The 111224-nt window shown below is 61.1% G+C and carries 106 protein-coding genes, 6 pseudogenes and 1 riboswitch; of the genes and pseudogenes, 58 read left to right on the top strand and 54 right to left on the bottom strand.

The window, feature by feature from the left end; genetic code table 11:
* Nucleotides 1-611 precede the first annotated feature (611 nt).
* Nucleotides 612-1103: pseudogene (locus ACYCCG_RS13145) on the bottom strand (TonB-dependent receptor plug domain-containing protein); the annotation flags it as partial.
* A gap of 161 nt (nt 1104-1264) precedes the next feature.
* Here ACYCCG_RS13145 and ACYCCG_RS13150 point away from each other — a divergent pair.
* Nucleotides 1265-1984, top strand: coding sequence for a DUF4198 domain-containing protein (locus ACYCCG_RS13150; protein ID WP_459670707.1), 720 nt, complete (start codon nt 1265-1267; stop codon nt 1982-1984).
* A gap of 104 nt (nt 1985-2088) precedes the next feature.
* Here the strand turns inward: ACYCCG_RS13150 and ykgO are convergent, their stop codons facing one another.
* Nucleotides 2089-2229: a type B 50S ribosomal protein L36 gene (ykgO, locus tag ACYCCG_RS13155; protein WP_167057379.1), complete on the bottom strand. Its 141-nt coding sequence runs from the start codon at nt 2227-2229 to the stop codon at nt 2089-2091.
* A gap of 405 nt (nt 2230-2634) precedes the next feature.
* Between ykgO and ACYCCG_RS13160 the strand changes: the two genes are divergently transcribed.
* Nucleotides 2635-3387 (top strand): SDR family NAD(P)-dependent oxidoreductase, encoded by a 753-nt coding sequence (locus ACYCCG_RS13160; protein WP_459670708.1) that lies wholly within the window; start codon nt 2635-2637, stop codon nt 3385-3387.
* Nucleotides 3388-3426: 39 nt separating this feature from the next.
* Here the strand turns inward: ACYCCG_RS13160 and ACYCCG_RS13165 are convergent, their stop codons facing one another.
* Entirely contained in the window at nt 3427-4182 is a 756-nt protein-coding gene (locus ACYCCG_RS13165; protein ID WP_339444268.1) for an IclR family transcriptional regulator, read from the bottom strand.
* 119 nt (nt 4183-4301) lie between these two features.
* Between ACYCCG_RS13165 and ACYCCG_RS13170 the strand changes: the two genes are divergently transcribed.
* Nucleotides 4302-4784: a YbaK/prolyl-tRNA synthetase associated domain-containing protein gene (locus ACYCCG_RS13170; RefSeq protein WP_339444266.1), complete on the top strand. Its 483-nt coding sequence runs from the start codon at nt 4302-4304 to the stop codon at nt 4782-4784.
* 122 nt (nt 4785-4906) lie between these two features.
* Here the strand turns inward: ACYCCG_RS13170 and ACYCCG_RS13175 are convergent, their stop codons facing one another.
* Entirely contained in the window at nt 4907-6043 is a 1137-nt protein-coding gene (locus ACYCCG_RS13175) for a DSD1 family PLP-dependent enzyme (protein ID WP_252461115.1), read from the bottom strand.
* Between the two features lie 94 nt (nt 6044-6137).
* Between ACYCCG_RS13175 and ACYCCG_RS13180 the strand changes: the two genes are divergently transcribed.
* Nucleotides 6138-7040 carry a LysR family transcriptional regulator gene (locus tag ACYCCG_RS13180; protein WP_209965758.1) on the top strand — a complete coding sequence of 301 codons (903 nt, stop codon included), beginning with the start codon at nt 6138-6140 and terminating at the stop codon, nt 7038-7040.
* A 56-nt stretch (nt 7041-7096) separates the two neighbouring features.
* Nucleotides 7097-7723, top strand: a complete 627-nt coding sequence (locus tag ACYCCG_RS13185) for a helix-turn-helix transcriptional regulator (RefSeq protein WP_209965756.1) — start codon at nt 7097-7099, stop codon at nt 7721-7723.
* Between the two features lie 21 nt (nt 7724-7744).
* Here the strand turns inward: ACYCCG_RS13185 and ACYCCG_RS13190 are convergent, their stop codons facing one another.
* The 6 genes from ACYCCG_RS13190 to ACYCCG_RS13215 form a co-directional block, all read right to left on the bottom strand.
* The gene (locus ACYCCG_RS13190) at nt 7745-8440 is read right to left on the bottom strand and encodes an RraA family protein (RefSeq protein WP_209965754.1); all 696 of its coding nucleotides are present in this window, start codon (nt 8438-8440) and stop codon (nt 7745-7747) included.
* A 45-nt stretch (nt 8441-8485) separates the two neighbouring features.
* Nucleotides 8486-8872, bottom strand: coding sequence for a RidA family protein (locus ACYCCG_RS13195; protein ID WP_209965751.1), 387 nt, complete (start codon nt 8870-8872; stop codon nt 8486-8488).
* A gap of 61 nt (nt 8873-8933) precedes the next feature.
* Complete coding sequence (locus tag ACYCCG_RS13200; protein ID WP_245355164.1) at nt 8934-10064, bottom strand: asparaginase; 1131 nt, start codon at nt 10062-10064, stop codon at nt 8934-8936.
* Between the two features lie 38 nt (nt 10065-10102).
* Nucleotides 10103-11377: a dicarboxylate/amino acid:cation symporter gene (locus tag ACYCCG_RS13205; protein WP_209965749.1), complete on the bottom strand. Its 1275-nt coding sequence runs from the start codon at nt 11375-11377 to the stop codon at nt 10103-10105.
* Between the two features lie 143 nt (nt 11378-11520).
* Entirely contained in the window at nt 11521-12483 is a 963-nt protein-coding gene (locus ACYCCG_RS13210) for a threo-3-hydroxy-L-aspartate ammonia-lyase (RefSeq protein ID WP_245355166.1), read from the bottom strand.
* A gap of 19 nt (nt 12484-12502) precedes the next feature.
* On the bottom strand, nt 12503-13474 hold the full coding sequence (locus tag ACYCCG_RS13215; RefSeq protein ID WP_209965747.1) for an ornithine cyclodeaminase family protein: 972 nt from the start codon (nt 13472-13474) through the stop codon (nt 12503-12505).
* Between the two features lie 310 nt (nt 13475-13784).
* On the opposite strand from ACYCCG_RS13215, the gene ACYCCG_RS13220 reads away from it, so the two are divergent.
* Nucleotides 13785-14477 carry an HAD family hydrolase gene (locus ACYCCG_RS13220; protein ID WP_209965745.1) on the top strand — a complete coding sequence of 231 codons (693 nt, stop codon included), beginning with the start codon at nt 13785-13787 and terminating at the stop codon, nt 14475-14477.
* Between the two features lie 245 nt (nt 14478-14722).
* Here the strand turns inward: ACYCCG_RS13220 and dksA (ACYCCG_RS13225) are convergent, their stop codons facing one another.
* The 7 genes and pseudogenes from dksA (ACYCCG_RS13225) to ACYCCG_RS13255 all read right to left on the bottom strand — a co-directional run bounded on the left by dksA (ACYCCG_RS13225) (nt 14723) and on the right by ACYCCG_RS13255 (nt 18751).
* A complete protein-coding gene (gene dksA, locus ACYCCG_RS13225) occupies nt 14723-15127 on the bottom strand; it encodes an RNA polymerase-binding protein DksA (RefSeq protein ID WP_209965743.1) in 405 nt (134 codons plus the stop codon).
* A 32-nt stretch (nt 15128-15159) separates the two neighbouring features.
* Nucleotides 15160-15624: pseudogene (locus tag ACYCCG_RS13230) on the bottom strand (dihydroorotase); the annotation flags it as partial.
* Nucleotides 15605-15919: a hypothetical protein gene (locus tag ACYCCG_RS13235; RefSeq protein WP_459670714.1), complete on the bottom strand. Its 315-nt coding sequence runs from the start codon at nt 15917-15919 to the stop codon at nt 15605-15607. The pseudogene ACYCCG_RS13230 and the gene ACYCCG_RS13235, both read right to left, overlap by 20 nt.
* Nucleotides 15920-15934: 15 nt before the next feature.
* Complete coding sequence (locus tag ACYCCG_RS13240) at nt 15935-16411, bottom strand: Atu1372/SO_1960 family protein (RefSeq protein WP_218115492.1); 477 nt, start codon at nt 16409-16411, stop codon at nt 15935-15937.
* Between the two features lie 119 nt (nt 16412-16530).
* The gene (locus tag ACYCCG_RS13245; RefSeq protein ID WP_176684196.1) at nt 16531-17007 is read right to left on the bottom strand and encodes a VOC family protein; all 477 of its coding nucleotides are present in this window, start codon (nt 17005-17007) and stop codon (nt 16531-16533) included.
* Between the two features lie 213 nt (nt 17008-17220).
* Entirely contained in the window at nt 17221-18318 is a 1098-nt protein-coding gene (locus ACYCCG_RS13250) for an alkene reductase (RefSeq protein ID WP_459670716.1), read from the bottom strand.
* Nucleotides 18319-18331: 13 nt separating this feature from the next.
* Nucleotides 18332-18751 carry a hypothetical protein gene (locus ACYCCG_RS13255; RefSeq protein ID WP_459670718.1) on the bottom strand — a complete coding sequence of 140 codons (420 nt, stop codon included), beginning with the start codon at nt 18749-18751 and terminating at the stop codon, nt 18332-18334.
* 102 nt (nt 18752-18853) lie between these two features.
* Between ACYCCG_RS13255 and ACYCCG_RS13260 the strand changes: the two genes are divergently transcribed.
* Together ACYCCG_RS13260 and ACYCCG_RS13265 are read left to right on the top strand one after the other, a co-directional pair.
* Complete coding sequence (locus ACYCCG_RS13260; RefSeq protein WP_459670719.1) at nt 18854-19774, top strand: LysR family transcriptional regulator; 921 nt, start codon at nt 18854-18856, stop codon at nt 19772-19774.
* Between the two features lie 12 nt (nt 19775-19786).
* Nucleotides 19787-19993 (top strand): hypothetical protein, encoded by a 207-nt coding sequence (locus tag ACYCCG_RS13265; protein WP_176684162.1) that lies wholly within the window; start codon nt 19787-19789, stop codon nt 19991-19993.
* Nucleotides 19994-20104: 111 nt separating this feature from the next.
* Here ACYCCG_RS13265 and ACYCCG_RS13270 read toward each other — a convergent pair whose 3' ends face one another.
* On the bottom strand, nt 20105-21088 hold the full coding sequence (locus ACYCCG_RS13270; RefSeq protein ID WP_392460689.1) for a TerC family protein: 984 nt from the start codon (nt 21086-21088) through the stop codon (nt 20105-20107).
* 560 nt (nt 21089-21648) lie between these two features.
* Here ACYCCG_RS13270 and ACYCCG_RS13275 point away from each other — a divergent pair.
* A complete protein-coding gene (locus ACYCCG_RS13275) occupies nt 21649-22029 on the top strand; it encodes a termination factor Rho (RefSeq protein ID WP_339533469.1) in 381 nt (126 codons plus the stop codon).
* 2 nt (nt 22030-22031) lie between these two features.
* A pseudogene (locus ACYCCG_RS13280) lies at nt 22032-22139 on the top strand (hypothetical protein); the annotation flags it as partial.
* A 103-nt stretch (nt 22140-22242) separates the two neighbouring features.
* Here the strand turns inward: ACYCCG_RS13280 and dksA (ACYCCG_RS13285) are convergent.
* Genes dksA (ACYCCG_RS13285) through hisI form a run of 3 tightly spaced genes read right to left on the bottom strand, consistent with a single transcriptional unit; the run spans nt 22243 to nt 24440 of the window.
* Nucleotides 22243-22647 (bottom strand): RNA polymerase-binding protein DksA, encoded by a 405-nt coding sequence (gene dksA / locus ACYCCG_RS13285; protein WP_064493495.1) that lies wholly within the window; start codon nt 22645-22647, stop codon nt 22243-22245.
* A gap of 36 nt (nt 22648-22683) precedes the next feature.
* Complete coding sequence (locus tag ACYCCG_RS13290; protein ID WP_339533470.1) at nt 22684-24030, bottom strand: dihydroorotase; 1347 nt, start codon at nt 24028-24030, stop codon at nt 22684-22686.
* A complete protein-coding gene (gene hisI / locus ACYCCG_RS13295; RefSeq protein WP_339444262.1) occupies nt 24027-24440 on the bottom strand; it encodes a phosphoribosyl-AMP cyclohydrolase in 414 nt (137 codons plus the stop codon). The genes ACYCCG_RS13290 and hisI overlap by 4 nt, the downstream gene beginning before the upstream one ends.
* 97 nt (nt 24441-24537) lie before the next feature.
* Here hisI and ACYCCG_RS13300 point away from each other — a divergent pair, with 97 nt between their 5' ends.
* Together ACYCCG_RS13300 and hemB are read left to right on the top strand one after the other, a co-directional pair.
* A complete protein-coding gene (locus ACYCCG_RS13300) occupies nt 24538-24972 on the top strand; it encodes a DUF4440 domain-containing protein (RefSeq protein ID WP_459670724.1) in 435 nt (144 codons plus the stop codon).
* Between the two features lie 5 nt (nt 24973-24977).
* Nucleotides 24978-25988 carry a porphobilinogen synthase gene (gene hemB / locus ACYCCG_RS13305; RefSeq protein ID WP_459670725.1) on the top strand — a complete coding sequence of 337 codons (1011 nt, stop codon included), beginning with the start codon at nt 24978-24980 and terminating at the stop codon, nt 25986-25988.
* A gap of 58 nt (nt 25989-26046) precedes the next feature.
* Here the strand turns inward: hemB and ACYCCG_RS13310 are convergent, their stop codons facing one another.
* A complete protein-coding gene (locus ACYCCG_RS13310; RefSeq protein ID WP_176684187.1) occupies nt 26047-27264 on the bottom strand; it encodes an S-(hydroxymethyl)glutathione dehydrogenase/class III alcohol dehydrogenase in 1218 nt (405 codons plus the stop codon).
* Between the two features lie 131 nt (nt 27265-27395).
* Here ACYCCG_RS13310 and ACYCCG_RS13315 point away from each other — a divergent pair, with 131 nt between their 5' ends.
* The gene (locus ACYCCG_RS13315) at nt 27396-28382 is read left to right on the top strand and encodes a GlxA family transcriptional regulator (RefSeq protein WP_176684186.1); all 987 of its coding nucleotides are present in this window, start codon (nt 27396-27398) and stop codon (nt 28380-28382) included.
* Nucleotides 28383-28413: 31 nt separating this feature from the next.
* On the opposite strand, the gene ACYCCG_RS13320 is transcribed toward ACYCCG_RS13315, so the two are convergent.
* Complete coding sequence (locus ACYCCG_RS13320) at nt 28414-29580, bottom strand: N-acetylmuramoyl-L-alanine amidase (RefSeq protein WP_459670729.1); 1167 nt, start codon at nt 29578-29580, stop codon at nt 28414-28416.
* 129 nt (nt 29581-29709) lie between these two features.
* Here ACYCCG_RS13320 and ACYCCG_RS13325 point away from each other — a divergent pair, with 129 nt between their 5' ends.
* The 4 genes and pseudogenes from ACYCCG_RS13325 to folE2 all read left to right on the top strand — a co-directional run bounded on the left by ACYCCG_RS13325 (nt 29710) and on the right by folE2 (nt 31546).
* Nucleotides 29710-30111, top strand: coding sequence for a Fur family transcriptional regulator (locus ACYCCG_RS13325; protein ID WP_020190656.1), 402 nt, complete (start codon nt 29710-29712; stop codon nt 30109-30111).
* Between the two features lie 46 nt (nt 30112-30157).
* A pseudogene (locus ACYCCG_RS13330) lies at nt 30158-30430 on the top strand (GTP-binding protein); the annotation flags it as partial.
* A complete protein-coding gene (locus tag ACYCCG_RS13335) occupies nt 30393-30590 on the top strand; it encodes a GTP-binding protein (RefSeq protein WP_256122356.1) in 198 nt (65 codons plus the stop codon). The pseudogene ACYCCG_RS13330 and the gene ACYCCG_RS13335, both read left to right, overlap by 38 nt.
* 50 nt (nt 30591-30640) lie before the next feature.
* Nucleotides 30641-31546 (top strand): GTP cyclohydrolase FolE2, encoded by a 906-nt coding sequence (gene folE2 / locus ACYCCG_RS13340; RefSeq protein ID WP_176684183.1) that lies wholly within the window; start codon nt 30641-30643, stop codon nt 31544-31546.
* On the opposite strand, the gene ACYCCG_RS13345 is transcribed toward folE2, so the two are convergent.
* On the bottom strand, nt 31543-32865 hold the full coding sequence (locus ACYCCG_RS13345) for a cation:dicarboxylate symporter family transporter (protein WP_459670732.1): 1323 nt from the start codon (nt 32863-32865) through the stop codon (nt 31543-31545). The genes folE2 and ACYCCG_RS13345 overlap by 4 nt on opposite strands.
* Before the next feature lie 158 nt (nt 32866-33023).
* Nucleotides 33024-33437, bottom strand: a complete 414-nt coding sequence (locus ACYCCG_RS13350) for a VOC family protein (RefSeq protein WP_021784645.1) — start codon at nt 33435-33437, stop codon at nt 33024-33026.
* A gap of 101 nt (nt 33438-33538) precedes the next feature.
* Here ACYCCG_RS13350 and ACYCCG_RS13355 point away from each other — a divergent pair, with 101 nt between their 5' ends.
* From ACYCCG_RS13355 to ACYCCG_RS13395, 9 genes are all read left to right on the top strand, one after another.
* Nucleotides 33539-34411, top strand: a complete 873-nt coding sequence (locus ACYCCG_RS13355) for a LysR family transcriptional regulator (protein WP_176684181.1) — start codon at nt 33539-33541, stop codon at nt 34409-34411.
* 31 nt (nt 34412-34442) lie between these two features.
* Complete coding sequence (locus ACYCCG_RS13360) at nt 34443-35726, top strand: DUF2254 domain-containing protein (protein WP_459670735.1); 1284 nt, start codon at nt 34443-34445, stop codon at nt 35724-35726.
* A 128-nt stretch (nt 35727-35854) separates the two neighbouring features.
* Nucleotides 35855-36244 carry a DUF2946 family protein gene (locus tag ACYCCG_RS13365; RefSeq protein ID WP_209965719.1) on the top strand — a complete coding sequence of 130 codons (390 nt, stop codon included), beginning with the start codon at nt 35855-35857 and terminating at the stop codon, nt 36242-36244.
* Nucleotides 36245-36315: 71 nt separating this feature from the next.
* Nucleotides 36316-38469, top strand: coding sequence for a TonB-dependent receptor (locus ACYCCG_RS13370; protein ID WP_129932988.1), 2154 nt, complete (start codon nt 36316-36318; stop codon nt 38467-38469).
* 5 nt (nt 38470-38474) lie between these two features.
* A complete protein-coding gene (locus tag ACYCCG_RS13375; RefSeq protein WP_339533541.1) occupies nt 38475-39950 on the top strand; it encodes a PepSY domain-containing protein in 1476 nt (491 codons plus the stop codon).
* Nucleotides 39951-40256: 306 nt separating this feature from the next.
* Nucleotides 40257-40547, top strand: a complete 291-nt coding sequence (locus ACYCCG_RS13380; RefSeq protein ID WP_010954210.1) for a c-type cytochrome — start codon at nt 40257-40259, stop codon at nt 40545-40547.
* A gap of 127 nt (nt 40548-40674) precedes the next feature.
* Nucleotides 40675-41055, top strand: coding sequence for a DUF2946 family protein (locus tag ACYCCG_RS13385; protein WP_209965716.1), 381 nt, complete (start codon nt 40675-40677; stop codon nt 41053-41055).
* A gap of 46 nt (nt 41056-41101) precedes the next feature.
* A complete protein-coding gene (locus ACYCCG_RS13390; protein ID WP_459670739.1) occupies nt 41102-42178 on the top strand; it encodes a TonB-dependent receptor domain-containing protein in 1077 nt (358 codons plus the stop codon).
* A gap of 54 nt (nt 42179-42232) precedes the next feature.
* Nucleotides 42233-42664 carry a copper uptake system-associated protein gene (locus ACYCCG_RS13395; protein ID WP_339444235.1) on the top strand — a complete coding sequence of 144 codons (432 nt, stop codon included), beginning with the start codon at nt 42233-42235 and terminating at the stop codon, nt 42662-42664.
* A 223-nt stretch (nt 42665-42887) separates the two neighbouring features.
* Here the strand turns inward: ACYCCG_RS13395 and cydB (ACYCCG_RS13400) are convergent, their stop codons facing one another.
* Nucleotides 42888-43997 (bottom strand): cytochrome d ubiquinol oxidase subunit II, encoded by a 1110-nt coding sequence (cydB, locus tag ACYCCG_RS13400; protein WP_459670741.1) that lies wholly within the window; start codon nt 43995-43997, stop codon nt 42888-42890.
* Here cydB (ACYCCG_RS13400) and ACYCCG_RS13405 point away from each other — a divergent pair.
* Nucleotides 43996-44208 carry a hypothetical protein gene (locus ACYCCG_RS13405; protein WP_209965709.1) on the top strand — a complete coding sequence of 71 codons (213 nt, stop codon included), beginning with the start codon at nt 43996-43998 and terminating at the stop codon, nt 44206-44208. The genes cydB (ACYCCG_RS13400) and ACYCCG_RS13405 overlap by 2 nt on opposite strands.
* Before the next feature lie 92 nt (nt 44209-44300).
* Here ACYCCG_RS13405 and ACYCCG_RS13410 read toward each other — a convergent pair.
* From ACYCCG_RS13410 to ACYCCG_RS13425, 4 genes and pseudogenes are all read right to left on the bottom strand, one after another.
* Nucleotides 44301-44546 (bottom strand): annotated as a pseudogene (locus ACYCCG_RS13410) (LysR family transcriptional regulator); the annotation flags it as partial.
* A 74-nt stretch (nt 44547-44620) separates the two neighbouring features.
* A complete protein-coding gene (locus tag ACYCCG_RS13415; protein WP_209965705.1) occupies nt 44621-45196 on the bottom strand; it encodes a putative natural product biosynthesis protein in 576 nt (191 codons plus the stop codon).
* A gap of 79 nt (nt 45197-45275) precedes the next feature.
* Entirely contained in the window at nt 45276-45665 is a 390-nt protein-coding gene (locus ACYCCG_RS13420; RefSeq protein ID WP_209965703.1) for a DUF2946 family protein, read from the bottom strand.
* A gap of 176 nt (nt 45666-45841) precedes the next feature.
* Nucleotides 45842-46219, bottom strand: a complete 378-nt coding sequence (locus ACYCCG_RS13425; RefSeq protein ID WP_209965700.1) for a DUF2946 family protein — start codon at nt 46217-46219, stop codon at nt 45842-45844.
* Between the two features lie 290 nt (nt 46220-46509).
* Here ACYCCG_RS13425 and ACYCCG_RS13430 point away from each other — a divergent pair, with 290 nt between their 5' ends.
* The 6 genes from ACYCCG_RS13430 to ACYCCG_RS13455 all read left to right on the top strand — a co-directional run bounded on the left by ACYCCG_RS13430 (nt 46510) and on the right by ACYCCG_RS13455 (nt 53251).
* A complete protein-coding gene (locus ACYCCG_RS13430; protein WP_339444231.1) occupies nt 46510-47925 on the top strand; it encodes a cytochrome ubiquinol oxidase subunit I in 1416 nt (471 codons plus the stop codon).
* A 1-nt stretch (nt 47926) separates the two neighbouring features.
* The gene (gene cydB / locus ACYCCG_RS13435) at nt 47927-48934 is read left to right on the top strand and encodes a cytochrome d ubiquinol oxidase subunit II (RefSeq protein WP_401098599.1); all 1008 of its coding nucleotides are present in this window, start codon (nt 47927-47929) and stop codon (nt 48932-48934) included.
* Between the two features lie 12 nt (nt 48935-48946).
* Nucleotides 48947-49087 carry a DUF2474 domain-containing protein gene (locus tag ACYCCG_RS13440; protein WP_209969795.1) on the top strand — a complete coding sequence of 47 codons (141 nt, stop codon included), beginning with the start codon at nt 48947-48949 and terminating at the stop codon, nt 49085-49087.
* Nucleotides 49088-49188: 101 nt separating this feature from the next.
* A complete protein-coding gene (locus ACYCCG_RS13445) occupies nt 49189-49596 on the top strand; it encodes a DUF2946 family protein (protein ID WP_209965694.1) in 408 nt (135 codons plus the stop codon).
* Nucleotides 49597-49674: 78 nt separating this feature from the next.
* Nucleotides 49675-51726, top strand: coding sequence for a TonB-dependent receptor (locus tag ACYCCG_RS13450; protein WP_339444229.1), 2052 nt, complete (start codon nt 49675-49677; stop codon nt 51724-51726).
* Nucleotides 51727-52192: 466 nt separating this feature from the next.
* Nucleotides 52193-53251 carry a GGDEF domain-containing protein gene (locus ACYCCG_RS13455; RefSeq protein ID WP_459670810.1) on the top strand — a complete coding sequence of 353 codons (1059 nt, stop codon included), beginning with the start codon at nt 52193-52195 and terminating at the stop codon, nt 53249-53251.
* 16 nt (nt 53252-53267) lie between these two features.
* On the opposite strand, the gene mhpT is transcribed toward ACYCCG_RS13455, so the two are convergent.
* Together mhpT and ACYCCG_RS13465 are read right to left on the bottom strand one after the other, a co-directional pair.
* Nucleotides 53268-54509, bottom strand: coding sequence for a 3-(3-hydroxy-phenyl)propionate transporter MhpT (gene mhpT, locus ACYCCG_RS13460; RefSeq protein ID WP_459670747.1), 1242 nt, complete (start codon nt 54507-54509; stop codon nt 53268-53270).
* A gap of 34 nt (nt 54510-54543) precedes the next feature.
* A complete protein-coding gene (locus tag ACYCCG_RS13465) occupies nt 54544-55935 on the bottom strand; it encodes an alginate export family protein (protein ID WP_459670748.1) in 1392 nt (463 codons plus the stop codon).
* A 260-nt stretch (nt 55936-56195) separates the two neighbouring features.
* Here ACYCCG_RS13465 and ACYCCG_RS13470 point away from each other — a divergent pair, with 260 nt between their 5' ends.
* Together ACYCCG_RS13470 and ACYCCG_RS13475 are read left to right on the top strand one after the other, a co-directional pair.
* Nucleotides 56196-57860 carry an arylsulfatase gene (locus ACYCCG_RS13470; RefSeq protein WP_339533481.1) on the top strand — a complete coding sequence of 555 codons (1665 nt, stop codon included), beginning with the start codon at nt 56196-56198 and terminating at the stop codon, nt 57858-57860.
* On the top strand, nt 57857-58879 hold the full coding sequence (locus ACYCCG_RS13475) for a formylglycine-generating enzyme family protein (protein WP_459670751.1): 1023 nt from the start codon (nt 57857-57859) through the stop codon (nt 58877-58879). The genes ACYCCG_RS13470 and ACYCCG_RS13475 overlap by 4 nt, the downstream gene beginning before the upstream one ends.
* On the opposite strand, the gene ACYCCG_RS13480 is transcribed toward ACYCCG_RS13475, so the two are convergent.
* From ACYCCG_RS13480 to ACYCCG_RS13500, 5 genes are all read right to left on the bottom strand, one after another.
* Nucleotides 58860-60605 carry an acyl-CoA dehydrogenase family protein gene (locus ACYCCG_RS13480; protein ID WP_459670753.1) on the bottom strand — a complete coding sequence of 582 codons (1746 nt, stop codon included), beginning with the start codon at nt 60603-60605 and terminating at the stop codon, nt 58860-58862. The genes ACYCCG_RS13475 and ACYCCG_RS13480 overlap by 20 nt on opposite strands.
* Before the next feature lie 14 nt (nt 60606-60619).
* Entirely contained in the window at nt 60620-61861 is a 1242-nt protein-coding gene (locus ACYCCG_RS13485) for a thiolase family protein (protein ID WP_459670754.1), read from the bottom strand.
* Nucleotides 61858-63741, bottom strand: a complete 1884-nt coding sequence (locus ACYCCG_RS13490; RefSeq protein WP_459670756.1) for a feruloyl-CoA synthase — start codon at nt 63739-63741, stop codon at nt 61858-61860. Before ACYCCG_RS13490 ends, ACYCCG_RS13485 begins: the two co-directional genes overlap by 4 nt.
* 90 nt (nt 63742-63831) lie before the next feature.
* The gene (locus ACYCCG_RS13495) at nt 63832-65280 is read right to left on the bottom strand and encodes an aldehyde dehydrogenase (RefSeq protein WP_459670757.1); all 1449 of its coding nucleotides are present in this window, start codon (nt 65278-65280) and stop codon (nt 63832-63834) included.
* Nucleotides 65281-65355: 75 nt separating this feature from the next.
* A complete protein-coding gene (locus ACYCCG_RS13500) occupies nt 65356-66186 on the bottom strand; it encodes a p-hydroxycinnamoyl CoA hydratase/lyase (protein WP_209965673.1) in 831 nt (276 codons plus the stop codon).
* Nucleotides 66187-66383: 197 nt separating this feature from the next.
* Between ACYCCG_RS13500 and ACYCCG_RS13505 the strand changes: the two genes are divergently transcribed.
* Entirely contained in the window at nt 66384-66854 is a 471-nt protein-coding gene (locus ACYCCG_RS13505; RefSeq protein ID WP_103444434.1) for a MarR family winged helix-turn-helix transcriptional regulator, read from the top strand.
* 98 nt (nt 66855-66952) lie between these two features.
* Nucleotides 66953-68077: a mechanosensitive ion channel family protein gene (locus ACYCCG_RS13510; protein WP_176684167.1), complete on the top strand. Its 1125-nt coding sequence runs from the start codon at nt 66953-66955 to the stop codon at nt 68075-68077.
* A gap of 77 nt (nt 68078-68154) precedes the next feature.
* Here ACYCCG_RS13510 and ACYCCG_RS13515 read toward each other — a convergent pair whose 3' ends face one another.
* Nucleotides 68155-71202 (bottom strand): aminotransferase class III-fold pyridoxal phosphate-dependent enzyme, encoded by a 3048-nt coding sequence (locus ACYCCG_RS13515; protein ID WP_459670758.1) that lies wholly within the window; start codon nt 71200-71202, stop codon nt 68155-68157.
* A gap of 144 nt (nt 71203-71346) precedes the next feature.
* Between ACYCCG_RS13515 and ACYCCG_RS13520 the strand changes: the two genes are divergently transcribed.
* Nucleotides 71347-71787: an Lrp/AsnC family transcriptional regulator gene (locus tag ACYCCG_RS13520; protein WP_021784634.1), complete on the top strand. Its 441-nt coding sequence runs from the start codon at nt 71347-71349 to the stop codon at nt 71785-71787.
* Between the two features lie 29 nt (nt 71788-71816).
* Here the strand turns inward: ACYCCG_RS13520 and ACYCCG_RS13525 are convergent, their stop codons facing one another.
* On the bottom strand, nt 71817-72434 hold the full coding sequence (locus ACYCCG_RS13525) for a dTMP kinase (protein WP_339444212.1): 618 nt from the start codon (nt 72432-72434) through the stop codon (nt 71817-71819).
* A 225-nt stretch (nt 72435-72659) separates the two neighbouring features.
* Between ACYCCG_RS13525 and ACYCCG_RS13530 the strand changes: the two genes are divergently transcribed.
* On the top strand, nt 72660-75203 hold the full coding sequence (locus ACYCCG_RS13530) for an HWE histidine kinase domain-containing protein (protein WP_459670761.1): 2544 nt from the start codon (nt 72660-72662) through the stop codon (nt 75201-75203).
* A 125-nt stretch (nt 75204-75328) separates the two neighbouring features.
* Here ACYCCG_RS13530 and ACYCCG_RS13535 read toward each other — a convergent pair whose 3' ends face one another.
* Nucleotides 75329-76972: an acetolactate synthase large subunit gene (locus ACYCCG_RS13535; protein WP_004576806.1), complete on the bottom strand. Its 1644-nt coding sequence runs from the start codon at nt 76970-76972 to the stop codon at nt 75329-75331.
* A 185-nt stretch (nt 76973-77157) separates the two neighbouring features.
* Between ACYCCG_RS13535 and ACYCCG_RS13540 the strand changes: the two genes are divergently transcribed.
* From ACYCCG_RS13540 to ACYCCG_RS13560, 5 genes are all read left to right on the top strand, one after another.
* Nucleotides 77158-78039 (top strand): LysR family transcriptional regulator, encoded by an 882-nt coding sequence (locus ACYCCG_RS13540; protein WP_021783794.1) that lies wholly within the window; start codon nt 77158-77160, stop codon nt 78037-78039.
* 92 nt (nt 78040-78131) lie between these two features.
* Nucleotides 78132-79316 carry an MFS transporter gene (locus ACYCCG_RS13545; protein WP_209965662.1) on the top strand — a complete coding sequence of 395 codons (1185 nt, stop codon included), beginning with the start codon at nt 78132-78134 and terminating at the stop codon, nt 79314-79316.
* 62 nt (nt 79317-79378) lie between these two features.
* Nucleotides 79379-80230, top strand: a complete 852-nt coding sequence (locus ACYCCG_RS13550; RefSeq protein ID WP_209965660.1) for a LysR family transcriptional regulator — start codon at nt 79379-79381, stop codon at nt 80228-80230.
* A gap of 96 nt (nt 80231-80326) precedes the next feature.
* Nucleotides 80327-81322, top strand: coding sequence for an aldo/keto reductase (locus ACYCCG_RS13555; protein WP_209965658.1), 996 nt, complete (start codon nt 80327-80329; stop codon nt 81320-81322).
* Between the two features lie 93 nt (nt 81323-81415).
* The gene (locus tag ACYCCG_RS13560; protein ID WP_209965656.1) at nt 81416-82381 is read left to right on the top strand and encodes an endonuclease; all 966 of its coding nucleotides are present in this window, start codon (nt 81416-81418) and stop codon (nt 82379-82381) included.
* A 42-nt stretch (nt 82382-82423) separates the two neighbouring features.
* Here ACYCCG_RS13560 and ACYCCG_RS13565 read toward each other — a convergent pair whose 3' ends face one another.
* The 8 genes from ACYCCG_RS13565 to ACYCCG_RS13600 all read right to left on the bottom strand — a co-directional run bounded on the left by ACYCCG_RS13565 (nt 82424) and on the right by ACYCCG_RS13600 (nt 91615).
* Nucleotides 82424-83386, bottom strand: coding sequence for a 2-hydroxyacid dehydrogenase (locus ACYCCG_RS13565; protein WP_459670764.1), 963 nt, complete (start codon nt 83384-83386; stop codon nt 82424-82426).
* Nucleotides 83387-83396: 10 nt separating this feature from the next.
* Nucleotides 83397-84689 (bottom strand): MFS transporter, encoded by a 1293-nt coding sequence (locus ACYCCG_RS13570; protein WP_459670765.1) that lies wholly within the window; start codon nt 84687-84689, stop codon nt 83397-83399.
* 55 nt (nt 84690-84744) lie between these two features.
* Complete coding sequence (locus ACYCCG_RS13575; RefSeq protein ID WP_459670766.1) at nt 84745-85695, bottom strand: sugar kinase; 951 nt, start codon at nt 85693-85695, stop codon at nt 84745-84747.
* Nucleotides 85688-86467 (bottom strand): sugar phosphate isomerase/epimerase family protein, encoded by a 780-nt coding sequence (locus ACYCCG_RS13580; protein WP_339443975.1) that lies wholly within the window; start codon nt 86465-86467, stop codon nt 85688-85690. The genes ACYCCG_RS13575 and ACYCCG_RS13580 overlap by 8 nt, the downstream gene beginning before the upstream one ends.
* A 67-nt stretch (nt 86468-86534) precedes the next feature.
* The gene (ptxS, locus tag ACYCCG_RS13585; RefSeq protein ID WP_161775336.1) at nt 86535-87554 is read right to left on the bottom strand and encodes a transcriptional regulator PtxS; all 1020 of its coding nucleotides are present in this window, start codon (nt 87552-87554) and stop codon (nt 86535-86537) included.
* 266 nt (nt 87555-87820) lie between these two features.
* Entirely contained in the window at nt 87821-89068 is a 1248-nt protein-coding gene (locus ACYCCG_RS13590; RefSeq protein ID WP_339443974.1) for a cytochrome c, read from the bottom strand.
* Between the two features lie 12 nt (nt 89069-89080).
* Nucleotides 89081-90865, bottom strand: a complete 1785-nt coding sequence (locus ACYCCG_RS13595; RefSeq protein ID WP_459670769.1) for a GMC family oxidoreductase — start codon at nt 90863-90865, stop codon at nt 89081-89083.
* Between the two features lie 3 nt (nt 90866-90868).
* A complete protein-coding gene (locus ACYCCG_RS13600) occupies nt 90869-91615 on the bottom strand; it encodes a gluconate 2-dehydrogenase subunit 3 family protein (RefSeq protein WP_459670770.1) in 747 nt (248 codons plus the stop codon).
* Nucleotides 91616-92068: 453 nt separating this feature from the next.
* Between ACYCCG_RS13600 and ACYCCG_RS13605 the strand changes: the two genes are divergently transcribed.
* The 6 genes from ACYCCG_RS13605 (at nt 92069) to ACYCCG_RS13630 (ending at nt 98875) form a co-directional block, all read left to right on the top strand.
* Nucleotides 92069-93397 (top strand): hypothetical protein, encoded by a 1329-nt coding sequence (locus ACYCCG_RS13605; RefSeq protein ID WP_209965638.1) that lies wholly within the window; start codon nt 92069-92071, stop codon nt 93395-93397.
* Nucleotides 93398-93429: 32 nt separating this feature from the next.
* Nucleotides 93430-95661 (top strand): Ig-like domain-containing protein, encoded by a 2232-nt coding sequence (locus ACYCCG_RS13610; protein WP_459670773.1) that lies wholly within the window; start codon nt 93430-93432, stop codon nt 95659-95661.
* Between the two features lie 15 nt (nt 95662-95676).
* Nucleotides 95677-96150, top strand: coding sequence for a curlin (locus tag ACYCCG_RS13615; protein ID WP_176683451.1), 474 nt, complete (start codon nt 95677-95679; stop codon nt 96148-96150).
* Nucleotides 96151-96166: 16 nt separating this feature from the next.
* On the top strand, nt 96167-97612 hold the full coding sequence (locus ACYCCG_RS13620) for a curlin (RefSeq protein WP_176683450.1): 1446 nt from the start codon (nt 96167-96169) through the stop codon (nt 97610-97612).
* A gap of 159 nt (nt 97613-97771) precedes the next feature.
* Nucleotides 97772-98419 (top strand): DNA oxidative demethylase AlkB, encoded by a 648-nt coding sequence (alkB, locus tag ACYCCG_RS13625; RefSeq protein ID WP_209965633.1) that lies wholly within the window; start codon nt 97772-97774, stop codon nt 98417-98419.
* Nucleotides 98420-98587: 168 nt separating this feature from the next.
* Nucleotides 98588-98875 (top strand): hypothetical protein, encoded by a 288-nt coding sequence (locus ACYCCG_RS13630; RefSeq protein WP_176683473.1) that lies wholly within the window; start codon nt 98588-98590, stop codon nt 98873-98875.
* Between the two features lie 123 nt (nt 98876-98998).
* Here the strand turns inward: ACYCCG_RS13630 and ACYCCG_RS13635 are convergent, their stop codons facing one another.
* The 4 genes from ACYCCG_RS13635 to ACYCCG_RS13650 all read right to left on the bottom strand — a co-directional run bounded on the left by ACYCCG_RS13635 (nt 98999) and on the right by ACYCCG_RS13650 (nt 101999).
* Complete coding sequence (locus tag ACYCCG_RS13635) at nt 98999-99259, bottom strand: DUF1652 domain-containing protein (protein WP_176683448.1); 261 nt, start codon at nt 99257-99259, stop codon at nt 98999-99001.
* A 232-nt stretch (nt 99260-99491) separates the two neighbouring features.
* Complete coding sequence (locus ACYCCG_RS13640) at nt 99492-100379, bottom strand: pirin family protein (RefSeq protein WP_339533489.1); 888 nt, start codon at nt 100377-100379, stop codon at nt 99492-99494.
* A 96-nt stretch (nt 100380-100475) separates the two neighbouring features.
* Entirely contained in the window at nt 100476-101348 is an 873-nt protein-coding gene (locus ACYCCG_RS13645) for an alpha/beta fold hydrolase (protein ID WP_459670776.1), read from the bottom strand.
* A gap of 21 nt (nt 101349-101369) precedes the next feature.
* The gene (locus ACYCCG_RS13650) at nt 101370-101999 is read right to left on the bottom strand and encodes a LysE family translocator (RefSeq protein ID WP_176683445.1); all 630 of its coding nucleotides are present in this window, start codon (nt 101997-101999) and stop codon (nt 101370-101372) included.
* A gap of 124 nt (nt 102000-102123) precedes the next feature.
* Between ACYCCG_RS13650 and ACYCCG_RS13655 the strand changes: the two genes are divergently transcribed.
* The 8 genes from ACYCCG_RS13655 to ACYCCG_RS13690 all read left to right on the top strand — a co-directional run bounded on the left by ACYCCG_RS13655 (nt 102124) and on the right by ACYCCG_RS13690 (nt 109528).
* Nucleotides 102124-102603 carry a GNAT family N-acetyltransferase gene (locus ACYCCG_RS13655; protein WP_339533491.1) on the top strand — a complete coding sequence of 160 codons (480 nt, stop codon included), beginning with the start codon at nt 102124-102126 and terminating at the stop codon, nt 102601-102603.
* A 119-nt stretch (nt 102604-102722) separates the two neighbouring features.
* Nucleotides 102723-102945, top strand: a riboswitch (cobalamin riboswitch).
* A 94-nt stretch (nt 102946-103039) separates the two neighbouring features.
* A complete protein-coding gene (locus tag ACYCCG_RS13660; protein WP_176683443.1) occupies nt 103040-103228 on the top strand; it encodes a CbtB domain-containing protein in 189 nt (62 codons plus the stop codon).
* Between the two features lie 9 nt (nt 103229-103237).
* Nucleotides 103238-103924, top strand: coding sequence for a CbtA family protein (locus ACYCCG_RS13665; RefSeq protein WP_339443968.1), 687 nt, complete (start codon nt 103238-103240; stop codon nt 103922-103924).
* Complete coding sequence (locus ACYCCG_RS13670; protein ID WP_176683441.1) at nt 103924-104310, top strand: cobalamin biosynthesis protein; 387 nt, start codon at nt 103924-103926, stop codon at nt 104308-104310. The genes ACYCCG_RS13665 and ACYCCG_RS13670 overlap by 1 nt, the downstream gene beginning before the upstream one ends.
* Before the next feature lie 34 nt (nt 104311-104344).
* Nucleotides 104345-105097 (top strand): precorrin-4 C(11)-methyltransferase, encoded by a 753-nt coding sequence (gene cobM / locus ACYCCG_RS13675; RefSeq protein ID WP_176683440.1) that lies wholly within the window; start codon nt 104345-104347, stop codon nt 105095-105097.
* A 66-nt stretch (nt 105098-105163) separates the two neighbouring features.
* Entirely contained in the window at nt 105164-105406 is a 243-nt protein-coding gene (locus ACYCCG_RS13680; protein WP_176683439.1) for a DUF1272 domain-containing protein, read from the top strand.
* Between the two features lie 221 nt (nt 105407-105627).
* Nucleotides 105628-106242: a response regulator transcription factor gene (locus ACYCCG_RS13685; protein ID WP_176683438.1), complete on the top strand. Its 615-nt coding sequence runs from the start codon at nt 105628-105630 to the stop codon at nt 106240-106242.
* A gap of 13 nt (nt 106243-106255) precedes the next feature.
* The gene (locus ACYCCG_RS13690; protein ID WP_459670781.1) at nt 106256-109528 is read left to right on the top strand and encodes a transporter substrate-binding domain-containing protein; all 3273 of its coding nucleotides are present in this window, start codon (nt 106256-106258) and stop codon (nt 109526-109528) included.
* On the opposite strand, the gene ACYCCG_RS13695 is transcribed toward ACYCCG_RS13690, so the two are convergent.
* Nucleotides 109503-109997, bottom strand: a complete 495-nt coding sequence (locus tag ACYCCG_RS13695; RefSeq protein ID WP_373604740.1) for a methyl-accepting chemotaxis protein — start codon at nt 109995-109997, stop codon at nt 109503-109505. The two genes, ACYCCG_RS13690 and ACYCCG_RS13695, sit on opposite strands and share 26 nt — an antisense overlap.
* 42 nt (nt 109998-110039) lie before the next feature.
* A pseudogene (locus ACYCCG_RS13700) lies at nt 110040-110924 on the bottom strand (PAS domain-containing protein); the annotation flags it as partial.
* Nucleotides 110925-111224 lie beyond the last annotated feature (300 nt).

Consider the following 111224-nt stretch of genomic DNA (forward strand, 5'->3'; position numbering starts at 1 on the left):
TCAGGACAGGCAAATCCTTGCCCTGCGCCACGAACTCTATGAGCGCGCTCGAAGCAAGAATCCGGAGCGATGGTCAGGACGCACTCGCAACTGGGAGCCGATTGGTACCGTGCTGCTGAACCCTGATAGAGAACAACAGCACGTGAAGCAAGCCGCATAGTTGGATGGTTGACGCGACAACTACCTTGAAAAACGCCGGCGTTGCCAAAGCCATAGAGATTGTCAGTGTCCCGCCGACTGATGGTACCTGCGCGCAGGGCGGGCAGGTTCAGATAGCCATCATTCTTGAAATCCGACTCGTAATGGCTGAACCGGGCCGAGTACTTTGCATCATCGAAGACCTTGGAAAGCTTCCAGAAATAGTTGTCGCGGTTGGTTTCTGCAGCTTTCCGATACCCATTGGTCTTGTAGACGTCGGCAACGAACAGGGACTCGAAGCCTTCGTGCTCTCCCGCAAGAACCAGGTTAGCTCGGCGACCGTCATAGCTCGCGATATCCAGGCCAATACTCGAAGCAACATCGCTGCCATCCAGTGTCTCGATGTTTACTGCCCCTGCTCGGTTTTGATCGCCAAACAACGCCGACACAGGCCCCTTGATGACATCGACCCGCTTGATCATCTGCGGCGTAAGCCACTCCATGAACACAGGGCCATGACCAGCACCACCTTGGCTGGATGGAATGTTTTGAGGTACGCCGTCCACATACACAGCCACGTCCGCACCGTGAGTACCGTTCGTGGCGAAGCCACGCATGCGGAAGCCATTGCCGGTGTCCCCCTGATCGATGTTGTTTGCAACCACGCCTGGCACACGACGGTAAATGTTGGAGATGTCCCGATCCACGTTGAGCGTGCGAATTTCTTCCTGAGTGATAGTCGACACTGCCGCCGGCAAGCTCTCTGGTGCGTTGCTAACCTTGTTGCGTTCCAATGGCTCTATCCGAGTAGTGCTTCCTCCCTCCCCCGTGACCTCGATTGCTTCAAGCTCGGTAACCTCTGCGGCTTCCACTTCAACCGCGCCCACCGGCTCAAATGCACTCAACCCTGTCAGCGCCGCACCAGTAAGAACCCACACTCTGCTGCGCTTCGCACATCCATACATAAAGACAACCTTATCGTTATGTTATAACGTTTGTTTTGCACGATACAGGATTGCATAGACAAGCGCTATGGATCGGTATGGGTGCTCATGTGGGGGGCGCACTCGACGCAGGCGTACCCTTCACCCCAATGGATACGGCATTCTCGAGGTTAGGAAGACATATGAAGCTCGTGCTTTCGCTGGCCGCGGTTATCAGCGCTGTTGGCGCTCAAACCGCAAGTGCACATGGCATTTGGACAGAACAGCGTTACGGTCACCTTGAGGTCGTTTACGGTCATGGTGCGGAGGATGAGGCTTATCAGGCTAAGAAGATCAAGGGTGTCTGGGCATATGACCAAGCCGGTCATTTGGTACCAGTCACAGTAGAACGCCTGGATGACCATGCTCGCCTACACCCAACGTCATCCCCTGCCGTCGTCACAGTCGCACTGGACAACGGAATATGGAGCAAAGGAAAAGATGGTAAGGCCATCAATGCGCCCAAGTCTGATGTCCCTGACGCAATCAGCACCAGTCATAGCTACAAATACAGCCTGGCCATTTTGAAGCCACACGCTCACGTGCCTGATCGCCTCAAGCTTGCGATGATCATTCGTCCACTCAAAGACCCGCTTGAAGTGGGTGTTGGGAAGCCCTTACCGGTGGAGGTAACGATTGACGGTAAACCTGCAGCGAATATCCCTTTGTTCGAAGATTATCGAGGTTTGCCGGAAGGCAATAGCGTCACGACCGACCCACAAGGGCGGGCGACCGTAATTGTTCGAAACAGAGGTCTCAACATCATTGCAGCGCAAGCCAGGGTTGCCATGGACGGCGATCCGAACTCGGAGAGGAGTTTGTTCACCTCGTTGAGCTTTGTCGGCGAGCCCCACCAGCACTGACGGAGCACTCCAGGGCTCGGGCTTGGTGCCAAAGCTTATGGAGTACCCCGCAGCATGATTTACCAAACCGCCCTCAGCATTGATCGCTGCAGCGCGGACACTGCTTACTTCTTCTTCACACCCCCCTGCCTGGCTTTGAACCGGGGGTTCGATTTGCATATCACGTAAAGCCTGCCGCGGCGCTTAACGACCTGGCAGTCCCGGTGACGATGTTTAGCTTGCTTGAGCGAAGATAGTACCTGCATAGCCCACCTACTGTTATGTGATAACGTAACGATAACGACTATCATTCTCGACTGCAAGCAGCAGATTGGCCATTGCTTCCAGGTATCGTCTTGCTCCTGACCATGATGCGCGGGTTGACCACGGTCGAAGCACATGACAGACGGAGGTTCGATTTCCTCCGGAAGCCCACAGCTCGTAGGTTCGCTTGGCAAGACCTCTGACTCGCAACCGTATTTATTACCAGCGATCTGCGACTCAAGTGCGGGGCATTTCTTCTCTTATCGCAAGCCACGAAAAACCGTCTCGCTCAATATCACTCCAAAAATTTCGACAATGCCGAATTAAGGCCAGACATCTGCTCAAAAGATCGACACCTTGTCTTTGGCTAATTATTCTTTGGCCTCCTTTTACATGGAGTCATTATTGTGAATTTAAACCTTCAAGGCAAAAAAGTATTGGTCAGCGGGGCAACACGCGGCATTGGCCGAGCGATCGTCGAATGTTTTATTGCTGAAGGGGCGCAGGTTTCCTTCTGCGCTCGTGACAGCGAAGGGGTCTCGCAAGCTCAGCGTATATATGGCGACAATGCATTCGGCTCGGTAGTTGACGTCACTGATAACTCACAGGTGAAGGGGTGGGTAGACGAATCAGCTGCAAAAATGGGTGGCATCGATATCATCATCCCCAATGTGAGCGCCCTGCTCGCGGGGGAGGATCTAGATGTGTGGCATAAAGGATATAACACTGACCTTTTGGGAACCGTACACTTCGTCAACGCTGCCATCCCACACCTCAAAGAATCTGAGAATGCATCCATAGTCATCATCTCAAGCGTCTCGGGCCGTGACATTGATATCTTTGCAGAGCCTTACGGTGTCTTCAAAGCAGCGCTTATCCACTACGGTAAGACATTGGCACTTAAGCACGCCTCCGACGGCATACGTGTCAATACCGTTTCACCTGGAAACGTCTATTTTGAAGACGGCGTCTGGGGGAAAATTGAGCGTGAGCAGCCGGACATCTTTGCTCAATTCATAGCTGCCAACCCCACTGGACGTATGGGTTCACCTGCCGAAATCGCGAGCGCTACAGTCTTCTTGGCCAGTCCTGTTTCGAGCTTTACAACCGGCGCTAATTTCCTGATCGATGGGGGCCTGTCGAGAGGCGTACAGTTCTAGTTTCCCGCCCCGGCCATGTCCGGGGCTCTTCTTCCTAAGTTAGAGGCTAAGAAGTGGGTATAAGTCTCGCATGCATTTTTTAACAGCCTCGATCATTGATGCGCCTGGTAGCTTATGAGAAATTGCAGTTGCACCAAGAGACGCAACAACCTCACCCCTCAGGCGAAGAGGAAGTGCCACACAATTCAGGTCAAATTCGCTCTGTCCGATGTCAGCGGCATATCCCTGCCTTCGAATCATTTCAATTTCTTCCCGCAACTCTAGCGTTACATCCCCAACCAGGCTTAGCCTTCTCAGTAGTGCCGCGTCATGTGCAAGCAAGACCTTACCTACCGCCGTTTCCGTCAGTGCGTTACATTCAACTGCTGGATCAGAAGTTGAAAGCCCATTGGGCTCTGAACGCTGCACGATGACATAGTTATTTACACCACATGCCACTGCCAATAATGACGTCACACCGCAAGCAGCGCTAAACGCTTGCATGGCAGGCATAAAGAGCCTAATTAGCTCTTGCTCTCTGCTCTCAGCGGGCCTCGCCAAGTGAAGTAACTTTATCCCCGTCGTATAGAGCAAGCCTTCCCTTATTACATACCCAAGGTCTACTAAGGTATTGAGCAAACCATGGGCAGTGCTCGCCGTTAGGCCTGCAGCCGTGGCGATATCATTAAGTTTCGCACTGCCGCCAAAGTCACGCAAAACCTCTAAAATGGCCAATGCGCGCTCAACAGATTGTATATTTTTACTCTTCACGATCTCGACCCGCTTTCGGTAGGCATTTTGAGCAAGGAGGTGCATCCGAGCACCTAGATCGGTAGCTCCCTCAACACGAATCAGTCATATTGTACATAATTTGACAAAACGTACAGATCACCTTAATTTCCGCCCTCAATCCGCCTTCATGCAAGGAAACCTTGATGTCACCTCACGCTCTTCTCCTAGAAACGCTAGAAACGAATGCGTGCAGATTCCGCCTTGTGGAACATCCGTCCGCCGGCAAGTCGGTTGAGGTGGCCTTAGCCCGCGGAACTGAGGTGGGACAAGGTGCGAAGGCACTGATCTGCTCAAGCACTCACACCGACGGTTCGGTTCAGTTTGTTTTGGCGGTGCTGCCTGCAGATAGAAAACTGTCGACAAGCCAGCTTGCCGAGCACTTGGGTGCCAAAAAAATTCGATTGGTCTCCGCTGACAAAGCTAATGAGTTGACGGGATGCGTGGTCGGGGCCATCCCTCCCTTCAGCTTCAATGAAGAACTGAAGCTTGTGGCGGATCCGGAATTGTTCGAGCGCTATTCCGAGATCGCCTTCAACGCGGGCCGTCTAGACAGATCAATCATCTTGAATTCCGACGACTACCTGCGCGTGGCCAGACCTGTACTGACCAAGATCGCAGAGCAGTAGTGCTGCGCTCAGAATGAAAACACCGCCTGGCGTGCGTGGCACCAGGCGGTGATCAGAATCCTTCCCGAACCTTACTCGCCGTTCACGAGAAGGCATTCAATCCTTAGCCCCTCGACGCTCCATTACCAGCCATTCACACGAGACCAATGGGCCACTTCACCGTTTGGTTGCAGCGCCTCATAGGCCGGGTACTGGGCACCAGTTGCACAAGCATGATTGGGAAGGACGCGCAGCTGAGTGCCGATTGGATACAGCTTCTCTACGTCCACAGACATACCCTCTTCAAAGGACGCCACGCCGTGCTCTTGGTTGGCAGAACGCAACAGCAGCCCGTCAATGAGGGTTCCGTTCGAGTCACATACCAGGCCGTACCCGAAGTTACATTGCTGAGCTTGAGTACCTCGGTCACGACTCATGGCCATCCAACCGGAGTCAGTGATAATCCACCCTTTATCGGGCTGGTGGCCGATCACAGTAGTGAGAACAGACAAAGCCAAGTCATCCAGAGCACACACACCTACGTTGTGCATCACCAGGTCAAAGAAAACGTACACCCCGGCGCGCAGTTCGGTAACGCCTTCCAGGTGAACAGCAGAGAGCGCTGTCGGGGTCGACCCCACACTGACTTCGGGGCAAGGAATGCCAGCAGCCCGAATAGCCTCGGCTGCCTTGACGCACTCGGAGCGTTCGAGCTCAGCGATTTCCTGAAGAGCTTCCAATGTGTTGAGCTTGTAGCTTTCGCCAGCATGAGTCATCACGCCTTTGAGTACAGCGCCCCCCTCATGGATCACCTTCGCAATGTCAACCAGCAGTGGATCATCACTGCGGACTCCAGAGCGGTGATGATCGCTATCAATCTCGATGAACACTTCGAAACGTTCATCGTGGGCACGTCCAAACTCAACTATGGCCCGAGCGCCGGCAACGCTGTCAGTCACGATGATCAAAGCACACCCCGCTCGGCGCAGATCCAACGCGTGAGCAAGCTTGTTAGGCGCCATGGCGACAGCATACAGAATGTCGGTGACCCCTTGAGCGAAGAAAGCTTGGGCTTCCTTGAGGGTAGAGACGGTAACGCCCTGAGCTCCTGCCTGGATCTGCGCCTCCACCACTTGAGCACATTTAGTGGTTTTCACGTGAGGTCGCAACCTGACACCAAGGCTGTCAGCCCGGTGCTGCATGCGTTGAATGTTTCTGTTCATGCGAGCGACGTCGACGACTGCTACCGGTGTGTCCAAGGTGTGAATAGAGGTGGTCATGGCGAATCTCTGATGTGGTTTTGTCGTTGCAACTCTAGCCGTATGGATATATTTTTGGTTAACGGTAGATTAATCAAAGGTTAAGCAATTCTTAATGATAACGTTCGCCGACCTTGAGCTCGTCACCGCAATTTCTGCCTCTGGCTCACTGAGTGAAGCGGCTCGAAAATTGCGGGTCACAACTGCAGCCCTCTCGATGCGGCTGCGTAAGCTGGAGGTCGCGTTGGGCCTCAAACTCGCCAGCAGAGACTCCAGACGATTGTCCCTAACGGAAGATGGCGAGCGCCTAGCGGAAGAAGGCAAACGCCTGCTGCAATCATTGGAAGAGCTTTCTGAATCCATGATCGGGGATGACCAGCAACTCCAGGGCGTCTTGCGCCTTGCAGCGCCATTCGGATTTGGCCGCTTGCGTCTTGCGCCAATGCTTGCTCGTTTTGCCAAGCTTCATCCCAAGCTCAAGATCGAACTCGACTTGAAAGAGACACCCTGGCCTGACCGCAACAACTGCGACGCAGTAATCCACATAGGCTCCATATCGGACAGTTCATGGACTGCGCAGGTGCTCGCATCCAACGAGCGATGGTTATGTGCCAGCCCCACGTACCTGCAGAAGCATGGTATGCCCGACACGCCAAACGACATCGCATCCCACCGGTGTATTTGCATTCGCGAAAATGATGAGCACGTAACGTTCTGGCATCTCCACAGGAAAGCACAAACCCAGTCAATTCGTGTCCTCCCGGCCATGACTACCAACGACGGTGGTGTCGCTCGTAGATGGGCAGAGAGCGATCTGGGCCTAGTCTTACGATCTCAATGGGATGTAGCTGAATCTGTGGCAAATGGAACGCTGATGCGTGTTCTGCCTGACTGGCAGTTCGACACGGCGCCGATCCTTCTTCTCATCCCGACTCAAAAAAATCGGTCGAGAAAGGTACAGATGCTTAGCAGTTTTCTAAGTGCGTCCTTCAAATCCCCAATCCCGGACTCGATCTGAATCGGGCCGCCTCCGAGCGATTGACACTATTCATACAGGCTGGATATCTTCAAAAAATGAAGAAAACTACCCCCGAACAACAAGCTCTCATTTCCCAAATGGAGCAGATCGCTGAAGGTTTGAGTCAGACCTTTAGCCCTTTTTGCGAAGTCGTTTTGCATGATCTTCGTGATCCTGAACACGCGATCCTGGCCATTCACAATAACTTGTCGGGTCGTGAGGTAGGCCACCCCGCCACAGAGCTAGGACTTGCGAGGATTGCCGACCCGGCTTACCCGCAGGTCATCGCCAACTATCCAAACCAATTCAAAGATGGCCGCCAGGTGAAAAGCACCTCCATCGGCATCAAGGACTCGACCGGTCGTTACGTTGCGGCACTGTGCATGAATATCGACCTCACGCTGTTCCGAGGCCTACAGGGGATGATCGAGCAGTTCGGCTCGTTCAGTGGAGACCGCCCACACGAGTCCTTGGAAAGCAGTGGTGCAGAGACAATCCGGGCCAAGATTGACCAATTTGCCGCTCGCTTAGCCACCACTCCCCGCGCGTTGAAAGCAGCCGACCGAAGAGTTCTGCTTCAAGAGCTGAAAGAGGCCGGCTTGCTTGAGATTAGAAAAGCGATGGAAACCGTAGCCTCTCATCTCGGCGTATCTCGAGCGACAGTGTACAGCGACTCCAGATAAGGGCCGCTTGTCTGTCCGCTGTCAGACTGGACACCCCTTGGCCCTGAGCAGAGCGTTGAAGCGATCAGGGTCAAGCGAACCATCCTCAATACCCTTCATGATCATCGCTTCACGATCCAGCAATTGGCGGCACCGCTCAAACACAACAGGCAGTTGTTCCTGGGCGATTGCAACCACGCCATCTGAATCACCAACGACCAAGTCGCCTGGATTGACTACTAGCCCAGCACAGGAGACTGGAACATTGATCTCACCGGTACCATCAGTACTCGGGCCGCGATGCACACAACCTAGGGCAAAGATCGGCATTTTCCCATCCAGCCAATCGTCACGATCTCGCAATACACCGTTGACCACGATACCCGCGATACCCGCCTTCAACGCCATCGCTCGCATGATGCCACCGATGATGGCTCGGGTCTGATCGCCACTGCCATCGACCACCAGGACGTCACCCGGACGAGCCATTTGAATCGCTTTCAGCGTCATCAGGTTATCGCCAGGTCGAACCCGAACAGTGATCGCAGAACCGCACATGTGACCCCGCCCATGATATGGACGAAGCCCTAAACCGCCGACATTACGTCCCAGGCAGTCACTGATGATTGCGCTTGGGATCCGGCTGAACTCATTCAGCCATTTCTCGCTCACGCCAGCTGGGGATTCATTGATGTGAAAGCCAGTAGGCCAAGCTTCGTTAGAAGCGACATTGAGCATCGCCAATCTCCTGAATTATGCAGAAATGGTCGTATGGGTAGCTCTTCAAGCAGCTGTTGCTACACGCGCAACCGCTTCAATCTCGACCAGGTAGCCATGGTGCAATTCGGGCACCGGTACAACTGCGCGGGCCGGACGATGGCTCCCCAGTGTCTCGGAGTAAATCCGGTCGAACGCTGGCCAGTGCTTCACACCAGCGACATAGACCGTCACCTTGACCAGGTCTGCGGTGCTGCACCCCGCCGCGTCCAGAATCGCAATGACGTTGTTCAGAGCCAGCTGGGTCTGCTCAGCAAAGGAGGCATCGATGTTATGAGTCCCATCGGGGCTGACCGGCAGCTGTCCAGAGATGTAAAGAGAGCCTTGGTGAATCACGCCTTGGGAATAGTGGCCGGCAGGAGTAGATGCATCAGCGGTGCTAATTATTTTCATGGGTAACCTAAAAAGTGAGCCGGGCCCCGAGATACTCGAAGCACCGGCTTGACGATGAGACTTAGTGACCGTTCAAGAATGCTTCTTGAACCTTTTGAGGGTCTGTGACGCCGTTCGCAATGAGCAGCTGGGTAAGCACCCTTGCCTTCTGAGGATTCAGATCCATTGAAGCGACAAAGCCGCTTTTGGAATCATCCACTTCAACATTGCGGTTGACGTAACCCTTGCTGACGCGTGTCGAGCGCACCACGACGATGCCCTGAGCCGCCGCTTTTTCCAGAGCAGCCAATGCCGCTTTCGAGGTGTTACCGTCACCCATGCCAGCCAAAACAATTCCCTTGGCCTTATCAGCGATGGCGTGCTCAATCTGCAGCGCGTCCATGTTGCTATGGCTGTAGATGATCTCTACCCGAGGCAGCGGCGCTTCCGGTAGTTTAAGCAGCTGCCCTGGAACAGCAGGCTTTACGAATCTGACATGCCCAAGATCCACATAGCCCTGTGACCCCAGGTTCGGGGACTGCATGGTCTGTACACTCGTACTGTGCGTCTTGGTCACGCCTCGCGCGCTGTCGATCTGGTCGTTCATCACGACCATTACGCCACGGCCCTTGGACTGCTTGTCTACAGCAACCTGCACAGCCTCGTAGATATTGGCAGGGCCATCGGCACCGAGAGCCGTGGCTGGGCGCATCGAGCCTACCAGCACGACAGGTTTGTCAGTCTTCAGTACCAAACTCAGGAAGAACGCTGTCTCCTCCATAGTGTCAGTGCCGTGAGTCACTACAACGGCGTCAGCCTCTCCCTGGTCGAGAGCTTTCTGAATGCGACTGGCAAGTTTTAGCCAGATGTCATCGGACATATCTTGCGATCCGATTGAAGCAACCTGCTCTGCAGACAAGGAAGCCAGATCACCCAGACCCGCAACTGATGAGACTAATTGCTGGGCGCCAATTGCACCTGCGTTGTAGGCACCGCTGCCGCGGTTATCGGCTGAGCCAGCGATCGTGCCACCAGTGGCCAGGAGAAGAACGCGAGGCAACGCTGCCTGTTGATTGGTTGTACTCATGGGTTTCTCTTGAGCGTAAGCGGGAGCTACAACAACGAAACCGGTCAGCAGTGAAACCATTGCTGCGGCGAGCAGCTTCTGGGTAAAAAACTGACGAAAGCTGGAGCTCTGGATAGTGATGGACATGATTTCGCTTCTCTTTTTTTTGTTAGTGAGCGGTAGAGTTAAACGACTTGGGTTGACCCTTCGAGGCGCCCCTCAGCGACATCTTTTTCATCAGCATTGCCGTGCCTGCCGATCACAGCGGTAGCAACACTGCAGCCGAAGACGTTGGTGGCTGTACGCCCCATGTCCAAAATTGGGTCAACGGCCAGAATGAGCAGCAAGCCAGCTTCCGGAAGCCCTATCATCGGCAGCCCTGCGGCCAGCACAACGAGCGAGCCACGTGCGACACCTGCGGTTCCCTTACTGATCACGAGCAGAGTCAGCAGCACCACGACCTGGTGGGCGAACGTCATCTCGATGTTGTAAGCCTGAGCGATGAACATGACGATGAAGGCTTGATACATCATTGAGCCGTCAAGGTTGAACGAGTAGCCCAGAGGCAACACAAAGCTGGTCACACGCTTGTTTGCACCAAATTTTTCCAGCGCCGCGATCGTCTTCGGATAGGCCGCCTCACTGCTGGCAGTCGAGAAAGCGATCAGAAGAGGTTCGCGCATGAGCGACAGCAGCGGCTTCATTCGCTGCCCGAGAGCGAGATAACCAGCCAACGAGATCAACAGCCACAGCAACGCAATACCGAGGAAGAACTGTGCGACCATTTTCCCGAAGGTCATCACCATCTCCAAACCATGCACGGTCACCGTGGAAGCAATTGCAGCGAATACTGCAAACGGTGCTACGTACATGACGTAGTCAGTGACCTTGAACATGACGTTGGCGAGCTCTTCAAGCACGTCGACAATAAGCGACTTGCCTTTGCCTTTGACGAAGGCCAGTGCGCTGCCGAAGAACAACGAGAAGATAACAATCTGCAGCACTTCGTTGCTGCCCATCGCCTCGATAATGCTGCGGGGGAAGACATGGGACAGGAAGACTGGAAGGCTCAGAGAACCTGCGCTCAATCCGGTATTCACTGCTTGGTTAGGGTCGACCGTCAAGTTCAGCCCAGTGCCTGGCTGGAACAGGTTGGCGAGCACCAAACCGATGCCAAGCGACACCAGCGATGCGATTAGAAACCAGGAAATGGCCTTGAAACCTACACGACCAATCGAACCGCTGCCCGACATGCTGGCCACGCCCGTGACGAGCGTTGCGAGGACGAGTGGAGCGATGACCATCTTGATCAGACGAAGGAAGACGTCAGTTATCATGTTTAGGTAGGTGGAGATCTCCTTCGCACCGGCTGCATCCAGCTGGCTGTGCAAGACGCCTCCAAGTGCTACACCGAGCACCATACCGACCACAATCGCTTTTACAATAAAGCGGCTTTTCATATTCACCTCTTATTATCGAGGCCATGTTTATCCATGGCCATTTTTGTTTGGGCAGAATTACTGAAACATCAATATTTCGGCAAAGCTTCGCCATCAGGTGAAGTCACACCCATAGGCGTAGCTTTAACGCAAAGATCTAATTTTTATTGAAGGAATCGACCAAACTTGTCGATATCAATATTGCCGCCGGTAATGATGACCCCGACGCGCTTGCCTTTCAGCTCATCCTTGAACTTACGAACAGCAGCCAAGCCCAAGCACCCTGTTGGCTCAACTACCATTTTCATACGCTGGGCAAAAAACTTCATCGCCTCGACCAGCTCTGCATCGGTCACCGTTTCGATGCGGTTCACGCCGTTCAGGATGATCGGGAAAGTGTAATTACCCAGGTGTTGTGTCTGAGCGCCGTCAGCAATGGTGTCCGGCGTATCGATGTGTACGATCTCGCCAGAGTTGAAAGACCGCTGACCATCATTACCCGCTTCCGGCTCCACACCAATGAGTGTGCAGGCAGGTGAAAGCGCACGGGTAGAAAGCGTGGTACCGGACAGCATCCCGCCGCCACCTAAGCCAGCGAACAGCACATCCAGCTCGCCAACGCTTTCGAAAAGCTCCTTGGCAGCTGTGCCTTGGCCAGCCAGAACATCGGGATGATCATAGGACGGGATCAGGGTCATACCGTGTTTGGCGGCAAGTGACCGGCCAATCGCTTCGCGGTCTTCGGTATAGCGATCGTAAAAAATGACCTCGGCACCGTAGCCCTTGGTCGCCGCCACCTTAGCAGCTGGTGCGTCAATCGGCATGACGATAGTCGCGGGTATCTTCAGGATTGAAGCTGCCAGTGCGATCCCCTGCGCGTGGTTACCGGAAGAGAACGCCACAACGCCAGATTCCCGCTGCTCAGCAGTGAACTTGGCCAACGAATTGTAGGCGCCCCTGAATTTAAAGGAACCCGTTCTCTGGTAGTTTTCACATTTAAAGAAGACCTCCGCACCGACTTCCGCATTGATGGTGCGGGAGGTCAGAACCGGCGTGATATTAGCGGCCCCTTCGAGTCGCTCCGATGCCTCAATGACATCCTGATAGGTTGGCAGGGTGATTTGCATGACTTGAGTCCTCAACTAATTACCAGGGCCAAGAGATATCGTGGCCCACACCATCAATCTTCGCTTGCTCGAACAACAGACGGGCAACGGTCAAGTCTTGAAGTGCCAAGCCCGTCATGTCGAAGACCGTGATGTCGTTAGCGTTGCGTGAAAAATCAGCTTCCCCGGTCAGCAAATCTCCGATTTCGACTACCGGCATGAAAGGAGCCCATTGGGTTTCCCCGATCTGGATAGCCTGATCGCGGTCATCAACAATGATCTTCGATTTCTCCAGCAATCCCGCTGGAGCTTCCCGCTTCCCTTTGGTGTCTGCCCCCACGCAGTTGATATGCGTGCCGGGCTTCACTGCATCGAGGTCAAACAGCACCTGCCCACCAGGAGTCGCAGTGATCACAACATCACTATTCGAAACCGCCTCATTTGCCGAAGCGCTGTGCTGCACCACACAACGATCAGCAAATTGAGCTTCGAACTGGGAATTAGGCTGCCCATCAAATGTCAGATAGGTCACCGACTTGATGCCTGGCATCACGCGCAGCGCATAGTCCACTTGAATGCTGGCTTGAACGCCTGTACCGAAAACGGTCAGCTTGGTGCTGTCCTGCCGGGCCAGGATTTCCAATCCCAGCGCCCCGGCTGCGCCTGTACGCAACGTGGTGATGGTATTGCCATCAATCATGCAGAGAGGCCGACCAGTCACTGGATCGATCAGGAGAATCGTGGCCTGATGAGGCTCACCACCCAAGCTACGGTTGTTGGGCCAGAAGCCAGCCGCCTTGAATCCCAGCACGCCTTGGCTGGAGATTCCGCCAGATTTGATACCAAAAACCCCGCCCGTGCTGAGCGCCTCTCTCACGATGGGGAATACCTGACCTTCACCTGCACTGTGCAGGTAGAAAGCCTCACGTACTGCAAAAAGAATCTGCTCGGGCGAGACCAGCGCGTTTACGCAGTCCCTATCCAAAATTTTGAGCGTTTCGATCTTCGACATTCTGTAGCGCCTAGACAATCACATCACGATTTCAGACACATTATCTAGTTCTGGACTATCTGTAAAGGTGGCTGCAGGAGCCGTTGGTCACCGCCTTTTTCAGGCTTGGGCCAGAAAAACAAGGCGCCTAATGCGAGGCGGGCTGCTGCCTGGGAGATCCGTGCGGACTCTTGAAGATGATGACAACGACTCATTTCGTCTAGAAATTGACAAAAAGTACAGTCAACCTTATGGTCTTTCGCTTTATTGAAACGGCAGCCCGATCCCGGCTCCGGACTTACCCGCCCTACTCGTGAGAATTCAGTAAGCCATGAACGTACTTTTCGATTGCGACGGTACCCTGGTGGACAGCGAGCGACTCGCGTTCGACGCATTTCAACGAGTGGCCCGTGAGGCGCTCGCGATCGAGCTGACGCCGGAAATGTGGATTGAGGATTTTCTCGGGTTTACTCGCGCTCATTGTCTGGAGCGCTTGGCAGTTCATTTCGGCAGCGCGCTGCCAGACAACCTACCCCAGCTGATTGTCTCAACGCTTCGCCCCATGCTCGAGGCTCAGCTGTTGGCTATTCCTGGCGCGGAAGAAACCCTTCGCAAAATTGCCCTTCCGAAATTCATTGTGTCGAACGCGAGCGTCGGCCATATTGAATTCGTCTTGGGGAAAGCTGGATTGACCGAACATTTCTCTTCCTTCCACTCGCCGACCGCCGGCAAGGCTAGGCCAAAGCCAGCACCCGACGTTTACCTCAACGCTGTTGCTGACCTGGGGCTCACTCCCGCTGAATGCATTGCTGTGGAGGATTCCGTGCCTGGTGTCCAGGCTGCAGTTGCTGCCGGTCTTACCGTCATCGCATTTGCCTCCCAGGTTCCCAAGCATCGCCTGCAGACCGAAGGTGCTCATTACGTCGTTGAGAACTTCAGTGAAATTGCGCGCGTGATTGAGCAAATTTGTGACGCACGCACACAGTGCGCAATGCCACCACTCGAAGCGGGTGCTCTCGCGTGAGGCGTAACACGATCAGCAGTTGAAGATCGGCCCCAGCCCGGTGCCGATGCATCTTTTTACTATGTCGACTCATGCCTCACTCGCGGCAGATGACTGCACCTCTTTGCACAAAGCACGAAGCGTCATTTGAGGTTTCTGGACATAGCCAAAACGACTTGCGATGGGCTCAGAATCTAGCCTGAGCCCCTCGGGCAGGTTAGCGTTCGCCAGTCCCGCGGAAGCGCGTACGGTCTTATGGACTAAAGTCAGCTTTCACGCATATGACGCTCTTGGCGCTCCTGCCGCTCTTTTGCCTCGATGCTGAGCGTTGCTGTAGGCCGCAAGAGCAACCGCCGCAAGCCAATGGGCTCGCCGGTCTCCTTGCACCACCCATATTCCCCGCGCGAGATTCGCTCCAAAGCTTCATCAATCTTGTCCAAGAGCTTTTTCTCGCGCTCCAGAAGCCGTAACTGCCACTGCCTCTGCTCTTCAACCGTCCCTAGATCGGAAGGATCGCTGCTGGGCTCAAACTCACGCATCACCTGGAACTCTCCGGAGATGCGCTCCTGAAGCTCCGCCCGCTGAGACAGCAAGAGCTCGCGAAAAAACTCCTGCTGTGCAGCATCCATGTAGGCCTCATCGGGCAGTGATAGCAGTTCTTGTTCGGTCATGTCGGTCGCTTCCACATCAGTAATTAGATTTATCAGGAACGCTGCGCACCGAAGGCGAGTGGTAACCCTTGGCAACCCTCATTAAGCCGCCCTTCGTGCCATGCAATCTGCCCAGATACGATCGTGGTGCTGACACGATGACGCAGTCGATGATTCTGGAACGGCGTCCACTGGCAGTGAGCCAAGATGGGATCAAGGCTGACGGGGCGCGGACTTTCAAGCCGCTCAATCAATGCCAGATCCGCCCAGTAGCCTTCGCGCAGGTACCCACGCTCATGAATGGCGAACAAATCGGCGACCGCATGGCTGGTTTTGCGCACCAGCTGAGTGATCGGCAGAACGCCCTCTTCAACCAGTTCGAAAAGAGCCGGAAACGCATGCTGCACAAGCGGCAGGCCTGAAGGCGCCGATGCATATGGCCGCTGCTTCTCCGCCAAGGTGTGAGGCGCATGATCAGTGCCAATCACATCGATACGGTCACAGAGCAACGTCGATCGGTTGCCCGCTGCGGTTGGCCGGCGCCAATAGAATCATCGCGATACCCATGAGGTAGCCCAGCCCCGATACGATGTGCAGGTATTTCATGCCAACCCAGTCAACGATCAAGGCACAGGCAATAATACCCAGGGTGAAACCCCAGAACACCGATGAGATGGTCAAGCCTATCATCGCGTTGGATAAGTGGTAATCGTCGCCGATCGATTGCAGAACGTCCGCACGGATGGAAAAGATCATCGAGGTCACCAGCAGCGACAGGCAACTGGCGAAGAACAGTTTGTTGGCCTGGATCATGATCATGGCTCCCTTTCACTGGGCATCGATTTCAGCGAACAGGTACACCAGGCAGAAGCCGTCCATGGGCATCACCGGGTTGGACCAGATCATGCGTGTGTGACGGGCTCGCTCGTTGAAGACCCTCACCAACAAGTCCGAAGCACCATCCAGCGCCTTGGGATGATCGTAGAAGTCCTCGGCCACATTGAGCACGCCTTCGAGCCTGTAAATCTGACGGATCCGGCTCAATTCACCCACCGCATCCTTGAGCTGGGCGATCGCGTTCAATGCCGCCAAGTGGCAGGCCGCATAGCCTTGGCCGAGGTCGAGATCGCGCCCCAAGCGGCCACGGTACTGCAATTGCCCATCGATCCAGGGAAACTGTCCGGACGTCATCAGAGTATTGCCGACGATACTCCAGGGTACATAGTTGCCCAGTGCCGGTGCCGGGCTGGGCAAAGTCAGGCCAGCAGCTTGCAGGCGCGATTCAGGTGTGTCGAGCATGATCATGGTGAGGTCCTTGTGCTGTTGTTATTGTCAAGCACGCGCAGGGCGCGCCTGGACGCTATACCGAGGAAAACTCAAGCAGGAGGCAGGTAGGCCGCAGATCCTTGTCGCACCAACGGTGGTCAATCCGGGCTGACGGTGTGAGGCGTTTCTATCTCAAGGTGCGACATGCTCTGGCCAACGATTCGACGACCCGGCACGTAGTCGAAGATCATCTCGATGGTTATGCCGTTAGGGTCCTCGAGAAACAGTTGGTGTTCGCCTATTTGTGGAATGACGCGTTCACGAAACGCAATACCCATGGATTGCAATCGTGACTGGACTTGCTCCAATCCATCGCAACGCAGCGACACATGATCGAGCGAACCCGATCCATATCCGCCTGGCTTGTCGCCGAGGTACATCTGCAGTTCCTTTGGGTCGCCCTGGACACTGGCGATGTGCAACAGCGGCTGGTCGCCGGCATACATCCAATACCCTGGGAAAAGAAACCCCGGTCGTGGACCCGGTGTCAGGCCGATGACGTGCTCGAAGAACGCTGCGGTTTCGACCCAGAGCGGGGTGCGGATGGTGAAATGGTCAAGTTTGTGGACGCCCATGAAGTCCTCCAGATAGGGGGTAATGCCAATAAGCGAGCCGTCGGAAAACGCGGCTCATCGCGCCAGAACATCGAGTTGTAAACCGACAAGGCGCTTATCGAGTCTGGCGTGCCCGGCGCCCGAGATTGATCGACCCTGGTCATGAACACTTCCATGGCCAGGGTGAAAATGAGCCGCCTCGTCGCCCCGGGCACCTTGGTTCAGCCGTTCACGTTATTGATATTCCGGATAGTCGCTGTAACCCACCTCGTCACCGCCGAACAGTCGGCTGCCCTCGAACTCGGCCAGGGGCCAGTCATGCTGCAGCCGCGCGGGAAAGTCCGGGTTGGCGACGAAGGGACGGCCGAAGGCAACCAGGTCCACCAGGCCGGCGTCGAGCAGCGCCTGGCCGCGCGCCAAGGTATAGCGCCCGGCCACGATGATCGCGCCGCTGAACTCACGGCGCAGTTGATACCGGAAGGGTTCGGGAATGTGCGGTGCATCGTCCCAATCCGCCTCGGCCAGGTGCAGATAGGCAACACCCAGGGCGTCGAGCGACTGGGCGGCCTGGAGGATGGTCGGGATCACGTCCGGGCAGTTCATGCCACGGGCGGTGATATAGGGGGCCAGGCGTACACCAGTGCGTTGCGCGCCGATCTCCCCTGCGACCGCGCGCGTGACGTCAATCAGGAATCGGATACGGTTTTCGCGGCTGCCGCCGTACTCGTCATCGCGCAGGTTCGAGGTGGTGCGCAGGAACTGGTCGATCAGGTAGCCGTTGCCTGCGTGGATCTCGACCCCATCGAACCCCGCTTCGCGCGCATACCGGGCGGCCAGGCGGTAATCCTCAATCACCGCCAGGATATCCTCCTTGCTCAGGACGCGTGGCTCGCTGACATCGACCATCCGCCCTACCCCATCTTCACCGACCACCCATACCTGCGCGTCGGCACGCAGCGCCGAAGGCGCCACCGGCTGGCGATCGGCGTGGAAGCTGGCGTGGGACATCCGGCCTACATGCCACAACTGCAGGAACATACGCCCACCCTTGGCATGCACGGCGTCGGTAACCTGCCGCCAGCCTGCTACTTGCTCGGCGCTGTAGATGCCCGGTGTGAAGCTATAGCCCTTGCCCTGAGGGCTGATCTGCGTCGCCTCGCTGATTATGAGCCCGGCGCTGGCGCGTTGGGCGTAATAATGCGCCATCATCGCATTGGCCACGTCTCCGGGCTGTGTGCTGCGTGAGCGGGTCATTGGTGCCATGACGATGCGGTTGGGCAGCGTGAGGGGGCCGAGTTCGTATGGAGTGAAGAGTTTCAGCGGGCTGGACATGGGTGGCTCCTGGTTAGACGGGGGCTTGACTGTTGTGCTGGTAGTCATGGGTAAAATCGATCGGGTCTTCACCGAGAGGGCAATCGAGTTCGAGGATGAACTCATCGGTCAGGCTGATGAATATCTGGCAGGTCCGCTGCTCGGGCATGATGGCGACCTGGTGAGGCAGCTCGCTGGCCTTGACCTGCTTCATCACCACCGCTGCCGGTTGACACGTGCTCAAGGCCAGGTGACTGAAGCGGGTCGCCTCGAGCCCGTCGCATTGCAGCAGGTGCACCAGGGCATGGTCGTCCTGATACAGCCATTGGCCTGGAAACGGGAACGGTGGCCGCGGGCCGGATTGCACCCCAAGCAAGGTCTGCAGCGACGCGGGCAAGTGGTCATCGGCGCCGATGTTGAAGGCTATGTGGTCGAATTTGAAATCGAGAGACATGGGCGATACCTAGTCGTGCTCTATCGGTGCCTACATGATCATTTATTGGAAATGTGCGATAAATACCGCCGTTGGCACATGACTTATAAGGAAAACTTACAAATGCAGGGTCTGGCTGAGTTGAAAGTGCTGGTTAAAGCCGCCGAAGTTGGCAGCCTCTCGGCCGCAGCGCGTGAACTGGATATCAGCCCCGCGGCAGCCAGCCTCGCGCTCAAGCGCCTGGAGTCGCGCCTTGGGGTTCGCCTGCTCGCCCGCTCGACGCGACAGCAACGCCTGACGCCGGAGGGTGAGCGCTATCTGGAGGCGGCGAGGAATGCCCTGGCCGTATTGGACGAAGGTGAACGGGCGGTTCGCGGGACCGGGCATGGACTGGCCGGCGTATTGCAGCTGGCGGCACCTTCGGACTTTGGCCGTAGTGTGCTGCTGGGTTGGCTGGATGAATTGCGTGCCTCGCACCCACACCTGCAATTGCATCTGTTGCTCAACGACCGCCCCAACAACCTGTTCGGCGAGCCGGTGGATGTCGCACTGCGCTTCGGCGTACCGGTCGATTCCACCCTGGTGGCTCTGCCGGTGCTGGAGGCGCATTATCGGGTCGCCTGCGCCAGCCCCGCCTACCTTGCCCGCCAGGGTGAACCAACCTCGCCCCAGGCACTGGCCGAGCACTCTGCAATTGTCTACCAGCGCCAGGGGCGTCCCTACGATAACTGGCGTTTCAGGCGTGGTGACGAGGTCTGCGAGGTCAAGGTCCGCGGTGACTATCGCAGCGACGACGGCGAAGTTGCCAGGCGCTGGGCGCTCGCCGGGCACGGGGTCGTGTACAAGGCATGGCTCGATGTCGCTACGGATGTGCGCGCCGGCCGGTTACGTGCCTTGTTCGCCGACTGGCAGGGAGAGCCTGCGCCGGTCTACCTGATGTGCCCGCACAGGGTTCAGGTCAGTGAGCGGGTCAGGGTCCTCCAGGTCTTTCTACGCGAACGCTGCGCGTCGTTGGCCGGTACGCAGGACATCCGCGTCATCTGAATGGTTGGCTGCATGTCGATCAAGTCTGAACAGGTGTCGTCACGATGCCCCACTAAGCCATACACCCTGCTGGCATTCGATGACGATCCGCAATCGCTGGTAATTCTGCCGAAGATCCTCACGGCCGAGTACGAGGTCCTTCTGGCCAAGAGCGTGGCCGATGTAACGGAGGTCGCTCAGCTGTTGCATGATGCGCAACGAATGCCGCGCGACTCATGAGATGGAAAATCTACGCTTTGCTTCTTCGCACGGGCTGCGCCACACCCAGCCACCTTTGATGCCATGCTTGCGGTGCTTGTCCTTGATCTGCCGTTCAGCTGTCCGAATTATTCAATGAGCGTTAGCCGACGCTCGGGTTTTCCAAAGCGAAAGCAACACGCCACCAATCAGCAGGCCGATTGTAACGCTCAACGATATTTCGGCTGGCACTTTACCCACAACGTCATGAAGGAAGATTTTTGCGCCAATAAAGACAAGCACCAGAGCCAGCGCATACTTAAGGTAAACAAAGCGACTGATCATGGCAGCCAGTGCAAAATAGAGCGCTCGCAAGCCGAGAATAGCAAAGATGTTCGACGTATAAACGATGAACGGATCCTGTGTAATGGCAAAAATCGCAGGCACGCTATCAACAGCAAACACCAAATCTGCACACTCAATCAAAATAAGTGCAAGGAAGAGCGGTGTCACCCATAGAATTCTTTTCCCTGACGCGTCAGGTACGCGAACCATAAAACGTTGACCGTGCAATTCTTTGGTGATGCGTAGGTGGGTGCGCAGGTAGTTGACGAAACGGTTGTTTTCCAAGTCAGGCGCATGATCGACACGAGCGAAGAGCATTTTTACCCCGGTGAACACCAGGAAAGCGCCGAAACAGTAAAGTATCCAACTGAACTGGGCGATGAGCGCAGCCCCAAGGCCGATCATGATAGCCCTCAAGACGATGACCCCCATGATCCCCCAAAACAACACTCGGTGCTGGAACTCCCGAGGAATGGCCAGGAAACTGAATATCAGGGCAATCACGAAAACGTTATCCATTGACAGGGATTTTTCAATCAAGAAACCCGTCACATAGTCCATGCTGGCATCGCTGCCTTTCTGGAAGTACACCCAGACCGCGAACAGGAGGCCCATACTGATGTAGCCCGCAGACAGCAACAAGCTCTCTTTGACTCCAATCTCCCGATTCCCGCGATGCAGCACACCTAAGTCAAGCGCCAATAGTGTTAGCACAACAGCGAAAAAGGAAAGCCAAAGCCAGAGGTCAGTACCAAGAACGTCTTGGTAGAGATACGCACTAAGGGCAGACATGAGCCCCTCCTTTATAGTCGTAGTTGAACAACTATGACTCCGACATGGCGGTATAACCGTCAGAGGGGCCCGGCGTCACGAAGAAAGAATTTATCGGGCGCGAGTAGGCTGCAAGTAGAAAACATTTACAAATTTTGTCCATGACAAGCTAAAACGCTTGCATTGGAAAACTGACTTCGCACACCTGATTGCACCAGCCTCATGGGTGCCCCGCACGTTATCAACGCCTTCATTGGAGCAATGCGCCGCTCGCTCGCGTCGACCTGATGCAGCGCCTTCCGTCGCTCAGAAGGCACCCTCCCACGCACGCCAGGCCGAACATAGGGTGAACAATCCATGGGTACGGGTGATGGCGGTACTGACGACAATGGGACGGACAATACCGGAGGTGACGGTACCGACAGCGGCTCGGGAACCGGCAGTCATGGCTCTGGTAGTAGCGGCACAGACGCGGGTGGTGGCAGTGGCTCAGCCGGAAACGGATCACCCTTCCATCACCGGGTGCGTCAGTTCTGCCCTGGTCTTCAACCGTTCATGCCACCCACGCAGGAGGAAATACCATGCCACGCGGGGACAAAGACAAGTACACGGACAAGCAGAAACGCAAGGCCGAACACATCGAGCAATCTTACGAGGACAAGGGCGTGGGCAAGGATGAAGCCGAAGCACGCGCCTGGGCCACCGTCAACAAACAATCCGGTGGTGGTGAAAAACACGCAGGCTCGGGAAGCAGGACACCGTCGCACGTGAAGAAGACCGCACGCTCGGATTCGGCCAAGCGCGCCGCTGAAACTCGCCAGGGGCATTCGCGGACATCTCACGCGTCGCTGGAATCGCAGAGCAAAGAGAGCCTCATGAAAGAGGCACGCAGCAAAGACATCAAGGGCCGCTCGACCATGACCAAGGCCCAGTTGATTGAAGCCCTGCAAAAACACGGGTGACCGGCGGTATCGGCGTCGTCGGGGTGGCAGCCGCGGTGGCCAACGCGGTCTACCATGCCACGGGCAAGCGTGTGAGGGAGTTTCCGGTCACGCTCGACAAGGTGCTGTGACTGGGCGGGGGCAAGCCCCCACCCACATGCCAGGGACGCTGGAGTCGCGAGCGGCAGCACATCTCGGCGTGGCTGATAATAGCTGGGCTAGCGATTGGCCCCCTCAATCGTCGCGCATGTGCCGCTCATTGCGTTCCTGGCGTTCTTTCGCCTCCACGCACAGGGTGGCGGTTGGCCTGAGCAGCAACCGCTTGAGACCAATCGGTTCGCCAGTTTCCTTGCACCAGCCATACTCGCCACGGGCAACGCGTTCCAGGGCCTCGTCGATTTTGTCCAGCAGTTTTTTCTCCCGCTCCAGCAGCCTCAATTGCCATTGACGATGCTCCTCCGCCGTGCCGATATCGGAGGGATCACTGGTGGGCTCGAAGTCGCGGATCGCTTCGAATTCTTCAGCGATGCGTTGCTGAAGCTCATTGCGCTGGGCAAGCAGCAGCTCACGGAAGAACCTTTGCTGGGCAGCGTCCATGTAGGCGTCTTCCGGTTGGGATAGTAGCTCTTGTTCGGTCATTGCAGGTGCGCTCAGGTCAATGAGAAGAAATGGCGGTCAACCGCGTCGTGCGTTGAACGCCAGCGGCAAGCCTTGGCAGCCCTCGACCAGCCGGCCTTCATGCCAGGCCAGTTGCCCGGAGACCAGTGTCGTGGCCACTCGGTGATGAAAACGATGGTGCACGAACGGCGTCCACTGACAGTGCGCCAGAACCGGATCGAGGCTGACAGCGCGGGGCTCGGGCAGACGCTCGATCAGCGTCATGTCCGCCCAGTAGCCCTCTCGCAGGTAACCACGTTCCGAAATGGCGAACAGATCCGCGACGGCGTGGCTGGTCTTGCGCACCAGTTGGGCAACTGTCAGCACGCCCTCCTCCACCAGCTCGAAGAGCGCCGGAAGTGCATGCTGTACCAACGGCAAACCTGATGGCGCCGAGGCATAAGGGCGTTGTTTTTCCGCCAAGGTGTGGGGTGCGTGATCGGTACCGATGACGTCGATGCGGTCGCACAGCAGAGCCTGACGCAGCGCGTCCCGGTCTTCCCGGGTTTTGATGGCAGGGTTGCATTTGATCAGGTGGCCCAAGCTGGCATAGTCACGGTCATCGAACAGCAGATGGTGCGCGCACACTTCAGCGGTGATCTGCTTGCCCTGCACCGGCCCAGGCTGGAACAACTTCAGCTCTTGGGCGGTGGTCAGGTGCAGCACATGCAACCGTGTGCCGAACTGCTTGGCAAGCTTCACCGCCAGACTCGAAGAGCGCAGGCAGGCATCGGCATCCCGAATGATCGGGTGCATGGCCGGTGGAATGAAATCGCCGTAGCGCTCACGTATGCGCGCTTCGTTGGCCAGGATCGACGGGGAATGCTCGCAGTGCGCCAGGAGGATGGTTGGCACGCTGGCGAACAGCCGTTCCAGCACCCTGGGGTCGTCCACCAGCATGTCGCCGGTGGAGGCGCCCATGAACACCTTCACTCCCGCCACCTCACGTGGGTCGAGGGCCGCCACGGTATCGAGGTTGTCCTTGCTCACGCCAAAATGAAAACCGTAGTTGGCAACCGAGGTGGCGGCGGCGCGGGCTTTCTTGTCGTGCAGGGCGGCAAGATCCAGCGTGGCCGGGTTGGTGTTGGGCATGTCCATGAAGCTGGTGATACCGCCCGCCACTGCTGCGCGCGACTCACTGGCCATGGTGCCCTTGTGCGCAGCGCCAGGCTCACGAAAATGCACCTGGTCGTCGATCATGCCGGGGAGCAACCATTGGCCACGGGCGTCGATTTCGATCGGCGCATTGACGCCCGTGATGCTGCGGGCGATTTTTTCGATACGGCCATGGGCGACCAGGACATCGGCCTCCTGTAGGGCACCTTCGTTGACCAGGCGGGCATTGCGAATGATGGTCCGGCTCATGCGCCCACCTCGGCCGGGTTACCCGTCACCACTACCTGATCACCCTGGATCGCGTTGTAGAAACAGCTGCGACGCCCCGTGTGACAGGCGGCCCCCTGCTGATCTACCAACACCAACAGCGCGTCGCCATCGCAGTCCAGCCGCACGTCATGGACATGCTGAACATGCCCCGAGGTTTCGCCTTTGCGCCACAAGCGCGCACGGCTACGCGACCAGTAGCAGGCCCGCCGGGTCTCGAGGGTTTCCAGCAACGCCTCTTCATTCATCCAGGCCAGCATCAGCACCTCGCCGCTGTCATGCTGCTGAGTGATGGCGGGGATCAGCCCCTGGGGGCTCCAGGGTATGTGGCGAAGCACATCGGTCAAGGCAAAGCGGCTATCCGCTGCTGCCTGCTCAAGGGTAAGGAACATGATTTGCGACCTGCCGTAAATGTTATGTTATAACACTGTTAACTTAGCAGATTACGCCCCTACTGTTCATCTTTTCGACTCGCGCAGGTACAACGCCATGACTGAAACACGCCCCGCCCCTTCCACCGAAACCTACGCCGACACCGAACTGGCATGCCTGGCAGGTGCCAAAGCAGCGCTCTACCGTTGGGCCGCGACCGTGGCCACACGTGATGTGGATCAGGTGCTGGCGTTGTACGCACCTGATGCGATCCTGGTTCCGACCCTGTCCAACCAAGTGCGTGACTGCGACGACAGCCGTCGCAACTATTTCGAGAATTTCCTCGCTAACGACGGGCTGGTCTGTGACATCCAGTTGTTCAAGAAGCGCGTCAGCCGCAAGCTGGGCACCGTGGTCGTCGGAGGCCAGTACACCTTCGTCTTTCGTGAGGACGGCGAGCAGCGGGTAGTGCCAGCGCGCTTCCTGTTCACCTTCGAGCGGATCGACCAGCAGTGGTTGATCACTGGCCACCACTCCTCCATCGAGGCATGAGAGGCATGGCCCACTTCGTGAGCTCAAGGGGCGCGTTCCCGGCCACGCGTTTGCGCCGTAATCGCGCTGACGAATGGACGCGTCGTCTGGTAGCTGAAAACAGCCTGTCTTGCGATGACCTGATCTGGCCGGTCTTTCTCAAGGAAGGCTCAGGTACACACGAGGCGATCACTGCCATGCCGGGCCAGGTACGGGTGAGCCTGAGCGAATTGCCGGATCACGTAGGTCGGGCGGTCGAGCTGGGCATTCCGGCCATTGCCCTGTTTCCCGCTACCCCGGCGCAGCGCAAGGACAGTGAGGGCAGCCATGCCCTCGACGCGGAAAACCTGATCTGCCGCGCCGCCAGGTTGCTCAAGGCCACGTTCCCCAACCTTGGCTTGATCGGCGACGTCGCACTGGACCCCTACACCGACCATGGCCACGACGGCGTGCTGCGCCAAGGCCGCGTGGCCAACGACGAAACCTTGCAAGTGCTGGCGGCCCAAGCCGTGGTCCAGGCCCAGGCCGGCATCGACACCTTGGCACCTTCGGACATGATGGACGGGCGCATCGGCGCGCTCAGGTCCGCGCTGGACCTGGCCGGGTTCAGCGATGTGCGTCTGATGTCCTACGCCGCCAAGTACGCGTCCGGCTTCTACGGCCCGTTCCGCGACGCGCTGGGCTCGGCGGCCGCGCTCAAAGGCGACAAGCGCACGTACCAGATGGACCCGGCCAACAGCGACGAAGCCCTGCGCGAAGTAGCGCTGGACCTGCAAGAAGGCGCCGACATGGTGATGGTCAAACCCGGCATGCCCTACCTGGACATCATTCAAAGGGTCAAGGCAACCTTTGCCGTGCCGACATTCGCCTACCAGGTCAGCGGTGAATACTCGATGCTCAAGGCAGCGATCAATCAGGGCTGGCTGGATCCGGACACGGTCATCCTGGAGGCATTGATGGCGTTCAAACGTGCGGGGTGCAACGGCATCCTGACTTACTTCGCTCTGGAGGCCGCCACGCGGCTGAAACGGGGTTGAGTGGCCTTGGCGGACGCATTCACGCCGATGGTGTGAATGCGTCCGCCCGTTCAGATTTTCATGTCAAAGGGGTGGGAGCCGGGCGCTCGGGTGCTGGTTTTGCAATCACGCGCCCGTCGCGGTCAAGGATCACCCCAGGCAAATCGTGGCTTAGGGTCTCGCGCTCCCGATAATGAATGACCGAGCGAATCGCTTCGCCGCGCTTGAGTAGATCGAACGCATGATTCAACGATTCGTGATCCATGTTATGAGTGATGTAGGGGTCGACATTGATTTCCCCACGCAACCACTCGTCCACCATCCCCGGCAACTCGGAACGCCCCAGCACCCCGCCGAACGCGCTGCCTTTCCAGACGCGACCGGTAACCAGCTGGAAAGGCCGCGTGGCGATCTCCTCCCCGCCCCCTGCCACGCCGATGATGATGCTTTCGCCCCACCCTTTGTGACAGCACTCAAGGGCTGCACGCATCAATTCCACATTACCGACGCATTCGAACGAGAAATCCACACCGCCGTTGGTCATATCGATGATCACGTTCTGCAGCGGCTCGCGAAAATCCCTTGGGTTGACGCACTCGGTCGCCCCCAGGGAAAGGGCCAACGGAAACTTATTCGGGTTGACGTCGATCCCGATGATCCGCCCCGCCCCCTGTAATACCGCGCCCTGAATGACCGCCATGCCGACGGCGCCCAGGCCGAATACCGCGACCGTGTCACCGGGCCGCACCTTGGCGGTATTGCGCACCGCACCGATCCCGGTAGGAATCGCACAGCCCATGATCGAGGCCTTGGCCAGTGGTGCCGCAGGGTCGATCTTGGCCACGGCGATTTCCGGCAGGACCGTGTATTCGCTGAATGTGGAAGTGCCCATGTAATGAAAGATCGTGCGGCCCTTGTAGGAGAAACGGCTGGTGCCATCGGGCATCAGCCCTTCCCCCTGGGTTTTGCGGATGGTCTGGCAAAGGTTGGTCTTGCCGGACTTGATGAATGGGCAGTTCGGATCCTCCGGCGTATACAGCGGGATCACGTGATCGCCTGGCTTGACAGTGGTGACACCCCGCCCCACGTCCTCGACGATTCCGACGCCTTCATGCCCCAGAATGCACGGGAACTTCCCTTCCGGGTCCCGACCGGACAGGGTGAATACATCGGTGTGGCAAAGGCTCGTGGTGACGATGCGAACCAGCACCTCGCCCTCTTTCGGCCCCTGCAAGTCGATCTCTTCGAACTCAAGAGGTTGATTGGGCCCCCAGGCGATAGCTGCGCGTGTTTTCATGTGTCTCTCAATGTAATGTTATAACGCTCAAAAACATTAACCTGCGCGATTCCGTGCGCCAGACCACGCGGCCGAAAGTGGCCTGATCCGTACGAAATCTGTCCGCAAGCGCCCAAGGAGTTCGATTGCGAATGTTTGACGAAGCCACTTCTGAACGCAGGGTGCACATAGTCATCTACCCCGGTTTCAAATCAATCGAGGCGGTAGGTGCACTCACCGTTTTCGACTACGCCAACAAACGTCAGGCGGCCGAAGGGTTGCCTCCGACCTACAGCCTGCATCTGGTGGCACCACAACCCGGCTTGGTAGGTTCGGACACCTTGATCTCCCTGGAAGCCGAAGATCTTCGTACGAGTCCACGCCCTCATACCGCGTTGATTGTCGGCGCGCGTGACATTGGCACGGCGATTGCCGAGCAGCGGCTGATCGTCGACTGGTGCAGGCAGGCCGCATCTCGCATCAATCGGCTGGTAGGTGTTTGCTCGGGGGCATTTTTTCTTGCCCAAGCAGGGGTCGTAGACGGCCTGGATGTCACCACCCACTGGAGCGTCGCCAGTAAGCTGGCCAATGATTACCCCGCGGTCAATGTCAATTCCGATGCCATCTTCATCGAGCAAGGGCGAATATGGACGTGTGCTGGCGTTTCAGCTGCCATCGACCTGAGCCTGGCCTTGGTAGAACAGGACCTCGGCCAGGAAGTGGCCCTGCAAATTGCCCGCGAGCTGGTGGTATTCCTGAAGCGCCCGGGTGGCCAGTCGCAGTTCAGCCAGCACCTGGACAGCCAGATGACCCCGCACTCCGCGATCAGGCGCCTACGCTTATGGATCCTGCAAAATCTTGATCGCCCGCTGAGCCTGGAGGTACTCGCCGAACGCGCGAACATGAGCAGTCGAAACTTGCGCCGATTGTTCCACAAGGAATCGGGCTGCTCTCCCTTGGCATTCATCGAGCGCGCGCGGATGGAGAAGGCAAGGCGGTTACTGGTGGACGAGGACACTGCACTCAAGCGCATTGCCGACCAATGCGGTTTCGGCTCGGAAGAGCAGATGCGCCGGGTGTTCCAGCGCAACCTCAAGCTCACCCCACGGCGCTACCGGGAGCGATCCCGCGCACAATGATGCCTGTGCCATTGCAGGAACGCAGCGTGGATCACGCCTGCCTCCTGGCCGCGATCAGGCTGCCAGCCGGTGGTTTCTGGCGGAAGTAGCTGTCCAGCCCGGCGAATATCGCCTCCGCGACCTTGCGCTGATGACGGGCATCATGCGACCGCCGGCAATCTCCGGCATTGGAAATGAAACCGGTCTCGACCAGGATCGAGGGTACTGCCGCTGACTTGAGCACGGCGAAACCTGCCTGTTCCACCCGCGCTTGATGCAGGCCCGACACCTGCCCAAGCTGCGAGAGCACCTGATGCCCGAGATCCAGGCTGGTGGCGATCGTCGAGTTCATCGACATGTCCAGCAGCACGCCGGCGACCATGGGGTCGCGCACGCGCAGCTTGATCGGCAATCCCCCGGCGACCCTGTCGGCATCGTTTTCCCGCTGCGCCATCCAGCGCGCCATCGACGACGTCGCGCCCCCTTGCGACAAGGCGAACACCGATGCCCCAGACGCCGTGAGTCGCGGTGCAGCATCGGCATGCACCGAAACGAACAAGTCCGCGTTCAGCCGCTGAGCGAGTTCGGCGCGCTTGCGCAGCGGAATGAAGACATCGTCACTGCGTACCAAGCGTGCCTTGTAGCCTTTCTGTGCATCGATGCGCTTGGCCAGCAACTTGGCGATCTGTAACGCAACGCGCTTTTCCTGCTCGCCCTTGGCCCCTACTGCACCGGGATCTTTGCCACCATGCCCGGCATCTACCACGATCAACAGGTCGCGCTGTCGCGCCAAGGGCTTGGCAGCTACCGGCGCAACGCCCACCGGCGGCCCAGTGAGTACCCACTCCAGGCCATGCCTCCCGGTGCTGAGCGAGCGGACTTCGCCGCGCACTGCCGAGTCGGCCAGGTCCAGCACGATACGCAAGTCACCGGACGCGGTGATGCCACTGCGCACGGCTGTGACGGCAGTGCCGTCCAGGGCGAGATCGTTCAGTGACGCCTGCAGGCTGGCCTGAGGAAGATCAAGAACCAACCGCGGTGGCGCCGCGAGGCTGAAATGCTTCGCCGCCACCGGCCCGGTCAGCTCCAGCGACACCTTGGTGACGCTGCCCGACCGGCTCACCCAAACCCGTTTAACCGCCTGCCCGGCTTGCGCCGCAAGAGGCAGCGGCAATGCCAGGCATGCAAGCAGTAATTTCAGCACTCGGCGACGATCCATATGCACTCCCATTGACCTGCGAACCAGCGAAGCCTCGGGCAATTTCGCTAGCCATTTTATTATTGTTACTTTATAACATCCCGCATCCAGAACAAAATGAAGACTGCCCGCCAACGGAAGGAGACCTGCATGCAACTGACCAGCAATCAGCAACGTGTCCTGACGGCGCTTCAGCAAGCCGACAAGCCGCTCAGTGCCTACGCCATTCTGGACAGCCTGCGCAATGAAGGTGTCAGGGCGCCGACGCAGATCTACCGCGCGCTGGGCCACCTGGCCGAACAAGGGTTGATTCATCGGCTGGAGTCTTTGAACGCTTATGTCAGCTGCACCTGCCCAAGCCAGTGCGAAGCAGGTTTCAGAGCGTTCGCTATCTGCGACAGCTGCGGCCATGTCGATGAGTTCAACGTACCGCACCTGAACCAGGCCCTGGGGCACTGGATGAAACAGAACGTGTTTTCGCTGTGCAGCTCGGTCATCGAGCTGCACGGTAAATGCGCCGCCTGTACTCGCCGTGATGCAGGCGAGGACTGAGCAGAGCCGCACGCATGCGCACCACCCTTTATCATGAGGCCTCCCGATGAGCACCCCTGTCCCCCATACCAACGAAGCCGCGCGGCTGCCCGTCACTGTACTTTCCGGCTTCCTCGGAGCTGGCAAGACTACCCTGCTCAACCATATTCTGAACAACCGCGAAGGCCGGCGAGTCGCGGTGATCGTCAACGATATGAGCGATGTGAACATCGATGCCGCACTGATATGCGAGGGTGGCGCCGAGCTGTCACGCACCGACGAAAAGCTGGTGGAGATGAGCAATGGCTGCATTTGCTGCACCTTGCGCGAAGACCTCCTGCTCGGCTACAGGAAATGCGCGGCACCCACACACCCGAAACGGAAGATACGGCATCGCCAGCTTCGTCTACCGCGCACGCCGACCTTTCCAGCCTGACCGCTTCTATGCGCTAGTCGAAAGCGAATGGCCTGGGGTGGTGCGCTCCAAAGGTTACTACTGATTCATACGCCTTGCTGCCACGTGCAAGGCTCCCACCACTGGATATACATGATGAGCTCAGCATTACCCGACGTTTCCGTCACCGACCTGGCCCCCAGCCTCAGCCCGCTGCAATGGGTCGGCATGCAGGGTATCGACCTGCCGGTAAGGATCCAAGAACCGACCTACCAGCGTGAACTGCACGCGCGGGCGGATGTCCAGGTCGACCTGCCGGCACCGCATGTCAAAGGCATTCACATGTCCAGGCTGTATCGCCTGCTGGACGCCTGGGGGCAGGCTGCGGCGGTGTCGCCGGCAAGCCTCTTTGCGCTGTTGCAGGAGATGATCGACAGCCATCAGGATTGCGATAGCCGCAATGCCAGGCTGCGCCTGGATTTCGACCTGCTGGTTCGCCGCCCTGCACTGGTGACCGAGGGCCTCTCTGGATGGAAGTCGTACCCGGTTCACGTGCTCGCGACGAAGGTCGGCGGGGCGCTGAACCTGAGTATCGAGGTCAGGATAGGCTACTCCTCGACCTGCCCGTGCTCGGCCGCTCTCTCCCGGCAGTTGATTGAGGACGGCTTCCTGCGAACCTTCAAGGACCAGCCACTGCTGGAAGCCAGCGCCGTCGCGCAGTGGCTGCGCAGCAACGCGTCGCTGGCGACGCCGCATAGCCAGCGCAGCGAAGCTCGAGTGCGCGTCACGGTGCCTGCCGATGCTCCGGATCTCGGGTTGCTGGCCTTGATCGACCAAGTCGAAGGCGCTTTGCGCACGCCGGTTCAGACCGCCGTGAAACGGGCTGACGAACAGGCTTTCGCAGCGCTCAACGGGCAGAACCTGATGTTCGTCGAGGACGCTGCGCGGCGCATACAGGTATGCCTTAGCGCTTATCGCGACACCCAGGTGCACGTCCGCCACCTGGAAAGCCTGCATCCGCACGACGCCTCGGCCTGGTCTACCCCGCAGGCCCCTGGCTAAGCCGGTTTGTCGACGGTTTCGACGAAAACGCTCGCAGCAACCGTCGTCGCCTGCGAACGCTCCTCGGCAGCTACCATCGGGGCAGCAGGCATCCGGTATTGGTTCTCCCACTTCGCCACCACCAGAGGCGCCAGTGCGTTGCCCAAGACATTCAGCGCCGTGATCGGCATGTCCATCAAGCGATAGACTCCGGCGATGAACGCAATACCTTCCACAGGCAGGCCGGCACTGGTCAGCGTAGCGGTCAAGATCACGAACATGGCCCCCGGAACGCCGGCTGCGCCCTTGGAGGTCAGCACCATGATGATGATCAGCATCGCCTGGTCAGCCAGGCTCAGGGGAATTTCATAGAGCTGCGCAATGAACAGCGTGCCGATGCCCACGAACAGCGATGCACCATCCAGATTGAAGGAATAACCCGTAGGAATAACCAACGTAGCAATCGAACGCGGCGCACCATAGGCCTCGACCTTTTCAATCAGCTGGGGCATGACAGTCGCCGAGGCGGCAGTACTGAACGCCAGGATCAACTCATCCTTGATCGCCTTGATCAGGTCGAAGATGTTGATCCCTGCAACCTTCGCGATGCCGCCCAGCACGACCACGCCGAACAGAATGACCGCGACGTAGGTGACGGCAATCAGTTTTGCCAGTGGCAGCAACGCAGAAAGCCCGAAGTTGGCGACCGTCACGCCGATCAGGCCAAAGATCCCGATGGGTGAGTAGTGCATCACGATATGCGTCACCTTGAACATCGTCGCGGAAATGGCATTGACTACCGCGATCAATGGCATTTTCTTCTCTTTGTCCAGAGCACTTAGCCCAAAGCCGAACATGACCGAGAAGAACAGGACAGGCAGCAGTTTTCCTTGCGCCATTGCACCGACGATATTGTCCGGGATGATGTTGAGGATGACTTGACCAAACCCTGTGCTCTCCGAGGTAGAGGGAAGCGAGAGCGTTTGGGTATTTGCCAGGGTCGTCAAGTTGGCACCTACGCCTGGCTGCGCGAGATTGCCAACCAACAAGCCGCACACAATTGCGATGCTGGTCACGACGAAGAAGTAGAACAAGGCTTTAACCCCTACCCGCCCTATCGCCTTGCTATCACCATTGCCTGCGATCGCGCCGACCATGCACGCGAACACGAGGGGTATGACAATCATCTTCATCATCTTGATGAAAATATCGCCGGCGGGTTGCAAAAGGCTGCTGATTATCCAGGCTTTGTACTCGGGAAAGAAATTGAGAAGTGCCCCCACTACAACCCCGAGCACAAGCCCTAAAATAATTCTAGTCACCAGACTAGTCTTCGCCATACGTCCTCCAGTTATTATAATTTTGAATGTACATTGGCCGGCAAAAATGCCAAACACATCGTTGTAGCCTGTTATTTTTATTGAGTGGCCACTCACCGATACACGCCTCTTACCTCACGCAGACAAAGCGGGAGGCGCGTCCCGGACGTTTTTGCCAATCAGGTGGCAAATACACCTTCAAAGTCCTTGAACCCTTTGATTTCGATTGGATTGCCACTGGGGTCCAGGAAAAACATCGTTCGCTGCTCCCCAGGTTGGCCAGGGAATCGTACAACCGGCGGTATGTCGAACTGCACACCATGAAACGCCAGGCGGTCCGCCATCGCGAACCAGTCATCCAGATGCAGCACCAAGCCGATATGCGGCATCAACACTTCATGGTCGCCGACTTTACCAGTACGGGTCGTTGGAAAAGGAACACCTTTGTGAAGCGAAATCTGGTGACCGAAGAAATCGTAATCCACATAAGTTTCACTCGCGCGGCCTTCTTTGCAGCCGAGAATGTTACCGTAGAAGTTACGAGATGCTTCGAGATCTGTAACATGGTATGAAACATGAAATAACGATTTCATAACTAACCTCTTGGGTTTCTGATAGAACTTTTGGGGAGGTTAGCGTAGCCTCGCGCACGTGCTAAAGCGCATTTTTCCATCTCTCAGCGAAAGGAAATGTTTTGGACACTCGATTTCTCGAAAGCCTGATGGCAGTAATAGAAACTGGCTCGATTGCAGCGGCGGCTCGACGGGAAAACCTGACAGCACCTGCAGTCAGCCAACGTATACAAGCACTCGAGAAATCGCTGGCGTGCGAACTCCTGAACCGCAGCGCACATGCTGTCGAACCGACCGAGAAATGCCTGTCGTTGTTGCCGAAGATTCGAGATCTGATCCAGGGGGCAGCAGAGCTGAAAGAAGATCTGGACACCAGTTGCCTATCCGGTTATCTCAAGATCGGCGCGATTTCTACGGCGTTGACAGGCATATTGCCGGAGGCCATGAATCAGCTATCAAGCATTGCCCCGCAATTAAGGCTGCGCATCACGCCAGGGGACTCGCGCAGTCTTTACGAACACGTGGCTTCCGGAGCGCTTGATGCGGGAATCATGGTATGTCCGCCCTTCACTGTCCCTAAAACCTTGCGTATGCAGGTGCTTCGAGAAGAACCCCTGATGCTTTTGACCAAAGACCCCATTGACAAAAGCGACGTCCGCTCGACGATTCTTGGGCGAAACCTGATTCGATATGACTCAAATGCCTGGGGTGGGCAGATTGCACAGCAATACCTGGATGACAATAACCTGCAGCCCGACGTGCTGTGTAATCTGGATGCGCTAGATGCAATCCACATCATGGTCGCAAAAGGCATGGGGGCTTCTGTTGTCCCGTACTGGGCGGGGTTGAAGACTGACGACGTACATGCAACACCCGTGTCGGAGGCTGACAGCTACATGCGCCAGGTCGTCCTGCTTTACAAGTCCACCCCCAGAAGGCCTAAAGCTGTGGAGGTATTGAAGGAACAGCTTATGAATAACTGCAACTTCCCATAAGGGCCTACACTCTCGGCAACAGGAGGTCTTCATGATAGCTCGCTGGCGTTGGTTGGCTACGAGAATTGCCAAGCGTCTCTGGTTCAGAGCAACGCTTTTCTCCCTGTTGGGGGTGGTTACAGCGTTGGTGGCCGTGGTGCTCAAGGATGCGGTCCCTGTCACCTTGCCTGCCCGTATCGGTGCAGATGCGGTTGACAAGATATTGGGCATCATCGCCTCGAGCATGCTTGCCGTCACGACGTTTTCGCTGAGTACAATGGTCTCGGCCTACAGTGCCGCCAGCAGTGGCGTAACCCCGCGCGCCACTTCGCTGGTCATGGAGGACGCCACGACCCAGAACGCTCTGGCCACTTTTATCGGGTCCTTTCTCTTCAGCCTCGTCGGTATCATTGCACTGAGCACCGGAGCCTACGGTACACAAGGTCGTGTAGTGCTTTTCACCGTGACGATTGCGGTTGTGGTTCTGATCATCTACACCTTGCTGCGCTGGATTGATCACCTCTCCAAACTAGGGCGCGTGGGCGAGACGATCGACCGTGTCGAAAAAGCTGTGATCAAAGCCATCGAGCAGCGTGTTGAACACCCTTGCCTGGGCGGTGCAGCCTACCCGCCTGACTTCAAGTTTCCTGGGGTAGCCCATGAAGTGAAAAGCAGCCAAACCGGCTATGTACAGCACATCGATGTCCTTACGCTAAACAGGATTGCGACGGACACCAAGATTCGAATTTATCTCGAAGTCCTGCCTGGCACCTTTGTCCATGAGGGTATGGTGGTGGCACGGGCCGTGGCCGTGAATGGCGAGCCGCTCGATGACAATGGCGCGCTGGACCTCGAGATTTTCGCTGCCGTGACCATCGGCCTCAGGAGAACGTTCGAGCATGACCCGCGCTTCGGGCTTTCGGTGTTGTCAGAGATCGCCTCGCGAGCGCTGTCCCCTGCGGTAAATGATCCCGGTACAGCCATCGACATCATTGGCCGCGGCATTCGCTGCCTGACGTGTTGGGGGAAACTGCATCCCGTAGCGCAAAGCACGGATAACGAATGCCCGCAGGTCTATGTTCATGCACTGCTGGCGGATGACCTGTTTGACGATTTTTTTGCACCGATCAGCCGGGACGGCGCGGCTTTACAAGAGGTCAATCTGCGCTTGATCAAAGCCCTTGTCAGCCTGGCGCACATCAACCCCCGTGCATTTCAACCCGCCTGCAGCCGGCATGCCGCGCGATTGCTTGCGCACGCGGGCAATGGGCTTGTGCTGCGACAGGACAAGGACGAACTCCACGCTCTCGCTGCCGAACTCATAGGTGTTCAATAAGTCTCGTGCGCCTGTACCCGATTGAATGTTCGCGCTTGAAAAATCACCCTGTTCAGATGCTTCAGAAGATGTAGAATCCGTCGCCAACCTCCAAACCCGATCATTCAGTTGTCACGCCGAGTCCCGCCATGAAGCTGGCCCAACACACACGATCACATGTCGCCTGGGTGCTGTATTTCAGCATCCTGTTCGGCTCGTTGTTGTGCGCCATGGGCCATGGGCAAATGGCCGGGTTGCGCCTGGCTGGCATGGATAACGCCGCCTGGTGTACGGCCGACAGCAGCGGCATGTTCCAAGGTGAGCAAGACTTCAGCGACGCGACCCTGCCTGCCGGCGGTGACTGCGTCATCGCCAGCCTGTTCAGCGCCACGCTGCTGGCCGTATTTTTCGGCTTGCTGACCCTGCTCGCCGGAGAGCCGGGCAGCCCCTTACCCAGCCAACCTCCGCCACGCCTGCCCAAGCAGCGTTGGCCACTGGTCAATCCCCGCGCCTCTCCTGCTTCGCTTCTCACGTTCTGACATCGCCACGTCCCCCTGCCGCTTGATCGGCAACTGGCGTGTGCTCACCGATTTCAGCCAGGAAGCCTTGCATGTTCCGCATGACCACTTTGGCGCTGCTCGTTGGCAGCGCAACCTGTGCCTGGGCGCAGGATGACACCCTGACCCTGCCAGCCAGCAATGTCACGGCCACAGCCAATCAACCCAAGGAGGCAACCAGCCTTGACCTTGATCGCCCCATCGAAAGCGGCTCGCGGCTGAACCTCAGCGCCAGGGAGAACCCCGCTTCCATCAGCGTTGCCGACCGCAAGACCATGGAGCGCATCGGCGCACGTAACTTCCAGGACGCCGCCAATGCACTGCCCGGGGTTAACGCCTCGGCTCCGCCCGGCTGGGGCGGATATGTGTCGTACCGAGGGTTCAACGGTGCCCAGATCAGCCAGTTGTTCAATGGCATCAATTTGCAGTATGGCGGCGCGGCGCGCCCGGTGGGCGCCTGGATCTACGACCGCGTCGAATTGCTCGGCGGGCCATCCTCATTCCTCAACGGCAGCGGCGCTGTCGGTGGCAGCCTCAATTTCATCACCCGGCTGGCAAGCCGTGACGAAGACACCTTCGAAGGGCGCGTCAGTTATGCACGCTACGACACCATGGAAACGTCGGTCGCCTTCAACAAGGCGCTGAACACGGGCGACGGCCCGCGCCACTATGCCCGCCTCGACTACAGCCGCACCAGTACCAACGGCTATATCGATCGGCAGGAGAATGGGGCCGGCAACCTGGCTTTCTCGCTGCTTAGCGACATCAACGATCAGCTCTCGCACACGCTGGCCATCGAATACCTGGAAGAGCAAGAGGACAGCCCCTACTGGGGCACACCGGTATTGCAGCCACTGGTCGGTACCTTGCACATCGACAAGCACAACCGTTTCAACAACTACAATGTCGAAGACGGTCGCTACGAGCAGCGCACCCGGTGGCTGCGCTCGATCACCGATTACCGCTTCGACGACAACACCCAACTGCGTAATACCTTCTACCACTACAACGGCCAGCGCGATTACCGCAATCTCGAGGTGTATCGCTACAACGCCGACAACAGCGCCATCGCTCGCTCGGGCGGCTATCGCCAGCGGCACGACCAGGAGGTCAACGGCGACAAGCTCGAGCTGACCCACCAGGGCCAGTTGTTCGGCCTGGCCAGCGACTGGGCGTTCGGCATGGACTACAGCACCAACCAGCAAACCAACTACCCGCTGTCCAAGGGGGCATTCGACACGGTTGACCCGAACGGCTTCGAACCCGGGCACTTCCTCGATATCCCCGGTATGGACGCGCCCATGACCAAGGGCAGAACCACCACCACCGACACCACCTCGGCCTTCGTCGAGAACCGTACCCGCCTGACCGATCAACTGTCGTTGATCACCGCGTTGCGCTACGACCATATCGACTTCGACGTGGTCGACCATGTGGCGCGAGCCAGGCTGGACCGACGCTGGGACGCCATCACCGGTCGCCTGGGCCTGGTCTATGACCTGACCTCCAACGTCAGCCTGTACACCCAATACAGCACCTCGGCCGAACCACCAGGCGGTACCCTGACCAGCGCCTCGATCAGCCAGGTCGGCGACTTCGACCTGAGCACCGGCCGTCAGGTCGAAGTAGGCAGCAAGTTCGACTTCCTCGACGGCCGCGGCTCGGCCACGGCAGCGGCGTATCGCATCGTGCGCAAAGATATCTCCGTGCCCTCCTCGACCGTGCCCAACACCACCGAGCAGGCGGGCCAGCAGACCTCCACCGGCATCGAGCTGGCAGCCTCGTTCAAGGTCACGCCCAAGCTGCTGGCGGCAGGCAACTTCAGTTGGGTGAATGCCGAATACGATGAATTCAACGAGACCATCGGCGGCGTGGTGTACTCGCGCAAGGGCAAGAACCCGGTCAACATCCCCGACCGCGTGGCCAACCTCTGGTTGACCTACGACCTGGCGCCCGGCTGGCAGGTCGGGGCCGATGCCCGCTATGTCTCATCGGTGTACGCCAACACCGCCAACACCGCATGGGTACCGTCGTACACCGTCTACGGGCTGTCCATGACCCACGACCTGGACAAGCACGTGCAAGTCAGCGCGCGGCTGCGCAACCTCACCGACGAGGTGTATGCCCGCTTCATCCACCAGACCAACACCCAGTACTACCTGGGTGAACCGCGCAGCCTCGAAGTCGCTGTGCAGTGGCGCTACTGATGAGCGTGAAGCGCCAGCTGTACCTGTGGCACCGCTGGCTGGGCATCGTCGCCTGCCTGTTCATGGCGCTGTGGTTCGTCTCCGGGGTGGTCATGCTGTACGTCGGCTACCCCAAGCTGACACCGGCTGAGCGCCTCGCCCACCTGCCGGCTTTGCCGGCGGGGTGCTGCGCCGAGTTGCCCGAGCATTGGGCGCAACAGCCGCTGAAGGCGCTGCGCCTGACCAGCCTGGGCGGGCGCGCGCACTACCTGCTGGAACTGGCCGACGGTCGTCGCGTCATCCTCGATGCCGCCAGCGGCGAACCTCTGGCTCGGGCCGACGCAGCCTGGGCCCTGGCCAATGCCCGGCAGTATGCTGGTGACGCTGGGTTGGCTTACCTGGGCACCGTGGACGAGGACATGTGGACCCACTCCAGGGCATTGGATGGCGACCGCCCCTTGCATTATGTGCAGGTAGACGATACAGCCGGCACCTGGCTGTACCTGTCCAGCCGCACCGGCGAAGTGGTGCGTGACGCCACCGCCCAGGAGCGTGCCTGGAACTGGGTCGGTGCATGGCTGCATTGGCTCTATCCGCTACGGGGCGGGTTCGGCTTCGACAACGGCTGGCGTACCCTGGTGATCGGCCTGTCCCTGGGCGCAACGGTCATGGCGCTCCTGGGCATGACCGTTGGCATACTGCGCCTGCGGCTGCGCAAGCGCTATCGCAGCGGCTCGTGCAGCCCCTACTCTGGCGGCTGGCTGCGCTGGCACCATATTGGCGGGCTACTGTTCGGCACGGTGCTGGTGCTGTGGGTATTCAGCGGTCTCATGTCGATGCGCCCCTGGGGTGTGACCGACAGTCGTTCGCAGCTGGCCCCCCAGGCGCTACGTCAGGGGCCGCTACGCGCGATGGATATCGGCCAGACGGTTGCCCAGGCCATGGCCAGCCTGGGCCGGGAGCCTGGGTTCAACCCTGTCGAAATCCAGTGGCAACGCCTGGGCGGCGACACCTTCCTGGTTGCCCGCAATGCCGCCGGCGATAGCCGGATTCTGGAAGCCGGCGCGCCGCCGGCGCGGGCATTGTCAGAACAACGCTTGCTGACAGCAGCCCGTGCGATGGCGGCAGGCGTCGAGGTACAGGCCAACTGGCAAGGGCACTATGACGCCTACTATTTCACCCGTGACGCCCAGAGCATGTACGGCTTCCAGAGCCGCCCACTGCCGGTACTGCGCCTGCGCTTCAACGACCCTGCCAGCACGTGGGTCTACCTCGACCCGGCCAGTGCAGAAGTGGTAGCCAGCCACGACGCCAGGCAACGCACCGGTCGCTGGCTGTTCAACCTGTTGCACAGCTGGGATCTGCAGCCACTGCTGCAAAGGCCGGTGTTACGCGAAGGCCTGATCATCGCCTTGAGCATCGGCGGTCTGGTGGTTTCACTCAGCGGCGTCGTACTAGGCTGGCGAAGGCTACGCAGAATGACCACTCGAGTTCGCGGTTGAGCCTCCTTTCGTGTTTGGCAGCGGCCTGAGCGATTGCCGCTGATCACTGAAAAAACAAAAGCCGGGACGGTAATGCGCCCCGGCTTTTGTTTGACCCGATGAAAACCCTGCCAAGAGTAAAACACCGGATCAACTTCAACGTAGCACGGCACCTGCAAGCCGCCACCCTGCGACAGTTCGCCGCACCCCGCCAGCCAGACCGGTAGATGAAGCCCTGACATCGCACATGCGTCAGAACGTCGCACCTGACAGGGATAACCACGCTCTTAGACTCTGCCTTCCAATAAAAAACCTGAGAGGTCGGTCATGAAGAAAACACTGGCAATGCTTGCTTGCCTGGCAACCGCCAGCCTGGCTCAAGCAGCCCAGGACCCGGAGGCGGTCTTCAACCGCGCCTGCCAGATGTGCCACAACGGGCAATTGCCAATGGCGCCGAAGAAAGGTGACCACGAGGCCTGGAAGCCACGGCTGGCCCAAGGCAACGATGTTCTGGTGAAGCACGTCACCGAAGGCTTCAACGCCATGCCGCCGCGCGGCCTGTGCATGGACTGCACCGCCGACGATTACAAGGCCGTAATCGACTACATGTCCAAGTGATTCGTGCGCCAGGGACGCGCCAGATACTGTGCGCCCCTGGCAACCTGGTCGCACCTAACCATGATGGGCGGCGTTGCTGGACTCGCGCCTCGCCATTTTCAATCACAGCGAACACCGGGCAAAGGATATGCATCGAGCAGCAGGACGTCGCCGCGCACTCAGCTGGGGGATCTACGCCTGCGTGTTGTTCGCAGTGCTGCATTGCGGCATAGGGCATGGTCAGGCCAGCGGCTTGATGCTCAACGGTGCAGGTGGCACTTTTTGTAGCCACTTAGCGACTGCAGCCAGCGCGGTCAGTTTCGACAAAGGGCTCGGCTCCGCCTTGGCTGGCGTATCCACCATCGATTGCCCGCTGTGCAACCATGCGGGCTTGGCCATCACCCTGCAGCTGCTGGGCGTGGCATTCGCCCGACAAGCCTGCAAGCCCTTACTTCCCATCTTCCCCGCCACCTGGCCTCGCCTACGCTGGCCTGCAGCCAATCCCCGTGCCTCCCCCGCCCTGCCCTGAATCAGCCCGATAGCCGCACCACGCCCTTGGCGCCTATTCACATGGGGTGTCGCCGAGTGCGCGGACCACGGCTCGCCTTGCAACTTTTGCATTCAGGAATACCCAGAGCAATGAAGAACAAGACAATCTCAGTGATTTCACCCTGCAGGGCATTCGCTGGGAAGAGCAGCTGCGCCCCTGGCAAGGCGGCGAAGTGGCCTTGGGCCTGGACATCGACGAGAGCAAGGGCGAAGTCCACTTCAAACGCATCGCCCCGGCGCCACAAGCGAAGTTCGACGCGCCCACCCTGCGCGTGACATCGCCGCACGTCGCCGTCAGCCATGCCTTTGCCCTCAACGACACCTGGACCCTGACCCCGTCGGCCGGCGTACGCACGTATGAGCACAACGTGTTCGACAACGCCACCGCCCCGCACGCAGGCCTGCTGCTGTCGTCGAACAATGTCGAGTTCCGCGCCAACGCCTCGCGCGGCATCAACTACCCCGGCCTGGAAGCTTCGGTGATGTCGAGCCTGATTCCGGCGCTCGGCGAAACCTGGAAAGACCTCAAGCCCGAGAAAGTCGACCACCAGGAACTGGGCGTGCGCTTCAACCCGATCGACAGCGCCACCCTCGACCTGGCGGTGTTCAAGGACAAGCTGCAGGACCGCTACCTGTTTGCCTTCCCACCGTCGGTGTCGCGCCCGTCGTATATCAACCTGGGTGATTACAACATCAAGGGCGCCGAAGCCACCTGGCAGCAACGCTGGACCAGCAACTGGAGCAGCTTCGTCGGGTTCACCTGGCTCGACCCTTCGCTCAAGACCCTGCCCTACGCACCGCAGAAATCGCTGTCGCTGGGCACCACCTACGAAACCGGGCCGTGGCGCCTGTCGGCTGATGCGCAGTACCAGAAAGACATGTACGTGCTGGCCGAGGAACGCACCGCCGGCGCCAGCAACTTCTCCAAGGTCGACAGCTTCACCGTGGTCAACATGCGCGTAGGTTATGCCGTACCCGCACTGGGCAAGGTCGGCGAAGTGTTCGTCGCCGTGGAAAACCTGTTCGACCGTGACTACGCCTACCGCACCAACTACCCGATGCCCGGCACTTCGGCGCAACTGGGTGTGAAGATGGGCTTCTGAGCCCTCCCCTGACGCTGCCGGCCTGCACCGGCAGCCCTTTCAAGGAATACGCGCATGAAAGCACCGATTCTCGCCCTGCTGCTAGCCTGCAGCCCACTGCTGGCCGTGGCCGATACCGCCAGCGAGCAGCAGAGCATTCAGCAACTGATGCGACACAACTTCGAACGCCCCGACGCACCGCTGGACGTTGGCCCGGTCACCATCCAGGGTGACCATGCAGTGGCCGGCTGGCTGCAGGATCAGCGCGGCGGCCGCGCACTGCTGCGCAAAGGCCACCACGGCTGGCGCGTGGTGCTGTGCGCCGGCGATTCGCTGCTCAACCCGGCGACCCTGCGTGGCGCCGGCCTCGCCGAGCAGGACGCCAAGCAGTTGAGTCAGGCAGTGCGTCAGGCCGAAAGCAACCAGCCGGTCGATCGGGTCAAGCAGTTTGCCTTGTTCCAGGGAGTGGTCAAAGTCGACAAGGATGCCGCTCACGGCAATCACTGATCTCCTTCACCAAGGGCCGGCACTCGCTATCCGCAAGCCGTCGGCCCTTTCGTCGGCAACGCCATCGCAGCGACTGGCATGCGGCTCGCCCTGATGGACGAAAAGCGTTCGGGCTGGCGAGGCCAGCGATGCACCTGCCCTGGCCTCGCGGCTACGCCTGCCGATCTCACCGGGTGCCGAGCAAGCCGTATTGATAACGCCTTGGCTTTTTCCCCGCGCCCACCTACAGGATCGGCCTGGGGCTGTGCTGGAGGCTCTCCGCGACAGCGACCTGAAACAGCCGATTCCGGCTCCTGAGACCGGCGCCTACCGTATAAGCCAGTAACATCGGCATCAGCACGCTGGCGAAGATCAGCATCATCCCCATCGTCTTTTCGCCACTTGCGGCATTCCACACGGTCAGGCTGGCCGACAGTTGCACGCTCGAAGGTACGATGAAGGGGAACAGTGCAACGCCGACAAAGCACAGCATCGCCGCGATCGTCAGCGCGCTTGCGACCACCGCCAGACCTGCGCGCCCCCGGGCTGCGGCGCACAGGCTCAAGATCGTGCCGCCGACGGCGAGCACTGGCGCCAAGATAGCTGCAGGCCATGCACGGAAGTTGGCCTGCCAGCCGGTATTGCCCGGCAGCACCACCCACTGGCCCGGTATGCACAAGGCAGTAGAATGGCCTCCACCGGCAAGCGTGTACCCGCGCAGGTCTGCCGCCAACCAGAGTGCAGCCGTTGAAAAACTGATCAAGAACACGACCCCAGCGCCACATGCCAGTTGGCGTGCGGCCGGGCGCAGGCTGCCGGCACCCCGCAGCATGGCCCAAGTGGCGCCCAACTGGCAAAGCATGCTCAGGCTGACGAGCCCCACCAGCAGCGCGAAAGGCCTGAGCAGCCCGGACAACGTGCCATGAAAATGACTCACTTGCCCTGCACAGCGACTGAATGGCATACCGAGCATCAGGTTGCCGAGCACGACTCCGATCAGCATCGCGGGCATCAGCCCGATAACCTGCGCAGTCCAGGTTCGCAGCGGGCGGGCGGCCTGCCCACAGGGTTCACACATCAACACAAGCACGCCGATTAACCCACCCAGGCCAGGCAGCCAGCCGACCGTAGGCCAGGCCGCCGAAAGCGAGCAGGACAACGCCAGCAACCACAGCAGCTTGATGCGCCTGGGCAGGCTCGCGGGTCGATCCCGTTGCAGTCCCGCTCCGCTGTGCCCCTGCATGAATGGCAACAATACCCGCGCCCCCAAGTCCAGGCCTTCGACTATCACCAGGCCGATCAGCAATGCGCCAATCAACAGCCACCATATGAATTTGAGCAGTTCGTGATCCATGGCTGGCTCTCCTGCAGGCAAGAAAACGGCCCGTCCGTTTGGTCGGCCGCTGTCGCGCGCCTGTACTGCACCGTGGATGGAAAAACGGCAAGGCAGGCACCCGGACATGCTAGGCGCCGGCAGCGACGGCCCCAACTGCGACATTGCGCCACACACCCAGGCACGTGCCCATGACACGGGCGTCTGCATACTGCCCCGGCGCCTGGTGTGACGGTCTGTCGCAGCCTGCGCGGCGTAAAGGCCTTAGCAGCGCAGATCGTGGGCTTGCCCGGTCGCGGGCAGGTCCAGCAGCTGTTGCTGCACCTCACTCTCGGCCTTTTCTACCAGCTCAAGAATGAGCCGGCAGCGCGCCAGATAACGCTTGCCGGCTTCGGTCAGCGCGATGCGTCGGGTGGTGCGGTTGAGCAGGCGAATGCGCAGGTGAGCCTCCAGGCTCGACAGCATCCGGGAAACGCTGGCCGTGGTGGTGTCCAGGTATTCGGCCGCACCCGTCAGGCTGCCAGCCTGAACCACGCAGTTGAACGCGCGCATGGCTTGAAGTACATCCATCGTCGGTAACCTCATGTTGGAGCTTGGGCAAAGGGTGCAAGGACGGCGGACGGCCGCCGTCAACTGATCAAGGTTTAGCCGGGCACCGGCAGCCAGCGCCTGAAGCTACCTGCGCCTTTGCCATCGAGCGGGCTCCAGGAGAACTCCCAGGGCGGTGGTGGCAAGCACTCACCCTCCTGGGCCGTGAACGGGGCCGAACGGAACCCCGGCTTCCACTCCACGATCCGTTCGATCATGGGCTGCCACGCGAGGATCAGGCCACGGGCCTGGGACACATCGGTCGTTACCCAGAGCGCAGCCGCCGCCACCATGAACGCCTCGATATGCTCTTCGGTCACCCGAGCCTGGTACGGTGAGTTCAGCAACCAGCGACAGACACTGATGTAGTAGGTCCAGTCGAGTGCCGGATGATGCCGATATGCCCAGGTCATGAAGCGGCGGAACAGTTCCAGTCCCTCTGGCGGGTCGAGTTTGAGCAGGCCCGGGCAGACATCGAACAAGGTATGCCAATAGGGCAGCAGGCGTGCGTCGAGGTTGACGAAACTGCGGGCATTGCAGGGGTAATCAGGAAACGGCAACAAAAAGTCGCCGTTGCGCGACGTGCGAACAGAGGGCTCCAGCGAAGCTGCAGCAATCGTGGTACGAGACATCATGTGCTCCTGTGTACCGATAGCCATTGCCAGGCCGGCGCCCTTGCGTACAAGAGCGTGGCCTGGTGTCCTTGTCAGGTCATCCGTTCGCTACCGGTGAAGCACGGGGATTGATCGACGGCCAGCGATGCCGCGGCGAGCGCGCCGAGGCAATCACGGGCTGGCCAATGGGCAATGCGGGCCTCACCAGCGCGGGCAAGGTCAGGCTGGCCGGTAACGGCGCCGGCCCTCCCTGGGCGCAACAACAGTGTCCGGGGGCGGTAACCTTTGCGCTGGGATTACCGTCCTTGTCCATCACAACCGGCTGCACACCGCCGGACGAGCACCAGCTACCCGCCAGCAGTTGCGCCAGGTTGAGCTCGCCCACGGTGCTGGCCATCGGCAAGGCCAGCACCTTGAGCAGCATCGCCAGCAACGCGGCAACCCAGAGGTTGTCCCAGGTGCGCGAGCGAAGGCCGCAACGAGTCACGGTCACGCCTGGCCGGTTAGCACAGGCGTGGAGATGCCATGGGGCATGAGGGTCACTCTCCAACGACGGTAGGGTCAGTTGCCGGGCCCATCACGGTATGCCCAAGGGCATACCTCACGGACGCGGCACCCGGAAGGCGGGCGCAATCCCGCTCCAGCGCCAAGGCGCAGTCGAGGTCAGAAAGGTGAAGCGCGGGGGTTGGACGAGGGCCAGCAATAGCGCGGTGGCGCCTGGCTACGCACCTCGCGCGAGCTCGGCCGGCGCACGGCGACGGTCAGCAGCCAGGCGACCGCAACCAGAAAGACCAGCACGAGGAAAGCCGCAGCGCCCATCGGGCAACTGAACGGAATACTCAGATCGCCAGCCAAGGCACCATCCTGCTTGGCCTGCAGCTGCGCAGTGTCGCCCCCCAGGCTACAGAAGGCACCGCCGAAACCATTCAGTGCCAAGCCCAAAGCCTGCCCGTGGGCAAGGCCACAGGAAAGCACATTGAACAAGACACAGAAATACAGTGCCCAGGCAATGAAAGGACGGTGGGAAGGTGGACGGTTCATGGCCGGCGACTCTAGCACCGATCACCGCCCCATTGAAGCCTGACCTTCGCTCCCCCTGCGGTGCGACACCCCGTCACACCCTGTCCAGACACGCCGCTACCGCTTTGCCTGCCGGCAGACAAGGACAGATTGTCGCAGTTGGTCGCACCCGGCGCCGTCCTTAGAGTGGCGCCGCCACCGCAGTGGCCCTTGAAAAAACCGATTCCCCCAACCGCAGGGCCGGCCAGGACCCGGACGCTGCTTCCAAAAACCGGCGCCCCGTAGCGCCGCCCCCGTGAGGCTTTATCAGCATGAGCGTGCCCGAGGCGCTAGACCTGGCTCGAATCCAGTTCGCTTTCACTGTTTCCTTCCACATCCTGTTCCCTGCCATCACCATCGGCCTTGCCAGTTACCTGGCAGTGCTCGAAGGGCTGTGGCTTCGTTCGAACCAGCAGGTCTACCGTGACCTCTACCATTTCTGGTCGAAGATCTTCGCCGTCAACTTCGGCATGGGCGTGGTGTCCGGCCTGGTCATGGCTTACCAGTTCGGCACCAACTGGAGCCGATTCTCCGATTTCGCCGGTGCCATTACCGGCCCGTTGCTGACCTATGAAGTGCTCACCGCGTTCTTCCTGGAAGCAGGCTTCCTTGGCGTCATGCTGTTTGGCTGGAACCGTGTCGGCCGTGGTCTGCACTTCTTCTCCACGGTGATGGTGGCGCTCGGCACGCTGGTCTCGACCTTCTGGATTCTGGCCTCCAACAGCTGGATGCAGACGCCCCAAGGCTATGAAATTGTCGATGGCCGGGTGATTCCGGTGGACTGGCTGGCCGTCATCTTCAACCCCTCATTCCCCTACCGGCTGATGCACATGGCCACTGCCGCATTCGTTGCGACGGCGTTCTTCGTCGGCGCCTCGGCGGCCTGGCACCTGCTGCGCGGGCGTGACAACCCAGCCATCCGCAAGATGCTGTCGATGGCCATGTGGATGGCCCTGATCGTGGCCCCGGTGCAGGCGGTCATCGGCGACTTCCATGGGCTTAACACCCTCAAGCACCAACCGGTGAAAATCGCGGCGATCGAAGGTCACTGGGAGAACAAACCTGGTGAACCGACCCCTCTGATCCTGTTCGGCATCCCCGACATGCAGGCCGAAACCACCCGCTTCAAGATCGAGATCCCCGCCCTCGGCAGCCTGATCCTGACCCACAGCCTGGACAAGCAGGTACCGGCGATGAAGGCGTTCCCGCCTGAAGACCGGCCCAACTCGACCATCGTCTTCTGGTCGTTCCGGATCATGGTCGGCCTCGGCTTCCTGATGATCTTCGTCGGCCTGTGGAGCCTGTGGTTGCGCAAGCGCGGCACGCTCTACACCTCGCGCCCTTTCCTGTACCTGACACTGTGGATGGGGCCGTCGGGACTGATCGCCATTCTCGCCGGCTGGTTCACTACCGAAATCGGCCGCCAGCCGTGGGTGGTGTACGGCTTGCAGCGCACTGCCGATGGTGTGTCGAACCATGACGCCACCCAGCTCAGCATCACCTTGGTCGCGTTCGTGGTGGTCTATTTCGCCCTGTTCGGCACCGGCCTCGGCTACATGATGCGCCTCGTGCGCAAAGGACCAAAACCTGGCGAGGGCGACCAACACACCCCAGGCGGTCCAGGCCAGCAACATACACCGGCACGGCCGCTGTCCGCCGCCGACGATTATCAGGCAGAGGTGAACTGACATGGGCATCGACCTTCCACTGATCTGGGCGGTGATCATCATCTTCGGCGTGATGATGTATGTGGTAATGGATGGCTTCGACCTGGGGATCGGCATGCTCTTCCCCTTCGTCAAGGACGCGCGTGACCGGGATGTGATGATGAACACGGTTGCCCCGGTATGGGACGGCAACGAAACCTGGCTGATCCTCGGCGGTGCAGCGCTGTTCGGCGCCTTTCCGCTGGCCTACGCGGTGGTGCTGGAGGCGCTTTACCTGCCGCTGATCCTGATGCTGATCGGCCTGATATTCCGGGGCGTGGCCTTCGAGTTCCGTTTCAAGGCCAAACCCGCCAAGCGCCACCTCTGGGACAAGGCCTTCATCTGGGGCTCGCTGGTCGCGACCTTCTTCCAGGGGGTTGCCCTGGGCGCCTTCATCGAAGGTATCAAGGTGGTCGAGCGCAAATACGCTGGAGGCGCGCTCGACTGGCTCACGCCGTTCAGCCTGTTCTGCGGGCTGGGCCTGGTGGTCGCCTACACCCTGCTCGGTTGCACCTGGCTGGTGATGAAGACCGAAGGGCCGCTGCAGCAACGCATGCACGATATTGCCAGGCCTCTGGCGCTGGTACTGCTGGTAGTGATCGCCGTGGTCAGCCTGTGGACACCGCTGGCCTACCCGCAAATCGCTGCGCGCTGGTTCAGCCTGCCCAACCTGCTGTGGTTCATGCCGGTGCCGATCCTGGTGCTGGTGACGTGTTACGGGCTGCTACGTGCCGTGGCACGCAACGCGCACTACACGCCGTTCTTGCTGACCCTGGCCCTGATTTTCCTGGGCTACAGCGGCCTTGGCATCAGCCTGTGGCCAAACATCATTCCGCCGTCGATCAGCATCTGGGAAGCCGCAGCGCCGCCCCAGAGCCAAGGCTTCATGCTGGTGGGCACACTGTTCATCCTGCCCATCATCCTTGGCTACACGTTCTGGAGCTATTACGTGTTCCGCGGCAAGGTGACCCATGAAGACGGCTATCACTAGGAGCACTACGTGATGACACCCAGTGTGAAGCAACCGATGTGGCGCCGCCTGGCCTGGCTGGTGCTGATCTGGGCAGGCAGCGTTGCGGTGCTGGGTCTGTTCGCTTGGCTGACCCGACTGTTCATGATGGCCGCCGGCATGCGCAGCCATTGAGCCCTTAGCGTGGTGCGCCTGCGACAAAATGGCGCACCACGGAACTTGTACAGCCCGCAACGGATGCGGCTTAATGCGCGCCATATTCGCTCGGGTGACTCATGCTTTCACGTGCACGTGCACATCTTTGTCTGTTCGCCTGCCTCGCCGTGCTGTTCAACCTGCTGGCGATGCCGCTTGACCGTGCCTTGCAATCACCCCGCATCGACAGCCAATCGCTGATTCTCGGCAGCTTTTGCAGCCTGCACGGTGCACAAAGCCTGCCCAAGTCACTGCTGGCCCAGCTCAAGGCCGAGCTGCCGCAACTCAACGATCAGCCGGACATGAAACACCAGGCGGGCGACTGCTGCTGTGGCCATGCCGGGCATGCCTTGCTGACCAGCGACTATTATCGCCACCTGTTCCCCCGCTACTGGCCCGACGCACTGTTGCTCAGTAACAGCCACAGGCTGTCGCTGCCGCGCGAACAGTGGCCAAAGCTCAACCCCCGCGCCTCTCCCCTGGCCTGACCTGTCGTTGCTTGCCCACGGCTGCCCCGTGACCTGCGGTGCGCAGCCTTGCCCGACTGTCTGACCAGGAAACCTTCCATGCCTGCGTTCCGTTGCACCGCACGCGCTGTCCTGCCCGTGCTCGCTGTGTTCAGCCTAAGCCCGCTGTCACTGGCCGTTGCCGAAACTTTGCCCACTGAAAACTCCACCCTCACCCTTGGCGCGGTCAACGTGACCAGTACCGAAAGCGGCCCGCTGACCACCAGCAGCGTGCTCAGTTCGGTGGACATCCTGGGGGGCGATATCCTCGAAAAGATGCCCGTGACCTACAGCTGGGAACTGTTCAGGCGCGCGCCAGGGGTAATGCTGACCGAATTCAACCAGGGCACCACCTCGGGCAAACTGTCGTTTCGCGGCTTCAATGGCGAAGGCGAAGTGAACGCGGTCAAGTTGCTGATCGATGGCATCCCCAGCAACACCAACGACGGCAACATGCCCTTCATCGACTCGGTGTTCCCCATGGACATCGACAGCATCGAAGTGGTGCGCGGCACCAGCGACCCGCGCTATGGCCTGAACAACATCGCCGGCAACGTCAACATCAACACGCGCACCGGCGGCAACTACAACAAAGCGCGCCTGCGCTACGGCAGCTTCAACACCCGCGAGGTGCAACTGGCCAAGGGCATCGAGACCAGCAACTGGACGCAGAACTACTTCTTCGCCCGCCAGCAGGTCGACGGTTATCGCGACCATGCCGACACCGAACGCTACAGTTTCGGCGGCAAGTGGTTCTATACCCCTGACGATGGCAGCTATCGCCTTGGCCTGATCGCCCGCCACTACGAGTCCGAAGCCCAGGAGGCCGGCTACCTGACCGAGGATGACGCCCGCCATCATCCGCGCATGAGCAATGACTACAACGCCACGGACAAAGGCACGCGGCGAATGAACCAGGTCAGCGTGCACTTCGACACCGACCTGGCCGAGACCCTGTCCTGGTCGGCCAAGACCTACCTCAACACCTATGACGACCGTCGCTGGACGCAGTACTGGCGCACCAGTTCACAGCAGGAACGCGATACCTACGAAGATCAGTACGGCGCCATCACCTCGCTGACCTGGCGGCCACAGGTGGACTGGCTGCACGCCTTCGCGCTGGAGGGTGGCAGCGATGTGCAGAAGCAACAGAACCGTAGCGAGCGCTACCGCACCGTGGAGCGTGTACGCCAGGCGCAGACACGCGACCAGGACTTCGACTTCAACACGGTCGGTGCCTATGTACAGGCGGAGATCGAGCCGTTCGAATCGCTGAAGATCGTGCCGGCCTACCGGGTGGACAAGATCAGTGGCGACTTCACCAACAAGATGACCGGGCAGGACTACGACATCAACGACTACGGGTTGATCAAGCAGCCCAAGCTCAGCATTGTCTATTCGCCGTGGAAGTTCGCCAGCGTTTACGCCAACTGGGGCCGCACCTTCCAGGTCGGGACGGGCGCCGCAGCCTACAAGGTGCCGCCGCGCAACGAGGACCTGGCCCCGTCGATCAACGAAGGCTGGGAAACCGGCGTCAAGTTCACCCCGGCCAGCTGGGTCGATGGCCGCGTGGCCTATTGGCGTCAGGACGCCTCTGGCGAAGTGAGCCGTCGCCTGAACGACCCGAGCGGCGAGTCGGACAACGTCGGCGAAACACGCCGCTGGGGCTATGACCTGCAGGTCAACCTGCACCCGGACGAACGCACCGAGGTGTGGATGTCCTACTCCTGGCAATACTCCAAGATCCTTGAGCCCAGCAGCGCGTTACCAGGCAGCAAAGGCCAGGAAATCGATCACGTGCCACATCACCTGTGGAACACCGGCATCAGCTACCAGGCCACCCCTGCCCTGCAATTGACGGCCTGGATGAATGGCCAGACCAACTACTACCTGGAACGCGAGAATACCCAGGGCCGGTATGGCGGTTACGTGCTCACGAACCTTGGCGCGACCTACAAGGTCAACGAAACGGTGAGTGTCGACCTGCAGTTGAAGAACCTCACCAACCGCTACTACGAGTACGTGTGGTACGACCCGGACGGTGCGGATGCTTCCCTGCACTCCCCGGGTGACGGTCGTGCACTGTATGCCGGCGTGACGTTCGATTTCTGAAAGCCTGCACGTTGGTCGGCGCCAGTGGTTCGGGCAACGCCCTAAGCTGCCTTGGCTTGCTCGACCACTTGTTGGCCGTCGCGATCGATTGGCTTTCGAATTGCCGGAAAACAGGCTATGTTCGTGATACGGAACTTGCGAGGGAAACCTGGCCTTCGGCCAAGGAATGGATCCGCGCAACGACATGAAATGCGGAAAACGTCGCAGGTGCCGTAGCCGTGGTGATAGCCAGTTCTGCACTGCCACTACCTACCGCAACGCTTTCTGAATCCAGCAATCAAACATGGCGAAGGGCATCACATGTGAACGCCAGGAGGCTTTTCCAAGGCGCCATCAAAGTGCAGGTATCCGCTACCGGTCACGAGTGGCGTCACCAGCCATGACAAACCTTGATCCTCATGATGATATAGCGCATTACGTCCGGACGGATCGGCTCGAACAGCTGTTCGTCCAGTCAGCGCCTGCGGTGCTTGGCAGCTTCCTGGCCGCCGTAATGCTGTGCTGGTTGGGCTGGGAGCGTTTCGACCAGCAAAGGGTCATCGTCTGGATGACGTTATTGGGCCTGTCGACCGGCGTGCGTGCCGCCATGTTCTTCGCCTATCTGCGAGCACCGGCCAACCAGCGCACGGCCGAACGCTGGGAGTGGCGTTACTGGGTCACGCTGATGCTGTCGGCGGCTATCTGGGGCTGGGGCGCCTTTGCCGTAATGCCCGCCGACGACGCGCTGGGGCAGACGCTGATCATGCTGTTTGCCGTGGGCATGTCTGTCAGCGCGGTGTCGTGCTACTCCTCTTACCGCAACATGACCCTGGTGTCGATGGGCCTGGTCTTGCTGCCTTCTACGGGCTGGCTACTGCTGCAACCTTCCACGCTGCAACAAGGGATAGCCTTGGCGGTATTGGTGTTTGCCTGGTTCGTGGTCAGCGCGACGCGAAGCCTGTCCTCGGCATTGACGACGGCCTGGCGCCTGAAACACGAAATGCAACGCGCGCATCGACTGGCCATGGTGGCCTCGTGCACGGACGAACTGACTGGCCTGAACAACCGACGTGCTTTTTTCGACAACGCGTCGACGCAACACGCCCGGTGCAAGGACGCAGGTGCATTCATGGCCGTGTTGATGCTGGACGTCGACTATTTCAAACAGATCAACGACACGTTCGGGCATGCCGCAGGCGACCAGGTGCTGCAGCGCATCGGTGCAGCGATCAGTGCCAGCCTGCGTGACAACGACATTGCCGGCAGGCTGGGCGGCGAGGAGTTCGCCATCCTGCTGCCCAATACGCCGCCAGACACGGCGATTGAGGTTGCCGAGCGCCTGCGGGCCCTGATAGCCAAACTGCGTGTAAATGAGCAACACCCGGTCACCGCAAGCATAGGTTTAGCGTTCGCGAAGGCCCCTGCCACTGAGCTCAGCGCCTTGCTCAGCAGCGCAGACAGCGCCATGTACCTTTCCAAGGTATCGGGCCGTAACCGGGTCACGGTCGCCGAACCGGGGCAGGAGGCATTGCGCAAGCAGCACTAGCCCATCCAGGGAGTTGCTATGCAGGGTCCTGGGCCGCAGTCTCACCCGCCTCCGGGCGTTGCGTGCGGGTTCGGTGTTTCAGCAGCGCACGTGCCGCCAACGCCGCGAGCACCAGCCCCGGAGCCGCGGCCATCAGCAGCCCCCCCGCACCTGCGCCTGCTGCAAGGATCTGCCCAGCCGCCAGAGGGCCGGCCATGGAACCCAGGCGCCCCACCGCCACCGAGGCGCCCAAGCCCGTCGCGCGCACCTGGGTCGAATACAGCGTAGGCGCCAGCGCGTACAGCACCAACTGGCCACCAATGGCGCAATACCCCGCAGTGAACCCGGCCAGCAGCATCAGACCAAAACTGCTCGACAGCCCCAGCCCTGCCAACGACGCCAGCATGCCGGCGTAGGCGATCAATACCGCCCGCCCGGCAAACCCACGGTCCATCATCCGACCGGTCAGGAACGATCCAGCCGCCCCACCCAGGTTGAACAGGATCTGCACGGCGCCCGCCTGCGGCCGGCTGAAGCCTTGGCCGATCAACAGCGACGGCAGCCAGTTGAGCAGCATGTACAACACCGTCAAGGTGAAGAAACATGCCACCCACAGCAACAGCGTGCGGCTTGCCTGCTGCGGCCCGAACAATTGGGCAAGCACACCCTCACTGCCCGCCTTGGCAACGCCTTGGGCACGGAATGCCTGGGACTCTTTCAGCCAGATCATCAACACAAAGGCGATCACGATCGGTGCGATGCCGCCGACGTAGAACACCGTACGCCAGCCGTCGCCCACGCCGGCCATGCCGATCAGCGACGCAACCGCCCCGCCCAGCGGTACACCACAGTAAGTCAGGCTGACCGCTGTGCTGCGCAGACGCTCGGGCGCCGCCTCGCTGGCCAGGGCGATCAGGATCGGCAACGCCGCCCCCAGCCCGAGCCCTGTCATCAGCCGCGCGATCAACAGCGAATCGTAGGTCTGGGCATGGGCGGTCCCTAGCGAGAAGCCGCCAAACAACAGCACCGCCACGATCAGGATCGCTTTGCGGCCCAAGCGGTCTGCCAGCCAACCGCCGATCAGCGCGCCGGGCAGCAACCCCAGCAACCCGGCACTGAATACCCAACCGAGCATGGCCGGAGTCAGGTTGAATGCCTTGGCCATGTGCGGCGCGGCGATGCCGGTGGCCTGCAGGTCCAGCCCTTCCAGCAAGGCAACGAGAAAACACAAGCCGATGGTGAGTACGGCCTTGCCCGATGATGCAGATGAATGATGCATGTGTGGCCCTCTGTTGTTGTTGTCGGTCGGGTGTTCAAAGGCGGAACGTGGCACGTACGGTGACGAACGACGAGTTTTCGCCGCCGGCATCCTTGATCGCCGAGCCAACGTCGTAATACTTCAGGTCAAGGTCCAGCGTCAGGTTGGGAGTGGCAAGCCAGCGTGTGCTGGCGCGGTAGATGGTACCGACATGGCGCCCCGTGCCACGGGTGTTGGCCAGCATGCTCATGCCGGGCATGTACACGCCGTCTTCCTCACGCTGTTTCCACACTTGGAAGATGCCCGGCTCGATACGCAGCGTGCGCCAGGGCGAGAAGCCGAAGGTCGGCCCCACCACGATGATGTTGCTCAGGGTGGTGAGGCTGGCTTCGCCATAGACACCATTGCGTGGGTAAAGCGGGTCGAAAGTGCCGACTTTTCCGTCGCCCAGGTCACTGTCGCCACTCGCGGCATCGATGCGCATGCCCAGGCGCGGTTGCCAGGGATGGATGAAGGTGAAGCCGCTGTCGCTCGACAACGCCCAGGCGCGGATCGACGCGTTGCCCAGATGGCCGGTCTGCCCGACGAGGTTCCAGCTCCAGTCCAGTGCCTGATGGCGGCCGAACAGCCGCGTGCCGAAGGTGTAGCGCTGCTCGTCACCCGACTCGCCGGCCAGGCTACGGTCGTCGGTTTCCAGGCCAAAGGCCAACAGGTCCATGTTCCAGGACGCCGACAGCGGCAAGGTACCGTAGAGCCCGTAGAATTTGATGTTGTTGTTGCTGCCGTCGTCCCAACTGTCTTCACCGATTTTCAGCGGGCGCACAGCGAATGCATCCAGCTTGCGTCCGTCCTTGAGGTTGAGGCTGGCGCGCACGCCGTCGAAGCTCAGGCGGATGTTCGGCGAGTCGCGGTAGGTGACCAGCATCTGGTCGCCAAAGCCCATCTCCTGGCGACCTACGCGTGTGGTATAGCGCCCTGCGGCGAAGTCGTAGTTGAAATCGACGAAGGCCTGTCGTACTTCATTGCGGCTTTCATCATTGGGCGAGTACAAGTCCTTGCCGAAGGCGCGGGTATTCTCGACCTGGACGAAGGTACGCACGGCATCGTCGAACAGGTGCAAGTCGGCATGGGCCTGCAGCCGTTGCAGCAGATAGGAATCGTCGTTCAGCCCGCGCAGGCCAAAGAAGGGTTTGTCCGAAGCATCGGCCCGGTAGCGGGCCTCAGCCCCGAGTTGCAGCCAGGCCGACTCTGACAGCCGATGGTAGCGCAGGCCATCGAAGGGGGCCGTGGCCTTGGCGGGGTCGTCGAGAAAGCGGTAGTCCTCGATCCAGCGAGGGGCCCCTGGCCTCCCCGGCCGGCTCTCTTCGAGCGGGCTGGCCGCGTGGGCGGACTGGCACAGCGAAAGCACTATGAGGGGCAGGCATACCCCGTTCAACGGCTTGATCATCAGAATTTCCCTTCACTTGTTTTTATAATTGTTCTTACAAACTGGATAACTCTGTTAACGATTATTTTTGTTAACCATATGCGCCGTCAATAGCGTTCTTTACGTGTACGAGGAATGATCAACATCAAGCGTTCGCTAATCGCACACTTCTGCAGCGCGCGGCTGCGGCATTCATTCATCCGTCGCTAGAATCCAGGGCGCACGGTCTATTCATAGGCCATGCGCTACTTTGAGCCCATTACAAAAACAAGAGTCCCCCCATGAATTGCCTCCGCCCCCTTGCCGCCCTCGGCGTGCTCATGCTCGGTGCCAGCCACGCCATGGCCGCACCAACCGTTAAACAACCAAACATTTTGTTGGTGGTCGCTGATGACCTCGGCTTTTCCGATTTGTCGGCCCTGGGCAGCGAAATCCAGACGCCCAACCTGGACAAACTGCTGGCTGACGGCCGCCTGATGCTCGACTTCCACGCGGCGCCCAGTTGCTCGCCGACCCGCGCGATGCTGATGTCCGGCAACGACCCGCACCTGGTCGGGCTGGGCATGATGTCGGAGACGCGCAAGCGCCTGCCGGCCGGTGCAGAGGTTCGCGCCGGCTACGAAGGCGTGCTCGGTGCCAATGTCGCGACCCTCGCCGAACTGCTGCATGACGCCGGCTACCGCACCTACATCGCCGGCAAGTGGCACCTGGGCATGCAACCGGCCCAGCAGCCACACAACCGCGGCTTCGACCAGGCCTACGTGCTGCTCGAAGGCGGCGCGGCGCACTTCAAGCAGGCCAATATGGACCTGCAGTCGAACTACAGCGCCACCTATCGCCACAATGGCGAGCCGATCGAGCTGCCCGACGACTTCTACTCCACCACCTGGTACACCGACCGCCTGATCGACGCGATCGACCAAGGCAAGGCCAGCAACAAACCGTTCTTCGCCTTTGCCGCCTATACCGCGCCGCACTGGCCGCTGCAGGCGCCGGATGCGTACCTGGCGCAGTACCGAGGCCGTTACGACCAAGGCTACGAAGTCATCGCCCACGAACGCCTGAAGCGCCAGCGTGAAGCCGGCCTGGTGCCCGCCGACTTCCCCCTGCAAGCACAATTGGAAGGTGTGCCGAGCTGGGCATCGCTGAGCGATGAACAAAAACGCCAGTCCGCGCGCACCATGGAGGTATACGCCGCCATGGTCACAGCCCTGGACGCCGAGGTGGGGCGCCTGGTGGAACACCTGCGCAAGACCGGCGAGCTGGAAAACACGATGATCCTGTTCATGTCCGACAACGGTCCGGAGAACGCCACCCGTGTCGATCCCGAGTGGATCAAGGCAAACTTCGATAACCATCTGGACAACTATGGCCGCCGCGATTCGTTCCTGATGATCGGCTCGGCCTGGGCCCAGGTCAGTGCCCTGCCCAGCCGTCGCTACAAGATGACCACCTACCAGGGCGGCATCCGCGTACCGGCCTTTGTCTACTACCCGGCCACCATCAAGGCCGGCCGCAGCGAAGAGCTGGCCAACGTCCGCGACATCATGCCGACCCTGCTGCAACTGGCCGGTGCGCCGATGCCCGGCGTCAACTACCGCAACCGCGATATCGTGCCGCCGCAAGGCACATCGGCGCTGAACTACCTGCAAGGCAAGGACAGCCAGATCCACGCCCATGACGAAGCCATGGGCTGGGAAATCAACGGCAGCGCCTCGTTGCGCAAGGGCCCACTGAAGCTGGTGTGGGATGCCACTGACAGCAAGCCGAGCTGGCACTTGTATGACCTGCACAAGGACCCTGGCGAGCACCACGACATCGGCGCAGGGCACCCCGAGCAGGTGGCGCTGATGCTGCGCGACTGGAAGGCTTATGCCCAGCGCGGCAACATCGCGATCGATGCCGACGGCCGTCCGGCCAGCCCAATCCTGGTCAAGCAGCAATGATCGCTCGGGCAGCCGGCTGCGCAGCACTCGCCGCCGGCCTGCTCGCCGCCTATGCACTGTGGCCACAGGCCCCGGCGCCGGCGCTGCTGTGTGCGGGCTACAGCGGCCTGCCCGCGCAGCGCCAAGGCCCTTGGCGAGACGGCATGGTGCATGTCCCAGGCGGCGAGTTCAGCTTTGGTTCAAGCCGCTTTTACGACGAAGAAGGCCCGCCTCACCCTGCCAAGGTGTCCGGCTTCTGGATTGACGTGCATCCGGTCACCAACGCCCAGTTCGCGAGCTTCGTCAAGGCCACCGGGTATGTCACCCATGCCGAGCGCGGTACCCGAATCGAGGACGACCCTACCCTGCCCGACGCGCTGCGGGTTCCGGGTGCGATGGTGTTTCATCAGGGTGCGGACGTGCTAAGCCCCGGTTGGCAGTTCGTGCCCGGCGCCAACTGGCGACACCCGCAAGGGCCGGGCAGCAGCCTGGTCGGGCTGGACAATCATCCGGTGGTGCAGGTCGCCCTGGAAGATGCCCAGGCCTATGCCCGCTGGGCAGGCCGCGAACTGCCCAGCGAGGCGCAGCTGGAGTACGCCATGCGCGGTGGCCTGACCGATGCCGACTTCAGCTGGGGTAGCACCGAGCAGCCCAAGGGCAAGCTCATGGCCAATACCTGGCAGGGCCAGTTCCCCTATCGCAATGCGGCAAAGGATGGCTTTACCGGTACATCGCCCGTGGGTTGCTTCCCGGCCAATGACTTTGGCCTGTTCGATGCCGGCGGCAATGTCTGGGAGCTGACTAGCACGGGCTATCGGCCAGGCCATGACGCACAGCGCGACGCCTGGCTCGACCCCTCAGGCCCGGCCCTGAGTGACAGCTTCGACCCGGCAGACCCCGGCGTGCCGGTGGCGGTGATCAAAGGCGGCTCGCACCTGTGTTCGGCGGATCGCTGCATGCGCTACCGCCCCTCGGCACGCCAGCCGCAGCCGGTGTTCATGACGACCTCGCACGTGGGTTTCAGAACGATTCGGCAATGAATGGCAACGGCGTGGCGGCCGCGTCGATGGCCGCCACCTGCCGGTCGAGGTCGGGCAGCAGGTAGCTGAGGAAGAACCCAACGCTTTCCTGCTTTTCCCGGCGCTGCGCCGACCCCTCTGGCAACACCTGGATGCAACGGGCGCTGCGGGCCCAGGCGAAGGCCTGCAGCGCCGTTGCGCACAACTGCAGGAAAGCACCCGCGGCGCGGTACGGGAATTCGGGATCGTCCACGGTCATCGACAGCACTTTGACCAGCATTGCCTCCAGCGTGTCGCACGCACTGCCCAACGCGGTGGCGGCTGCGCCAGCGTCCGCAGCGGCCTCGGTACGCAACTCACACAGCAGCAGGGCGAAACCGTCCCCCCCATCGCCCAATACCTTGCGCAGCATCAGGTCATTGGCCTGTATCTCGTTGGTGCCTTCGTAGATCATTGCGATGCGGCTGTCGCGCAAGGTCTGCTCGATGGCAAACTCCTGGGTGTAGCCATAGCCACCGAACACCTGCAAGGCCTGGCTTGCCAGGCTGAACCCCTGCTCGGTGAAGGCCGCCTTGATGATGGGCGTCAGCAGCGCCGCCAATGTCGCGGCCTTCGCCCGTTGTGCAGGCTCGACGGCGGCGTCGGCGATATCCAGCCACTGGGCCGTCCAGTAGGCCAGCGCGCGCATCCCCTCGGTACGCACCCGCAACTCCAGCAGGACCCGCCGCATGGCCGGGTGCAGGTGGATCGGGTCGGCGCCTTGGGCGCCCCCCTTGGCCCGACCCGGGGCAGTCATCTGGCGCCGCTCCAGGGCATAATCGCGGGCCTGTTGCCAGGCCGCCTCGGCATGCCCCAACCCTTGCAAGCCAACATGCAGCCGCGCGGAATTCATCATCACGAACATCGCCGCCAGGCCACCATGGGGCTGACCCACCAACCAGCCGCGGGCGCCCTCCAGGCGTAGTGCGCAGGTGGCGCTGCCACGGATGCCCAGCTTGTGTTCCAGGCCGTCGCAGTACAGCGCATTGCGCTGGCCATCCTCCATCCATTTCGGCACCAGCAACAGCGAAAGCCCGCGGCTGCCGGACGGCGCATCCGGCAACCGGGCCAACACCAGGTGGAGTATGTCGCGGGTCAGGTCGTGTTCGCCGCCAGAGATGAACAGCTTGTTGCCACTGACCGCGTAGCTACCGTCGCCCAAGGGCACGGCGCGGCAGCGCAACAGGCTGAGATCGCTACCGGCCTGGGGTTCGGTCAGGCACATGGTAGGCAAGGTGCCACCGCTGACGATGCCAGGCAGATAGCGCGCCTGCAGCTCGGCCGATGCATGGGTTTTCAGGCACAGGTAGGCGCCGTGGGCAATGCCGGTATACATGGCCCAGCCATGGTTGCTGCCGAACAGCATCTCTTGCAAGGCCGCCTCCAGCACTAGCGGCAGCCCTTGGCCGCCAAGCGCCGGGGCGCATGCCAGGGACGGCCAGCCACCGTCGACATAGGCGCGATAAGCCGCCGGGAATCCGTCCGGGGTGCGCACCTCCCCGCCCGCCATCTGGCAGCCCTGGCGATCGCCCGAGCTGTTCAATGGGGCCAGCACCTGCTCGCAGAAACGGGCCGCCTCTTCCAGTACCTGGGCTGCCAGGTCGAGGTCAACGTCGGCATACGCCGGTAATTGCGCCCAGGCCTGATCGGCCCGCAGCCAGTGTTGCAAGACGAACTGCATGTCGCGCAGGGGCGCCTTCCAGGTCATCGGATACCTCCGGGTCAGGCAATGAAATGGGGGTTTTCGATCAGCAGCGCCATGCCTTGGCCACCGCCGATGCACGCCGCTGCGATGCCATAGCGCAAGTTGCCGTCGCGCAATTGACGGGCCAAGGTGTGGACCAGGCGCAGACCTGTAGCGGCCAATGGGTGACCGAGGGCGATAGCGCCGCCATGGACATTGAGCTTGTCCACATCGAGTTCGAGCGCCTGGGCCACCGCCAGCACTTGGGCGGCCTGGGCCTCGTTGATTTCCAGGCGATCGATCTGCTCCAGGCGCAGGCCGCTGCGCTCGAGCAGCAAGGTAATGGCCGGCGCCGGCCCGATGCCCATGAGGCCCGGCGGCACGCCAACGGCCGTGGCCATCAGCAAGCGCGCCAAAGGCGGATGAGTGCAATCGGAGTAGCGCGTGACCAAGGCTGCCGCCGCACCATCGACCACCGCACAACTGTTGCCAGCCGTCTGCACGCCACCGGCGTGCACCGGGCGCAGCCGAGACAGTGCGGCCGCATCGGTAGGCCGTGGGTGGCTGTCCTGGCTGACCTCACTCACGCCACGCGGCAATGCGATGCCGCGTGGCTGGCAGCCTTCTGCCTCTAATGCCTGCGCGGTGACGCTGACGATTTCCTCGTCGAACCAGCCCTGCGCCTGGGCTTGCAGGGCCCGCTGATGGCTGCGCAGGGCCCAGGCATCCACTGTTTCACGGGCCAGGCCATAGGCACGGGCCAGGTTTTCCGCAGTACCGATCATGTCCACACCGGCAGCCGGGTCGTACAGGGCTTCCCAGAGAAAGTCCTTGAACCCGACCGGCGCACCCAGGCGAAAACCGCCCCGGTGTTCATAGGCCGCGATCGGATTGCGCGACATCGACTCCGCACCCACGCACAGCACCTGGCGGGCGCCACTGCGCAGCTGCTCACCGGCCTGACGCAACAGTTCAAGGCCCGTGCCGCAGATACGCTGCACCGCCAGTGCCGGTACCGCCTGCGGCACGCCACAGTAGAGGCCGACATGGCGTGGCAGCATATAGGCATCGAAGCTGGCCTGGGCCATGCTGCCAGCGAGCACGCTGTCTACCGCCTGAGGGGTGGCAGCTGCACGTGCCAGCACCGCACGGCCGGCCTGAATGCCCAGGTCGATGGGCGAGATCGCGGCCAATGCGCCCCCCAGGTCGATCCAGGGCGTACGCACCATCTGGACGATGGCCGTGTCCTCGAAGACGGTGCACAGCCCGGCCGCACTCAAGGCCGCACCTTGGCGTGCAATGCGTCGGGGTCTTCGCCACGGTACAGCGCCTCGACCTGAGCGGCGCGCCGCTGCAGCACGGCGCGCTGATTGATCGAGCCCTTGTCGGTGATTTCACCAGCGTCGATCGACGGCGGCTCGGCCAGCAGCGACAGCCATTCGATACGGCTGGCGTTGCCCAGGGCATCGCGGTTCAATCGCTCCAGCCAGCCAGCGAACCAACTACGCACGGTGTCGTTGGCCAGCACTTGGGTATCGCTGGCATCCTCTGCCAGCCCTGCCAGCCGCCGGCACTCGGGCAGGCGTGGGAACACCAGCAGGCCAAGGCATTCGCGGTCCGGCGCGGTGACCACAATGTCCTGCACATAAGGCGAGCCCTCCAGCACCGCGCGGTTGCGCAGCGGGCCGACACTGACGAATACCCCGGACGAGAGCTTGAAGTCCTCCGCAATACGGCCATCGAACATCAGGCCAAGCTCGGGCTGCCTGGCATCGGCCAGCTTCAACGCGTCACCCGAACAGTAGAACCCCTCCTCGTCGAACGCCTCGGCGGTCTGCTGCGGCGAGCGCCAGTAGCCTGGCATGATATGCGGGCCACGGAAGCGCGCCTCGAGCTTGTCACCCACCGGCACCAGCTTCACTTCGCAGCCAGGTGCCGGCAGCCCGACATAGCCGGCCATCGACAAAGGCCCGGTGGTGAAGGTGCACGATGGCGAAGCTTCGGTCATGCCAAGGCCGGCCATCATGCGGATGCGTTCGCCGCAGTGTTGCTCGGCAATGCGGTCCAACCGGTCCCAGACGCTTTGCGACAGGCCTGCGGCGGCAAAGAAGAACAGCTTGATGCGGGCAAAGAACACCTCGCGCAGCGCGGGGTCCTGCTCCAGTGCCTTGACCAGCTCCTCCCAGCCCTTGGGTACGGTGAGGTAGGCCGTGGGGGAAATCTCGCGCAGATTGCGCAGGGTCTCGGCGAAGCCTTGTGGGGTTGGCTTGCCGGCGTCGAGGTAGAAGCTGCCACCGTTGTACAGCACGATGCCGAGGTTGTGGCTACCGCCGAACGTGTGGTTCCACGGCAGCCAGTCCACCAGCACCGGCGGCTCCTCGGCGAACGTCGGAAAAGTCTGCAGAAGCATCTGCTGATTGGCGCACAGCATGCGCTGGGTGGTGATCACCGCCTTGGGCAGCTTGGTCGAGCCCGAGGTGAAGAGGAATTTGGCGATGGTGTCCGGCCCGGTGGCGGCGAAAGCCGCATCGGCCGCCGCCAGGTCACCCGGTTGCAACAGGCTGTCGAAGCTTATATGGGGGCGACCTGCGACCTGGCCACGCACGCTGATCACGCCGACCGAATCGTTCAGCACCGCCTCGAAGGCGCGCTGGAACGGCTGGCTGTCGCTGACGAAGACCACTCCGGGGGTGAGCACCTCGCAGACATGCCGCAACTTGGCGAAGTCTTGCGACAACAGCGCGTAGGCCGGCGACACCGGGCAATAGGCAATACCGGCATACATGGCGCCGAGGGCGATTTGCAGGTGTTCGATGTCGTTGCCGGAAAGCAGCGCCAGCGGGCGCTCGGCACTGAGGCCCAGTCCTAGCAAGTTGGCGGCGATGGTGCGCACATCGGCGAGCATCTGCACGTAGCTGATCGAACGCCAGGCACCGTCTGCCTGGCGTGCCGCGATGAAAGTGGTGTCCGGGCGCACCTGGGCCCAATGCACCAGGCGCTCGAGCAGGCGCGCCGGCAGCGGCGCCAGTGGCTCGACAGGTTGCATGCGCAGCACGTCGTCGACGTGGCTGACCTGCACCCGGGGATGGCCGATGGCCACCTGGCGGTAGCGCGGACGTTGGCCAGGGTCGATCGACCCTGAGCGGGCTTCGTTATTCACGCAGGTTGCTCCTTGTTCTTGTTGTACATCCTGCCGCCGCCCGGTATTACGGGCGGCGGTCATCTTGCCGGTGGCCTGGGCCTGCAGCGGCTAGATGGGATAGTGACGTGGGCCGTGCTGGAGGGTGACCCAGCGCAACTGGGTGAACTGATCGATGGCCGTGCGGCTGCCGAAGCTGCCGTAGCCGCTGGACTTGACCCCACCAAACGGCATCTGTGCTTCGTCGTGAACGGTCGGGCCGTTGATATGGCAGATACCTGACTCCACCCGTTGGGCCAAGGCCAGGGCGCGGCTGGTGTCGCGGCTGAAAATGGCCGATGACAGACCAAACTCCGAGTCGTTGGCCAACTGCAGCAAGGCTTCGTCGCCTTCGGCGCGCAGCACCACCGCCACCGGGCCGAAGGACTCCTCGCGGTACAAGCGCATGCTGGCATCGACGTTGTCGAGCAAGGTCGGTTGCAGGATGCTGCCCTCCAGCTGGCCGCCACAAACCAAGCGCGCGCCCTTGGCCACGGCATCGTCGATCAGTGCCTTGATGCGCTCGCCGGCCGCTGCGCTGACCAGCGAGCCGAGCACCGAGGTGCTGGCCTGGGGATCACCTGCAGGCAGCCCGGCGATCTTCACCGCCAGCTTGTCGACGAAGGCGTCGGCAATACGGCTGTCCACCACAAGGCGCTCGGTGGACATGCAGATCTGCCCCTGATTGAAGTAGGCACCGAAGGCCGCCGCTTCGACCGTGGCGTCCAGGTCGGCATCGTCGAGCACCAGCAAAGGCGCCTTGCCGCCCAGTTCGAGCAGGGCCGGCTTGAGGTGGCGGGCCGCCAGTTCGCCGACGATGCGCCCGACGTGCGTCGAACCGGTGAAGTTGACCCGGCGTACCGCAGGGTTGGCGATCAGCCGCTCGACGATGGCCGGGGCATCCTGCGGCGCATTGCTGATGACATTGACCACGCCGTCGCCGATGCCTGCATCGTGCAGCACCTGGCCGATCAGCCGATGGACCGCCGGGCTCAGCTCCGAGGCCTTGAGCACCACGGTGTTGCCGCAGGCCAGCGGCATGGCAATGGCACGCGTGGCCAGTATCACCGGGGCGTTCCACGGCGCGATGCCCAACACCACGCCGCAGGGCGCGCGCAGGGCCATCGCGAAGCTGCCGGGAACGTCCGAGGGGATCACTTCACCGGTGATCTGCGTGGTCATGGCTGCAGCCTCGCGCAGCATGTTGGCGGCCAACTTCACGTTGAAGCCATACCAGTTGGCCATGGCCCCGGTTTCACCGGCAGCGGCGATGAACTCGCCAGCCCTCGCCTGCAACAGATCAGCACCTGCCAGCAAGCGGCTGCGCCGCTCGCCCGGCGCCAGGGCGGCCCAGGCCGGAAACGCCGCACTGGCAGCAGCCACGGCGGCATCGGCATCGGCCAGTGTGGCGGCAGCAACTTGCGACACCACCTCGCCGGTCGCCGGGTTACAGCGCTCGAAGGTTCGTCCATCGCTGGCGGGACGCGACTGCCCGCCAATCAGCAAAGGCACCTGCAACATGCTCATTCCTCTTGTTGTCGTTATAGAGAAATACCTGCGGGCTTTGGCGCGGCACACCGCCGCCCGCGGTGCGACTCAGCGCTTGTAGGCCTGCAGGCCTGGCTTGATGCTCTTGTCGTCGAGGAACTGCTTCATGCCCTGCTCGCGGCCACCTGTCGTGTCCAGCAGGCGAGACTGGTCGAGCTTGGCGTAGAGGTAGTCTTCGTTCTGTTCCCAGGTCAGCTCGCGGCAGCGCTTGAAGCCATTCTTCGCGGCGCGCAGCACCACCGGGTTCTTTTCCAGCAGGTTCAGCGCCAACTCGCGGGTGGTCTCACGCAGCTCGGACAGCGGCACGCTGTCGTTCACCAGGCCCATCTCGGCAGCCTTGCGGCCATCGAAGGTCTTGCCGGTCATGATGTAGTACAGCGACTGACGATGGCCAACGGTATCGGCCATGGCCTTGCTGACCAGGTTGCCAGGCGGGATGCCCCAGTTGATTTCCGACAGGCCGAAGGTCGCTTCATTGGCGCAGATCGCCAGGTCGCATGCCACCAGTGGGCTGAAGCCACCGCCGAAGCACCAGCCGTTGACCATGGCGATGGTCGGTTTGGCATACAGACGCAGCAACTTCCATTGCCATTGCGAGGCTTCGCGACGAATCTTTTCCTGGAGGATCTCCGGACCGGCGTCCACCTCGCGGAAGTACTCCTTCAGGTCCATGCCGGCGGTCCAGGACTCGCCAGCACCGGTCAGCACCAGCACGCCAGCGTCGGCGTCCTGCTCGAGGGTTTCCAGCACGTCGACCATTTCCCGGTTCAGCGTGGGGCTCATGGCATTGCGTTTTTCCGGGCGATTGAGGGTCACCCAGGCGATGCCCGATTCCAGTTCGACCTTCACGGTGGTCCAGCGGCCTTCGTATTTGCTCATGGTTCTGCACTCTTGTTGTTCGGGGTGATGGGCTCACGCTAACGGGTCAAATTAGTTATGTCAATTAACCATTAACAAAATTATCTTTGCACAGAGGTTGGCGCGCTGCCTTTTTGCCCGACCTGCTCTAGCCGGATCGCAGAAGGACAGGCAAAATAGGTAACTTTCTTACCCATGACCGAGGAGCATGAACCCTGATGGCTAGGTCTGCCCGTACTACCGACGACGCTTGCGTGGCTGCTCCTGTGGGAGAAGGGGTGCTTGAAGACTTGATCGGCTACGCCTTGCGACGCGCGCAATTGAAGCTGTTTCAGAACCTTATCGCCCGGCTCTCGGCCCATGACCTGCGCCCGGCACAATTTTCCGCCCTGGCGATCATCGACCAGAATCCCGGGCTGATGCAGGCCGACCTGGCGCGTGCGCTGGCTATCGAACCGCCGCAAGTCGTGCCAATGCTGAACAAACTGGAAGAGCGCGCGCTGGCCGTGCGCGTGCGGTGCAAACCGGACAAACGCTCGTACGGGATTTTCCTGAGCAAATCGGGCGAAGCCCTGTTGAAGGAGTTGAAGCACATCGCCGCTGACAGCGATCATCAGGCGACATCCAACCTGTCGGATGACGAGAGGACTGAACTGTTGCGGTTATTGAAAAAAATCTACAGAGACTGACTCCGTCTGCCCAGCGTGGTGAAATCCGATCGACCTGTAGCGCCTCTTTGACGTCCCAAGAAAGCACCTTGGCAAATCAACCCAGAGGCGAGGTACTCATGAACGACCGCATCATCGCGTTTTTCAGCGACACCACCGTATTTGGCATCTCCATTCTCAATCTGCTGGTGGCGCTGACAGTCGCCATCGTGACCTTCCTGGTCGCCCGTGCCGCAATCAGCTTCCTGATACGCCGGATACGGCGGTGGTCCGAACACGAAGGCCCATTGAGCCAGGTAATGGCCAAGGTGCTTTCCGGCACCAGCAACTTTCTGTTGTTGCTGGCCTCATTGCTGGTGGGCCTGAGCATGCTCGACCTGCCCGAGCGCTGGCTGAGCAGGGTCAGCAGCCTGTGGTTCGTGGTCGCGGCCCTGCAGATTGGCCTGTGGGCCAACCGCGCCATCGGCCTGGGCCTGAGCCGCTACTTCGCCCGCCACCGCACCGACGGCCTGAACCAGGGCAGCGCGCTGGCTACCCTTTCGGCCTGGGGCGCGCGAGTACTGCTGTGGTCTGTGGTGGTGCTGGCGATGCTGTCGAACCTGGGGGTGAACATCACCGCCTTCGTCGCCAGCCTTGGCGTGGGCGGCATCGCAGTGGCGCTGGCTGTGCAGAATATCCTTGGCGACCTGTTCGCTTCGTTGTCGATCGCCGTGGACAAGCCGTTCGAGATCGGTGACTTCATCGTCATCGGGCCCCTGGCGGGTACCGTTGAACACGTCGGCCTGAAGACTACACGCATCCGTAGCCTCGGCGGCGAACAGATCGTCATGGCCAATGCCAGCATGATCAGCAGCACCATCCAGAATTACAAGCGCCTGCAGGAACGTCGCATCGTGTTTGAGTTCGGGCTTTCCTACGACACGCCCACCGAGGCCGTGAAGAAAGCGCCAGGCATCGTAGAAGACGCCATCAAGACCCAGGAGCAGGCGCGTTTCGATCGTGCTCACCTGCGCGGCTTCGGCAAAGAGGCGCTGGAGTTCGAGTGTGTCTATATCGTCCAAGACCCAGGCTACAACCTGTACATGGACATTCAGCAGGCGATCAACTTCAGGCTGCTGGAGCGGTTCTCGAAGATCGGAGCCAAGTTCGCCGTGCCGGTGCGTGCGATCAAGGTCACGGCATTGCCAGAAGCCTCCGGCCTGCATGGCCAGGCTCGCGAAGGCCTGGGCCTCAGAGGGGCTTGAATCTGTCAACTTGCCCAGAGCGCCAGACAGGCGCGACGCAGGGCGTGCTCATGGACGCGCCCTGCCCACCCTGAACGCTATTTCAGCGCCGCGATGAAGCTGTCTTTCAGCACTTCGAGAAGGAAGTCCGCATTGGCCCGGCTGAAAATCATCGAGGGCCGCATTTTCAGCACGTTGTCATGCGGGCCTTCGGTGCCGATCAATACGCCGCGCTCCCGGGCGCCATCCGCCACTTTTCTGGCCAGGGCCGTGGCTGGCGCCTTCGACTGGCGGTCGGTGACCAGCACGACGCCGAGAAACAGGCCCAATCCGCGCACATCACCAATCACGTCGAATTGCTGCTGAAGCTTGCGCAAACCATCGAGCAGGTAATGGCCGACATTCAAGGCGTTTTCTTTCAACCGGCCGCGCTCGATTGCATCGAGCACCGCCAGGCCTACCGCACATGACACCGGGTTACCGGCGAAGGTGTTGAAATACTCCATGCCGTTGTTGAAAGCATCGGCAACCTCGCGCGTGGTCACTACCGCCGACATCGGGTGGCCGTTACCAATGGGTTTGCCCATGCTGACGGCATCCGGGACCACGCCCTGGGTCTCGAATGCCCACCAGTGGCTGCCGACCCGGCCAAACCCGACCTGAACCTCATCGGCCAGGCACAGCCCACCTTCGGCTCGCACCATGGCGTACACCTCCTTGAGGTAGTGTTCGGGCAAAAACACCTGCCCCGCCACGCTCGGGATCGACTCGGCAATGAAAAAACCGGGGCGCTTGCCTGCCTTGCGCATGGCGTCCAGCTGCTCTGCCACCGACTCGGCAAAGCGCTTGCCGTGCGCTTCCACGGGCCAGTGCTCGGGGGCGTAGTAGCTGTCCGGGACTACGGCCTCGTAAACATGCGCCGCCCTGCCCTTGCCCGCCTTGCGCTTGTACTTGTAAGGGCTCAGATCGATCAGTTCCTGCGTGGTGCCGTGGTAGGCCCAGTCCAGCACGATCGCCTGATCACTGCCTGTGTAGTTGCGCGCCATACGCAGCATCAGGCTGTTGGCCTCACTCCCCGAGCAGCCAAAGGACGCTACGCAAAGGCCCTTTGGCAAAGTGCCGGTCAGGCGTTCGGCGTATTCGACGATGTTGTCGTGCAGGTAGCGGGTATTGGTGTTGAGCAGCGCAGCCTGGCGGGTCAAGGCTTCGACCACGTCGGGATGACCATGGCCCAGGTGGCAGACGTTGTTGAAGCAGTCCAGGTAGGCCCGCCCGAAGTTGTCGATCAGCCATACGCCATCCCCGCGCACGAACTTGATCGGGTCGGTGTACGAAATGGACAGGTTGGGTAGCAGCAGTTCCTTGCGCCTGGCAATGATCTGGGCCTTGGTCATCCCCTGCTGGCTGTAGGTCTCTGGCGGGATACCCGCCAGGGCCGAGGCATCGGGGAACAGGTCGGCCCACGCGTCGCGGTACGCTGGCTCACCCACGCCAATGACCTCGCACGCGCTCAGCCGGGTATCGGTGACCACCTGCAGATGCAGGTGGGGAATCCAGCCGCCGTTCTCGTGATCGCTGCCCATGTAGCCGACCAGGTCGCCAGCTTCAAGCTTGTCACCGGCCTGCAAACGGCTGAGCGCCTCGTGGGCCATGTGCCCCCAGAGTGTCAGAAAGGGCGGGCAACCGGGTGGGGTATGCTCAAGCATCACCAGGCCGCCATAACCCAGCGGGCCTGGCTCGACCTCGACGCTTCTGACGGTGCCGGCAATCGGTGCGTACAGCGGCGTACCCGCTGGCATCAGCAAATCTACCCCCACATGCAGGGTCCGGTACTGCCCCTTGATGAAGCGAGACTCAAAGGCGCTGTCGGTATAGACGGCACGTACCTCGCCCCATGGGCCGATGCCCAGCGGGGCCTTGTGCGCGGCAGAGAATTCATTCCACCACCGCGTCGCATCTGCAGGGCGCTGCTGGGCCGAGGCAATGGTCATCGCATGGCTGGCATCGCCAAACGGCGCGATGACCTTGTCCAGAATGGCGGCTGACGGGCGCACCAGGTCGGCAAACGACTTGTGGTTGTCGGCAATCCAGCGGCGGACTTCCCCCGCACCTTCGATGGCATCGAAACCACAGGCCTTGCGCAAAATGCCGGTGGCCAACCGTGGGTTCATCGAATCGAGCTGTTCCAGTAGACGCCAGGCAGGCGCTTCACTGATCGCCAGATAGGGGTTGTCGTCTGTCTGATCCTGCCGGGAAGCGGAGAACGTGACGCTGATGACCAAGCGCATGGCAATAAGGTTGAACAGCACATCAAGCTCTTGCGCTTGCAACGGGTACTTCTCATGGAAGCCGGCCACCAGCGCAGCTGCAGCGCCGATCGGGTCGTCCATGTCGAGAATGGCGTAGGCGCTGGCGATCGCGACCTCGGCAATCAGAACGGTGTGCACGGCATCGCCAAAATCGATGAAGCCAGTCACGTTACCGGCCGTTTCGGCATCGACCAGGATGTTCCAGTCGTTGGCGTCGTTGTGGATCACCTGGGCCCGAAGGGACGCCAGCTTCGGCTGTACAGCCTGTTCGAACCGGGCGATGAAGCGCTCGGCAATGGCCCGGCGATCAGGGTCCTTGATGCAGTGCAGCCGCGAGCGGGAACGCGCAGCGTGGCGTAAGTCCCAGTCCAGGTCACGGACTGCGCCCGGGTGCATGAAGCCCTGCAGGGCACGGTCAAGTTCACCGAGTGCCTGGCCGAAGTTTCTCATCAGCGCCAGGGAGCGTCTGGCCTTGGCAAGTGGTGTGCCGGCCAGCCAGCTGACCAGGCGCACAGCGTGCTTTTCACCGGTGCTGCTGGCCACAGACGGCAGGTAGTCGCCAGTCACGCTGGCCCGCAGGTGTGGCACGCCCAAATGCGCGCCATGCACGGCCAGGTGATCGAGTAGCGCGGTTTGAAACTCGCTTTCTACCCTGGGCTCGCTGGCATTGACGATTTTCAGTATCCAGCCTGCATCTACGCCCGTATCCAGCCGGTAATTGCGATCACGTTCCCCATCCAGGGGCGTTGCAGTGCCGGTGACATTGAAGAAATCTTTTGCAAGGCCCTCTGCATCGCTTGCCGAAAACCGAGGTGCCGGGTGGGAAAGGTCTGTCATATCATCAGGTTCCGAGCGCGCGAATTGTTTTTGCAATAGCTTGTCATGCGCCGCCTAAACGGACACCCTGCATACGGTCGGGCGCAACAGGCATTATGCCGGTACCGGCCGGCATAATGACGGCAAGCTTATCAAGGGGGTGGAATGCGTGATCTGGACGCTAAAGATCGTGAGATTCTTGAGGTACTGTCAAAGGACGCGCGCATTGCGCTCAAGGCACTAGCCGGCCGCATAGGCCTTTCCAGAAGCGCCACCACCGAGCGGGTAGCCAACCTTGAACGCAGCGGGATCATTCGCGGTTATCGCGCTGACATCGGCGAAATAGACGCCAACGTGATACGCGCGATCTTGCTGGTGACGTTGCAGCGCACGCCTGCCATGGGGCTGCTCGACCAGTTGGCAACGGACGCGCGCGTACGGCGGGTTTCGTCGGTGAGCGGTCAGCTTGACCTGGTGGTTGAAGTGGAGACCCGGACGATCGACGACCTCAACCAGGTACGCGACAACGTGGCACGTCACGAATCGGTGGATGACATCACCACGTCGGTAGTCCTGCGCCGTGACATCGACCGGCAGGGCGCCTGATACCTGCAAAGGCAGTATTCACCCCTGCCTCAGAGGTGTCGAAGCACGCCCTGAATCTCGCGAACGATCTGCCGCGTTGCCTCGTCGACAGTCCCTTCATTGCGGCACAGCACCCAGCCTTGCTCTGCAACTGCACGCTCGAACGCCTCGGTACAGGCAACCTGTTCATCCAGGTTATGGATCACCGTACTGCCCAGCCCACGTGTGCGCGCCGCGGCCCTTGCCCATGAGGTTTCAGGCGTTGTGACCACCCCGAGATGCAGATCGGGTACTTGCACGTTCCGTTCGAGGTTCAGGCGCAGGATCTTGTCAAACGGCACTGTGCGGCGAAACGCAGCGTCAGAGGGGTACCAGCGATCAATCAGGATGATGCTGTCAGCGGGCTGCCTGGGCAGTACATGCCGGGAAATCCAGGCGCGGCTTTCAGCGAAGCGCTCGCAAACCTTGAACTCAAGGTCCTGGCAAGGGCTTCTGGAAAGCTGGTTGACCAGGGCCATGGTCTCGCCACGGTGAGGGTCATTCTTTCTTTCGCAGAGGCGGATCACCTTGTTCCCGTCCAGCCGCAACGCTTGAGTGACGGCCTCCAGCAGCGTGGTCTTGCCGGTACCCTTGGGCCCATCGATGGAAATAAACAGTGGGCGGTTCATCTTGCAATACCAGTTGGCTCAAGCGCGGGATGAGACCATTGATCACAGCTGCCTTCAAGCGATTCTCGACAAGAGCACATCTGTACTCCAAAGCTGACTGATCAGCAGCAGCGCACCGCCCTGGGAATGGAGCGGCCCACCATCCCCAAGGCGTTCAATGCCTGCTAGGCTGACGGACGATGGCGGACCTGCTGCCCGCCTCCCCTTACCCACAGGCACGGGCCGATGACCTACAACCCCCAAGTTAACCTGACCAACTGCGACCGGGAGCCGATCCAGATTCCCGGGAGCATCCAGCCCCATGGCTGCCTGCTGGCCTGTGATGCCTCAGCGACCGTGGTGCTGCGCCATTCGATCAACACCCCACAAGTGCTGGGTGTAACAAACGATATCAATGGTCAGAAACTGCACGCAGTGCTGGGCGACGAGGTCGCGCATACGCTTCGCAACGCACTCGCCCGTACCCGGGATGCCTCGCGACCCGCGCTCAGTTTCGGCGTGACGCTGCCCAACGGCGAGGCCGTCGACATCGCCGCCCACTTGTACAAAGGCACGGCAATCCTCGAATTCGAACCCGCCGGCGCGAGCATCGCCGAGCCGATCGAGCTGGCGCGCACGCTGATTGCCCAACTGCGCGAAATCGACCAGACCAGCAAGCTGTTCCGCGACGCCGCCCGTTTTGTCCGGGCGGTGCTCGGTTACGACCGAGTAATGATCTACCAGCTGGGAGCAGACGGCGCCGGCAAGGTGGTTGCCGAGGCCAAGCGTGGCGACCTCGAAAGCTTCATGGGCCAGTATTTTCCTGCCTCCGATATCCCCCAGCAGGCCCGCGCGCTCTACCTGCGCAACCCGATCCGGGTAATCTCCGACGCCCAGTTCAAAACGGTCGCCATCAACCCGGTGCTCGACCCCTCGGGCGAACCGCTCGACCTGTCCTACGCGCACCTGCGCAGCGTCTCGCCGATCCATTGCGAATACCTGTGCAACATGGGCGTAGGCGCCTCGATGTCGATTTCCGTCATCGTCAACGGCGAGCTGTGGGGAATGATTGCCTGCCATCACTACGCACCACGCACGCTGGCCATGGGACAACGTGTGGCCGCCGAGATGTTCGGCGAGTTCTTCTCCCTGCATATCGAGACCCTGCGTAGCCGGCAAAAACTCGAAGCCGCCGTGCGCATCCACAAAGCGCTGGACAGCCTGCTGCGCGACGCCAATCAGACGGCGGACATTGATGGGTTCTTCCATGCACGCCTGCCCCGGTTGATGTCGCTGATTCCCTGCGACGGCATCGGCATGTCGCTGCTAGGCCGCTGGTCGTGCGCAGGGCTGGCGCCGCCCCAAACGGCCGTGCCTGATCTGCTGCGCCTGGCAGACATGGTCAGCGAAGGCCGAATCTGGGCGTCCAATCGCCTGTCGACAGTGCTCCCGTCGGCCCAGGCGTATTTTAATGACGTGTCGGGTGTGCTGATCATCCCGATGTCGCAACACCCAAGGGATTACTTGATCTTCTTCCGCAAGGAGGTGGTCGAGACACTCGACTGGGCCGGGGACCCGAACAAGACCTATGACAGCGGTGCGTTGGGCGACCGCCTGACGCCCCGCAAAAGCTTCGCCATCTGGAAAGAAACCGTTCACCAGCAGTCGCTACCCTGGACCGAGCAGGACCGCCAGTTTGGCGATGCCATCCGTACCGCTATCGTAGAAGTGGTGCTGCACAACAGCGAGCTGCTCGCCAGTGAACGCGCCAAGGCTGAAGTACGCCAGCGCATGCTCAACGAAGAGCTCAACCACAGGGTCAAGAACATCCTGTCGCTGATTGGTGCGCTGGTTGCCCATCCGACCCCGGAGAGCCAGACCCTGCAGGACTATGTGGCAACGCTGAAAGGGCGTATCCAGGCATTGTCGTTGGCCCACGACCAGGTGGTGCGCGGTGACGGTGGCGGGCGCCTGACGAACCTGCTGGAGGCCGAGCTTTCGCCCTATCGCACGGCTGCCAGCGTGATCGAATTGCAGGGCCCGAACGTCATCCTCGATGCGCGCGCTTACTCGGTCATGGCCCTGGTGCTGCACGAACTGGCCACCAACGCGGCCAAGTATGGTGCACTATCGCGGGCCGGCGGCAAGCTTTCGGTGAGCTGGGCAATCGACGCCACCCACGCCTGTGCCATCAGTTGGCGTGAAAGTGGTGGGCCAACGGTACGCCCGCCCAGCCGCAGCGGCTTCGGCACGGTGCTGATCGACCGCAGCATCCCGTTCGATCTGGGTGGCACCAGCACGGTGGAATATCACCCCGAAGGCCTGCAAGGCTTTTTCAGAATCCCGGCCAAGCACCTTTCCGTAGCCGAAGCGGCAGAAACCGCTCTCCCGGCCACGCCCTTGGCGCGTGAACGCGGTGCCTTTGCAGCACGCTCGGGCTTGCGTGTGCTGATACTCGAGGATCAACTGGTGATTGCAGTAGGCTTGGAGCAAATCCTCAATGATGCGCAAATCAAGGACGTGATCACCGCCAGCTCCGAGGACCAAGCCATGCAACTGCTTGGCAGCCACACACCGGACGCGGCAATACTGGATGTCAACCTGGGCACCGGAACCTCCATTTCCGTAGCGGATGAGCTGGTTCGCCGGCAGGTCCCGTTCCTCTTTGCCACCGGCTATGGCGAAGGCATCAGTATTCCCGAGCATTTGCAGCATGTGCCCGTCGCGCGCAAGCCTTATGACGCCAATGCCATTCTGGCCAGCCTGCAAGGCCTGCTTGATCTGGGGTGAGTGGGATACAGAGGCAGCCTTGTGCCATGAAAAAGCCCGTAAAGCCGACATATCACTGTCAGCTATACGGGCCTTTTGCAGCGCAATGCCGCCCCTGAAAAAGGACGGCGCCGGCCTGTCAGGGCTTACACCGCCAGGGCTCGCTCACGCAGCTCGCTGTTGAGGATGCGGTCGTTCTCGCTGTAATCGACCGGGCAGTCGATCACGTGCACACCCGGGGTCTTGATGCAGTGCTCCAGCAGCGGCAGCAGGCCTTCGGCGCTTTCCACGCGGTGGCCGTTGGCGCCGTAGGCTTCGGCATATTTGACGAAGTCCGGGTTGCCGTAGTCCAGGCCGAAATCGGTGAAGCCCATGTTGGCCTGCTTCCAGCGGATCATGCCGTAGCCGTCGTCACGCAGGATCACCACGGTGATGTGCATGCCCAGACGTACTGCAGTTTCCAGTTCCTGGCTGTTCATCATGAAGCCACCGTCGCCACACACCGAGATTACCGGGCGGTCCGGGTGCACCAGGTGCGCAGCCATTGCCGATGGCAGGCCGGCGCCCATGGTCGCCAGGGCGTTGTCCAGCAGTACGGTGTTCGGCTTGTGCGCCTTGTAGTTGCGGGCGAACCAGATCTTGTAGATGCCGTTGTCCAGGGCGACGATGCCTTCGGACGGCAATACACGACGGATGTCAGCGACCATGCGCTGCGGGTAGACCGGGAAGCGGTCGTCGTCGGCGCCTTCGGCGATCTGTGCTTCGTTGGCTTCACGGATGGCCATCAGGCGGGTGAAGTCCCAGTGCGAAGTGTCGTTCAGTGCTTCACTGATCTGCCACACGGCGTTGGCGATGTCGCCGATCACTTCCACCTGCGGGAAGTACACGGCATCGACTTCGGCAGAGCGGAAGTTGATGTGGATGACTTCGGTGCCGCCACGGACCATGAAGAACGGTGGCTTCTCGATCACATCGTGGCCGATGTTGATGATCAGGTCGGCGGCTTCGACGGCGCGGTGCACGAAGTCACCGGACGACAGGGCAGCGTTACCCAAGAAGCGCGGGTGGCGCTCGTCGACCACACCTTTACCCATTTGGGTGGTGATGAACGGGATGCCAGTCTTGTCGATCAGTTGCTTGAGGACCTTGGCGGTCATCTTGCGGTTGGCGCCGGCACCGATCACCAGGATCGGGTTACGCGCGTTCTGCAGTTTTTCTACAGCGGCTTCGATGGCCACGTGCTCGGCCAGCGGGCGGCGGTGCAGGCTGCGCGGGATCGGCAGCGCGTCGGTCTGCTCGGCGGCGATGTCTTCCGGCAGCTCCAGGTGCACAGCACCCGGCTTTTCTTCTTCGGCCAGGCGGAAGGCTTCGCGCATGCGGGCCGGGATATTGTCGGCCGAGGCGAACTGGTGGGTGTACTTGGTGATGGGGTCCATCATGCCGCACACGTCAATGATCTGGAAGCGACCCTGCTTGGACTTCTTGATCGGCTTCTGCCCGGTGATCATCATCATCGGCATGCCGCCCAGGTAGGCGTAGGCACTGGCGGTCACCAGGTTGGTGGCACCAGGGCCGAGGGTCGACAGGCTGACGCCGGTCTTGCCGGTCAAACGACCGTAGGTGGCAGCCATGAAACCTGCAGACTGCTCATGACGGGTCAGTACCAGCTTGATCTTCGACTTGCGCAGGGATTCGAGCAGGTCGAGGTTTTCCTCACCGGGGATGCCGAATACATATTCGACACCTTCATTTTCCAGGCATTGCACAACGACATCGGCGGCCTTGGCCATTTGGGGTACTACCTCAAAATCTTTGTGGGATTGCAGATTTATTAAGCTGCGTGACTGAGATGTTGCAGGATGTCTCAGTGGCGCGCATCGTAGGCCCTCTGGTTAATAATAATAAATATATTGTTATGATGCTTAGCATCACATTTCGTTATGAATGTATCCCGCATGAAAGGTAGCACCCCTCAATGAACCTCAAGGCATTGCGCTGCTGTGTCGAAATCGTCCGCCAAGGCAGCTTCACCAAGGCCGCGCAGCACCTGCACATCGCCCAGCCAGCGCTGAGCATGGCCGTTACCCGGCTGGAAGAAGAACTGGGGGTCACCCTGTTCAACCGCACCACGCGCAAAGTGATCCTCACGGCAGAGGGCGAGCAGTTCTTGCCGCGAATTGCCTCCGCCCTGCGCGAAATGGACATTGCCCGGCAAGAACTGCGCGACATGGCCGATCTCAAGCGTGGTGAAGTGCGCCTGGGTATTCCGCCGATGTTCGGCCTGCACTACGTCCCCGGGTTGATGAACGCCTTCCGCCAGCTGTACCCGGGCATTGCCATGACCGTGTTCGAAGGCAGTGCCGAGGACATTGGCCACCGCCTGGAGCAACGGGAAATCGACCTGGCGCTGCTGGAGTCCCGGCGTGTGCCGCCCGACAAGGAGTCGATCCTGCTGGGCAGCGACGAGATGCTGGCGTGCATGCACCCTGATCACCCCTATGCCGGCAAAGCCTTCCTCACCGCCGAAGACCTGCGCAATACCGACATGGTGGTGTTTGATCGCACCTTCGTTCAACGCCATCTTCTGGATGCGTTCTTCGCCGAACATGGGATCACTTACCAGGTGGCGCTACAGAGCAACTTCGTCTCGCTGGTGGTGCAGGCCGCGCTGGACAACATGGGGGTGGCGACCTTGCTGCGCTCGGTGCAGCAACGTACGCCAGGTATCGTCGGTGTGCCCTTCCGGCCGGCACAGCAAATGAGTTTCCGCTTGTGCTGGCGCTCGGGGGAATACCTGTCGCTGGCCAGCAAGCGGTTCATCGACTTTGCTGCACAGACGCATTACCTGGAGCGCTGAGGGCCAGTTGGGGGCAGCGTCCTCGACGTTGCAGCCATCGATTGACTATCATCCCGCCTTGAACGTTTCAGCATGTTTCAATAGGGATACAGATGTCAGTCCAGGAACGCCCCCCGCTACCCAGTAAAAGCACCGTCGCCAAGATGGAAGCCGCCATGGCACTGGGCAGCTTTGCCATCGGCACCGGCGAATTCGCCATCATGGGCCTGATGCCCGACATTGCCAGCAATTTGCAGTTGAGCGAGCCGCAGGTAGGCCATGCCATCAGCGCCTATGCGCTGGGGGTAATGGTTGGCGCCCCGACACTGGCCATTCTCGGTGCCAAACTGTTGCGCAAGCACATGCTGCTGCTGTTGATGCTGCTGTATGCCGTGGGCAACCTGGCCACTGCCTTTGCCCCCTCGTTCGGTGGCCTGGTCGCATTCCGTTTCATCAGCGGCCTGCCCCACGGCGCCTACTTCGGCATTGCCGCAGTGGTGGCCTCGAGCATGGTGGCCAAGGATCAGCGCGCGGGGGCGGTTGCCCGGGTGATGATGGGCCTGACCTTGGCCATGTTGCTCGGCAACCCGGTTGCCACCTTCCTGGGCCAGTACTTCGGCTGGCGTTCGGCATTCGTGCTGGTCGGCGCGATCGCCCTGTGCACCATCGCCCTGGTCTGGCGTTTCGTGCCCCAGCGCCACGACGAAACACGCAGCGACCCGCGCAAGGAGCTACAGGCCTTTGCCCTCCCACAGGTATGGATGGCGCTGGCCATTGCCTCGATAGGTTTTGCCGGCATGTTCTGCGTGTTCAGCTACCTGGCACCGACCATGCTGCAAGTGACCCAGGTGTCGCCACAGTGGATTCCGTTCGGGCTGGCGGCGTTCGGCGTGGGCGGCATCGTCGGCAACATCGCGGGCGGCAAGCTGTTCGACCGCCTGCAGTTCCGCGCCGTGGGGCTGGTACTGATGTGGTCGATTGCCGTATTGCTGTTCTTTACCTTCGCCGCCCAGGCGCTGTGGAGCCTGCTACTCGGCATCGGCCTGGTGGGCACCATGATCGCCCTGGCGGCACCGCTACAAATTCGCCTCATGGACATTGCCCATGAAGCGCCAAGCCTGGCAGCGGCGTCGAACCATGCGGCGTTCAACCTGGCCAATGCCCTGGGGCCATGGCTGGGAGGCATGGCGATCACTGCCGGCATGGGCTGGACCAGCACCGGGTACATCGGCGCCGCGACTGCGCTGGTTGGCCTGGGCATCTACCTGGTGGCGCGGCGGATGAAAGGCGGGCATTGAAGCCGGCCTGGTAATAAACGGTTACCCTACCCCGTTATGCACCCGCCACTGCCGAGTCATTCATGTTCGATTGGGAAGACCTGCGCCATTTCTCCGCCTTCAGCTCGGCCGGCTCGCTGTCGGCCGCCGCCAAGACCCTGGGTGTCGACCACGCCACCGTGGCTCGGCGCATCGCCTCGCTCGAAGCTTCGCTCAAGCTCAAGCTGGTCGACCGGCGCCCCCGCGCCTATGCCCTCACCCACGAAGGCCAGCGTGTGGCGGAACTCGCCGAACAGATGGCCATGTCCTCTTTTGCCCTGGAGCATTTCGCCAGCGCCGGCCAACAGGCAGTGGAAGGCGAAGTGGTGCTCTCGGCACCACCGGCGCTGCTGGGCAGTATCGTCGCCCGGCGTCTGGGCGAGCTGTACCAGCGCTACCCACAACTGCGCCTGAAGCTGGTAGGCAGCAAATCCAGGGCATCCCTGGCCCGCCGCGAAGCGGACATCAGCATCGCCCTGGCCAGGCCGACAGAGCCAACCCTGGTGGTCAGCCTGCTGGGGCACCTGGATTACCGGCTGTACGCGTCGCCCGGTTACCTGGCCAGCGCAACGGCAAGGCGCTACATCGGCTACGACGAGTCCCAGGCCCGTTCACCACAACAGCAATGGCTCAACCTCCAGGCCGGCCAACAGCCGTTCGCATTGCACAGCAATGACCTGCGCATCCAGGCCCAAGCCTGTGCCGGCGGCATCGGTATCGCCTGCCTGCCCGCGTTCATGGCACAGGAACACGGCCTGAAGGAAGCAGGCAGCGCCGAACAGACCATGAGCATCGAAATCTGGCTGGCCGTGCATGAAGACGTGCGCGCCACACCGCGGATCAAGGCGGTTACCGACTTCCTTCAGCAGCAGGTGCGGCCGCTGCTGCGCTTGTGAATTCTTGCAGATGGCAAATGCATCAATACGGAATTTTCGCCCAAGCCTGCCAACGTTAGGCTAACTCCATCACTCACGCCCTTGAAGGAGACGACGATGCAGTACGTAAAGCTGGGTAGCACCGGGCTGGACATTTCAAGGCTGTGCCTGGGCTGCATGACCTTCGGTGAACCCGACGCGGGCACTCATCCCTGGACCTTGGGCGAAGACGCCAGCCGGCCAATCATTCGCCATGCCGTCGAGCAAGGCATCAACTTCTTCGACACTGCCAACAGCTATTCCGCCGGCACCTCGGAAATCATCCTCGGCAAACTCCTGAAGGAGTTTACCCGCCGCGAAGAAACCGTGATCGCCACCAAGGTGTTCTTCCCTGCCAACATGTGGGAAGGCGCCAGCCGGCCCAATGAGCAAGGCTTGTCACGCAAGGCGATCATGGCCAACATCGACGCCAGCCTCAGCCGCCTGGGCACAGACTACGTCGACCTGTACCAGATCCACCGCTGGGACTACCACACTCCCATCGAGGAAACCATGGAAGCCCTGCATGATGTGGTCAAGGCCGGAAAGGCGCGCTACATCGGCGCATCGTCGATGTATGCCTGGCAGTTCGCCAAGGCCCAGCAGGTAGCCGCCAGCCACGGCTGGAGCCGCTTCGTGTCGATGCAGAACTACCTCAACCTGATCTACCGCGAAGAAGAGCGAGAGATGATTCCGCTGTGCCTGGATCAAGGCATCGGCCTGATGCCCTGGAGCCCGATGGCGCGCGGTCGGCTGACCCGGCCGCATGGGCAGCAGACCGAGCGCACGCGCACCGATATGTCCGGGCAGTCGTTCTATGAAAAGACCGAGGTGGAGGACGGCCGGGTAATCGATGTGGTCGAACAGATCGCCAGCGAACGGGGGGTGCCGATGGCCCAGGTTGCGCTGGCCTGGGTGCTGGGTAAGGCCGGTGTTAGCGCCCCTATCGTCGGCGCCTCGAAGCCCGCCCACCTGGACGATGCCCTGGGCGCACTGTCACTGCAGCTGAGCGAAGACGAGGTGGTGCGCTTGCAGGCCCCTTACGTTCCCCACGCGGTCACCGGCTTCAAATAGCGCGGGCTTGCGGCAGTTGGTATGGGTCCGCGAGCTGGTCAGCCTCGCGGAAACCATTACAATGCCCGGCCCAACCTGAAATATGTTTTCCCCATGAAATCACTGCTTTACGCCATAACCTTATTATTTTCCTTTACCCTCCCCGCCTTGGCCAACCCGCCGGCCACCTTCACCGAAGCCAAGGTGGTGGCCAAGCAGAAGGTTTATCTGGACCAGGCCAGCAGTGCCATGGGTGACCTGTACTGCGGTTGCAAATGGACCTGGGTGGGCAAGTCTGGCGGGCGCATCGATGCCGCCTCGTGTGGTTACCAGACGCGCAAGCAGCAGAACCGCGCCAAACGCACCGAGTGGGAACACATCGTGCCCGCCCATACCTTCGGCAACCAGCGCCAGTGCTGGAAGAACGGCGGCCGTGAGCACTGCGTGGACAACGACCCGGTATTCCGCGCCATGGAGGCCGACCTGTTCAACCTTTACCCGGCCGTGGGTGAGGTCAACGGTGACCGCAGCAACTTCAACTACGGCATGGTCACTGGCAATGCCGGCGAATACGGCCAATGCACCACCAAGGTCGATTTCGTCCAGCGCACCGCCGAACCGCGTGACGAAGTCAAAGGCCTGGTGGCTCGCACCACCTTCTACATGTTCGACCGCTACAAGCTGAACATGTCGCGCCAACAGCAACAGTTGCTGATGGCCTGGGACAAGCAACACCCGGTGTCGGCCTGGGAGAAAGAACGCGACCGGCGCATTGCCGCGATCATGGGCCATGGCAACCCGTTTGTAAGCGGCGAACGCAAGTGGACTGCCGGCTACAAGCCGGTTGGCAGCGGCGTGGCACAGACGGTGCCGGTAAAAGCGGCCAAGCCTGAGGCCAAACCAAGCCTCGCCAGCGCCGGTTCGGTCGGCGCCGTGCTTGGCAACCGCAACAGCCACGTCTATCACCTGTCAGTCGGCTGCCCGAGCTACAACCAGGTTGCAGCGAAGAACCAGGTCACCTTCGCAAACGAAGGTGAAGCGCAGGCAGCGGGCTATCGCAAGGCAGGTAACTGCCGCTGATCGTCTCAAAGGGCTGCGCGGCCCCTGTGGCAGGGGCGCGCGTCAGCCGTTGACCAGGTTTACCGGCCGCTCACCGGCCAGCGCGCTGAGCAGGTTGTCCACCGCGCAACGCGCCATGGCCTGGCGGGTTTCCTCGGTCGCCGAACCGATATGTGGGGTCGCTACCACGTTATCGAACTGCAACAGCGGCGAGTCGGCCGGCAGCGGCTCATGCACGAACACGTCCAGCCCCGCACCGCGGATGCGCCTGGCCCGCAGCGCATCGATCAGCGCCTGCTCATCCACCACGCGCCCGCGTGAGATGTTCACCAGAATTGCCTCTGGCTTCATCAACGCAAGTTCCCGTGCGCCTATCAGCCCTTCGGTGCTGGCGCTCAACGGCACCGTCAGGCAAACGAAATCTGCCTGCTGCAACAGCTCATCCAGGCTGCACTGGCATGCGCCATAGCGCGCTTCCACCTCGGGCTTGGCACGCTGGCTGTGATACAGCACGCGCATGCCAAAGCCCGCGGCCGCGCGCCGGGCCAGGGCCTCGCCAATGCGGCCCATGCCGACGATGCCCAGCGTCTTGCCGTGTACATCACTGCCAAAATGCGCTGGCCCCAGGTTGGCCTGCCAGCGGCCGTCACGCACCCAGTTCGCCAGCTCCACCACCCGCCTGGCGGTAGCCAGGATCAAGGCAAAGCCTGTGTCCGCGGTGGTTTCGGTCAACACGTCGGGCGTGTTGGTGAGCATCACACCACGCCTGCTGAGTTCAGCAATGTCGTAGTTGTCCACGCCTACCGAAACGCTCGACACCACTTCCAGTTGCGGGGCAAGGTCGAGCAGGCTGGCATCCAGGCGCAGGCTGGCCCCCAGCAACCCGTGCGCCCCCGGCAACGCATCGCGCAGGCGGGCCAGGCCATCGGGCTGGGTGGTATCCACCCAGGTCACCTCGACGCGATCTTGCAGGCGTGCCATCAGGTCGCCGGACAGGCGTTTATACAGGACGATTCGCTTCTTCATTGCGGGTTTCCTAATGGTTCATGGCCAGACGCGAGCTATCGCGCTTTGCCCGGCCAGAGGTCTGGGAAGTATTGAGCGCAGCGGTAAGCGCCACTGCCGTCAGCAGCGCACCGCACATGAACAGATAAGAGGCGCCGGGCCCGCCCGTAGCCCCATTGAGGTAACCCACCAGCCACGAACCGCCAAACGAGCCCAGCGCCCCCATGCTGTTGATCAGCGCCATGGCGCCGCCTGCGACGTTGGCCGGCAGGATTTCGGGCACGATCGCGAAGAACGGGCCATAAGGTGCGTACATGCAGGCACCAGCAAGCACCAGCAATGCATAAGACAGCCAGAAATGCTCGCTGCCCAAGGCGTAAGAGCCATAGAACGCCACGGCGGCAATCAGCAGCGGCGGCCAGACGAAGCGCTTGCGCTTTTGCAGGCGGTCCGACGCCCAGGACACGCCCACCATCGCCAGCACCGCCGCCAGGTAGGGCACCGAGGCCAGCCAGCCGGCCTGCACGATATCGACGTTCGCCGCCTGCTTGAGAATCGATGGCAGCCACAGCACGAAGCCATACACGCCGATGCTCCAGCAGAAGTACTGCAGCGCCAGGATGATCACCTGCGGCGAGCGAAACGCTTCGCGGTAGTTCTTCACAGGCTTGATACCCTGCTGCTCGGCAGCCAGCGCCTGCGCCAGGGCGGCCTTCTCCTGCTCGCTCAGCCACTTCACCTGGGCCGGGCGGTCATCCACCAGGCGCCACCAGAAGAACGCCCAGATCACAGCGGGCAAGCCTTCGATGATGAACATCCAGCGCCAGTCGTAATGCTTGATCAGGTAACCCGACAACACCGACATCCACAGAATGGTCACCGGGTTGCCCAGCATCAGGAAAGTGTTGGCGCGCGAACGCTCGGCCCGGGTGAACCAATGGCACAGGTACACCAGCATGGCCGGCATGACCGCAGCCTCCACCACCCCGAGCAGGAAGCGGATGCCGATCAGCATGTAGACGTTGCTGACCATGCCGGTAAGCGTGGCAAGGCCGCCCCACAGGATCAGGCAGACGAAGATGAGCTTCTTCACGCTGCGCTTTTCAGCGTAGATGGCACCAGGCACCTGGAAGAAGAAGTAACCGAGAAAGAACAGCGCCCCCAACAGCGAAGACATCACCGGGGTGATATGCAGGTCTTCGGCCATGCCGGAGGCAGCGGCGAAGCCGTAATTGGCGCGGTCCAGGTACGCCAGGCTGTAGGTGACGAACACAATCGGGATGATGTACCACCAGCGGCGAGGTGCCAGGCTTTGGCTTTGCATGGTTTGTTTCTCCTGAGCTTGTTGTTTTTGTTGCAACAGGTGATTCGGGGTCGGCTCATGCGCTTCTGCGCAGGTCGTAGGCCTCCAGTTCATGGCGCAGCGGCAACCCTTCCATGTCGCCCCGCGATTGCACGGCACGGCTGCCGCACCAGTTGCCACGCGCTACCGCCTCGACTATCGGACGGCCCTCCAGTAGCGCGCTAAGCACACCGACGGCAAAGGCATCACCTGCACCGACGGTGTCCACCACGCGGCTGACTGGCACGGCGGCTACCTGCCCTTCGCCCTTGGCGCTGCGGAAGTAGGCGCCAGCGTCGCCCAGCTTGATCACCACGAGCTCCACCCCTTGGTCCAGATAGAACGCGGCGATATCGGCCGGGGTGTGCTGACCGGTCAGCAACCGCCCCTCTTCCAACCCCGGTAAAACCCAGTCGGCCTTGGCCGCCAGGGCATTGATTTCACGCACCATGCTGCTTTGATCGGGCCACAGCGAGGGGCGCAGGTTAGGGTCGAACGATATGCTGCGCCCGGCTGCGCGCATCCCGTCCAGCAGCGCGTGGGACAGCGCCCGACAGCTGTCCGACAACGCCAGCGGAATACCGGTAGCGTGCACGTGGCGAGCCTGCAGCCAAACGGGGCTCAACATCGCAGGTGACAGCCTGCTGGCCGCCGAACCGCGGCGAAAGTACTCCACTGCCGGGTCGCTGCCATCATCGCTGCGGGCCTTGAGCTGAAAACCCGTCGGGTAGTTGGCATCCACCTCGACGCCGGCACAGTCCAGGCCTTCGCCGCGCAAGCTGTCGAGCACGAAACGGCCCAGCGAATCGTCACCAACCCGGCTCAGCCAGCGTACCTTGAAACCCAGCCGCGCCAGGCCGATCGCCACGTTGCTGTCGGCGCCGGCGATGCGTTTGCCGAACTGGCCGACAGCGGCCAGGTCGCCGGCTTGCTCGGCAACGAACATGGCCATGGTCTCGCCAAAACACAGCACGTCATGTTCATGCATGGTCCAGCTCCTGCGCCGCGCCCAGTGCAGACAGGTGACGTACCTGGACCCGGGTCAGCGCCAGCAGGTCATCGCCCACCAGGGGGTACTCGACGGCGCGCACCACGCCCGGCGCAAACTCGGCCATCAGCGCTGCCCACTCCTGCAGGTCCGCCGCTTGCGGCGGTATGGCAACCAGACGGCCATCGGCCCGACGTTGCACAGCCTTGCAATGCACATAGCGCACCCAACGGCCTAGCTGCCTTGCAGCTTGCCGCGCAGGCTCACCCTGCCACTGCCAGTTACCGATATCGAACGTCATACCCAGGCGCAGCCCAAGCGGGTCGACGCGCTGGAAGAACTGCAGCATCGGTTCGAGCCTGCCACCTTGTGCGGTCTGATCGTTTTCCACCAGCAACAGAGGCCCATGCGCAGGCAGCAGCGACGCCAGGGCCGTCACATCGCAGTGCTCATCGAAGTGCCCCAGGGAAACCTTCAGCGCCACCGCGCCAAGCGCCCGGGCAATTTCCAGCTTCTGCACCAGCAGCGGGTGGGGCACGCCTTGCGCGGTCCACAGTTCAAGTGGCGTGGAATACAGGCATTCCAGGCGCAGCGCGGCAATGACCCTACCCAGCGCAGCGGCGTCCGGTGCGCTGGCGAACAATTCTTCGCGCAATTCGACGCGGCTGACGCCAGCGGCTGCCAGCAGGTCCAGAAACTGCTCCTGGCCACGTTGGCGCACAAAGTCGGCGCCGTAGCTGGAGAGACTGATGGAAACGGGGTTCGCGTGCATTGTTCTTGTCCTTATGAAACCGGTTTCATTTTTTGATCAACAGCAGCAGGCACAAACCTGCTGTTTCTTACTGGGGTTGGGTTGAACCGCGAATGATGAGGTTGGCTTTGAAGTCGATGCGCCGGGCTGCGCCGCTATCGCCGCGCAAACGACCGAGCAGGCTTTCGAATGCCGCCACGCCGATACGCTCGGTGGGCTGGGCCAGTGCGGTAATGCCTTTGCCAACCAAGGGGTACCAGTCGAGGTCGTCGAGGGCGATCAGCCCGACATCGGCAACCAGGTTGCGCCCGGCCTCGAGCAGGGCCCGGGTCACCGCCAAGGTGGCAACGCCGTTGAAGGTGAAGATGGCTTGCGGACCATGGCCACTGTGGGCAAGAAACGAAGCCAACTGGCCCTGCAGCCCTGCGCTGATTTCAAGTACCTGCTGACGCATGCCTGGCCGGCGGCTGATCGACGCGCCGAACGCCTGCACCCGCTCCAGGCGTGAACTGGTGCCATCGAGGGGTTCGCTGACCGCCAGGATGTCGCGGTAGCCCTGGGCCTGCAGGTGGTCGAGGGCCTGCTCGACTGCGTCGGCATTGTCCAGGCCGACAAGGTCTACATTCAGCTCGGGCAATTGGCGGTCGACCAGCACCATGGGGATGTCACGCTGCAGGTTGAGCAGTTCGCCGGGGTGGTGACCGAGCGTGTTCACGATCAGCCCTTCGACGTTGTAGCTCTGCAGGGCCACCAGGTGGTGACGCTCCTGCTCGTCGTCGCGGTTGGTGTTGCACACTACCAGGCTGTAACCATGTTGACGGCAGGCGGTTTCCACGCCGTGCATCACGGCCACTGAATAGGGGTTGAGGATATCGGCCACCAGCATGCCGATCAGTCGCGTCTGGCCGCGCTTGAGGCCGCGAGCCATCTGGTTGGGGCGATAGCCGAGGCGTTCGATGACCTCTTCCAGCCGCTTGGCCGTGGCTTCGGCCAGCAATTGGCGGTCGCCACCGATGTAACGGGAGACGGTGGCTTTGGAAACGCCAGCAACACGCGCCACTTCGCTGATGGTGACCCGTTCGCGGGTATGGGCAGGCGCGTCGGCCATGGGTTTTCCTTATGATTGTTTTAATGGTGATGAAACCGGTTTCAATACAGCAAAAATGCGCGGGTTCGTCAACAGGCCGTTGGTCGGGCACGAAGTCAGGAAATGTTAAATCGCATTAAAAATATTGCATAGACCATTGATAGTTATAGATTTATAAATGTGGGACAGGGCTTACCCCGGAATCTGATTACGTTAGGGGATGGCACGGGCTTCGCCCGTGTTCGCGGGTAAACCCGCTCCTACGGGCGAGGGCGCAGAAAAACACGTCAGCGAAGCGACTTCACGTCACCGGCCGTGACGGCACTGCCTTGGTTACCCCAACTGCTGCGAATGAAATTCACCACCTCGGCAACCTCCTGGTCGCTCAGGCGCCAGCCGAAAGCCGGCATGGTGAAGTTCGACGGCGCAGTGTGCGTTGCCGGTACCGTGCCACCGGCGAGCACCACATGGATCAGCGACGTGGCATCCGCCGTCTGCACCACCGGGTTGCCGGCCAAGGCCGGGAACACGCGGGTGTAGCCCTGCCCGTCGGTGCGGTGGCAGGCCGCGCAGTTGTCGATGTACACCGCCGCCCCAGGCTTGCTGTCGTCACCCTTCCATAGCGCATCCGCGACCTGCTTGTCGTAGACATGCGGCTGGTCATCCGGATTGCTCGGCGGCAGGGTTTTCAGGTAACGGGCAATCGCGGTCAAGTCGGCATCACTCATGTGCTGCATGCTGTGCTCGACCACATCGCTCATGCCGCCGAACACGGCGCTGCGATCACTGCGCCCAGTCTTGAGAAACTGCACCAACTGCGCTTCGCTCCAACTGCCCAGGCCGTCCTTGTGATCGCCACGCAGGTTCTTGGCAACCCAGCCTTCCAGCGGCGCGCTGCCGGCCAGAAACTGCTCGCCATCAGCCGCGCTCAGGGCTTTTTCCTGCATGGTCAGTGCCCGCGGCGTATGACAAGCGCCACAATGCCCAAGGCCCTCGACCAGGTACGCACCGCGGCTCACAACAGGGTCGGCTGTCGCTGATGCCTGCCAGGGCTTGGCCTCTGGCGCGAACAGGCCGCGCCAGATTGCCAGCGGCCAGCGCATGCTCAGCGGCCAGGGAATGTCAGAGGCCTTGTTCGCCTGCTCGACAGGCTCCACGCCCTTCATGAAATAGGCGTAGAGCGCCTGCATGTCCTGCTCGCTGACCCGCGCATACGACGGGTATGGCATGGCCGGATAGAGCGTACTGCCGTCCTTGCCGATCCCCCTGCGCACGGCCTTGTCGAAGTCTTCGAAGCTGTACTGGCCAATGCCACTGGCCGCCGGGGTGATGTTGGTGGAGTACACCGTGCCAATCGGCGTTTCCATCGGCAACCCGCCGGCAAAGGGTTTTCCGCCTTTGGCGGTATGGCAGGCCACGCAGTCACCGGCGCGGGCCAGGTACTCGCCCAGGCGTACCTGCGCATCGTCATTCGCTACGGCCTGTGCAGCCGCACCGGCACCCAGCACCAGGGTGGCGATCAACAGTGTCTTCATGCTCATCGCTCCTCAAGCCTGGACCAACGGACCGGGGTTTTTCAGGTACTGCTCACGGATGGCGCGGGCCGACCAGTACGTGAGCGCGGCCACCAACCCGGTCGGGTTGTAACCCAGCCCCTGCGGGAACGCCGAAGCCCCCGGAACGAACACGTTGTGTACGTCCCAGCTTTGCAGGTAGCGGTTCAGTGCACTGGTCTTGGGGTCGGTGCCCATGATCGCCCCGCCGTTCAGGTGGGTGGTCTGGTAACGGGTGGTGTTGAAGTGGTCCTTGACCTGCTTGCCCAGCACGGCAATGGCCTTGGGGTTCATCGCCTGGGCGATCTTGCTCAGCTTGTCGACCATGAACTGGTTCATCTTGATGTCGTTTTCCTGCCAGTCGAACGTCATGCGCAGCAGCGGCTGACCGTAGGCATCGCGGTAGGTGGGGTCCAGGTCCAGGTAATTGCCACGGTAGGACTGATGGGCGCCGTGGGCGTCCATTGACACCTGGTGGGTGTAGTAATCGGCCGTGGCTTTCTTCCAGGCACTGCCCCAGACCGGCGTGCCCGGCGGGTTGGAGGTACCGGCAATCGGCCGGCTGCCGGCCTGGTTCACCCACATTGGCGAACCGCCGACGAAGCCGTGCGGGCCATGGTCGAAGTTGTCGGCGTTGAAATCGTCGATGGCAATGCCATTGCCACCCGCGCCGATGAAGTTGTTGGTGTAGGTGTCCTTGTCGAAGAACGCCTTGACTGTTCCCATGTTCTGATAGGCGAAGTTACGCCCGACCACACCCTCGTTCTTCACCGGATCATAAGGTTTGCCAATGCCGGAAAGCAGCATCAGACGCACGTTGTTGAACTGGAAAGCCGCCAGAATCACCAGCTCTGCCGGCTGCTCCACCTCGCGCCCCTGGGCATCGATGTAAGTCACGCCGGTGGCCTTGCGCTTGCGGTCGTCCAGGTTCACCCGCAGCGCATGGGCATTGGGCCGCAACTCGAAGTTGGGCACCTGACGCAGCGCCGGCAGGATGTTCACGTTGGGCGAGGCCTTGGAGTACATGTAGCACACGTAGCCACTGCAAAAACCGCAGAAGTTGCACGGCCCCATCTGCGCCCCGTAGGGGTTGGTGTATGGCCCTGAGGTGTTGGCTGACGGCAGGTTGTAAGGTTTGTAGCCGAGGTTGGTGGCAGCCTTTTCAAACAGCCTTGCCGATACAACGTTCTTCTGCGCGGGCAGCGGGAACGGGTTGGAACGGTCCGGCGCATAGGGGTTGCCGCCCTTCCCTTCACCGACCACCTGGCCTTTGACGGTCCAGGCCTGGCCTGAAGTGCCAAAGACCTTTTCGGCAAAGTCGAAATAGGGCTCCAGCTCTTCGTAACTGACCCCGAAGTCCTGGATGGTCATGCCTTCGGGAATGAACGTACGCCCGTAGCGCTCTTCATAGTGGCTGCGCAGGCGCAGCTCGACGGGGTCGACCCGGAAGTGCACACCCGACCAGTGCAGGCCCGCGCCCCCCACGCCCTTGCCCGGCAGGAATGCGCCCAGCTGGCGATTGGGCAATGCCACATCATGCACGCTATGACGGACAGTGACGGTTTCTTTCGATACATCGACGAACAGCTTCTTGCGCACGCTGTAGGTCAGCTCATCGATCACCTGCGGGTAGCTGCCTTCGGGGTAGGTATCCTGCATCGGCCCCCGCTCCAGGGCTACCACGTGCAGCCCGGCCTCGGTCAGCTCCTTGGCCATGATCGCACCGGCCCAGCCGAAGCCGACGATCACCGCATCCACTTTGTTCAACACCGTCGCCATGCCTCAGGCCCTCTCGCCGCGAATCGATACAGCCGGGAACGGGTAAGGCTCGTTGCGCTCGACCCAGTCCATGAAGTCGGCGCGGGCGCCGGGGAAGCCGATCTGGGTCCAGCCGACCATGCCTTTATTGCCGCCATGAATCGGGTCGCAGAAGAACCCTTCGCGCGTGTTTTGCACCAGCAGGCTGAAGAACACCTTGGCCGGAACGGTTTCGAAAACCAGCTCTCCTGCCTCCAACTTGCTGATAATACGGTCCTGGGTAGCGCTATCTTGCGCAGCAAAAACCTGTCCGCCATTGGCCTTGCACCAGCCATCCACGGCAGCGATGCCCAGGCGGTAGATTTGTTGCGGGCTGAGCTGCAACTGGTAGCCCAGCTCGGGCGGGGCGTCGGCGTTGAACGGCCCTTGCATGTACCACTGTGCGCCAGTCGCGTAGGGGGTGTTCATTTGCCTGTCGATAAATTCGGCGGCGCCCGCTTCGAGTGCCCCTGGGCCAAGCTCATCGGCCGGGATGATGCGGGAAACGGCAGCTTGTAAAAAAGCCCATTCTTCGGCGCTGAAGAATGTCGGTTGATAATTGCCCGCAGGCGGCGTAGCCGGCACTTTCGGTTGCTGATGCGGTTGCGGGGCCGCAAGCAGTTGGCTGGCGCCCACGCCAAGCCCTGTACTGGCCACTGTAACGACAGGGATCAGAGTCAAGGTCTTGCGCAGAAAATCCCTGCGCGGGTTGTCTGGGGCATGCTCAGGCATTGCGAATCCTCATCGGCTTTGGGGTGGCCTTGATAAGCGCCATCTGATTTTCAATTGAGAGGTGATCTTGATAGGCCATCAAGAAGACAGCCGAATAATCTAGCGCGTTCAGAAAGGTTTTGAAACCGGTTTCATTCTTACCTTCCCACCCGGCTTAACCTCCAAGGACGCGGTTCCAGATTGCAAGAATAACCGGCCGCGCCTACTGCCTGATCCTGACTGCATTCAGAACTCGACCTTGCGCCGCAAATCGGGTTGAAATTACCGCCCCCCAATCCCCCAACCTTGGGGGAACGCAGCCCACCGCCAGCCGCTCGCAAAATCCCCAGCTGAGAGGTTCGAACCCTTGCCCCACAAGGCCTGCAACGCAGACCTCAGATATTGGCACAGCTCTTGCCGATCTCCTCCCAGACGCCCCAAGTCCATGGGCCCGTTTGCAGGAGGAATTGACTCATGCACCGACCGATACCCCACCCGCTGGCAGTGGCGATTTTCGCCGGCATTCTCCAGCTTCCCGCGCAGGCCGCCTTGAATGCTGTCGATCCAGGCGCTTACGTTCCTGCCAACGGCGGCTTCCCCGCCTGGTACCAGGACAGCCACGGTCGAACCCTCGACCTGTGCCTGACCAAGGCCGTCAGCTCCCGGGTCGCCGGCGCGCCTGACGCACCCTCATACATGTGCACGCTGCTGCCCACGCCTGGTGTGTTCGACGATACCCAACCCATCGTCTTCCCCACCAACTTCCCTGACGAAGCGTTCTGGTTCACTGCCGACGCTGCAATCGTCGACGCCGCCCGTGGCATCGACCTCAGCTACGGCACGGCGATCGAAGCGGCATTCGCCGCCGAGGAACCTGTCGAGGGTGACCAGGTCAGCTTTGCCCGAGTCCGTATTCGGGTCGACGTCCCCACCGCGGGCACCTACGTGGTCACCCACCCCTATGGCGTTGAAGTGTTCGATGTACCCGCTGCAGGACGCCGGGCGATCAACATGACCCGCGACATCGGCATCGCCGGCGCAGGCGACTTCACCGGCGCACTCAAGGGCGATGTCGGGCCGTTCCTGCGCAGTGTCAACGGCCCCTACACCGAAGGCAACGAGCGCTTCATCGGCGACCCGAACCTGGAAGAGCAGGTCACCGGCAGCCCATTCAACACCAATTACGTACGCATCGAAGGCCCTGGTGGCATCGACCTGCGCACCGAGCTGTTCGCTGTCTCCGGCAAGCTTTCCGAAGTGGCCCTGCCAACCCCGCTGATGCCACAACGCAGCACTTACTCAAGGCATACCGAGAACGGCGACCTGATCGCCCAGCAAGACATATTCGTGTTGGCCCCGCCGCCACCGGCAAGCGTCACCCTGACCAGCCAAACGCCCAACCTTGGCCTCACCGAGGCCAACGGCACCGGCGCCTGGTACGCACAGTCAGCCCTCAACCCGGCGGCCGGAACCATCGTGACACTGTCCGCTGACAACAGCGTGGCGGTCCCCACCAGCAGCCTGACCACCAGCAACATGCCACTGACCGACCTGGTCACCATCACACAGGCCCAGTACCGCTTGTCCACCGGCGAGCTGACCTTGGTGGCCAACACGAGTGACGAAACCACCCCTCCAGTACTTACCGCACATACCGGCAACGGCACGTTGATCGGCAACCTGGGCGGTACCGGCGCCGTGAAGACGTTGAGCATGACCTTCTCGCCCATTCCGCCGGCCAAGGTGCAGGTCACCAGCGCCAACGGTGGCAGCGACACCGAAGACGTGGTGCTGGTGCCATGAACAGACAAAGGCTCAGCCTTCAAGGAGGCAGCATGAACACTTGGTCGCGCCGTGCGCTGTTGGCCGCCGGTTTCTCTCTTACCGTTACCAGCGCCGCATTCGCCGCGCTGTCTGATGTCGACCCGGGGCCCTACACCTTCGCCACAGGTGGCTATCCGATGTGGTACAAGGACAGCCTCGACCAATCCCTGGAGCTGTGCCAGTCACGTGCCACCAGCACCCGTGCGCCAGGCGCGCCAGGGGCGCCGGCCTACATGTGCACCTTGTTGCCCGAGCCCGGTGTCTATGACGATGCCCTGCCGCTGGTATTTCCAGATAACTGGCCACCGGAGATGTTCTGGTTCCTGGCCGAAACCTCGATACCACAAGTAGGTAACAGCGGTTATGAGCTGGAGGTCTACGTTGCCGGTTTAGAGGCAGCCTTCGCTGCTGAAAACCCGGTAGACGGTGATCAGCAAAGTTTCGCGCGCATCCGTATCCGTGCTTCGGTCCCACGCACCGGCACCTACACCATCACGCACCCTTACGGGGTGGAGACGGTCAACGTCACCACGGCAGGACGTCGTGCGATCAACATCACGCGGGACATAGGCATTGGCGCTCCGGGCAACTTCCAGGGGGCGCTGGAGGGTGCGATCGGCCCTTGGCTGAAGGGGGTTGGCGGGCCGTATACAGAGGTCAATCCTGACACTGGCACCACCGAAACCTACATCGGCGACCCCAATATCACCGAAGCGGTAACCGGTAGCCCCTTCAATACCAACTTCGTGCGCATCGAAGGGCCCGCTGGCACCATTCAGACCAACACGTTCACAGTGTCTGGCAAGGTGCTGGACCAGCGAGCACAAACCCCGGTCACCCTGGAACGCGCCACGTACTCGCGCAACGGCAGCGGCACCCGCGTGGAAGTGTTCGCCAAGGCCCCGAATGAGGCCAGCCTGTGTATGCGCAATGGCCTGGCACTGATCGGCACGCCGCCTTCGCCGTGTCAGTTCACCCTGACTTCGGACAACAACGGTTTGTTCTTCAGCCAGCAGTTCAACCAGTCGGTGCCGCCAGCGGTGGTGGTTGTCACCGCCAGCAATGCAGTCGGCGGCACCCAGCCGACTGCACTCTCGAGCAAGCTCAGCGACGTGGTCAAAGTCAGCACCGCACGCTATGACTGGGCCAACAAACGTCTGTTGATCGAGGCCAGCTCCAGTGATGAAGTCGTGGTCCCCGACCTGCTCGCCCAAGGCTACGGCCGCATGTCGAAATCGGGCACGCTGCAAAGCATCACGGTCAACGACCTGGCTCAACCGCCCGCCACCGTCACGGTCAAGTCTGCCCATGGCGGTAGCGATGTGGAGCCGGTGATCGTGGTCGGCAACGCCCCGGTCGAGGCCGCCAACCAGCCACCGCTGGCCCAGGCCGATGTCGGCAACACCAGTGTCGGTGTCCCGATCACACTCAACCTGCTACTGAACGACAGCGACCCGGATGGCGACGTGCCGCTGACCATCAGCGACCTGACCCAACCCGGGACCGGCCTTGGCGGCGTCGTGATGAACGGCACCACCTCGGTGACCTACACGCCGCCGAGCGGGGCCACACAACCGCTGGTAGCCACCTTCAGCTACCGGGCGATGGATGCCAAGGGCCTGAAGTCGGAACCGGCCACGGTCACCATCAACGTCGCGCCTAACCAGGCACCGACTGCCAACCCGGAGACCGTCGCCACCCTGGGCGTGCCATTGACCATCAACGTACTGGCCAACGACACCGACCCGGAAGGCAACGTACCGCTGAGCGTGGCCAACATCACCCAGCCAGCCGCCGGCCGCGGCACGGTCAGCACCGACGGCACGACCGTAACCTATACCCCACCGGCCACTGTAACCACAGCCTTCACCACCACCTTCACCTACCAGGCACGTGACTCGCTGGGGGGGCTGTCCACCCCCGGTACGGTCACCGTCAACGTGTCGCCTCGGCCTGCCGCTGAAACCTTCGCTGTCACGACAGCCACAGTAACGGCGCGCTCCAACAACCGTTACAACTGGGACATCAGTGGCACCTCGTCGGTGACTACCGGCAATACCGTGACCGTGCAGGTAACCACTACTACCGGTGTCCAGACCTTGGGTACGGCCACGGTAGCGCTGACCGGCCGCTGGCGCCTGGTGGTAGGCAATAGCACCACGATCATCCCGACTGCGGCACCGACGGCGACGATCACCACCGGCCAAGGCACCACGCGCACCGTCAACGTCATCGTGCAGTAAAAGCCGGAGGCTTCGATGAAACGGCTGTACTCCCTGTTGCTCTGCCTGGCCCTGGCGGGCCAGGCCTGCTGGGCAGAGGACCTGATGGACAATGCCGACCTCGCACCCGGCAACGACCTCGGTGAACCAGTGATCATCCGCCTGCTGCCGGCCGGTGCCGGCCAGGCTGCGGTGATCGAGCAACAAGGGTCAGGCAACCGCGCCGCCCTCGACCAGAACGGTCAGGCTCTGCTGGGCCGTATCGTCCAGTCTGGCGGTGCTCAGGAAGCGTACATCTTGCAGGAAGGCAGTGACCTGATGGCCATCATCAGCCAACAGGGAAATGGCAACAGCGCGTCGATTCGCCAGAGCGGCAGCAGCAACAGCGCCGCCATCGAGCAGATCGGCAACGACAACAGCGCCAGCATCGTGCAGTCCGGCTCGGGGCTCAACAGCTCCGTTACCCAGGCTGGCAATGGCCAGCATGTTCAGATCACCCAATACCGATAGACCTGGAGGCACCACCATGTACAAGCTCGCTCCGCTCAGTGCCGCTATCGTCCTGGCCCTCGCAGGTCAGGCCATGGCTGCTGACAGCACCTCGTCCCAGACCCAGGACGGCAAGGAAAACATCGCCGAAGTCTTTCAGGCTCAGGCCCCCTTCGCCTCGGCCACCCAGCACCAGACTGGCAAGGGCCACAACCACCTCGCCGTGCAGGCCGAAAGCACCAGCGATATTCAGCAGAGCGCCACCGGCCAGTACAACGCCGGCTACGCTGAGCAACTGTTCGAGAACGGCAGCCAGATCACCCAACAGGCCGCAGGCAGTTACAACGATGCCTTCGCCAGCCAGTCGATAGGGGCGAACAACGAATCGCTGCAAACCCAGCAAGGCGTCGGCAATAGATCCACCGTGTGGCAGGACAGCCAGGAAGGCAGCAAAGCCACCAGCTGGCAATCCGGCCAGCGCAATGAGGCGTTCATCGAGCAGACCTTCGGTGGCAGCAACAATCGCAGCACCGTCAACCAGACCGGCCAGGACAACTATGGCACCACCGAGCACCTGAACCATGTCGATGGCGATATCCAGATCTACCAGGATGGCCACGACAACTGGGCCTATGGCGACCAGCGTGACGGCACCGGTGGCACCATTGCCATTGGTCAATACGGGGGTGGCAACTCGGTGGAAGTGTGGCAGGACACACAGGTGGGTAGCCAGGCCTCCGTGGTCCAGACCGGCCAGCTGAACGAAGGCTATATCGACCAGAGCTTCGGCGTCAGCAACAAGGTCAGCCTATCGCAGCAAGGCAATGCCAACGCCAGTTGGTCGGACCAGTTCGAGACCAACAATTCAACCACCAGCATCACCCAGACCGGCAACAACAACCTGCATTTCACCTATCAGAATGGTGAAAACCTCAACCTCACCATCAACACCCAAGGCAATGGCAACAGCATCACCGCCAGTAACTGGAAAGGCGCCAAGATGGGTGGCCAGTTCGGTACCAACCAGAACGCCACCATCAACCAGACCGGCAATGGCAACGGCGTAAACCTGACCCAGAAGGGCGCTGACCAGCTGGCCACGCTGACCCAGACAGGTAAAGGCAACCAGATGTCGACCAAGCAGGATGACGTCAGCAACGAGCTGTACTTCGAACAGAACGGCACTGACAACATTCTGATCGCCGACCAGCGTGGTACCGACAACTATGCCTACGGCAGCAGCCAGGGCACCGGCAATACCATCACCCTCGACCAGTCCGGCTATAGCAACCAGAGCTACACCAACCAACTTTACGGAAGCGGCAACGAAGCCACCATCAAACAGACTGACAACATCAACGTCGCCTACGTGACCCAGGGAGGCCAGGGCAACATGGCGTTCGTCGACCAGAGCGGTGTCGCCCAATCCGCCACCATCACCCAGCTGGGCAGCGCGAACCTGGCCACTGTGACCCAGCAGTAAACCGCTCCCCCTTGAACCGCGGTGCTCCTCTCCCTGGTGCCGCGGTTCCTTTTTCTGTTGCCCCTCCCTCTGCAGTCTTTCGATCCGGTCGGCATGTGCAAGCCCTTGGAGTGTATCTGTCGGGGTACAATGGCAAACCGATCAAAGATGTGCAGCAGCATGATCCAGTCCGACCTCGACCTGTTCGGCCCCCAGCCGCAACGCCTGGCCAGCCATACCGTGCTGCTGCCCGGCTTCGCCCTGGCCGAAACCGAGGCGCTGCTCGATGCCCTGCGCCCGGTGCTACGTGCCGCGCCGTTCCGGCACATGTACACCCCAGGAGGGCTGCGCATGGCGGTAGGGCTGACCAACTGCGGTACGTTGGGGTGGGTGAGTGATCAACACGGCTACCGATACAGCCCCAGCGACCCACTCAGTGGCCAGCCCTGGCCTGCCCTGCCCCCGGTCCTGCTCGCCTTGGCCGCCCACGCGGCAGCCATAGCCGGGTTTGACGGTTTCGAGCCGGATGCCTGCCTGGTCAACCATTACCTGCCAGGCACACGCCTGAGCCTCCACCAGGACCGCGACGAGCAGGATTTCGGCCAACCGATCGTGTCGGTGTCGCTGGGTTTACCGGCGGTGTTCCTGTTTGGCGGCCTGCAGCGTGCCGACAAGGCTCAGCGCATTGCACTGAGCCACGGCGATGTGCTGGTCTGGGGCGGCGAAGACCGCTTGCGCTTCCACGGCGTGCTACCGATCAAGCCCGGTGTTCATCCGCGCCTGGGCGAACGGCGGATCAACCTGACCTTGCGTAAGGCAGGTGCCTGAACAGGGTCACTCCTCTGCCGCCCAGTGCAGAACAAGATGAACCCACATGAAACACATTGAACATCTTGGCCAGGCAAGCTTCGAATGATAAGCCGCCTACTTCTGTCTGGAGCCTGCCATGCCAAACCCGCCTGGTTCTTCGAGCCGTTGCACCGGAGCCATGTACCGATGAAGATGCCTGGCCGCGCCCCCAATGCCTCGCTGCAGCTCGACTACGTACGCGACACCCTGTTCGGCCCCGTGGCGCAAAGTGTGGAATGCCAATGCCAGCTCGCCGCCCTCAACCTGCAAGGCCGCCCAGGGCTGCGCTTGCACATTTGCCCCCCACTGCCCGACAAGATCGACCGCGCTCACAGTGTGGCCTTTGTCTGGGATGGGCAGAGTTACCATGGCGTGGTCCGCGACAAGGGTAAATGCGGCGACGGTGGCCTGAACCTGCTGCTGGAACTGCAATAAGCCGATCAGCGGCAGCTGCGGCCGCACTTAAGGCTGCCAGGGCTGATACCTGCGCATTGCTAGTCAGCGGCTAGAATGCATGAACCCGGCCAGCCTGGGCTGACCGGGGCACGACAGGTGCGCTCAGGCAATCGCCTTGAGCGGCGCCGGGTGGCTGTCACGCAGCGCATGCAGCTGCTCCACCAGGTTGACCAGATCACGACAACTGTTGAGATTTTGCAGGGCGACCCCGCTGAGGGTCACGCCTTGATCGAGATCCTGGCCCTGGCCCAGGCGGATGGTCAGGTTGGCGCCGTCCGGGCAGCTGACCTCACAGCGATCTGGCAAGCAGGCCTGTTCGATCATTTGCCGCATCTCTAGTATCGAAACGCCTATCAACGACATGGTACGACCCTCTCTGTGGGATGGCCTGTTGTTTGGAAGTACGCCTTTGTCGGGCGGGGCGCCAATTGATATTGCGCATGCTCGGGCAGCAGTCCATGCGCCCGGGCAATGAGCTTGCGGGGAATCCTCTAGCACCTTAGTGGAAGATTCCCTGCGTGGGCCGAGCGTTCGAATGCATTAGCAGACTTGACGACGAGTGGTCTTGGACAGCAAGGCCACCCAATCAACAGGATCAGTGCGCGGCACCTCCCCTCTCATTCTGCATCTGCCCAAACCGCCCGGCATGGAAATCATCGAACGATTCGGCAATCTCCGCCTGGCTGTTCATCACGAACGGACCGTAGCCGACGATCGGCTCATCGATTGGCTCACCGCTGAGCAGCAGCACACTGGCGCCTTCCAGCGCCTCGACCGCTACGTCTACACCCTCCCGGTCGAGCAGCACCAGGCTGGACGGACCTGCTTCGCGTTCGCTGTTGATTCGAACGTTTCCACGCAACACCACCAGCGCCGCAGTGCGACCGGCAGCAACCGGCAACTGCAAGACAGCGCCGGCGTTGAGCCGCAGATCCCACACATCCATCGCGGTGAAGGTCCGAGCCGGCCCCTGGTGCCCATGATAGTCACCGGCAATTACCCGCAAGCTCCCGGCATCACCGTCCAGCGCTAGCACCGGAATGTCGCCGGCCAGCAGCGTCTGGTAGCCGGCCGCTGCACGCTTGTCCCGCGCCGGCAGGTTCACCCACAGCTGGACCATTTCCAGTGTGCCACCACTGCGGGCGAAGCCGGGGGAATGAAACTCCTCATGGAGGATGCCGTTGGCAGCCGTCATCCACTGCACGTCACCTGGGCCGATCAAGCCGCCAGCCCCGGTAGAGTCACGGTGCTCCAGCTCACCCTGGTAGACGATGGTCACCGTCTCGAAGCCGCGATGCGGATGCTGGCCTACACCGCGTCGTGCCTGGGTTGGGGCGAAATCATGCGGCCCGGCGTAGTCCAGCAGCAGGAATGGGCTGATCCGGCTGGCCAGGTTGTCGTAGGTGAACAGGCTGCGCACCGGGAAACCATCCCCCACCCAATGGGCGTGAGGGCTGTGGTGGATACCCAGAATCTTTTTCATGAGAAGGCTCCTCTCTTGGTTGAGATAACCTTATCAATGATGCCAATCAAGCGGTAGACGGCTGAAATGACATGCATCGTCCCACCTGCAGAACAGTCAGCCCTGCAAGAAACCGAGCACCTGCTCGGCCGCCATGGCCGGGTCTTCCTGCATGAAACAGTGCCCACCGGGCACTTGCAGTGCGGTCACATTGCGGTTTAGCAGCGCCAGGCGATTCACCGAGTGTGGCACAAAGGGATAGGTGTCCTCGCCATACAACACCCGTGTCGGCGTCCTGATTGCTGTCAGGCTGGCCCACATGCGTTTAGGGAACGAGCTGAAGATTTCCACTTCACGGCTGGGCCGGCACTTGAGCACCACGGCCTCGCCACAATCCCCGATGGCATGCTCGACATAGGCCTGCAGCGCCGTATGGGTCCAGCCTTTGAAGATGCCACGCCCTTGCAGCGAGGCCAACGCTGACTCGCGATCGGGCCAGTGGCTGCGACGACTGGCAGCCTTGCGGGCCAGGGCGTGGCGCTGATGCAGGCCGACCAAGGCTGCTGCCCCCATCACGCCGATCATGCGTCGGCTGAACAACACCGGGTCGAGCAGCACGGCGCGTGCAAACAGTTGCGGTTCACTGCTCAGGATCAGCCCTGTGAGCACGCCACCAAAGCTGTGCCCTGCGGCAAACCGCTGTACGTCGCCATACTCGCCACGTCCGCCCTGAAAGGCCTCCACCGCCAAGGCGGCGGTGCGGTTCCAGCCGCGAAACACCCCGCCATGGTCACTGTCGCCATGGCCTTGAACGTCGCAGAGCCACAAGTCGAAATACTTGCCCAGGTGCATCAACAGCGGTTGGTAGGTCAGGCAACAGAAGCCATTGCCATGCAGGAAGTGCAGCAGCGGTTTGCCACTGGCCGGGGTTCGCCAGCCACGCAGGGTGAAACCTTCGGCGCATTCGTGGGACCAGGGAATCAACTGCATCGGCTTACTGTACTCTCGGGGTCAGGAAAACGCTGATTCTACAAACAGCAGCGGGTACAGTGAAATCACCAGCAACAGGGCCATCACGACATTGAACAGCATCAGCCAGCGCGAATGCTGCAACAGGTTGCGCAGGGCGCTGCCGAACATCACCCATACCCCCACGCTCGGCAGGTTGACCAAAGCGAACAAGGCCGCAATGACGATCACGTTGGTTACATAGCCTTGCGCGGGCGTGTAGGTGGTAATCGCCCCCACCGCCATCACCCAGGCCTTGGGGTTGACCCACTGGAACGCCGCTGCTCCCCAGAAGCCCAGCGGTTTGCGGGCACTGGACGAGGCCGTGCCGACCGGCCCGGAAGTGGCGATCTTCCAGGCCAGGTACAGCAGGTAGGCGGCGCCAGTGTAGCGCAGCACCGTATACAGTGGTGGCCAGGCCTTGAATACCTCACCCAGCCCCAGGCCGACGGCCAGCACCATCATCATGAAACCAAAGCTGATACCCAAGGCATGAGGGACCGAGCGGCGCACGCCGAAGTTCACCCCCGAGGCCAGCAACATGGTGTTGTTGGGGCCAGGCGTGATGGAAGACACGAAGGCAAACAGCACAAAGGCGGTCAGCAGGTCGGCAGAGGCAAGCATGGCGGGCATTCCACTTTCTTTATAGGTGCTGTCACACTACCGGAGTCGCTTTCCCCTGCGACCGGTACAGTTTGATTAAATTATGCAGATACACATCACTGTATCGCCAATCCGGACCAAGGAAGCTGTCACCATGAGCCTCACCATTCGCCCTGCCGTGCGTACCGATGCCGCGCAGATCCTCACCTTCGTCACCGAACTGGCCGAGTACGAACGCGCCCGCCACGAGGTGGTCGCTACCCTTGCCGACATCGAGCACAGCCTGTTCGACGAAGGCAGCACCGTGCGCACCCTGATGTGCGAGCGTGATGGTCGTGCAATCGGCTTTGCCGTGTACTTCTACAGCTACTCGACCTGGCTCGGGCGCAATGGCATCTATCTGGAAGACCTGTACGTGACCCCCGAACAACGCGGCGATGGCGCCGGCCGGCAGTTGTTGCAGCACATTGCCCGCGAAGCGGTGGCGAACAACTGCGGGCGCCTGGAATGGAGCGTGCTGGACTGGAACGAGCCAGCGATCGGCTTCTACCAGAAGCTAGGAGCCGAAGCACAGGATGAGTGGGTGCGCTACCGGCTGGATGGCGACAAGCTGGCGGCATTCGCCCGCGGGTGATCGCCCGGCGCCTGCACTTCTGCCTGCTGGACGAACACCGCAGGCGCGAGGCGGTGGTACCTGCTGTTCGACAGCCTCGCGCTCTGTATGACATTGACGCCAAGCCCGCCCCATGCTCTCCTTATGCCTCGCGTTCAGGTGCCCCTCAGGGGGTGAAACGGGAAACCGGTGCGTCCCAGGCCCTTCAGCAGGGCCGGACAATGCCGGTGCTGCCCCCGCAACGGTAAGCGAGTGAAGCGTCTGTACCACTGTGCCTTGTAGTACGGCATGGGAAGGTGACGCGTTCCAGGAGCCCAGCTCTTCCTCGCAAGCCCGGAGACCGGCCTGACGTTCATGAACACCCCGCGGTGGGCGGGCGCTGTTGCATTCCCTTGGGCGGCCACGCCCGGGGCTGCCGCGCTCGCCCATTGCCCACAAAAAAGCAGAGGACCGCGTCATGCCCGTCACCAGCGCCAAACAACACAGCCTTGCGACCCCCGTTACCCTCAGCCAGCGTGTAACCATCGCCATCGGTGCCAGCTTGCTGGGCCTGTGCCTGGTGTACTTTGCCGGTTTCTCGCACATCGAGGCCGTGCACAACGCCGCCCACGACACCCGCCACAGCGCCGCCTTCCCTTGCCACTGAGTACGTCTGATGATCACGCGCATTGCCCGTACTGCGGGCTTCAGCGGGCTTCTTGCAGCCCTGTTGCTGACCTTGCTGCAAAGCTTCTGGGTTGCCCCGCTGATTCTTGAGGCGGAAACCTACGAGTCCTCGGCCCCGGCCGCACACCACGAACACGGTAGCGAAGTGGTCGCTCATGAACACAGCGCCGAAGCCTGGTCGCCGGAAGACGGCTGGCAACGCGTGCTGTCCACCACAGGCGGCAATCTGGTGGTCGCGGTCGGCTTCGCCCTGATCCTCGCCGCCCTGTACAGCCTTCGCGAGCCCAAACGCACCGCCACTGGCGCATTGTGGGGGTTGGCTGGCTTCGCCGTGTTCTGCCTGGCCCCAACCCTGGGCTTGCCACCAGAACTACCAGGTACTGCAGCCGCCGATCTGGGGCAACGCCAGACCTGGTGGGTCGGTACAGCCAGTGCCACAGCGCTGGGCCTGGCCTTGCTGGTGTTCGCTCGCCACTGGCTGCTGAAGGCACTGGGCGCCGTGCTGCTGGTCATTCCTCATGTGATCGGTGCACCGCAACCTGAGGTGCACGAAAGCCTCGCCCCCGAAGCACTGGAAACCCAGTTCAAAGTAGCCTCCTGGCTGACCAACGCCGCCTTCTGGCTGGCCTTGGGCCTGCTCAGCGCCTGGCTGTTCCGCCGTTCCAGCCAGGCTTGATGCCTGCCTTCTACGCCGGTTTTGGCTGCCGCCGGGGTTGCCCGGCGGATACCTTGCAACGCTTGCTGTGCCAGGCACTGGACAACCAGGGCCTGGCGTTGGCCGACCTGCGCGGCATCGCAAGCATCAGCCTGAAGGCCGACGAACCGGGTTTGCAACAACTGGCAGAGCACCTCGGCTTGCCCTTGGTGCTGTACCATGGCGCGCAACTGCAACCCTATGAACCACTGCTCAGCCACCGTTCCGCCGCTGCCCACCAACACAGTGGCTGCTGGGGCGTCGCCGAGAGCGCGGCACTGGCCCTGGCCAGCCAGCGGCAGGGTACGGCCAGGTTGCTGCTGACGCGCCAGGTACTGGGCCCGGCGACGCTCGCCCTGGCCTGCTGAGCGTTTCGTACCCTCTTTCTTGCCAGGACTTAGCATGACCATCTACTTTATCGGTGCCGGCCCCGGCGACCCGGAACTGATCACGGTCAAGGGCCAACGGCTGATTCGTCAGTGCCCGGTGATCATTTATGCCGGTTCACTGGTACCCGCCGCCGTGCTCGAAGGCCACCAGGCCGAAACCGTGATCAACAGCGCCGAACTGCATCTGGAGCAGATCATCGCCGCCATGCGCAGCGCGCACGAACAAGGGCAGGATGTGGCGCGGGTGCACAGCGGCGACCCCAGCCTTTACGGTGCCATCGGTGAGCAGATCCGCCACCTGCAGGCGCTGGGCATCGATTACCAGATCATCCCCGGCGTTACCGCCACGGCAGCGAGCGCCGCCCTGCTCGGCTGTGAGCTGACCTTGCCTCAAGTGGCGCAGACGGTGATCCTCACCCGCTATGGCGACAGCTCGCCCATGCCGCCTGGTGAGCAGTTGGATGACCTGGCGCGCCATGGCAGCACCCTGGCAATCCATCTGGGGGTCAAGCACCTGTCGCGCATTGTCGATGAGTTGGTGCCGCACTACGGCGCGAGCTGCCCGGTTGCGGTGGTGCATCGGGCCACCTGGCCAGACCAGGACTGGGTGCGCGGCAACCTCGGTGATATTGTCGAACGCGTAGCGGCCAAGGATTTCCGCCGCACGGCGCTGATCCTGGTAGGCCACGTACTGGGGGATACGCCGTTCGCCGAGTCGGCCTTGTACCGAGCCGGGCATGCCCACCTGTACCGTCCTGGCGACTGAGCATTGCCAGCCCTGCCTCGGGCATAGCAGACTCCGGGTTCCCGCCTGCGAACAGGAGCCATGCCCATGCTGGAGTTACGCCCCAACTGCGAGTGCTGTGATGCCGACCTGCCGGGTGACAGCCCCGACGCCCTGATCTGCTCCTTCGAATGCACGTTCTGCCGTGCCTGTGCCGAAACCCGCTTCCAAGGCCGCTGCCCGAATTGTACCGGGCAGTTGGTGGCCCGCCCGACGCGGGTCGGGCAGGCATTGACCAACAACCCTGCCTCCACACTGCGTATACACAAACCGCACGCTGCCTGCGCCTGAATAACTGCAAAGAACCGGCATCACCGCTGTTTCAGGGTGATGCCTTTCCTGTTTCTTGTAGGATTTCTCAACAATAAGTAATAGGGATTTCAACACTTCTATACTCGGCATTACCAAACCTCGGGAATGGTCGTATCGTGCAGCGCTTCCGATAACCCCACTTGCAGACGTATTCCTGAGTGTTCCAGGAAGCGGACCACATCCCTACAGGAGTTTTCCCCATGACAACCGTGCTGATCGTCGACGACCACCCTATTGTCCGGCTGTCCCTGCGCCTACTGCTCGAGCGCGAGCGCTTCCATGTCGTCGGCGAGGTCGGCAATGGCAGTGAAGTGGCTCAGGTAGCCCGTGAACTGCGCCCGGACGTGGTCATTCTCGACATCGGCCTGCCTGGCCTGGACGGTATGGAAGTCATCAAGCGATTGCAGAGCCTGGAGCCGGCACCGAAGATCATGGTGCTGACCGGCCAGGCCACCGATCTGTATGTGCGCCGCTGCCTGGATGCCGGGATAGGCGCCTTCGTCACCAAGGAAGAGGACCACGAGGCACTGCTGTTCGCTCTCAAGGCCCTGATCAAGGGTTATTCGACCTTTCCGCAAATGTCGGTCAACAGCAACTCGCTGGAGAGCGAGCCAGTGCGCCTGGCCAGTCTCTCCAACCGGGAAATGGAAGTGCTGCGGCGCCTCGCGCGCGGCGAGAACAACAAGAACATCGGCACTTGCATGAACCTCAGCGCCAAGACCATCAGCACCTACCGGGGCCGTATCATGGAAAAGCTCAAGACCGAGTCGCTGGTGGAAATGGTCGACCTGGCCAAGCGTAACAACGTCTATTGAGCGCTCGGCTGCCATGAAACAGTTGCTGGCGAGCGTCCTTCTGGCTATTGCTCTGGCCAAGTCCCCGGTGCTGCAGGCCAGCAGCGAGCCACGCCATCTGCTGGCGCGCTCAATCAGCGCCTCTGCCCCGCTGACGTTGTCCAGCGATGATCGCCACTGGCTGAAACAGCGCCAACACCTGGTACTGGGCAGTGCGCGCCCCGACTACCCCCCGTTTGAAATCAATGTGAGTCAGCATGACTATGAGGGGTTAAGCGCAGACTACGCCGGCATCATCGGCGAACAGCTTGACATACCTATTGAAGTTCGCCGCTTTAACAGCCGTCACGAGGCCATCACTGCCTTGCGTGATGGCCGTATTGACCTGCTGGGTAGCTCCAACGCCTTCGAAGCGGCGGACGCCCAGCTTAGCCTCAGCACCCCTTATGCCGACGACCTGCCCGTAATCGTCACCCGTGAGGGGCACAGCTTGAAAAGTACGCCCGACCTCGCCGGCCTGCGCCTGGCGATGGTCGATCACTACCTGCCGGCCGTCAGCGTTCGTACCCAGTACCCCAAGGCGCAACTGAGCCTGTACCGCTCGACCCTGGCCGGGCTCGCTGCCGTGGTGCTGGGCGAGGCAGACGCCTATCTGGGCGATGCCATCAGCACCGACTACATGATCGGCAAAAGTTTTCAGGGCACGTTGAAAATCGACCATTTTTCCCAACTGGCCCCAGAGGCTTTTGCCTTCGCCATCGCCAGCGACAACCCGCGCTTGCATCGGCTGGTGGACAAGGCGCTGTCACGCATAAGCGAAAGTGAACGTCTGAACATTCTGCGCCGTTGGAGCAGTGGTAATACCAGCCTGCTGCTGCAGCGCCACCTCACTGCCTTGAGCGAAGAAGAAGAATCCTGGATCACCGACCACCCCACTATCAGTGTACTGGTCAATACCTCGCTGGCACCTCTGACGTTCAACGATGCTCAACACCGCCCTAGCGGTATCACCCTGGACCTGCTCAAGCAGATCTCATTGCGCACGGGGCTGCAGTTCAAACCCGTCGAGAGTGCTTCATCGCAGGTCATGATCGACCGCCTGTTACACGGCGAGGCACAGATGATCGGGGCGCTGGGCTATGGCGCCGACCGTTTGAAGCAACTGCGCTACACCCGCCCCTACCTGGTCAGCCCGCGCGTGCTTGTCACCCGCAACGAAGGCGAATCATCTGCACAGTCCAAGGCCCTGGATGGCAAGCGCATCGCCTTGGTGCGCGGCTCACCGCAGCAGGCCGTTTTGCAACAGCGATACCCGCAGGCCGAGATAGTCGAAGTTGACAACCCACTCGGTCAGATGGAGGCCGTGGCCAACGGTGTTGCAGACGTAGCCCTGAGCAGCCATATCAATGCTACCTATTACATCAGCCATGTATTCAAGGAACGTTTGCGCATCGCCGGCGTGCTCGACGACGCCCCGGCCATTGCCGCCTTTGCCGTAGCCGCCGACCAGCCCCAGTTGCAGGCCATTCTCGACAAGGCGCTGCTAAGCATTCCACCTGAAGAACTCGACCAGCTGATCAACCGCTGGCGTACCAGCACACTGGTGAGCGACAGCCCATGGCGCGACTACCGCACCCTGGCCTTGCAGGTACTGGTGCTGTCGGCCCTGCTGCTGGCCGGGGTGGTGTTCTGGAACAGCTACCTACGCAAGCTGATCAACCAGCGAACCGAGGCACAGCACGCGCTGCAGGCACAGCTTGCGCTCAGTCGCGGGCTGCTGGAGCAGTTACGCCAGGCCAAGGAGGATGCCGAACAGGCCAGCCAGACCAAAAGCACCTTCCTGGCCACCATGAGCCATGAGATCCGGACCCCGATGAATGCCGTGATCGGTCTGCTGGAACTGGCCCTGGAAGATAGCCGCAGCGGCCGCAGCGACGCCCAGACCCTACAGACCGCCCATGATTCAGCCATTGGCCTGCTTGAGCTGATTGGCGATATTCTCGACATTTCCCGCATCGAGTCCGGGCACATCAGCCTACAGCCTGTGCCTACCAACTTGGTCGAACTGGTGCGCGCCACGCTGCGGGTGTTCGAAGGCAATGCCCGGGCCAAAGGGTTGCATCTGCACGGCGAGCTGCCTGCGGAGCCGGTATGGGTGCTGGCCGATCCACTGCGACTCAAGCAAATTCTGTCCAACCTGATCAGCAACGCCATCAAGTTCACCGACCGTGGTGAAGTGCAGGCATGCCTGCTGCTGCCCAAAGTTGCCGGCCAGGGCGTTCTGGCTATCGAGCTGAATGTGCGCGACACCGGCATCGGCATCAGCCCCGCCGACCAGGCGAGGCTGTTCAGTGCCTTCGTTCAGGCCGATGGCCCAAGGGCACGTCAGGGCGCAGGCCTGGGGTTGGTCATCAGCCGCACCCTGGCCGAACTGATGGGCGGCTCCTTGACCCTTCAGAGCGTCGAGGGCGTTGGCACCCGGGTACAAGTCAACCTGCAGTTGCCCGTCTGCGCAGCACCGACACAAGCGGAAGAGCAACTCACGACACATGAAACCAGCAGCGGCCCGCTCAATATCCTGGTGGTCGACGACTACCCGGCCAACCTGTTATTGCTGGAAAGGCAACTGCAAACCCTGGGGCACCATGTGACACTGGCGGAGAATGGCGAAATCGCCCTTGCGCGCTGGCAGGACGCGCGCTTCGACCTGGTGATCACTGATTGCAGCATGCCGGTCATGGACGGACATGAGCTCACCCGGCGCATTCGCAGCCTGGAGTGCGAGGGCGGCCTGCCGGCAGGCCGTATTCTTGGGGTGACCGCCAACGCCCAGGCCGAGGAGCGTACTCGCTGCCTGGCCAGTGGTATGGACGAATGCCTGTTCAAGCCGATTGGCCTGCGCACGCTCAAGGCCCATCTGCCACAGGTACGCCCTCAGCAGCCGTCACCGGGCCCCTGCCATAGTGGGTTCGACCTGGCCGAATTGCGCCACCTGACCCAAGACGACGAACAGTTGACGCGGCATTTGCTGGAGCAATTGTCGATCAGCGTCGGTGAAGACCTGGCCGCCCTGCGCGCCTTGGCAACAGACGCCCCTGATGACGCAGTGCGTGCCTTGGCCCACCGCATCAAGGGTGGCGCCAAAATGATCAGGGTGCGCACCGTGGTCAAAGACTGTGAAGCTATCGAACACGCCCACGCGAAAGGACTGCCGACCGCCGAACAACGCGCGCAATTGCAAGTCAGCCTGCAGGCACTGCTCGACGAGATGCGCGAGGCGCTCAATGCAATTGCAGCGTCGAGCTGATCTGGCTGATGGCATCCACGACGTGCCGTGAGCCTTGCTGGATTTCCATGATCACCGTGCCCGCCTCATTGGCCAGCGCCACGCCGTGACCGGTGCGGTTGAGGCTCGATTGCATACTGGCCACTGCCAATAGCGACAGGTCGTGGTTCTGCCGCACCACATCGACAATTTCCAGGGTGGCCTTGCTGGTTCGCGCGGCAAGGTTGCGCACCTCATCGGCCACCACGGCAAAGCCGCGCCCGTGCTCGCCGGCACGCGCTGCCTCGATGGCTGCATTAAGGGCCAACAGGTTGGTCTGGTCGGCGATGCCACGGATGGTCAGCACAATCTGCCCGATCACATCCGACTGCTTGTTTACCGCATCGATGCTGCGCGCTGCGTCGTTAAGCTCCTGGGAAATCTGCTCGATTACCTGTACTGCCTGCTGCACCACTTCGGTACCCTTGCGCGCGCAGGCATCGGTCTGCACCGAACTGGCATGGGCAGCGTGGGCGGCGCTTTGCTGGGTGCAGACCTGCTGGGTGATGTCGCTGGCAAACTTGACCACTTTGCACAGGCGGCCCTTGCTGTCGAAAATCGGGTTGTAGGAGGCCTCCAGGAAAACGGTCTGGCCTTGCTTGTTGACGCGTTCGAAGCGGTGTGAATGGTACTCGCCACGGTTCAGAGAAGCCCAGAACTCGCGGTACTGGGCCGATTCGCGTTCATGCGCCAGGCAGAACAGCCCGTGGTGGCGGCCAACCACTTCATCGAGGCGGTAGCCCATGGTGTCGAGAAAATTCTGGTTGGCCTTGATCACCCGGCCTTGCGGGGTGAACTCGATCACCGCCATGGAGCGGCTGATGGCCTTGAGCAGGCTTTCGCTCTCGTGCTCCAGCATTACCCGCTGGGTGATGTCCGATGCCACCTTGATTACGCTGGTGACTTGCCGGTGCTCGTCCAGCACAGGCATGTAGCTGGCTTCCAGCCAGACCTCGCGCCCTGCCTTGTCGATGCGCTCGAACGTACCACTGATTGCCTTGCCCTGCCCCAACTCGCGCCACAGTTGCTGGTACTCGGCGCTTTTTGCATAGTCCGGCTCACAGAACAGCCGGTGGTGCTTGCCACGCAGCTCGTCGGCGCTGTAGCCCATGGCCTGGCAGAAACGCTCGTTAGCGTCGAGGATAGTACCGTCGGGGGCGAACTCGATCATCGCCATGGCACGGCTGATAGCAGCCAGTTTGCTTTGCGCATCGGCCAACGCCTGGCGGCTGCGCTGGATTTCTGCCAAATCAGACTTGCGATGGAAATCGAACATGACACGGGGCTCCCTATGCGCGGTTTTCTGAGCATAGATCGCCGTTTGCAAGTCGTGGCATTTGTGGCGCCTGATAGATCCAGCGCCGTTCGCGCGGCGCATCGCGAACAAGCTCGCTCTTACACCTACAGCGCCTGTCTTTAGGCAGGCCGGTTTCCTTGCGATCACTTGCAAGGCGAAAAATCCGCAGCGCCCGGGGAGCTCACCTTCCGGACTCCAGCATTAAGGGCGATGGTGTCTGCGTCTTTTTAAGCGGACGCGATCACCCTTGAGGCGTCAGTGATCATCGAGTTACCCATGGCCGAGCAAATGATCACGGTGAAATGGCCAGCCTCAGATCCCGAAGGCTGCTCGGTGCAGGCGGTGTGATCAGCATGCTGTAAACGCCGGCCATTTGGCCGC

Source organism: Pseudomonas sp. VEM90 (genome assembly GCF_054611535.1).

What these genes read in the sequence shown, in the direction of transcription:
- ACYCCG_RS13560 (WP_209965656.1), top strand. Translation starts at nt 81,416, where the DNA reads ATGAAATCACTGCTTTACGCCATAACCTTATTATTTTCCTTTACCCTC.
- ACYCCG_RS13210 (WP_245355166.1), bottom strand. Translation starts at nt 12,483, where the DNA reads ATGCAAATCACCCTGCCAACCTATCAGGATGTCATTGAGGCATCGGAG.
- ACYCCG_RS13250 (WP_459670716.1), bottom strand. Translation starts at nt 18,318, where the DNA reads ATGTCCAGCCCGCTGAAACTCTTCACTCCATACGAACTCGGCCCCCTC.
- ACYCCG_RS13565 (WP_459670764.1), bottom strand. Translation starts at nt 83,386, where the DNA reads ATGAAGAAGCGAATCGTCCTGTATAAACGCCTGTCCGGCGACCTGATG.
- ACYCCG_RS13605 (WP_209965638.1), top strand. Translation starts at nt 92,069, where the DNA reads ATGCACCGACCGATACCCCACCCGCTGGCAGTGGCGATTTTCGCCGGC.
- ACYCCG_RS13215 (WP_209965747.1), bottom strand. Translation starts at nt 13,474, where the DNA reads ATGTCGAAGATCGAAACGCTCAAAATTTTGGATAGGGACTGCGTAAAC.
- ACYCCG_RS13290 (WP_339533470.1), bottom strand. Translation starts at nt 24,030, where the DNA reads ATGAGCCGGACCATCATTCGCAATGCCCGCCTGGTCAACGAAGGTGCC.
- dksA (WP_209965743.1), bottom strand. Translation starts at nt 15,127, where the DNA reads ATGACCGAACAAGAACTGCTATCACTGCCCGATGAGGCCTACATGGAT.
- ACYCCG_RS13515 (WP_459670758.1), bottom strand. Translation starts at nt 71,202, where the DNA reads ATGACAGACCTTTCCCACCCGGCACCTCGGTTTTCGGCAAGCGATGCA.
- ACYCCG_RS13645 (WP_459670776.1), bottom strand. Translation starts at nt 101,348, where the DNA reads ATGCAGTTGATTCCCTGGTCCCACGAATGCGCCGAAGGTTTCACCCTG.
- ACYCCG_RS13185 (WP_209965756.1), top strand. Translation starts at nt 7,097, where the DNA reads ATGAAGAAAACTACCCCCGAACAACAAGCTCTCATTTCCCAAATGGAG.
- ACYCCG_RS13660 (WP_176683443.1), top strand. Translation starts at nt 103,040, where the DNA reads ATGCCCGTCACCAGCGCCAAACAACACAGCCTTGCGACCCCCGTTACC.
- ACYCCG_RS13405 (WP_209965709.1), top strand. Translation starts at nt 43,996, where the DNA reads ATGGCTGGCTCTCCTGCAGGCAAGAAAACGGCCCGTCCGTTTGGTCGG.
- ACYCCG_RS13395 (WP_339444235.1), top strand. Translation starts at nt 42,233, where the DNA reads ATGAAAGCACCGATTCTCGCCCTGCTGCTAGCCTGCAGCCCACTGCTG.
- ACYCCG_RS13665 (WP_339443968.1), top strand. Translation starts at nt 103,238, where the DNA reads ATGATCACGCGCATTGCCCGTACTGCGGGCTTCAGCGGGCTTCTTGCA.
- ACYCCG_RS13270 (WP_392460689.1), bottom strand. Translation starts at nt 21,088, where the DNA reads ATGTCTGCCCTTAGTGCGTATCTCTACCAAGACGTTCTTGGTACTGAC.
- ACYCCG_RS13500 (WP_209965673.1), bottom strand. Translation starts at nt 66,186, where the DNA reads ATGAGCAAATACGAAGGCCGCTGGACCACCGTGAAGGTCGAACTGGAA.
- cydB (WP_401098599.1), top strand. Translation starts at nt 47,927, where the DNA reads ATGGGCATCGACCTTCCACTGATCTGGGCGGTGATCATCATCTTCGGC.
- dksA (WP_064493495.1), bottom strand. Translation starts at nt 22,647, where the DNA reads ATGACCGAACAAGAGCTACTATCCCAACCGGAAGACGCCTACATGGAC.
- ACYCCG_RS13685 (WP_176683438.1), top strand. Translation starts at nt 105,628, where the DNA reads ATGACAACCGTGCTGATCGTCGACGACCACCCTATTGTCCGGCTGTCC.
- ACYCCG_RS13535 (WP_004576806.1), bottom strand. Translation starts at nt 76,972, where the DNA reads ATGGCCAAGGCCGCCGATGTCGTTGTGCAATGCCTGGAAAATGAAGGT.
- ACYCCG_RS13430 (WP_339444231.1), top strand. Translation starts at nt 46,510, where the DNA reads ATGAGCGTGCCCGAGGCGCTAGACCTGGCTCGAATCCAGTTCGCTTTC.
- ACYCCG_RS13670 (WP_176683441.1), top strand. Translation starts at nt 103,924, where the DNA reads ATGCCTGCCTTCTACGCCGGTTTTGGCTGCCGCCGGGGTTGCCCGGCG.
- ACYCCG_RS13480 (WP_459670753.1), bottom strand. Translation starts at nt 60,605, where the DNA reads ATGACCTGGAAGGCGCCCCTGCGCGACATGCAGTTCGTCTTGCAACAC.
- ACYCCG_RS13610 (WP_459670773.1), top strand. Translation starts at nt 93,430, where the DNA reads ATGAACACTTGGTCGCGCCGTGCGCTGTTGGCCGCCGGTTTCTCTCTT.
- ACYCCG_RS13385 (WP_209965716.1), top strand. Translation starts at nt 40,675, where the DNA reads ATGCATCGAGCAGCAGGACGTCGCCGCGCACTCAGCTGGGGGATCTAC.
- ACYCCG_RS13370 (WP_129932988.1), top strand. Translation starts at nt 36,316, where the DNA reads ATGTTCCGCATGACCACTTTGGCGCTGCTCGTTGGCAGCGCAACCTGT.
- ACYCCG_RS13540 (WP_021783794.1), top strand. Translation starts at nt 77,158, where the DNA reads ATGAACCTCAAGGCATTGCGCTGCTGTGTCGAAATCGTCCGCCAAGGC.
- ACYCCG_RS13235 (WP_459670714.1), bottom strand. Translation starts at nt 15,919, where the DNA reads ATGATCCAGGCCAACAAACTGTTCTTCGCCAGTTGCCTGTCGCTGCTG.
- ACYCCG_RS13260 (WP_459670719.1), top strand. Translation starts at nt 18,854, where the DNA reads ATGCAGGGTCTGGCTGAGTTGAAAGTGCTGGTTAAAGCCGCCGAAGTT.
- alkB (WP_209965633.1), top strand. Translation starts at nt 97,772, where the DNA reads ATGATCCAGTCCGACCTCGACCTGTTCGGCCCCCAGCCGCAACGCCTG.
- ACYCCG_RS13525 (WP_339444212.1), bottom strand. Translation starts at nt 72,434, where the DNA reads ATGAACCGCCCACTGTTTATTTCCATCGATGGGCCCAAGGGTACCGGC.
- cobM (WP_176683440.1), top strand. Translation starts at nt 104,345, where the DNA reads ATGACCATCTACTTTATCGGTGCCGGCCCCGGCGACCCGGAACTGATC.
- ACYCCG_RS13655 (WP_339533491.1), top strand. Translation starts at nt 102,124, where the DNA reads ATGAGCCTCACCATTCGCCCTGCCGTGCGTACCGATGCCGCGCAGATC.
- ACYCCG_RS13325 (WP_020190656.1), top strand. Translation starts at nt 29,710, where the DNA reads ATGCAACTGACCAGCAATCAGCAACGTGTCCTGACGGCGCTTCAGCAA.
- ACYCCG_RS13365 (WP_209965719.1), top strand. Translation starts at nt 35,855, where the DNA reads ATGAAGCTGGCCCAACACACACGATCACATGTCGCCTGGGTGCTGTAT.
- ACYCCG_RS13165 (WP_339444268.1), bottom strand. Translation starts at nt 4,182, where the DNA reads ATGCACCTCCTTGCTCAAAATGCCTACCGAAAGCGGGTCGAGATCGTG.
- ACYCCG_RS13520 (WP_021784634.1), top strand. Translation starts at nt 71,347, where the DNA reads ATGCGTGATCTGGACGCTAAAGATCGTGAGATTCTTGAGGTACTGTCA.
- ACYCCG_RS13275 (WP_339533469.1), top strand. Translation starts at nt 21,649, where the DNA reads ATGCCACGCGGGGACAAAGACAAGTACACGGACAAGCAGAAACGCAAG.
- ACYCCG_RS13635 (WP_176683448.1), bottom strand. Translation starts at nt 99,259, where the DNA reads ATGTCGTTGATAGGCGTTTCGATACTAGAGATGCGGCAAATGATCGAA.
- ACYCCG_RS13505 (WP_103444434.1), top strand. Translation starts at nt 66,384, where the DNA reads ATGGCTAGGTCTGCCCGTACTACCGACGACGCTTGCGTGGCTGCTCCT.
- ACYCCG_RS13255 (WP_459670718.1), bottom strand. Translation starts at nt 18,751, where the DNA reads ATGTCTCTCGATTTCAAATTCGACCACATAGCCTTCAACATCGGCGCC.
- ACYCCG_RS13640 (WP_339533489.1), bottom strand. Translation starts at nt 100,379, where the DNA reads ATGAAAAAGATTCTGGGTATCCACCACAGCCCTCACGCCCATTGGGTG.
- ACYCCG_RS13530 (WP_459670761.1), top strand. Translation starts at nt 72,660, where the DNA reads ATGACCTACAACCCCCAAGTTAACCTGACCAACTGCGACCGGGAGCCG.
- ACYCCG_RS13510 (WP_176684167.1), top strand. Translation starts at nt 66,953, where the DNA reads ATGAACGACCGCATCATCGCGTTTTTCAGCGACACCACCGTATTTGGC.
- ykgO (WP_167057379.1), bottom strand. Translation starts at nt 2,229, where the DNA reads ATGCAGGTACTATCTTCGCTCAAGCAAGCTAAACATCGTCACCGGGAC.
- ACYCCG_RS13150 (WP_459670707.1), top strand. Translation starts at nt 1,265, where the DNA reads ATGAAGCTCGTGCTTTCGCTGGCCGCGGTTATCAGCGCTGTTGGCGCT.
- ACYCCG_RS13550 (WP_209965660.1), top strand. Translation starts at nt 79,379, where the DNA reads ATGTTCGATTGGGAAGACCTGCGCCATTTCTCCGCCTTCAGCTCGGCC.
- ACYCCG_RS13465 (WP_459670748.1), bottom strand. Translation starts at nt 55,935, where the DNA reads ATGATCAAGCCGTTGAACGGGGTATGCCTGCCCCTCATAGTGCTTTCG.
- ACYCCG_RS13575 (WP_459670766.1), bottom strand. Translation starts at nt 85,695, where the DNA reads ATGCATGAACATGACGTGCTGTGTTTTGGCGAGACCATGGCCATGTTC.
- ACYCCG_RS13220 (WP_209965745.1), top strand. Translation starts at nt 13,785, where the DNA reads ATGAACGTACTTTTCGATTGCGACGGTACCCTGGTGGACAGCGAGCGA.
- ACYCCG_RS13580 (WP_339443975.1), bottom strand. Translation starts at nt 86,467, where the DNA reads ATGCACGCGAACCCCGTTTCCATCAGTCTCTCCAGCTACGGCGCCGAC.
- ACYCCG_RS13205 (WP_209965749.1), bottom strand. Translation starts at nt 11,377, where the DNA reads ATGAAAAGCCGCTTTATTGTAAAAGCGATTGTGGTCGGTATGGTGCTC.
- ACYCCG_RS13425 (WP_209965700.1), bottom strand. Translation starts at nt 46,219, where the DNA reads ATGAACCGTCCACCTTCCCACCGTCCTTTCATTGCCTGGGCACTGTAT.
- ACYCCG_RS13320 (WP_459670729.1), bottom strand. Translation starts at nt 29,580, where the DNA reads ATGGATCGTCGCCGAGTGCTGAAATTACTGCTTGCATGCCTGGCATTG.
- hisI (WP_339444262.1), bottom strand. Translation starts at nt 24,440, where the DNA reads ATGTTCCTTACCCTTGAGCAGGCAGCAGCGGATAGCCGCTTTGCCTTG.
- ACYCCG_RS13345 (WP_459670732.1), bottom strand. Translation starts at nt 32,865, where the DNA reads ATGGCGAAGACTAGTCTGGTGACTAGAATTATTTTAGGGCTTGTGCTC.
- ACYCCG_RS13680 (WP_176683439.1), top strand. Translation starts at nt 105,164, where the DNA reads ATGCTGGAGTTACGCCCCAACTGCGAGTGCTGTGATGCCGACCTGCCG.
- ACYCCG_RS13415 (WP_209965705.1), bottom strand. Translation starts at nt 45,196, where the DNA reads ATGTCTCGTACCACGATTGCTGCAGCTTCGCTGGAGCCCTCTGTTCGC.
- ACYCCG_RS13555 (WP_209965658.1), top strand. Translation starts at nt 80,327, where the DNA reads ATGCAGTACGTAAAGCTGGGTAGCACCGGGCTGGACATTTCAAGGCTG.
- ACYCCG_RS13245 (WP_176684196.1), bottom strand. Translation starts at nt 17,007, where the DNA reads ATGGGCGTCCACAAACTTGACCATTTCACCATCCGCACCCCGCTCTGG.
- ACYCCG_RS13190 (WP_209965754.1), bottom strand. Translation starts at nt 8,440, where the DNA reads ATGCTCAATGTCGCTTCTAACGAAGCTTGGCCTACTGGCTTTCACATC.
- folE2 (WP_176684183.1), top strand. Translation starts at nt 30,641, where the DNA reads ATGAGCTCAGCATTACCCGACGTTTCCGTCACCGACCTGGCCCCCAGC.
- ACYCCG_RS13630 (WP_176683473.1), top strand. Translation starts at nt 98,588, where the DNA reads ATGAAGATGCCTGGCCGCGCCCCCAATGCCTCGCTGCAGCTCGACTAC.
- ACYCCG_RS13570 (WP_459670765.1), bottom strand. Translation starts at nt 84,689, where the DNA reads ATGCAAAGCCAAAGCCTGGCACCTCGCCGCTGGTGGTACATCATCCCG.
- ACYCCG_RS13200 (WP_245355164.1), bottom strand. Translation starts at nt 10,064, where the DNA reads ATGTCCATCACTATCCAGAGCTCCAGCTTTCGTCAGTTTTTTACCCAG.
- ACYCCG_RS13475 (WP_459670751.1), top strand. Translation starts at nt 57,857, where the DNA reads ATGATCGCTCGGGCAGCCGGCTGCGCAGCACTCGCCGCCGGCCTGCTC.
- ACYCCG_RS13445 (WP_209965694.1), top strand. Translation starts at nt 49,189, where the DNA reads ATGCTTTCACGTGCACGTGCACATCTTTGTCTGTTCGCCTGCCTCGCC.
- ACYCCG_RS13615 (WP_176683451.1), top strand. Translation starts at nt 95,677, where the DNA reads ATGAAACGGCTGTACTCCCTGTTGCTCTGCCTGGCCCTGGCGGGCCAG.
- ACYCCG_RS13175 (WP_252461115.1), bottom strand. Translation starts at nt 6,043, where the DNA reads ATGACCACCTCTATTCACACCTTGGACACACCGGTAGCAGTCGTCGAC.
- ACYCCG_RS13315 (WP_176684186.1), top strand. Translation starts at nt 27,396, where the DNA reads ATGTTTGACGAAGCCACTTCTGAACGCAGGGTGCACATAGTCATCTAC.
- ACYCCG_RS13170 (WP_339444266.1), top strand. Translation starts at nt 4,302, where the DNA reads ATGTCACCTCACGCTCTTCTCCTAGAAACGCTAGAAACGAATGCGTGC.
- ACYCCG_RS13495 (WP_459670757.1), bottom strand. Translation starts at nt 65,280, where the DNA reads ATGTTGCAGGTGCCTTTGCTGATTGGCGGGCAGTCGCGTCCCGCCAGC.
- ptxS (WP_161775336.1), bottom strand. Translation starts at nt 87,554, where the DNA reads ATGGCCGACGCGCCTGCCCATACCCGCGAACGGGTCACCATCAGCGAA.
- ACYCCG_RS13265 (WP_176684162.1), top strand. Translation starts at nt 19,787, where the DNA reads ATGTCGATCAAGTCTGAACAGGTGTCGTCACGATGCCCCACTAAGCCA.
- ACYCCG_RS13180 (WP_209965758.1), top strand. Translation starts at nt 6,138, where the DNA reads ATGATAACGTTCGCCGACCTTGAGCTCGTCACCGCAATTTCTGCCTCT.
- ACYCCG_RS13590 (WP_339443974.1), bottom strand. Translation starts at nt 89,068, where the DNA reads ATGAAGACACTGTTGATCGCCACCCTGGTGCTGGGTGCCGGTGCGGCT.
- ACYCCG_RS13600 (WP_459670770.1), bottom strand. Translation starts at nt 91,615, where the DNA reads ATGCCTGAGCATGCCCCAGACAACCCGCGCAGGGATTTTCTGCGCAAG.
- ACYCCG_RS13195 (WP_209965751.1), bottom strand. Translation starts at nt 8,872, where the DNA reads ATGAAAATAATTAGCACCGCTGATGCATCTACTCCTGCCGGCCACTAT.
- ACYCCG_RS13350 (WP_021784645.1), bottom strand. Translation starts at nt 33,437, where the DNA reads ATGAAATCGTTATTTCATGTTTCATACCATGTTACAGATCTCGAAGCA.
- ACYCCG_RS13595 (WP_459670769.1), bottom strand. Translation starts at nt 90,865, where the DNA reads ATGGCGACGGTGTTGAACAAAGTGGATGCGGTGATCGTCGGCTTCGGC.
- ACYCCG_RS13360 (WP_459670735.1), top strand. Translation starts at nt 34,443, where the DNA reads ATGATAGCTCGCTGGCGTTGGTTGGCTACGAGAATTGCCAAGCGTCTC.
- ACYCCG_RS13240 (WP_218115492.1), bottom strand. Translation starts at nt 16,411, where the DNA reads ATGATCATGCTCGACACACCTGAATCGCGCCTGCAAGCTGCTGGCCTG.
- ACYCCG_RS13620 (WP_176683450.1), top strand. Translation starts at nt 96,167, where the DNA reads ATGTACAAGCTCGCTCCGCTCAGTGCCGCTATCGTCCTGGCCCTCGCA.
- ACYCCG_RS13380 (WP_010954210.1), top strand. Translation starts at nt 40,257, where the DNA reads ATGAAGAAAACACTGGCAATGCTTGCTTGCCTGGCAACCGCCAGCCTG.
- hemB (WP_459670725.1), top strand. Translation starts at nt 24,978, where the DNA reads ATGGCCCACTTCGTGAGCTCAAGGGGCGCGTTCCCGGCCACGCGTTTG.
- ACYCCG_RS13310 (WP_176684187.1), bottom strand. Translation starts at nt 27,264, where the DNA reads ATGAAAACACGCGCAGCTATCGCCTGGGGGCCCAATCAACCTCTTGAG.
- ACYCCG_RS13650 (WP_176683445.1), bottom strand. Translation starts at nt 101,999, where the DNA reads ATGCCCGCCATGCTTGCCTCTGCCGACCTGCTGACCGCCTTTGTGCTG.
- ACYCCG_RS13300 (WP_459670724.1), top strand. Translation starts at nt 24,538, where the DNA reads ATGACTGAAACACGCCCCGCCCCTTCCACCGAAACCTACGCCGACACC.
- ACYCCG_RS13690 (WP_459670781.1), top strand. Translation starts at nt 106,256, where the DNA reads ATGAAACAGTTGCTGGCGAGCGTCCTTCTGGCTATTGCTCTGGCCAAG.
- ACYCCG_RS13440 (WP_209969795.1), top strand. Translation starts at nt 48,947, where the DNA reads ATGACACCCAGTGTGAAGCAACCGATGTGGCGCCGCCTGGCCTGGCTG.
- ACYCCG_RS13545 (WP_209965662.1), top strand. Translation starts at nt 78,132, where the DNA reads ATGTCAGTCCAGGAACGCCCCCCGCTACCCAGTAAAAGCACCGTCGCC.
- ACYCCG_RS13450 (WP_339444229.1), top strand. Translation starts at nt 49,675, where the DNA reads ATGCCTGCGTTCCGTTGCACCGCACGCGCTGTCCTGCCCGTGCTCGCT.
- mhpT (WP_459670747.1), bottom strand. Translation starts at nt 54,509, where the DNA reads ATGCATCATTCATCTGCATCATCGGGCAAGGCCGTACTCACCATCGGC.
- cydB (WP_459670741.1), bottom strand. Translation starts at nt 43,997, where the DNA reads ATGGATCACGAACTGCTCAAATTCATATGGTGGCTGTTGATTGGCGCA.
- ACYCCG_RS13335 (WP_256122356.1), top strand. Translation starts at nt 30,393, where the DNA reads ATGGCTGCATTTGCTGCACCTTGCGCGAAGACCTCCTGCTCGGCTACA.
- ACYCCG_RS13470 (WP_339533481.1), top strand. Translation starts at nt 56,196, where the DNA reads ATGAATTGCCTCCGCCCCCTTGCCGCCCTCGGCGTGCTCATGCTCGGT.